Source organism: Streptomyces iranensis, assembly GCF_017874715.1.
GTDB lineage: Bacteria > Actinomycetota > Actinomycetes > Streptomycetales > Streptomycetaceae > Streptomyces > Streptomyces iranensis.
In genome coordinates this window covers 115,343-230,685 of record NZ_JAGGLR010000010.1, presented here as the reverse complement: position 1 = coordinate 230,685, position 115,343 = coordinate 115,343, and the positions used below count along the sequence as shown (strand labels likewise).

The 115,343-nt window shown below is 71.8% G+C and carries 97 protein-coding genes and 1 pseudogene (2 of these 98 running past the window's edge); 41 read left to right on the top strand and 57 right to left on the bottom strand.

Features of this window, described 5'->3' with window-relative positions:
* From J2Z30_RS20100 to J2Z30_RS20085, 4 genes are all read left to right on the top strand, one after another.
* Positions 1-1,117: the 3' portion of a 4-hydroxybenzoate 3-monooxygenase gene (locus tag J2Z30_RS20100; RefSeq protein ID WP_044569217.1), read on the top strand. The gene continues 65 nt to the left of window position 1, outside the view; the window shows 1,117 of its 1,182 coding nt (coding positions 66-1,182); its start codon lies beyond the left edge, outside the window; it ends in the stop codon at positions 1,115-1,117.
* On the top strand, positions 1,114-1,953 hold the full coding sequence (locus J2Z30_RS20095; RefSeq protein WP_245388205.1) for an IclR family transcriptional regulator: 840 nt from the start codon (positions 1,114-1,116) through the stop codon (positions 1,951-1,953). The genes J2Z30_RS20100 and J2Z30_RS20095 overlap by 4 nt, the downstream gene beginning before the upstream one ends.
* A gap of 107 nt (positions 1,954-2,060) precedes the next feature.
* Positions 2,061-3,512, top strand: a complete 1,452-nt coding sequence (locus J2Z30_RS20090) for an MFS transporter (RefSeq protein ID WP_044569218.1) — start codon at positions 2,061-2,063, stop codon at positions 3,510-3,512.
* A 43-nt stretch (positions 3,513-3,555) separates the two neighbouring features.
* Entirely contained in the window at positions 3,556-4,947 is a 1,392-nt protein-coding gene (locus J2Z30_RS20085; protein WP_044569219.1) for an FAD-dependent oxidoreductase, read from the top strand.
* Between the two features lie 598 nt (positions 4,948-5,545).
* Here the strand turns inward: J2Z30_RS20085 and J2Z30_RS20080 are convergent.
* Both J2Z30_RS20080 and hemE read right to left on the bottom strand, forming a co-directional pair.
* Positions 5,546-7,081 (bottom strand): hypothetical protein, encoded by a 1,536-nt coding sequence (locus J2Z30_RS20080; RefSeq protein ID WP_245388204.1) that lies wholly within the window; start codon positions 7,079-7,081, stop codon positions 5,546-5,548.
* A 43-nt stretch (positions 7,082-7,124) separates the two neighbouring features.
* Complete coding sequence (gene hemE / locus J2Z30_RS20075) at positions 7,125-8,231, bottom strand: uroporphyrinogen decarboxylase (RefSeq protein ID WP_044569220.1); 1,107 nt, start codon at positions 8,229-8,231, stop codon at positions 7,125-7,127.
* Positions 8,232-8,322: 91 nt separating this feature from the next.
* Here hemE and J2Z30_RS20070 point away from each other — a divergent pair, with 91 nt between their 5' ends.
* From J2Z30_RS20070 to J2Z30_RS20050, 5 genes are all read left to right on the top strand, one after another.
* Entirely contained in the window at positions 8,323-9,054 is a 732-nt protein-coding gene (locus tag J2Z30_RS20070; RefSeq protein WP_044569221.1) for a DUF3000 domain-containing protein, read from the top strand.
* A 193-nt stretch (positions 9,055-9,247) separates the two neighbouring features.
* Complete coding sequence (locus tag J2Z30_RS20065; RefSeq protein ID WP_014175686.1) at positions 9,248-9,907, top strand: response regulator transcription factor; 660 nt, start codon at positions 9,248-9,250, stop codon at positions 9,905-9,907.
* 114 nt (positions 9,908-10,021) lie between these two features.
* Complete coding sequence (locus tag J2Z30_RS20060) at positions 10,022-11,299, top strand: ribonuclease D (RefSeq protein WP_044569223.1); 1,278 nt, start codon at positions 10,022-10,024, stop codon at positions 11,297-11,299.
* A gap of 168 nt (positions 11,300-11,467) precedes the next feature.
* Positions 11,468-12,685 carry a thiolase family protein gene (locus tag J2Z30_RS20055; RefSeq protein WP_044569224.1) on the top strand — a complete coding sequence of 406 codons (1,218 nt, stop codon included), beginning with the start codon at positions 11,468-11,470 and terminating at the stop codon, positions 12,683-12,685.
* The gene (locus tag J2Z30_RS20050; protein ID WP_044569225.1) at positions 12,682-14,811 is read left to right on the top strand and encodes a 3-hydroxyacyl-CoA dehydrogenase NAD-binding domain-containing protein; all 2,130 of its coding nucleotides are present in this window, start codon (positions 12,682-12,684) and stop codon (positions 14,809-14,811) included. The genes J2Z30_RS20055 and J2Z30_RS20050 overlap by 4 nt, the downstream gene beginning before the upstream one ends.
* Before the next feature lie 309 nt (positions 14,812-15,120).
* Here J2Z30_RS20050 and J2Z30_RS20045 read toward each other — a convergent pair whose 3' ends face one another.
* A complete protein-coding gene (locus J2Z30_RS20045) occupies positions 15,121-16,176 on the bottom strand; it encodes a PLL family lectin (RefSeq protein WP_052701321.1) in 1,056 nt (351 codons plus the stop codon).
* A gap of 70 nt (positions 16,177-16,246) precedes the next feature.
* Between J2Z30_RS20045 and J2Z30_RS20040 the strand changes: the two genes are divergently transcribed.
* Positions 16,247-16,657 carry a PIN domain-containing protein gene (locus J2Z30_RS20040; protein ID WP_044581284.1) on the top strand — a complete coding sequence of 137 codons (411 nt, stop codon included), beginning with the start codon at positions 16,247-16,249 and terminating at the stop codon, positions 16,655-16,657.
* Between the two features lie 798 nt (positions 16,658-17,455).
* On the opposite strand, the gene J2Z30_RS20035 is transcribed toward J2Z30_RS20040, so the two are convergent.
* The 9 genes from J2Z30_RS20035 to ngcE form a co-directional block, all read right to left on the bottom strand.
* A complete protein-coding gene (locus tag J2Z30_RS20035; protein ID WP_372453285.1) occupies positions 17,456-18,982 on the bottom strand; it encodes an amino acid permease in 1,527 nt (508 codons plus the stop codon).
* A gap of 175 nt (positions 18,983-19,157) precedes the next feature.
* Positions 19,158-21,122, bottom strand: a complete 1,965-nt coding sequence (gene dxs, locus J2Z30_RS20030) for a 1-deoxy-D-xylulose-5-phosphate synthase (protein ID WP_044569226.1) — start codon at positions 21,120-21,122, stop codon at positions 19,158-19,160.
* 180 nt (positions 21,123-21,302) lie between these two features.
* Positions 21,303-22,619: a sugar ABC transporter permease gene (locus tag J2Z30_RS20025; protein ID WP_044569227.1), complete on the bottom strand. Its 1,317-nt coding sequence runs from the start codon at positions 22,617-22,619 to the stop codon at positions 21,303-21,305.
* The gene (locus J2Z30_RS20020) at positions 22,616-23,404 is read right to left on the bottom strand and encodes an ATP-binding cassette domain-containing protein (RefSeq protein WP_044569228.1); all 789 of its coding nucleotides are present in this window, start codon (positions 23,402-23,404) and stop codon (positions 22,616-22,618) included. Before J2Z30_RS20020 ends, J2Z30_RS20025 begins: the two co-directional genes overlap by 4 nt.
* Before the next feature lie 161 nt (positions 23,405-23,565).
* On the bottom strand, positions 23,566-24,666 hold the full coding sequence (locus J2Z30_RS20015) for a substrate-binding domain-containing protein (protein WP_078956586.1): 1,101 nt from the start codon (positions 24,664-24,666) through the stop codon (positions 23,566-23,568).
* A gap of 219 nt (positions 24,667-24,885) precedes the next feature.
* Positions 24,886-26,085 (bottom strand): ROK family transcriptional regulator, encoded by a 1,200-nt coding sequence (locus J2Z30_RS20010; protein ID WP_037959071.1) that lies wholly within the window; start codon positions 26,083-26,085, stop codon positions 24,886-24,888.
* A gap of 243 nt (positions 26,086-26,328) precedes the next feature.
* Positions 26,329-27,276, bottom strand: a complete 948-nt coding sequence (locus J2Z30_RS20005; RefSeq protein ID WP_044569229.1) for a carbohydrate ABC transporter permease — start codon at positions 27,274-27,276, stop codon at positions 26,329-26,331.
* Between the two features lie 61 nt (positions 27,277-27,337).
* The gene (locus tag J2Z30_RS20000) at positions 27,338-28,255 is read right to left on the bottom strand and encodes a carbohydrate ABC transporter permease (protein WP_044569230.1); all 918 of its coding nucleotides are present in this window, start codon (positions 28,253-28,255) and stop codon (positions 27,338-27,340) included.
* Positions 28,256-28,313: 58 nt separating this feature from the next.
* On the bottom strand, positions 28,314-29,750 hold the full coding sequence (ngcE, locus tag J2Z30_RS19995) for an N-acetylglucosamine/diacetylchitobiose ABC transporter substrate-binding protein (protein ID WP_044569231.1): 1,437 nt from the start codon (positions 29,748-29,750) through the stop codon (positions 28,314-28,316).
* 341 nt (positions 29,751-30,091) lie between these two features.
* Here ngcE and J2Z30_RS19990 point away from each other — a divergent pair, with 341 nt between their 5' ends.
* Complete coding sequence (locus tag J2Z30_RS19990) at positions 30,092-30,625, top strand: PT domain-containing protein (RefSeq protein WP_044569232.1); 534 nt, start codon at positions 30,092-30,094, stop codon at positions 30,623-30,625.
* Positions 30,626-30,838: 213 nt separating this feature from the next.
* Positions 30,839-34,696 carry a GH92 family glycosyl hydrolase gene (locus J2Z30_RS19985; RefSeq protein WP_044569233.1) on the top strand — a complete coding sequence of 1,286 codons (3,858 nt, stop codon included), beginning with the start codon at positions 30,839-30,841 and terminating at the stop codon, positions 34,694-34,696.
* Between the two features lie 63 nt (positions 34,697-34,759).
* On the opposite strand, the gene J2Z30_RS19980 is transcribed toward J2Z30_RS19985, so the two are convergent.
* The gene (locus tag J2Z30_RS19980; protein WP_044581287.1) at positions 34,760-35,755 is read right to left on the bottom strand and encodes an NAD-dependent epimerase/dehydratase family protein; all 996 of its coding nucleotides are present in this window, start codon (positions 35,753-35,755) and stop codon (positions 34,760-34,762) included.
* Positions 35,756-35,816: 61 nt separating this feature from the next.
* The gene (locus J2Z30_RS19975; protein ID WP_044569234.1) at positions 35,817-39,098 is read right to left on the bottom strand and encodes a GH92 family glycosyl hydrolase; all 3,282 of its coding nucleotides are present in this window, start codon (positions 39,096-39,098) and stop codon (positions 35,817-35,819) included.
* A 231-nt stretch (positions 39,099-39,329) separates the two neighbouring features.
* On the opposite strand from J2Z30_RS19975, the gene J2Z30_RS19970 reads away from it, so the two are divergent.
* Positions 39,330-40,211, top strand: a complete 882-nt coding sequence (locus J2Z30_RS19970; RefSeq protein WP_044569235.1) for a GNAT family N-acetyltransferase — start codon at positions 39,330-39,332, stop codon at positions 40,209-40,211.
* A 79-nt stretch (positions 40,212-40,290) separates the two neighbouring features.
* Here the strand turns inward: J2Z30_RS19970 and acnA are convergent, their stop codons facing one another.
* On the bottom strand, positions 40,291-43,008 hold the full coding sequence (gene acnA / locus J2Z30_RS19965) for an aconitate hydratase AcnA (protein ID WP_044581288.1): 2,718 nt from the start codon (positions 43,006-43,008) through the stop codon (positions 40,291-40,293).
* Between the two features lie 443 nt (positions 43,009-43,451).
* Here acnA and J2Z30_RS19960 point away from each other — a divergent pair, with 443 nt between their 5' ends.
* Together J2Z30_RS19960 and J2Z30_RS19955 are read left to right on the top strand one after the other, a co-directional pair.
* Positions 43,452-44,351, top strand: coding sequence for a LysR family transcriptional regulator (locus tag J2Z30_RS19960; protein ID WP_044569236.1), 900 nt, complete (start codon positions 43,452-43,454; stop codon positions 44,349-44,351).
* Positions 44,352-44,426: 75 nt separating this feature from the next.
* Positions 44,427-44,984, top strand: a complete 558-nt coding sequence (locus tag J2Z30_RS19955; protein WP_044569237.1) for a Uma2 family endonuclease — start codon at positions 44,427-44,429, stop codon at positions 44,982-44,984.
* Positions 44,985-44,997: 13 nt separating this feature from the next.
* Here J2Z30_RS19955 and J2Z30_RS19950 read toward each other — a convergent pair whose 3' ends face one another.
* Together J2Z30_RS19950 and J2Z30_RS19945 are read right to left on the bottom strand one after the other, a co-directional pair.
* Positions 44,998-45,357: a GntR family transcriptional regulator gene (locus J2Z30_RS19950; RefSeq protein ID WP_044569238.1), complete on the bottom strand. Its 360-nt coding sequence runs from the start codon at positions 45,355-45,357 to the stop codon at positions 44,998-45,000.
* Between the two features lies 1 nt (position 45,358).
* Positions 45,359-45,868, bottom strand: coding sequence for a DUF1648 domain-containing protein (locus J2Z30_RS19945; RefSeq protein WP_052701322.1), 510 nt, complete (start codon positions 45,866-45,868; stop codon positions 45,359-45,361).
* 134 nt (positions 45,869-46,002) lie between these two features.
* On the opposite strand from J2Z30_RS19945, the gene J2Z30_RS19940 reads away from it, so the two are divergent.
* Positions 46,003-47,532, top strand: a complete 1,530-nt coding sequence (locus J2Z30_RS19940; protein ID WP_044569239.1) for a helix-turn-helix domain-containing protein — start codon at positions 46,003-46,005, stop codon at positions 47,530-47,532.
* Positions 47,533-47,751: 219 nt separating this feature from the next.
* On the opposite strand, the gene J2Z30_RS19935 is transcribed toward J2Z30_RS19940, so the two are convergent.
* The 6 genes from J2Z30_RS19935 to J2Z30_RS19910 all read right to left on the bottom strand — a co-directional run bounded on the left by J2Z30_RS19935 (position 47,752) and on the right by J2Z30_RS19910 (position 52,279).
* On the bottom strand, positions 47,752-48,897 hold the full coding sequence (locus tag J2Z30_RS19935) for a methyltransferase domain-containing protein (protein ID WP_044569240.1): 1,146 nt from the start codon (positions 48,895-48,897) through the stop codon (positions 47,752-47,754).
* Positions 48,894-49,601, bottom strand: a complete 708-nt coding sequence (locus J2Z30_RS19930; RefSeq protein WP_245388203.1) for an MvdC/MvdD family ATP grasp protein — start codon at positions 49,599-49,601, stop codon at positions 48,894-48,896. The genes J2Z30_RS19935 and J2Z30_RS19930 overlap by 4 nt, the downstream gene beginning before the upstream one ends.
* A 234-nt stretch (positions 49,602-49,835) precedes the next feature.
* Positions 49,836-49,979, bottom strand: a complete 144-nt coding sequence (locus tag J2Z30_RS19925) for a hypothetical protein (protein WP_209468750.1) — start codon at positions 49,977-49,979, stop codon at positions 49,836-49,838.
* Positions 49,976-50,371, bottom strand: coding sequence for a hypothetical protein (locus J2Z30_RS19920; protein WP_063790891.1), 396 nt, complete (start codon positions 50,369-50,371; stop codon positions 49,976-49,978). Before J2Z30_RS19920 ends, J2Z30_RS19925 begins: the two co-directional genes overlap by 4 nt.
* Complete coding sequence (locus J2Z30_RS19915) at positions 50,368-50,976, bottom strand: hypothetical protein (protein ID WP_044569242.1); 609 nt, start codon at positions 50,974-50,976, stop codon at positions 50,368-50,370. Before J2Z30_RS19915 ends, J2Z30_RS19920 begins: the two co-directional genes overlap by 4 nt.
* A gap of 103 nt (positions 50,977-51,079) precedes the next feature.
* Positions 51,080-52,279 (bottom strand): helix-turn-helix domain-containing protein, encoded by a 1,200-nt coding sequence (locus tag J2Z30_RS19910; RefSeq protein WP_044569243.1) that lies wholly within the window; start codon positions 52,277-52,279, stop codon positions 51,080-51,082.
* A 31-nt stretch (positions 52,280-52,310) separates the two neighbouring features.
* Between J2Z30_RS19910 and J2Z30_RS19905 the strand changes: the two genes are divergently transcribed.
* The 15 genes from J2Z30_RS19905 (at position 52,311) to J2Z30_RS19835 (ending at position 68,094) form a co-directional block, all read left to right on the top strand.
* On the top strand, positions 52,311-53,033 hold the full coding sequence (locus tag J2Z30_RS19905; RefSeq protein WP_209468749.1) for an HAD family hydrolase: 723 nt from the start codon (positions 52,311-52,313) through the stop codon (positions 53,031-53,033).
* 49 nt (positions 53,034-53,082) lie between these two features.
* Complete coding sequence (locus tag J2Z30_RS19900) at positions 53,083-53,313, top strand: hypothetical protein (protein ID WP_044581292.1); 231 nt, start codon at positions 53,083-53,085, stop codon at positions 53,311-53,313.
* A 401-nt stretch (positions 53,314-53,714) separates the two neighbouring features.
* Positions 53,715-55,727 (top strand): DUF8189 domain-containing protein, encoded by a 2,013-nt coding sequence (locus J2Z30_RS19895; RefSeq protein WP_486389197.1) that lies wholly within the window; start codon positions 53,715-53,717, stop codon positions 55,725-55,727.
* Positions 55,728-55,844: 117 nt separating this feature from the next.
* Positions 55,845-57,137 (top strand): ABC transporter substrate-binding protein, encoded by a 1,293-nt coding sequence (locus tag J2Z30_RS19890; protein ID WP_044569245.1) that lies wholly within the window; start codon positions 55,845-55,847, stop codon positions 57,135-57,137.
* 1 nt (position 57,138) lies between these two features.
* Positions 57,139-58,074 (top strand): carbohydrate ABC transporter permease, encoded by a 936-nt coding sequence (locus J2Z30_RS19885; RefSeq protein ID WP_044569246.1) that lies wholly within the window; start codon positions 57,139-57,141, stop codon positions 58,072-58,074.
* A complete protein-coding gene (locus tag J2Z30_RS19880; protein WP_044569247.1) occupies positions 58,074-58,928 on the top strand; it encodes a carbohydrate ABC transporter permease in 855 nt (284 codons plus the stop codon). The genes J2Z30_RS19885 and J2Z30_RS19880 overlap by 1 nt, the downstream gene beginning before the upstream one ends.
* A complete protein-coding gene (locus J2Z30_RS19875) occupies positions 58,925-61,015 on the top strand; it encodes an alpha-galactosidase (RefSeq protein ID WP_044569248.1) in 2,091 nt (696 codons plus the stop codon). Before J2Z30_RS19880 ends, J2Z30_RS19875 begins: the two co-directional genes overlap by 4 nt.
* 51 nt (positions 61,016-61,066) lie before the next feature.
* The gene (locus J2Z30_RS19870) at positions 61,067-61,837 is read left to right on the top strand and encodes an SDR family NAD(P)-dependent oxidoreductase (protein ID WP_044569249.1); all 771 of its coding nucleotides are present in this window, start codon (positions 61,067-61,069) and stop codon (positions 61,835-61,837) included.
* Between the two features lie 37 nt (positions 61,838-61,874).
* Positions 61,875-62,651 (top strand): FadR/GntR family transcriptional regulator, encoded by a 777-nt coding sequence (locus J2Z30_RS19865; RefSeq protein WP_044569250.1) that lies wholly within the window; start codon positions 61,875-61,877, stop codon positions 62,649-62,651.
* The gene (gene dgoD, locus J2Z30_RS19860; RefSeq protein WP_044569251.1) at positions 62,648-63,793 is read left to right on the top strand and encodes a galactonate dehydratase; all 1,146 of its coding nucleotides are present in this window, start codon (positions 62,648-62,650) and stop codon (positions 63,791-63,793) included. The genes J2Z30_RS19865 and dgoD overlap by 4 nt, the downstream gene beginning before the upstream one ends.
* 4 nt (positions 63,794-63,797) lie before the next feature.
* On the top strand, positions 63,798-64,610 hold the full coding sequence (locus J2Z30_RS19855; protein ID WP_044569252.1) for a hypothetical protein: 813 nt from the start codon (positions 63,798-63,800) through the stop codon (positions 64,608-64,610).
* Positions 64,611-64,640: 30 nt separating this feature from the next.
* Positions 64,641-65,276: a bifunctional 4-hydroxy-2-oxoglutarate aldolase/2-dehydro-3-deoxy-phosphogluconate aldolase gene (locus J2Z30_RS19850; RefSeq protein WP_044569253.1), complete on the top strand. Its 636-nt coding sequence runs from the start codon at positions 64,641-64,643 to the stop codon at positions 65,274-65,276.
* Complete coding sequence (locus tag J2Z30_RS19845; RefSeq protein WP_308279975.1) at positions 65,273-66,217, top strand: SMP-30/gluconolactonase/LRE family protein; 945 nt, start codon at positions 65,273-65,275, stop codon at positions 66,215-66,217. Before J2Z30_RS19850 ends, J2Z30_RS19845 begins: the two co-directional genes overlap by 4 nt.
* Positions 66,218-66,537: 320 nt before the next feature.
* The gene (locus J2Z30_RS19840; protein ID WP_308279987.1) at positions 66,538-67,482 is read left to right on the top strand and encodes a sugar kinase; all 945 of its coding nucleotides are present in this window, start codon (positions 66,538-66,540) and stop codon (positions 67,480-67,482) included.
* Positions 67,483-67,659: 177 nt separating this feature from the next.
* Positions 67,660-68,094, top strand: a complete 435-nt coding sequence (locus J2Z30_RS19835; protein ID WP_044569254.1) for an ATP-binding protein — start codon at positions 67,660-67,662, stop codon at positions 68,092-68,094.
* A 60-nt stretch (positions 68,095-68,154) separates the two neighbouring features.
* Here J2Z30_RS19835 and argF read toward each other — a convergent pair whose 3' ends face one another.
* From argF to J2Z30_RS19805, 6 genes are all read right to left on the bottom strand, one after another.
* The gene (gene argF, locus J2Z30_RS19830) at positions 68,155-69,159 is read right to left on the bottom strand and encodes an ornithine carbamoyltransferase (protein WP_044569255.1); all 1,005 of its coding nucleotides are present in this window, start codon (positions 69,157-69,159) and stop codon (positions 68,155-68,157) included.
* 186 nt (positions 69,160-69,345) lie between these two features.
* Positions 69,346-70,575, bottom strand: coding sequence for an arginine deiminase (locus J2Z30_RS19825; protein ID WP_044569256.1), 1,230 nt, complete (start codon positions 70,573-70,575; stop codon positions 69,346-69,348).
* Positions 70,576-71,222: 647 nt separating this feature from the next.
* The gene (locus J2Z30_RS19820) at positions 71,223-72,029 is read right to left on the bottom strand and encodes a hypothetical protein (RefSeq protein ID WP_044569257.1); all 807 of its coding nucleotides are present in this window, start codon (positions 72,027-72,029) and stop codon (positions 71,223-71,225) included.
* Between the two features lie 11 nt (positions 72,030-72,040).
* Positions 72,041-74,113 (bottom strand): hypothetical protein, encoded by a 2,073-nt coding sequence (locus J2Z30_RS19815; RefSeq protein ID WP_245388202.1) that lies wholly within the window; start codon positions 74,111-74,113, stop codon positions 72,041-72,043.
* A gap of 423 nt (positions 74,114-74,536) precedes the next feature.
* Complete coding sequence (locus J2Z30_RS19810) at positions 74,537-75,256, bottom strand: Crp/Fnr family transcriptional regulator (protein WP_044569258.1); 720 nt, start codon at positions 75,254-75,256, stop codon at positions 74,537-74,539.
* Between the two features lie 86 nt (positions 75,257-75,342).
* Positions 75,343-76,113 carry an MFS transporter gene (locus tag J2Z30_RS19805; RefSeq protein ID WP_063790893.1) on the bottom strand — a complete coding sequence of 257 codons (771 nt, stop codon included), beginning with the start codon at positions 76,111-76,113 and terminating at the stop codon, positions 75,343-75,345.
* On the opposite strand from J2Z30_RS19805, the pseudogene J2Z30_RS19800 reads away from it, so the two are divergent.
* Positions 76,034-76,219 (top strand): annotated as a pseudogene (locus J2Z30_RS19800) (helix-turn-helix domain-containing protein); the annotation flags it as partial. The gene J2Z30_RS19805 and the pseudogene J2Z30_RS19800 sit on opposite strands and share 80 nt — an antisense overlap.
* A gap of 181 nt (positions 76,220-76,400) precedes the next feature.
* Here the strand turns inward: J2Z30_RS19800 and J2Z30_RS19795 are convergent.
* The 7 genes from J2Z30_RS19795 to J2Z30_RS19765 all read right to left on the bottom strand — a co-directional run bounded on the left by J2Z30_RS19795 (position 76,401) and on the right by J2Z30_RS19765 (position 84,922).
* Positions 76,401-79,019, bottom strand: a complete 2,619-nt coding sequence (locus J2Z30_RS19795; protein WP_044569259.1) for a polynucleotide kinase-phosphatase — start codon at positions 79,017-79,019, stop codon at positions 76,401-76,403.
* Positions 79,016-80,611: a 3' terminal RNA ribose 2'-O-methyltransferase Hen1 gene (locus tag J2Z30_RS19790; RefSeq protein ID WP_044581297.1), complete on the bottom strand. Its 1,596-nt coding sequence runs from the start codon at positions 80,609-80,611 to the stop codon at positions 79,016-79,018. Before J2Z30_RS19790 ends, J2Z30_RS19795 begins: the two co-directional genes overlap by 4 nt.
* Before the next feature lie 33 nt (positions 80,612-80,644).
* Positions 80,645-81,586 carry a homocysteine S-methyltransferase gene (mmuM, locus tag J2Z30_RS19785; RefSeq protein ID WP_044569260.1) on the bottom strand — a complete coding sequence of 314 codons (942 nt, stop codon included), beginning with the start codon at positions 81,584-81,586 and terminating at the stop codon, positions 80,645-80,647.
* A 23-nt stretch (positions 81,587-81,609) separates the two neighbouring features.
* Positions 81,610-82,533 carry an LLM class F420-dependent oxidoreductase gene (locus J2Z30_RS19780; protein ID WP_044569262.1) on the bottom strand — a complete coding sequence of 308 codons (924 nt, stop codon included), beginning with the start codon at positions 82,531-82,533 and terminating at the stop codon, positions 81,610-81,612.
* Between the two features lie 18 nt (positions 82,534-82,551).
* On the bottom strand, positions 82,552-83,037 hold the full coding sequence (locus J2Z30_RS19775; protein ID WP_044569264.1) for a DUF6099 family protein: 486 nt from the start codon (positions 83,035-83,037) through the stop codon (positions 82,552-82,554).
* A gap of 381 nt (positions 83,038-83,418) precedes the next feature.
* Entirely contained in the window at positions 83,419-83,781 is a 363-nt protein-coding gene (locus tag J2Z30_RS19770) for a nucleotide pyrophosphohydrolase (protein WP_044569266.1), read from the bottom strand.
* Positions 83,765-84,922 (bottom strand): AAA family ATPase, encoded by a 1,158-nt coding sequence (locus tag J2Z30_RS19765; protein WP_044581298.1) that lies wholly within the window; start codon positions 84,920-84,922, stop codon positions 83,765-83,767. Before J2Z30_RS19765 ends, J2Z30_RS19770 begins: the two co-directional genes overlap by 17 nt.
* 146 nt (positions 84,923-85,068) lie before the next feature.
* On the opposite strand from J2Z30_RS19765, the gene J2Z30_RS19760 reads away from it, so the two are divergent.
* The 3 genes from J2Z30_RS19760 to J2Z30_RS19750 all read left to right on the top strand — a co-directional run bounded on the left by J2Z30_RS19760 (position 85,069) and on the right by J2Z30_RS19750 (position 89,241).
* On the top strand, positions 85,069-85,593 hold the full coding sequence (locus J2Z30_RS19760) for a hypothetical protein (protein WP_044569269.1): 525 nt from the start codon (positions 85,069-85,071) through the stop codon (positions 85,591-85,593).
* Positions 85,594-85,987: 394 nt separating this feature from the next.
* The gene (locus tag J2Z30_RS19755) at positions 85,988-88,153 is read left to right on the top strand and encodes an MMPL family transporter (RefSeq protein ID WP_044569271.1); all 2,166 of its coding nucleotides are present in this window, start codon (positions 85,988-85,990) and stop codon (positions 88,151-88,153) included.
* 140 nt (positions 88,154-88,293) lie between these two features.
* Entirely contained in the window at positions 88,294-89,241 is a 948-nt protein-coding gene (locus J2Z30_RS19750; RefSeq protein ID WP_044569273.1) for a hypothetical protein, read from the top strand.
* Between the two features lie 58 nt (positions 89,242-89,299).
* Here J2Z30_RS19750 and J2Z30_RS19745 read toward each other — a convergent pair whose 3' ends face one another.
* From J2Z30_RS19745 to J2Z30_RS19720, 6 genes are all read right to left on the bottom strand, one after another.
* Positions 89,300-90,643 carry a class I SAM-dependent RNA methyltransferase gene (locus J2Z30_RS19745; RefSeq protein ID WP_044569275.1) on the bottom strand — a complete coding sequence of 448 codons (1,344 nt, stop codon included), beginning with the start codon at positions 90,641-90,643 and terminating at the stop codon, positions 89,300-89,302.
* A gap of 111 nt (positions 90,644-90,754) precedes the next feature.
* Positions 90,755-92,851 carry an APC family permease gene (locus J2Z30_RS19740; RefSeq protein WP_044569277.1) on the bottom strand — a complete coding sequence of 699 codons (2,097 nt, stop codon included), beginning with the start codon at positions 92,849-92,851 and terminating at the stop codon, positions 90,755-90,757.
* On the bottom strand, positions 92,839-93,507 hold the full coding sequence (locus tag J2Z30_RS19735; protein ID WP_245388201.1) for a GTP-binding protein: 669 nt from the start codon (positions 93,505-93,507) through the stop codon (positions 92,839-92,841). Before J2Z30_RS19735 ends, J2Z30_RS19740 begins: the two co-directional genes overlap by 13 nt.
* On the bottom strand, positions 93,485-93,835 hold the full coding sequence (locus J2Z30_RS19730) for a DUF742 domain-containing protein (protein ID WP_044569279.1): 351 nt from the start codon (positions 93,833-93,835) through the stop codon (positions 93,485-93,487). Before J2Z30_RS19730 ends, J2Z30_RS19735 begins: the two co-directional genes overlap by 23 nt.
* Positions 93,832-94,260 (bottom strand): roadblock/LC7 domain-containing protein, encoded by a 429-nt coding sequence (locus tag J2Z30_RS19725; protein WP_044569281.1) that lies wholly within the window; start codon positions 94,258-94,260, stop codon positions 93,832-93,834. Before J2Z30_RS19725 ends, J2Z30_RS19730 begins: the two co-directional genes overlap by 4 nt.
* The gene (locus J2Z30_RS19720) at positions 94,257-95,807 is read right to left on the bottom strand and encodes an ATP-binding protein (protein WP_044569282.1); all 1,551 of its coding nucleotides are present in this window, start codon (positions 95,805-95,807) and stop codon (positions 94,257-94,259) included. The genes J2Z30_RS19725 and J2Z30_RS19720 overlap by 4 nt, the downstream gene beginning before the upstream one ends.
* A gap of 612 nt (positions 95,808-96,419) precedes the next feature.
* Between J2Z30_RS19720 and J2Z30_RS19715 the strand changes: the two genes are divergently transcribed.
* Positions 96,420-97,088, top strand: a complete 669-nt coding sequence (locus J2Z30_RS19715; protein WP_044569283.1) for a potassium channel family protein — start codon at positions 96,420-96,422, stop codon at positions 97,086-97,088.
* A complete protein-coding gene (locus J2Z30_RS19710; protein WP_044569284.1) occupies positions 97,085-97,762 on the top strand; it encodes a potassium channel family protein in 678 nt (225 codons plus the stop codon). Before J2Z30_RS19715 ends, J2Z30_RS19710 begins: the two co-directional genes overlap by 4 nt.
* Before the next feature lie 52 nt (positions 97,763-97,814).
* Here the strand turns inward: J2Z30_RS19710 and J2Z30_RS19705 are convergent, their stop codons facing one another.
* From J2Z30_RS19705 to J2Z30_RS19670, 8 genes are all read right to left on the bottom strand, one after another.
* Positions 97,815-98,636: a DUF3159 domain-containing protein gene (locus J2Z30_RS19705; RefSeq protein ID WP_044569285.1), complete on the bottom strand. Its 822-nt coding sequence runs from the start codon at positions 98,634-98,636 to the stop codon at positions 97,815-97,817.
* Positions 98,637-98,639: 3 nt separating this feature from the next.
* The gene (locus J2Z30_RS19700) at positions 98,640-98,990 is read right to left on the bottom strand and encodes an OB-fold nucleic acid binding domain-containing protein (protein ID WP_037962343.1); all 351 of its coding nucleotides are present in this window, start codon (positions 98,988-98,990) and stop codon (positions 98,640-98,642) included.
* A gap of 124 nt (positions 98,991-99,114) precedes the next feature.
* Positions 99,115-99,798: a response regulator gene (locus J2Z30_RS19695; protein WP_044569286.1), complete on the bottom strand. Its 684-nt coding sequence runs from the start codon at positions 99,796-99,798 to the stop codon at positions 99,115-99,117.
* Positions 99,795-102,407, bottom strand: a complete 2,613-nt coding sequence (locus J2Z30_RS19690; RefSeq protein ID WP_044569287.1) for a DUF4118 domain-containing protein — start codon at positions 102,405-102,407, stop codon at positions 99,795-99,797. The genes J2Z30_RS19695 and J2Z30_RS19690 overlap by 4 nt, the downstream gene beginning before the upstream one ends.
* Positions 102,408-102,695: 288 nt before the next feature.
* The gene (locus tag J2Z30_RS19685) at positions 102,696-103,556 is read right to left on the bottom strand and encodes a hypothetical protein (RefSeq protein WP_209468748.1); all 861 of its coding nucleotides are present in this window, start codon (positions 103,554-103,556) and stop codon (positions 102,696-102,698) included.
* 269 nt (positions 103,557-103,825) lie between these two features.
* On the bottom strand, positions 103,826-104,611 hold the full coding sequence (locus J2Z30_RS19680; RefSeq protein ID WP_020867944.1) for a DUF3710 domain-containing protein: 786 nt from the start codon (positions 104,609-104,611) through the stop codon (positions 103,826-103,828).
* Position 104,612: 1 nt separating this feature from the next.
* Complete coding sequence (dut, locus tag J2Z30_RS19675; protein ID WP_044569289.1) at positions 104,613-105,128, bottom strand: dUTP diphosphatase; 516 nt, start codon at positions 105,126-105,128, stop codon at positions 104,613-104,615.
* Complete coding sequence (locus J2Z30_RS19670) at positions 105,125-105,706, bottom strand: PaaI family thioesterase (RefSeq protein ID WP_044569290.1); 582 nt, start codon at positions 105,704-105,706, stop codon at positions 105,125-105,127. Before J2Z30_RS19670 ends, dut begins: the two co-directional genes overlap by 4 nt.
* Positions 105,707-105,765: 59 nt before the next feature.
* Here J2Z30_RS19670 and J2Z30_RS19665 point away from each other — a divergent pair, with 59 nt between their 5' ends.
* Positions 105,766-106,212, top strand: coding sequence for a DUF3093 domain-containing protein (locus tag J2Z30_RS19665; protein ID WP_044569291.1), 447 nt, complete (start codon positions 105,766-105,768; stop codon positions 106,210-106,212).
* Between the two features lie 18 nt (positions 106,213-106,230).
* Here the strand turns inward: J2Z30_RS19665 and J2Z30_RS19660 are convergent, their stop codons facing one another.
* From J2Z30_RS19660 to J2Z30_RS19645, 4 genes are all read right to left on the bottom strand, one after another.
* A complete protein-coding gene (locus J2Z30_RS19660) occupies positions 106,231-106,911 on the bottom strand; it encodes a hypothetical protein (RefSeq protein ID WP_044581301.1) in 681 nt (226 codons plus the stop codon).
* 38 nt (positions 106,912-106,949) lie between these two features.
* Positions 106,950-107,252, bottom strand: a complete 303-nt coding sequence (locus J2Z30_RS19655) for a DUF4193 domain-containing protein (protein ID WP_009714537.1) — start codon at positions 107,250-107,252, stop codon at positions 106,950-106,952.
* A gap of 406 nt (positions 107,253-107,658) precedes the next feature.
* Positions 107,659-108,906 (bottom strand): sensor histidine kinase, encoded by a 1,248-nt coding sequence (locus J2Z30_RS19650; protein WP_044569292.1) that lies wholly within the window; start codon positions 108,904-108,906, stop codon positions 107,659-107,661.
* A gap of 6 nt (positions 108,907-108,912) precedes the next feature.
* The gene (locus J2Z30_RS19645) at positions 108,913-109,566 is read right to left on the bottom strand and encodes a response regulator transcription factor (protein ID WP_044569293.1); all 654 of its coding nucleotides are present in this window, start codon (positions 109,564-109,566) and stop codon (positions 108,913-108,915) included.
* Between the two features lie 361 nt (positions 109,567-109,927).
* Here J2Z30_RS19645 and J2Z30_RS19640 point away from each other — a divergent pair, with 361 nt between their 5' ends.
* Positions 109,928-110,101: a hypothetical protein gene (locus tag J2Z30_RS19640; RefSeq protein ID WP_020867951.1), complete on the top strand. Its 174-nt coding sequence runs from the start codon at positions 109,928-109,930 to the stop codon at positions 110,099-110,101.
* Between the two features lie 173 nt (positions 110,102-110,274).
* On the opposite strand, the gene J2Z30_RS19635 is transcribed toward J2Z30_RS19640, so the two are convergent.
* Both J2Z30_RS19635 and J2Z30_RS19630 read right to left on the bottom strand, forming a co-directional pair.
* The gene (locus J2Z30_RS19635; RefSeq protein WP_044569294.1) at positions 110,275-111,075 is read right to left on the bottom strand and encodes an inositol monophosphatase family protein; all 801 of its coding nucleotides are present in this window, start codon (positions 111,073-111,075) and stop codon (positions 110,275-110,277) included.
* 98 nt (positions 111,076-111,173) lie between these two features.
* Complete coding sequence (locus tag J2Z30_RS19630) at positions 111,174-112,325, bottom strand: ferrochelatase (protein WP_044569295.1); 1,152 nt, start codon at positions 112,323-112,325, stop codon at positions 111,174-111,176.
* Between the two features lie 119 nt (positions 112,326-112,444).
* Between J2Z30_RS19630 and J2Z30_RS19625 the strand changes: the two genes are divergently transcribed.
* Entirely contained in the window at positions 112,445-113,701 is a 1,257-nt protein-coding gene (locus J2Z30_RS19625) for an MFS transporter (protein WP_044581302.1), read from the top strand.
* Complete coding sequence (locus J2Z30_RS19620) at positions 113,655-114,980, top strand: D-arabinono-1,4-lactone oxidase (RefSeq protein WP_044569296.1); 1,326 nt, start codon at positions 113,655-113,657, stop codon at positions 114,978-114,980. Before J2Z30_RS19625 ends, J2Z30_RS19620 begins: the two co-directional genes overlap by 47 nt.
* Positions 114,981-115,036: 56 nt before the next feature.
* On the opposite strand, the gene J2Z30_RS19615 is transcribed toward J2Z30_RS19620, so the two are convergent.
* On the bottom strand, positions 115,037-115,343 hold the 3' portion of the coding sequence (locus J2Z30_RS19615) for a hypothetical protein (protein ID WP_044569297.1). Its footprint extends 554 nt past the window's final position; 307 of the gene's 861 nt are visible here — the last part of the coding sequence; the start codon falls outside the window, past its right edge — the gene reads right to left on this strand; it ends in the stop codon at positions 115,037-115,039.

Sequence of the window (115,343 nt, the reverse complement as noted above, 5' to 3'; positions counted from 1 at the left end):
CCGCGCCGGGATCGGCTGCGTGGTGCTGGAGAGCCGGGACCGGGCGTACGTCGAGCGGCGCCAGCGGGCCGGGATCCTGGAGCAGGGCACCGTGGACGTGCTGCGGGAGTGCGGCGCCGGCGGGCGGCTGGACCGCGAGGGGCTGCCGCACCAGGGCATCGAGCTGCGCTTCGAGGGCCGCGGCCACCGCGTGGACTTCCCCTCCGCCACCGGCGGCAAGTCGGTGATGGTCTACGCCCAGACCGAGATCGTCAAGGATCTGATCGCACTCCAGCTGGAGGAGCCGGGCGGCCCCCCGCTGCTGTTCGAGGCCGAGGCGCTGGCCATCGAGAAGCCGGACTCCGCCGCGCCCGTCATCCGCTTCCGCCACGAGGGCCGCGAACAGACCCTGAGCTGCGACTACGTGGCGGGCTGCGACGGCTTCCACGGCATCGCCCGGCGCGCGATCCCCGCCGACCGGGTGCGCACCTTCGAGCACGCCTACCCCTACTCCTGGCTCGGTGTGCTGGCCGATGTGGCGCCGTCCTGCGAGGAGCTGATCTACGCCCGCCATCGGCGCGGCTTCGCCCTGCACAGCATGCGCTCCCCCCATGTCTCCCGGCTCTACCTCCAGGTGCCGGGCGGCACCGACCCCGACGACTGGTCCCATGAGCGGATCTGGGACGAGCTGTCGACCCGCTTCGCGCTCGACGGGGACTGGACGCTGGAGCGCGGCCCGATCACCGCCACCTCGGTCACTCCGATGCGCAGTTTCGTCCAGGAGCCGATGCGCCACGGCCGGCTCTTCCTGGCGGGCGACGCGGCGCACATCGTGCCGCCCACCGGCGCCAAGGGGCTCAATCTGGCCGTCACCGATGTGATCACGATGGCCCGCGCGCTGATCCACCACCAGGAGACCGGCTCGTCCGAGCTGCTGGACGGCTACTCGCGGACCTGTCTGCGCCGGGTGTGGCAGGCCGAGCGGTTCTCGTACTTCATGACGGACACGCTCCACCGCCGCCCGGACGAGACCCCGTTCGAGGACCGGGAGCGGATCGCGCGGCTGGAGCGGATCGCCTCCTCCCCCACCGCCTCCGCCGAGCTCGCCGAGAACTACGTCGGCCTCCCGCTGTCATGACCGCCTCCGGCCCCCTCACCCCCATCAGCCCACCGGGCACCCGCGCCACCGACGGCCGGGACGGCGGCCGCTCGGTCGCGGGCCGGATGCTGGCGGTCCTCGACGCGTTCGACGCCTCGCACCGCTCACTGTCCCTCACCGCCCTCGCCCGGCGCGCCGGGCTGCCGCTGGCCACCGCGCACCGGCTGGTCGCCTCGCTCACCCGCTGGGGCGCCCTGGAGCGCGACGCCACCGGGGCGTACCACATCGGGCTGCGGCTGTGGGAGGTGGCCACGCTCTCCCCGCGCGGGGTCGGGGTGCGCGAGGCGGCCCTGCCGTTCATGGAGGACCTGTACGAGGCCACCCACGAGAACGTCCAGCTCGCCGTGCGGGACGGTCTTGAGGTGGTCTATGTCGAGCTGATCTCGGGTCACTCGGCGGTCCAGGTGCGCACCCGGGTCGGCAGCCGCTGGCCGCTGCACGCCACCGGCGTCGGTCTTGTGCTGCTCGCTTACGGGCCGCCACGGCTGTACGAGCGGGTGTGCGCCCGCCCGCTGCGCCGCTACACCGAGATGACGATCCAGGACCCGCACCGGCTGCGGGCCGCCCTGGCCGAGGTGCGGCGCACCGGGATCGCGGTCAGCGACCGGCAGATCACCATGGACGGGCTGTCCATCGCCGCCCCGGTGCGCGGACCGGGCGGGGAGGTGGTGGCCTCGCTGTCGGTGGTGGTACCGGCCGCGGAGGGGCGGGCCCCGGGGCTGATCCCGGCCGTACGGGTCGCCGCGCACGGCATCTCCCGTACCCTCGCCGCCGCCCTGGGGCAAGACCCCGTCGCGGAGGCTTCCGGTCGGTGAAAGACCCGCGAACGCGCCTTGCCGCGCCCGATGTCCGGCCACATTCTGTGTGGCACCAGCCGAGCCGCCGAGCCGACACGCCCAGGCCCGAGAGGGGACATGGAGACATGCCCGAAGTGACCGCAGAGCCCACCGCGCAGGGCCGGGAGGCGCCCCGCGGCGGCTGGCAGCCGTATCACACCCTGTGGGCCATGCTGCTGGGCGGCTGGCTCTTCTCGTACGCCGACCGCACCATCACCGGCCCCGTCGTCACCTGGCTGATCGAACACGACCACGGCATGCTGGGCTCCGCCAGCCATCCGCACGCGCTCGGCGGTCTGATCGGCAGCCTCTTCTTCGCGGGCTACATGCTCACCCAGTTCCCCGGCGGCTATCTCGGCGACCGCTTCGGGCACCGCACCATGCTCGCGGTCTCGCTGCTGTGGGCGGGGGTCGCGACGCTGGCCAGCGGCATGATGAGCGGGCTGATCGCCTTCGTGGTGCTGCGGGTGCTGACCGGGCTCGGCGAGGGCGTCTTCTACTCCAACGACCGCTCGCTGATCGCCCAGCGCACCCCGCCCGCGAAGGCCGGTCTCGGCATGGGCGTCGCCATCACCGGACTGGCCATCGGGCTGACGGTCGCGACCATCAGCGCGCCGTACCTGATCGACTGGGGCGGGGAGGTGCTCGGCGAGGAGGACGCCTGGCGGATGCCGTTCCTGGTGCTGGGTGCCGCGACGCTCGCGTTCGGCGGGGCCACGGCGGTCTATATGCGCCGCATCGGCGGCCCGCTCAAGGCCACCGGCTCCACGCTGCGGCTGCTGGGGATCTCGGCGGTGCTGTGCGCCGCGGTCATGACGGTCTATCTGATCGCCGACGGGGCGGGGATGCCGAGCTGGGGCGTGGCCATCCTCGAATGCGTGCTGGCGTTCGTGCTCATCGGGGCGATCTTCGCCCGGCGCAGCGGCCGGCTGGGCGCGGTCTCGCGGAACCGCAGTGTGCTGCTGCTCAGCTTCGCCTTCATCGCGGTCATGTGGAACCTGTGGTTCTTCAGCTTCTGGTCGGTGTCGATCGTCGCGGACGCCGCCCACAGCTCGTTCCAGAACGCCGCGCTGGTGGCCACCTTCAACGCGGGCGCGGGCATCCTCGGCTTCCCGGCCGGGGGTCTGCTCTCGGACCGGGCGAAGGCCCGGGGGTGGGGGCGGCGGCCGCTGCTGATCGCGTTCACCGTGGTCCAGGGCGTGCTGGTGCTGGTGTTCGCCGCGTATCTGCAGACCCATGAGAAGCCCTCCCTCTGGGTGATGTCCGTCCTGCTCTTCGTCTCCAGCCTGTTCTTCAACGCGCTCCAGCCGATGGCACACGCGCTGCTGAACGACGTGGTGGACGCGGCCGAACGCGGCGCGGCCTTCGGGCTGTTCAACCTGGTCGGGGAGATCGGCGCGGTGGTCAGCCCGGCGCTCAGCGGCACCCTCTTCGACCACTACGGCAGCTGGACGAACGCGGTCTACATCGACGGCGCGCTGATGCTCGTCAGCGCCGTGCTCTACACGCTGATCCGGGAGCAGACCTCGCGCGCTTAACTTGGTGCCCTATAGCCGGACATCCAGTGGCGGAGGGGCATTCATGACGGCGGCACGACGCATGGTGGTCATCGGAGGCGACGCGGCGGGCATGTCCGCCGCGTCGCGGGCGCGCAGACTCAAGAGCCGGGGCGAGCTGGAGATCCTCGCCTTCGAGCGCGGTCAGTTCACCTCGTACTCGGCCTGCGGCATCCCGTACTGGGTCGGCGGGCTGGTGAACGGCCCCGACGAGCTGGTCGCCCGGACGCCCGAGACCCACCGGGGCCGCGGGATCGACGTACGGACCCACACCGAGGTCGTCGAGATCGACCTCGCCGGGCAGCGGGTCCTGGCGCGGGACCTCGATCCGCACGGCGAGGGCGAGCAGTGGTACGGCTTCGACGACCTGGTCGTCGCGACCGGCGCCCGGCCGCGCCGCCCCGGGATGCCCGGGATCGACGCCCCCGGCGTCCACGGGGTGCAGACCCTGGACGACGGGCGGGCGCTGCTGGAGTCCCTGGAGGCCACCCCGGTCGAGCGGGCGGTGGTGATCGGCGCCGGGTACATCGGGGTGGAGATGGCCGAGGCGCTCATGCAGCGCGGCTCCCGGGTGACCGTCCTGGAACGCGGTGAGCAGCCGATGTCCACGCTCGACCCCGACATGGGGCGGCTGGTGCGCGACGCGATGTCGGGACTCGGCATCGACACCGTGACCGGCGCCGAGGTCGCCGAGGTGGTCACGGGTGAGGACGGCCGGGTGCGGGCGGTGGCCACCAAGATGAGCGAATACCCCGCCGATCTGGTGGTCCTGGGCCTGGGCGTGGCCCCGGAGACGGGGCTCGCCCAGGAGGCGGGGCTTCCGGTGGGCGAGTACGGCGGGCTGCTGACCGATCAGGCCATGCGGGTGCGCGGTTACGACAACATCTGGGCGGGCGGCGACTGTGTCGAGGTCCTCGACCTGGTCTCCGGCCGCACCCGGCACATTCCGCTGGGCACCCACGCCAACAAGCACGGGCAGGTCATCGGCTCCAATGTGGGCGGCGACTACGCGACCTTCCCCGGTGTCGTCGGCACGGCGGTCAGCAAGGTCTGCGATCTGGAGATCGCCCGCACCGGGCTGCTGGAGGCCGAAGCCGCCGCCGTGGGGCTCCAGTTCGAGACGGTCACGATCGAGGCGACCAGCCGCGCCGGGTACTACCCGGAGACCCGGCCGATGACGGTGAAGATGCTCGCCGAGCGGCGCACGGGACGGCTGCTCGGCACGCAGATCGTCGGCCGCGAGGGCGCGGGCAAGCGGGTGGACGTCGTGGCGGTGGCGCTGACCGCCGGGATGACGGTGGAGCAGATGACGGCGCTGGACCTGGGCTACGCCCCGCCGTTCTCGCCGGTGTGGGACCCGGTACTGGTGGCGGCGCGCAAGGCGGCTGCGGCCGTAAGGGGGGCGGAGCACCGCTGAGGGGGCCGTGCGCTGTTCCGGGGCGTCCGGCGGGCCATGCGGTGGAGCCGCATATCGTTGCTTACCCCGCCCCGGGGTGTCCGACGGTACGCGTACGCCTGCGGCGGGCTGTTCCCCTACCCGCCCCTCCCCACAACCGGGGCTCCGCCCCGGACCCCGCTCCTCAAACGCCGGAGGGGCTGATTTCAGCGCCCCGCCCCTTCCCGCGGAACCGATACGCGGCTCCACCGCGTAGCAGGGGCTCCGCCCCTGGCCCCCGGGATCTGGGGCGAAGCCCCGGGCGGGGGCCGGGGGGGGCGGAGCCCCGGTGGAGGGCCGGTGGGCGGAGCCCCGGGCGGGGACCGGGAGGCGAAGCCCCGGTGGGGGCCGGGAGGCGAAGCCCCGGGCGGGAGCCGGGAAGCGAAGCCCCGCGCGGGAACCGGGAGGCGAAGCCCCGGTGGGGGGCCGGGGGGCGAAGCCCCAGTGGGGGGCCGGGGGGCGGAGCCCCGGTGGGGTCTGGGGCGGAGCCCCGGTGGGGTCTGGGGCGGAGCCCCAGTTGTGGGGAGGGGCGGGGAGGGGAACAGCCCGCCGCAGGCGGTAAGCCCCCCCACGCCACCGATCAGCTCGCGCCGTCGATGATCCGCAGCGCCTGCCGGACCCGCTCGGCCACATGGCGGGGGCAGCCCCACGCCTCGGGGTCGAAGGACGGCTCGGGCGTATCGTGCTCCCCCGGCGCGTACAGATGGTTGAGATGGGCACCGTAAGGGTCCTCGTGGAAGCCGAAGTGACGGCGGCCCGCCAGCTCGGCCAGCACCTCCCAGGGGTGCGCATCCCCGTGCGGGCAGGACCCGGCCACCGGGTCGGTCCGCACCGCGCCGAGGATCGCCCGCAGATCCCGGTGGACGGCCTCGGGCGGGGCCTCCTCGCCCGAGGTCACCGACCAGCAGGCCACCAGCAGCAGCACCAGCCGCTCACGCGGATCGGCCGGGCCCGCCGCGAACCGCCGCGCGGCCCACAGCCCGGCGTCCTCCGCGGCCTGCCCGTCCCGGCAGCGGAAGCGCACGGCGTGGGTGAGCCGTTCGATGTCGATCCGTCCGTCAGGGCGCGGCAACACCTCGTCCAGGTGGGCGGTGTCCCGGAGGCCGAAGAGCCGCTCACGGCCGGTGCGCAGATGGTCCAGCGCCTCGCGGGCGATCCCGGCGAGGAAGGCCGGGCACAGCCATGCCTCCAGCGGCGCCGTCTCCAGCTCCTCGCGGTGCCAGTGGCGGTAGACGCCCCGGCCGCCGGGGCTGAGCAGATGGATGCCCACGGTGGCCTGCTCCGCGGTGTCCCGGCCGACCTCGGGGTGTTCGCCCTCGCCGTGCGCGCAGGAGGCCCCGCCGAGGCCGGGCAGCACCGCCTCCAGGGCGTCGACCATGGTGTCCAGGACCCGCCGGTCGCGGATCCGGCCGCTGGCCGCGTACCAGCAGGCGGCGTGCAGGACGACCACGAGCCCCGCGCGGTGGTAGCCCAGGGGGCTGGCGACCAGGTTCCTGGCGTAGGCGGACAGCTCCTGGGCGGGGTCCACGGCCGCGCTCGGGTAGTCCCAGACGATCGAGCGCAGATCCTCGGCCCGGCGCGCGTCGCGGACCGGGAGCCGGGGCGGGATGCCGCCCACGCTGCCGGGGGCGATGATGTCGACGGCGACCCGCGCGTACCCGGCGATGTCGCGCGGGCACAGCCACTGCTCCTTGGTGGCGTCGTCCTCCCAGTCGGGGTCCTGGTCCTCGGCCAACCCGTTGGTGAGCAGCGGCAGATCGTCCACGAAGTGGTCGATCCGGTCGTCCAGATCGCTCTCGTACGGATGCGTCCGGTGGGCGCAGGGGGCCTCGCGCAGCCGCCGGTCCGTGGTGTGGAGCGCCTCCAGGGCCGCCGCCGCGACGTCCTCACGGGAGAAGCGGCCGATGTGCGCGGCCATCATGACCAGCCCGAGCGTCCAGGCGTACGCCCCCTCGCCCGCGGGATCGGCCACCAGCCGCCTGGCACAGTCCAGGACGACCCGGTCCGAGTCGCCGCCATAGGTCTCGTGGAGGATGCCGTGCCAGTCGTCGACGAAGTGGACACACTCCGGCGACTCCTGCGGGGCTGACAGCGCGGTGGCGGGCATGTCGGTCATGCCCCTCACGACGCCACGGGAGGCACGCGGGTTCCCGCTTGGTTCAGACCTTCACAGAAGGTGCGCGCGATGCGCTCTGGGTGTGCACATACTCGACGAGTCGGGTGAGCGCGTCCGGATCGGTGCTGGGCAGCACGCCGTGGCCGAGGTTGAAGATATGCCCCTCCACCCCCCGGGCCGCCTCCAGCACCTCGTCCGCCTTGGCCTCGACGGCCGTACGCGGGGCGAAGAGCACCGCGGGGTCGAGATTGCCCTGGAGCGCCTTGCCGGGGCCGACTCGCCGGGCGGCCTCGTCCAGCGGCACCCGCCAGTCGACGCCGACGACGTCCGCGCCCGCCTCGCCGAGCAGCCCGAGCAACTCACCCGTGCCCACGCCGTAGTGGATGCGCGGCACACCGTACCCGGCGACGGCGGCGAAGACCTTCGAGGACGCGGGCAGCACGCTGCGGCGGTAGTCGGCGGGGGCCAGGGCGCCCGCCCAGGAGTCGAAGAGCTGGACGGCCGACGCGCCCGCCTCGATCTGGACCTTGAGGAAGGCGGTGGTGATGTCGGCGAGCCGCTCCAGCAGCGCGGCCCAGAACGCCGGGTCGCCGTACATGAGCGCCTTGGTGTGCTCGTGGTTGCGCGAGGGGCCGCCCTCGATCAGATAGCTGGCGAGCGTGAAGGGGGCGCCCGCGAAGCCGATGAGCGGGGTCGCGCCGAGCTCGCCGACGAGCGTCCCGATGGCCTCGGTGACGTACTTCACATCGTCCGGATCGAGCGGACGCAGCCGCTCCAGATCGGCGCGGGTGCGGATCGGCCGCTCGACGACCGGCCCGACACCGGGCTTGATGTCGAGGTCGATGCCGATGGCCTTGAGCGGTACGACGATGTCGCTGAAGTAGACGGCCGCGTCCACCCGGTGGCGGCGCACCGGCTGCAGCGTGATCTCAGTGGCTAGGTCGGGCCGCATGCAGGAGTCGAGCATCGCGATGCCCTCGCGCAGCTTGCGGTACTCCGGGAGCGAGCGCCCCGCCTGCCGCATGAACCACACAGGTGTATGGGGCACCGGCTCCCGGCGGCAGGCCCGCAGAAAGGCCGAATCGGCTGTGGCACTGGCCGCGGCACGGCCGGTCTGATGCTGGCCCGAGGGCCGCTCGTTGGCGCTCATGCCCCAGATTTTCGCACGGGCCGAACGAGTGACCCGCCAACCCGGGTGTTCCTCCCCGGTTAGGGCCCTCAGTGCGCCTAGTCTTCCGGGCATGGCAGCGGTTCAAGGACACCTCGCGAACGGTGCTGACGGCCCTGACGGCACGGACGCGGGCGGTGAGGACACCCCTCCCGCCTTCCGGCATGCCGTCACCGCGCTGCGCGGTGTGCGGGTGCGGCCCGAGGTGGAGCTCGATCCGACCCCACCCCCGCGTCGGCTCGCACCCTACTCGTACGCGCTGGAGGCGGTGGTCACCGGCGCGGCGGGCGATGACGAGGAGCTGGCCGAGGGGCGGCTGATCCTGTTGCACGACCCGGCCGGGCACGACGCCTGGCGCGGCACCTTCCGCCTGGTCACGCTGGTCCACGCGGACCTGGAGCCGGAGATCGCGGCGGATCCGCTGCTGCCCGAGGTGTGCTGGTCCTGGCTCACCGGCGCGCTGGAGGCACGCGGCCTGCCCTACGGGGAGCCCAGCGGCACGGTCACCCGGGCGAGCTCGCACTACTTCGGCGCGATGGGCGAGCGGGAGCCGTCCACCCGGATCGAGATCCGCGCCTCCTGGACCCCGTCCGACCACCCATCCCCCGAACCGGCCCACCCCGGCCCACGCCGCCCGGAGCCGACGGGAGAGGGCGCCACCGAACGGCTGGGCGTGCCGGACACCGCGGGACACCTGGCCGCGTGGTGCGACCTCCTGTGCCAGATCGCGGGCCTGCCACCGGCGGGGGCCACGGAGGCGGGGGTCGTCTCGCTGCCGCAGCGGAGGGGCCCTCAGGCGCGCTGAGTTTCGGGATGTCCGGGATGCCTTGAAAAAGATGTCGAGCTTCCGGATGTCCTGAAAAAGATCAGGCACGATCGATCAGTCGTCCTAATTGCCCGAATTGTTACTCACCAAATCGTGATCATTCTCTAAAGCCCGGCCGTATCGGTGCCGAAGGACGTGGTGACCCGTCCCACCACTTCCCCAGGAGGACCTGGTGTCTGTTCTCCTCGAGCAACCGTCCAGCCTGGTCGCCTATCGCCCGAACAAGCCGACGGCCATGGTGGTCGTTGCCGACCCCCGCGTTCGTTCCACCGTCACCCGCCACCTCTGGGCCCTCGGGGTGCGCGACGTCATCGAGGCGTCGTCCATCGCCGAGGCCCGTCCCCGCATCGGGAATCCACGCGACATCTGCGTGGCCGATGTCCACCTCCCCGACGGCTCCGGCCTCACGCTGCTGTCCGAGACCCGCGCCGCGGGCTGGCCCAACGGGCTGGCCCTGTCCGCCGCCGACGACATCGGCGCCGTACGGAACGCACTGGCCGGCGGCGTCAAGGGCTACGTCGTCACCGGCACCCGCACCAACCTCGGCATCCCGGGCCGCCCCGGCGCCGCCCCGCTCGGCGCCGCCGCCCGGATGCACCGCCGCCCGCCGGGCGCCCCCGGCCACCCGGGCGGCTACCGGGAGCTGTCGGGCCGCGAGGTCGAGGTGCTGAGGCTGGTTGCGGAGGGCCAGTCCAACAAGGCCATCGGCGTCTCGATGGGCCTGTCCGCGCTCACCGTCAAGAGTCACCTCGCCCGGATCGCCCGCAAGCTGGGCACCGGGGACCGGGCGGGAATGGTCGCGGTCGCGCTGCGGACCGGAATCATCCACTGAGCCGTACCGCCCGCCCGGCCGCCACACCGCCGCCCACCACCACCCGCGCCCGCCGACGGAACGTTCCGTCGGCGGGCGCCCTGCGTACTCGCCGCACACAGCTACCCTTGACAGGTGACCGACGCCCAAGAGACCGCAGCAGAGACGACACTGCGAACCACCGGGGGCGCTCCTCCGGACGACCTCCCCCCGGCGCCGGTCCCCTTGCTGGAGCCGCGCGAGGGCATCCCGCCCGTCACCGCCGACGTGGACACGCTGGCCGAGGTCATCGCGACCTTCGCCGCGGGCCACGGCCCGGTGGCCGTCGACGCCGAGCGCGCCTCCGGCTACCGCTACGGACAGCGGGCCTATCTGGTCCAGCTGCGCCGGGCCGGAGCGGGGACCGCACTGATCGACCCCGTCGGCTGCCCCGACCTCTCGGGTCTGGGCGCCGCGATCGCCGACGCCGAATGGGTCCTGCACGCCGCGACCCAGGATCTGCCCTGCCTGCGGGACATAGGCATGGTCCCGGCCCGGATCTTCGACACCGAACTCGCGGGCCGGCTGGCCGGGTTCGCCCGGGTGGGGCTCGGCGCCATGGTCGAGAACATCCTCGGATACGCCCTGGAGAAGGGCCACTCCGCCGTGGACTGGTCCACCCGCCCGCTGCCCGAGCCCTGGCTGCACTACGCCGCGCTCGACGTCGAGCTGCTGGTGGACCTGCGCGACGCGCTGGAGGACGAGCTGGGGCGGCAGGAGAAGCTGGAGTGGGCGCACCAGGAGTTCGCGGCCATCGCCGCGGCCCCGCCCGCCCCGCCGCGCAAGGACCCCTGGCGGCGTACGTCGGGGATGCACAAGGTCCGGCGGCGCCGGCAGATGGCCGTGGTGCGCGAGCTGTGGACGGCCCGGGACCGGATCGCCCAGCGCCGCGATGTCTCGCCGGGCAAGGTGCTCGGCGACGCGGCCATCGTCGAGGCCGCGCTGGCCCTGCCGGGAGACGTCCGGGCACTGACCGCCCTGAACGGTTTCGGCCACCGGATGAACCGGCGCCAGCTGGAGCAGTGGCAGGCCGCGGTGGACCGGGCGCGGGCGCTGCCGGAGGCCGACCTCCCCCAGCCGGGCCAGCCGGTGGCCGGTCCGCCCCCGCCGCGGGCGTGGGCCGACAAGGACCCGGCCGCCGCCGCGCGGCTCTCCGCGGCGCGTGCGGCCGTCACCCAGCTGGCCGAACAGCTGAATCTTCCGCAGGAGAACCTGATCGCCCCGGACACCGTCCGACGGCTGTGCTGGGAGCCGCCAGCCGAGCCGACGACGGATGCGATCGCGTCCGTTCTCGCAGGTCATGGCGCCCGTCCCTGGCAGATCGACCAGGTGACCCCGGTGCTGACGGCCGCCTTGCTGACGCCCCCGGCGTGATGTGACGCGCGTGGACCGGCGGCCCCGCCGCCGGTCCACGGCTGTGACCTTCAACCCTCCGGCGGTGGGGACTGGGCAGCTTGGTTACTCATAAGTAGCATGAGGGTGTGACGGCGCGCCCCCGGCGTGCCCGCAGCAGTGCCATCCCGCACCTGGAGGAGAGCCAACGTGCCTCGTACCGCTAGGGACGTCGTCTTCGTCGACGGCGTCCGGACCCCATTCGGCAAGGCGGGCCCGAAGGGCATCTACCACGAGACCCGCGCCGACGACCTGGTCGTCAAGTGCATCCGGGAGCTGCTGCGCCGCAACCCGGATCTGCCGCCGGAGCGCATCGACGAGGTGGCCATCGCCGCGACGACGCAGATCGGCGACCAGGGCCTGACCATCGGCCGCACCGCGGGCATCCTGGCCGGGCTGCCCCAGTCCGTCCCCGGCTACTCGATCGACCGGATGTGCGCCGGTGCGATGACCGCCGTCACCACGACCGCGGGCTCCATCGCCTTCGGCGCGTACGACGCCGTCGTCGCGGGCGGCGTGGAGCACATGGGCCGCCACCCGATGGGCGAGGGCGTCGACCCCAACCCGCGCTTCGTCTCGGAGAAACTGGTCGACGAGTCGGCCCTGTTCATGGGCATGACGGCGGAGAACCTCCACGACCGGCTGCCGCACATCTCCAAGCGGCGCGCCGACGAGTTCGCGGTGCGCAGCCAGGAGAAGGCCGCCAAGGCGTACGCCAACGGCAAGATCCAGCAGGACCTGGTGCCGATCTCGGTGCGCCGCACCTCCCCCGAGGGCGGGGAGACCGGCTGGGGCCTGGCCACCGCCGACGAGCCGATGCGTCCGGGCACCACGCTGGAGAACCTGGCCACGCTGAAGACCCCGTTCCGCCCGCACGGCCGGGTCACGGCCGGTAACTCCGCGGGGCTCAACGACGGCGCCACCGCCTCGCTGATCGCCTCCGAGGACTTCGCCCGGGAGCTGGGCCTGCCGGTCAGGATGCGCCTGGTCTCGTTCGCCTTCGCGGGCGTCGAGCCCGAGGTGATGGGCTACGGCCCGGTCCCGGCCACCAAGAAGGCCCTGGCGAAGGCCGGTCTGTCCATCGAGGACATCGGCCTGTTCGAGATCAACGAGGCGTTCGCCGTCCAGGTCCTGTCGTTCCTGGACCACTACGGCATCGCGGACGACGACGAGCGCGTCAACCAGTACGGCGGCGCGATCGCCTACGGCCATCCGCTGGCCTCCTCAGGTGTCCGCCTGATGACGCAGCTGGCACGGCAGTTCGAGGAGCGCCCCGAGGTCCGCTACGGCATCACGACGATGTGCATCGGCTTCGGCATGGGTGGCACCGTGATCTGGGAGAACCCGCACTTCGAGGGGAACAAGTGACCAACACCGCAGAGCTTCTCAAGGGAGCGGCAGAGCTCTTCCCGGGAGAGGTCGTGACACAGGCGCACGTCCGCCACCTCGACCTCCCCCAGAACGCGGGCCGCTTCGCGCTCATCACACTGGACAACGGCCTGGACCACACCAAGCCCACCACCTTCGGCCCGGCCTCGCTCGCCAACCTCAACACGGCGATCGACCAGGTCGAGAAGGAGGCCGCGGACGGCGAGATCACCGGTGTCGGCATCACCGGCAAGCCGTTCATCTTCGCCGTCGGCGCCGACCTCAAGGGCGTGGAGCTGCTGAAGCGCCACGAGGACGCGCTGGCCATCGGCAAGGGCGGCCATGACGTCTTCAAGCGGCTGTCCACGCTCGCCGTGCCCACCTTCGCGTACTACAACGGCGCGGCGATGGGCGGCGGGGTCGAGGTCGGACTGCACTGCGCCTACCGCACCGTCTCCGCGGCGCTGCCCGCCTTCTCGCTGCCCGAGGTGTTCCTCGGCCTGGTGCCCGGCTGGGGCGGCTGCACCCTGCTGCCGAACCTGATCGGCGCCGACCGCGCGGTCTCGGTCATCATCGAGAACTCGCTCAACCAGAACAAGCAGCTCAAGGGCGAGCAGGTCTACGAGCTCGGGATCGCCGACGCGATCTTCGAGGGCGCGGACTTCCTCGAGCAGTCGCTGATCTGGACCGCCGCCGTCCTCAAGGGCGAGATCGAGGTCGTACGGCCCGAGATCGACCGCGGCGACGCCTGGCACGAGGCCGTGGTGCGCGGCCGTGCCATCGCCGACGGCAAGGTGCACGGGGCGGCCCCGGCCGCCTACCGCGCGCTGGAGATCATCGACGCCGCGCGCAACGGCGACCTCGCCCTGGGCTACGAGGCCGAGGAGAAGGCGCTCGCCGACCTCATCATGGGCAGCGAGCTGCGCAGCGGCATCTACGCCTTCAACCTGGTGCAGAAGCGCGGCAAGCGCCCGGCCGGCGCCCCGGACAAGTCGCTGGCGCGCCCGGTCTCCAAGGTGGGCGTCGTGGGCGCGGGGCTGATGGCCTCGCAGCTGGCGCTGCTGTTCGCGCGGCGTCTCGAGGTGCCGGTCGTACTGACCGACATCGACCAGGCGCGGATCGACAAGGGCGTGGAGTACGTCCACGGCGAGATCGACAAGCTGCTGCTCAAGGGCCGGATCAACCAGGACAAGGCCAACCGCCTCAAGGCCGCGGTGACCGGTTCGCTGGACAAGGCCGCCGCCTTCTCCGACGCCGACTTCGTCATCGAGGCCGTCTTCGAGGAGATGGGCGTCAAGCAGCAGGTGTTCGCCGAGGTCGAGGCGGTCGTGCCGGAGCACGCCATCCTCGCCACCAACACCTCCTCGCTGTCGGTCTCCGAGATGGCCTCCCAGCTCAAGCACCCCGAGCGGGTCGTGGGCTTCCACTTCTTCAACCCGGTCGCGATCCTGCCGCTGCTGGAGATCGTCCGCGGTGCGAAGACCGATGACGCGTCGCTGGCCACGGCGTTCGGCGTGGCCAAGAAGCTGAAGAAGACCGCCGTCCTGGTCAAGGACGCCCCGGCGTTCGTGGTCAACCGGATCCTGACCCGCTTCATGGGCGAGATCCAGAACGTCATCGACGAGGGCACCCCGGTGGACGTCGCCGAGCGCGCCATCGAGCCGCTGGGCCTGCCGATGTCCCCGCTGGTGCTGCTGGAGCTGGTCGGCCCGGCGATCGGTCTGCATGTCTCCGAGACCCTGCACGGCGCGTTCCCGGACCGCTTCACGGTCTCGGAGAACCTCAAGCGCGTGGTCGAGGCGGGCAAGCGCGGCTTCTACGTCCACGACTCAGGGGAGCCGAAGCTGGACCCGGAGGTCGCCGCGCTGCTCCAGCAGGGCGACACCGTCCTCACCGAGGAGCAGGTGCGCGCCCGGGTGCTGGACGCGGTCGCGCAGGAGATCGGGCTGATGCTCGAGGAGGGCGTCGTCGCCGAGGCGCAGGACATCGACCTGTGCCTGATCACCGGCGCGGGCTGGCCCTTCCACCTGGGCGGCATCACGCCGTACCTGGACCGCGAGGGCGTCTCGGAGCGGGTGAACGGAAAGACGTTCCTGGCGCAGGGCGTGGCGAGCGTTCCCGCGTAGCTTCGGCGGCGCATGGCGTACCCGGGTGCCGGGCGGGCGAAGGCCCGTCCGGCACTTGGGCGTTCCGTGGCCCGCCCCACCGGCGGCACCGCCCCCGCGCCCCGGCGGAGGGCGCCCCGCCCGCGCCACCCGCCGCGGCCGGACCACCGCCCGGCGGCGAACACCCGCCACGCGTATCCGGGGCGGATCACGCCCGGTCGGGTCATGCCAGGGGCGGGTCACGCCCGGGGCGGGAAACCGACCGGCGGCACCTACTCCGGGCGCCGGGCCGCCGCGCCGAACGGGCTCTCAGCGGGGCTGTGGCGCCGCTCAGCCGCTTCCCACGCGGGTCCAGGCCCGGAGCGCCAGCCCGCGCTCGTCGGTCTTCTGACGGGCCACCAGGAGCTTTCCGTCCAGCGCCAGCGCGGCCAGCACCACCCGGCCCTGGTCGTCCAGCGCCAGCGCCGGGGTGTGGGCGCCCTGCTCGCCCGAGGGCGTCCACCACACCCCCGCCGCCTCGTCCTCGCAGGGGTGGGCGGCGACGGCCAGCCCGCCGGCCGCGGTGTCCTGGTGGGCCAGGACGGTGCAGTCGTGACCGTCCACCATGGCGCGCACCGCGGCGACCGGGCCGGTGCCCGTGGCCCCGCCCAGCGGGGCGGGGGCCGGGGCGTCCGGCCGCCAGGCCATGACCTCACCGCTGCGGGCGTCACGCCAGTAGTGGGTGAGGGTGCCGGGGCTGCTCTCCACCATGGACGCCGAATCCGGCCGGGCGTCGGCGGGGACGTCCTCGCCCCGCTTGGGGGCGGCGCCGGGCTCGGGCTGGTACCAGCGCAGCGCGGCGCCCTTCCCGGCCGGTGCGAGCAGTTCGAGACGGCCGTCGGCGGTCGCGGCCGCCGACATGCCGCCCAGTACGTGCGTGCCCTTCCAGTCGGTCCAGCGCTCCCACGTGCCCTTGGGGTCCTGCCGCCGCGCGCTCACCCCGCCCCCGGCGTTGCGCACGAAGACGCGGAGGGCACCGGAGGAGTCCACCGCCGCGGCCGGCGGACCGGTCCGCTCGGCCTTGCGGGCGTCCTTCGGATGCGGGGTGCCCAGCGAGTACCACGCCGTCAGCGGGCGACCGGACTGGAACTGGGTGGCATGGACGATGTCCACGCGCGCCGGTTCCCCGGCGCCGCCCGGCCGGTGCCTGAGCCCCACCAGATGGGCATAGCCCTCGGGGCTCTGAATGATGGTCAGCCCGGCCAGGCGGCCGGACACCTCGATCAACCACGGCCCCGACCACCTCGCCCCTCCGGGGCGGTCCTCGGTCCAGCGGGCGACACCGCCCGCCACCGGTGCGTAGGCCGTGAGCCTGCCGTCCTTGCCGCGGAGCAACCGCAACGCCATGGCCCGCTGCCAACCCTTCCCCGAGCCCTTCCACCTGATCGAACGATGTACATAGTAATTTGCCTGGACTATGGATGGGGTTGTGGTCGTGGACGCCGCCAATGTGGTCGGCTCGGTTCCGGATGGCTGGTGGCGTGACCGGCGCGGCGCCGCCGAGCGGCTCCGCGACCGGCTGGCAGTCCTCGCCGGGGCCGGGCTCCCCGGCCGCCCGGGTGTGCCCGGCTGGGCCACCGACCCTCCGGTGGACATCGTGATGGTGGTCGAGGGCGCGGCGCGGGGCGTCGAGCCGGTGGCGGGCGTACGGGTGGAGAGCGCGCCGGGCAGCGGCGACGACCACATCGTGGCCGTGGTGGCGGCCCGTGAGGAGGGCCATCCCTGCCTGGTGGTGACGGCGGACCAGGGGCTGCGGGCGCGGGTCACGGCGCTGGGCGCGGAGACGACGGGCCCCCGGTCGGTCCGCCCGAACGGCCCGGCGTCCTAGGCCCGTCAGGGCCCAGGAGATGTCCGATGGATCGCGCCGCGGGCCGTTCCCCTCCCCGCCCCTTCCCTTAACTGGGGCTCCGCCCCAGACCCCGGCCACGTCGCAGGTGACCCGGTCGGCCCCCGGCCGGTGAACTCACCGCGGCGAAGGTCCGCCCCTGGCCCCCGGGGCAAAGCGAAACGGGCCCTCCGCCCCAGACCCCCGACCGGACGGCCCGAATGTACGCGGTCATCCGCCGGTCATCCGCCGCGCCTGTGTGCGGACCGCGACCAGCCCGCCGGCGAAGGCGTTCACGCAAGCGACGGTCGGCTCGTCAACGCCCGGGGCCCAGAAGGCGAAGCGAAGCCGGGGCTCCACCCCGGACCCTGCCGGATGACCCGGATGTGCGCGGGCGTCCGCCCGGTCGTCCGCCGCGCCAACCTGCCGACCGCGGCCAGCCCACGGGTGGAGGTGCTCACGCCCTCACCGCCACCGCGAACAGCGCACGCCCTGGCCCCGGAACACTGACAGCCTGCGCGGTCGGGATGCCGACCCGGCAGGAGCCCGCTCCTTGCCCCCAAGATCCAGGGGCGCAGCCCCTGGCAGCGGAAAGGGGCAGGGAGGGAAAAAGTCCGCAGACCCCTCCACGCCCTGACCCCGCCACACTGGCCGACCACTCGACCACGGCCTCACAAACCGCGCGGACGGGATGCCGACCCGGCGGGGCCCGCTCCCTGCCCCCAGGGCCCAGGGCGCAGCCCCTGGTAACGGGGAGGGGAAAGCGTCGATATGCGGCTCCGCCGCGTGGTCCGCAGGCCCCTACCCCGTACGCGTTCCCGCCTCGCTCACCCGGCTGTGGCGGCGCCCGTAGAGGAAGTAGACGAGGAGGCCGATGACCATCCACACCCCGAACCGCACCCAGGTCTCGGCGGGCAGATTGAGCATCAGCCACAGCGACGCGGCCACCGAGAGGATCGGCAGCACCGGGACCCAGGGCGTGCGGAAGGCGCGGGGCAGATCGGGGCGGGTGCGGCGGAGGATGATGACGCCCAGCGCGACCACGACGAAGGCGAAGAGCGTGCCGATGTTGACCAGGGCCGCCAGCTCGGAGATGGAGGTGAACCCGGCGACCACGGCGATGACCACGCCCAGCACGATCGTCGAGCGGTACGGGGTGCCGAAGCGCGGATGCACCCGGGAGAAGACCCTGGGCAGCAGCCCGTCGCGGCTCATCGCGAAGAACACCCGGCTCTGGCCGAGCAGCAGGATCATGGACACGGTGGTGAGTCCGACGGCGGCGCCGAAGCTGATGAGGCCCGCGTAGAACGGATGGCCGGTCGACTTGAAGGCGTCGGCGAGCGGCGCGTCCACCGACAGCTTGGTGTACTTCTGCATGCCGGTGACCACGATGGACACCGCGACGTACAGCACCGTGCAGATGAGCAGCGAGCCCAGGATGCCGCGGGGCATGTCCCGCTGCGGATTCCGGGTCTCCTCCGCCGCGGTCGCCACGATGTCGAAGCCGATGAAGGCGAAGAAGACCACGGCGGCGCCGGTGAAGATGCCCTGGACGCCGAAGGTCGTCGGTTCGTAACCGAACATCAGCTGGATCAGCGGCGCCTTCAGCCCCGAGCCGGAGACCGAGCCCTGGGCCTCGGGGACGAACGGGTGGTAGTTCTCCGGGTGGATGAAGAAGGCGCCCGCGATGATGACGAGCAGCACCACGACCACCTTGATCGCGACCACCGCGGAGGTGACCCGCGCGGACAGCTTCATGCCGAAGACGAGGATCGCGGTGATCGCCAGGACGAGCAGGAAGGCCAGCAGGTCGAAGGAGAAGCCGTGTGCGGCCTCGGGCCCGGACAGGGCGTCGGGCAGATGCCATCCGGCGTTGTCCAGCAGCGAGCGGATGTACCCCGACCAGCCCACCGAGACCACGGCGCAGGCCAGCGCGAACTCCAGCACCAGGTCCCAGCCGATGATCCAGGCGGGCAGTTCGCCGAGCGAGGCGTACGAGAAGGTGTACGCGGATCCCGCGACCGGAACCGTCGAGGCGAACTCGGCGTAGCACAGCGCGGCCAGGGCGCAGGCGATACCGGCGGCCACGAAGGACAGCGCGGTGGCGGGCCCCGCCTGCTCCTTGGCGACCGAGCCGGTGAGCACGAAGATGCCGGTGCCGATGATGACGCCGACGCCGAAGACCGTGAGGTCCAGGACGGACAGGGACCGGGTGAGGGCGTGGTCGGGCTCCTCGGTGTCCTGGATGGACTGCTCGATGCTCTTCGTCCGCAGGTAGCGCGGCCGGACTCTGCCTCCGGTGCCTCCGCCTGGTTCCGATACGTTCACCGGTGCCACCTCCACGCCTGCCGTGCGGTTCATGCTTCTGGTTACCGATCGGCGGCGAGGTATGCACGCTCGGGGCCGTCCCCGATTCACCCGATGGGGGCGGGCGGTGCGACACACGCTGGGCCGGTCGGAGCAGGAAGCGCTCCGGCCGGCCCAGGCGGAAAGGGGCGGTGGCTCAGTCGCGCACCGGCTCGGCCGTCGTCGGCCGGGTCACATCGGCGCCCTGGGAGCCCGCGTCCGCGGACTCGTCCCCGTAGCGGCCGCCGATCCTGGAGACCAGCCCGGTGACCTGCCGGGCGATGTCCGGTGCGGTCAGCCCGATCTCCGCCATGATCTCCTTACGGGAGGCATGGTCGAGGAAGCGCGGCGGGATGCCGAAGTTGCGCACCGGCATGTCGAAGCCGCCGTCGCGCAGCGCCTGGGCGACGGCCGCGCCGACACCGCCGACCCGGCTGTTGTCCTCGACGACGACCACGACGCGGTGGAGGTCGGCGAGGACGGGCAGCTCCTCGTCCACCGGCTTGACCCAGCGGGGGTCGACCACGGTGGTCGAAATGCCCTGCTTGTCCAGGAGGTCGGCGATCTCCAGGCACATCGGGGCGAGCGCGCCGACCGAGACCAGCAGTACGTCGGGGGCGTCCCCCGCGGACTCGGCGGGCTCCCGCAGTACGTCCATGCCGCCGATCCGGCCGACGGCCGCGACCGCCGGGCCCACCGCGCCCTTGGAGTAGCGCACCACGGTCGGCGCGTCCTCCACCGCCACGGCCTCGCGCAGCTGGGCGCGGACCTGGTCGGCGTCGCGCGGGGCGGCGATCCGCAGACCGGGGACCATCTGGAGGAGCGACATGTCCCACATGCCGTTGTGCGAGGCCCCGTCGGTGCCGGTGATACCGGCGCGATCCAGGACGAAGGTGACCCCGCACTTGTGCAGCGCCACATCCATCAGGACCTGGTCGAAGGCGCGGTTGAGGAAGGTGGCGTAGACCGCGAAGACCGGGTGGACGCCGCCGGTGGCCAGGCCCGCCGCCGAGACGGCCGCGTGCTGCTCGGCGATGCCCACGTCGTAGACCCGGTCCGGGAAGCGCTTGGCGAACTCGGTGAGCCCCACCGGGTGCAGCATGGCCGCGGTGATCGCGACGATGTCCTCGCGCTCCTCGCCGAGCTTGACCATCTCCTCGCCGAAGACCGAGGTCCAGTCGGCGCCGGAGGCCGAGATCGGCAGCCCGGTGTCCGGGTGGATCTTGCCGACGGCGTGGAAGCGGTCCGCCTCGTCCTGGAGGGCGGGCTGGTAGCCGCGGCCCTTCTCGGTGAGGCAGTGCACGATGACCGGGCCGCCGAAACGCTTCGCCCGCTGCAGCGCCGACTCCAGCGCCTCGATGTCATGGCCGTCGATCGGGCCGACGTACTTCAGCCCCAGATCCTCGAACATGCCCTGCGGGGTGATGAAGTCCTTCAGCCCCTTCTTGGCCCCGTGCAGCGTCTCGTACAGCGGCCTGCCGACGACCGGAGTGCGCTCCAGCAGATCCTTGCCGCGGGCCAGGAAGCGCTCATAGCCGTCGGTGGTGCGCAGGGTGGCGAGGTGGTTGGCCAGGCCGCCGATGGTCGGGCCGTAGGAGCGCTCGTTGTCGTTGACGACGATGACCAGCGGGCGGTCCTTGGCGGCGGCGATGTTGTTGAGCGCCTCCCAGGCCATACCGCCGGTCAGCGCCCCGTCGCCGATCACGGCGACCACATGGTCCTGCTTGCCCAGCAGCTCATTGGCCTTGGCGAGACCCTCGGCCCAGCCGAGGACGGTCGAGGCGTGGCTGTTCTCGATGACGTCGTGCTCGGACTCGGCGCGCGAGGGATAACCGGACAAACCGCCCTTGCTCTTGAGCTTGGAGAAGTCCTGGCGGCCGGTGAGCAGCTTGTGCACGTAGGACTGGTGGCCGGTGTCCAGCAGCACCTTGTCCCGGGGCGAGTCGAAGACCCGGTGCAGGGCGATGGTCAGCTCCACCACGCCGAGATTGGGGCCGAGATGGCCACCGGTCTTGGAGACGGCGTCGACGAGGAAGGAGCGGATCTCCGCGGCCAGCTGGTCCAGCTCCTCCGGAGTGAGCCGGTCCAGATCGCGCGGTCCCGTGATGCGGGTCAGCAGCACCCGTGCCTCCTTGCTTCGAGCGTCTCCATGGAGCTTGCCGTCCGCCCGAGTCTAATGTTCCGCCCTCCGGCGCCGACCTCCCCCCATGCGACCTCCGTCACGCGCGTTCCCTTCGGACGGCTGCCCGGTGCCTTCCGTGAAGGCACCGGGCAGCCGGGTGAGCGGATGAGGCGTCCGGGGTCAGCCGCGACCCGCGGACCGCTGTGTCCTGCGCGACACCGAGTCGATGACGACGGCGGCCAGCAGCACCCCACCGGTGATCATGTACTGGACGGAGTTCGCGACGCCCAGCAGGTTCATCCCGGACGAGATCGAGCCGATGACCAGCATGCCGAGCAGCGCCGACCAGACCGAGCCCCGGCCGCCGAAGAGGCTGGTGCCACCGATGACGGCGGCCGCGATGGCCTCCATCAGCAGGTTGCCGGTACCGGCCTGCTGGCTGGCGGAGCCGATCCGGGAGGCGATCATGATGCCGCCGCACGCGGCCATCAGCCCGGCCAGCGAGTAGACCGAGATCCGGATGGCGACGACGTTGATGCCCGCGCGGCGGGCGGCCTCGACGCTGCCGCCCAGGGCGATCACCTTGCGCCCGTAGGAGGTGCGGCGCACCACGAAGTCCAGGATCACCAGGACCGCCACGAAGATCACCAGGGCGAGGGGCAGACCCTTGTACTGGTTGAGCCGCCAGGCCGCGGCGAAGACGATCACCGCGAGCACGCCCGTACGGACCAGGATCTCGCTCAGCGGCCGCGAGGGTACGCCGACCGCCTTACGGCGCCTGCTGTCCAGGAACTGGGCGAGGAAGAAGCCCGCCGTCGCCACCGTGGCCGCCCCGTACGCGGCGATCAGCTGGCTGAAGTAGTGCGCGGTGAGATCGCGCACGAAGCTGTCGTCCGCGATGCTGATGGTGCCGGTGGTGCCGAGCACCTGGAGCATCAGACCGTTCCAGGCCAGCAGACCGGCCAGGGTCACCACGAAGGCCGGTACGCCGATCTTGGCGAAGAAGAAGCCGTGCACCGCGCCGAGGAGCGCGCCGCTGGCGAGTGCCGCGATCACCGCGATCCCCTCGGGCACCCCGTGGTTGACGTTGAGCACCGCCAGGGTCGCCGCGGCCAGACCGCTGACCGAGCCGACGGACAGGTCGATCTCACCGAGCAGCAGCACGAAGACGATCCCGACCGAGATCATGCCGGTGCCGCCGAGCAGGATCGAGAGGTCGGAGAGGTTCTTGGGCGAGAGGAACGCACCGTCCTTCGCCTGGAAGACCGCCCAGATGATGGCGATACCGACGATGACCGGGACCACACCCAGATCACCGCTGCGCATCTTGCGGCCGAACTCCGTCAGATAGCCCTTGAAGCCCTCCTGACGGACCAGCAGCCGGGGGTCGACGACGGTGACCGCGTCCTTGGCGACGGGGTTGGCGTCGGCCGGGCCGCTCGCCTTGTTGGCGCCGTTCGACGGGCCGCCGTTGGTCTTGTCGACGTTCGTGGTCACTTCGCGACCTCCCCGCTACGCGCCTTGCGGCGGGTCACGGCGTTGTCCGTGGCGCCGGTGATGGCGGAAATGATCTCTTCCTGAGAGGTGGTCTTCACATCGAAGATGCCGTTGTTGCGGCCCAGTCGCAGCACCGCGACCCGGTCCGCGACGGCCTTCACGTCGGCCATGTTGTGGCTGATGAGGATGACGGCGAGGCCGCGGTCGCGCAGCCGCTCGACCAGGTCCAGGACCTGCGCGGTCTGCTCGACGCCGAGGGCGGCGGTCGGCTCGTCCAGGATCACCAGCTTGGGCTCGCCGAGCATCGAACGGGCGATGGCGACGGTCTGCCGCTGGCCGCCCGAGAGCGAGGCGATCGGGATCCGCACACTGGGGATGCGGATCGACAGGGTCTGGAGCAACTCACGGGAGCGCCGCTCCATTTCGACCTCGTCGAGCACCCCGGCGCGCAGGATCTCGCGGCCGAGGAAGAGATTGCCGACGACGTCGATGTTGTCGCAGAGGGCGAGGTCCTGGTAGACGGTCGCGATGCCCAGCTCCTGGGCGTCGTGCGGCCGGCTGACCTGGACGGGCTTGCCCTGCCACTCGACGACGCCTTCGTCGGCGGGGCCGACTCCGGCAATGCTCTTGACGAGGGTCGACTTGCCGGCGCCGTTGTCGCCCACCAGGGCGACGACTTCACCGGCGTGGACCTCCAGATGGATGTCGGTGAGCGCCTGGACGGCGCCGAACCGCTTGGAGATCCCGCGCAACGCCAACACGGGTCCGTTCGGCACGATGGCCATCTCCGTTCCGGGCAGGGCGGTCCCTGCTGTGTGACGGAGGGGAGAGCGCGCTCTCCCCTCGGATGGGGGGTGAGTCAGGGAGGCGGGCCGTCCGCGGTTACGGACGGCCCTGCTCCGTCAGGTGCCGGAGACCGGCCGCTATGTGCCGGAGATCCGGCGCGTTACTTCAGACCGGCCTCTGCGCACGCCGCCTTGAACTTGGCGGTGCAGATCTGGGCGACCGTGTAGTTCCCGTCCTTGACGACGGTGTCCTTGATGTTCTTCTTGGTCAGCGAGATCGGGGTGATCAGGGTCGCCGGGATGTCCTTGGTGGTCGGGCTGTCGACCGTGTTGGACTCGTTGACCTTCTCGCCGCGGCCGAGCGCGATGGCCATCTCCGCGGCGGCCGCGGCCTCGTCCAGGTAGGACTTGTAGACGCTCATGTACTGCTCGCCGGTCACGACCCGGCGCACACCCTCGAGTTCGGCGTCCTGGCCGGTGACCGGGGGCAGCGGGTTGAAGCCGCCGCTCTTGAGCGCGGTGATCGCGCCGCCGGCCATGCTGTCGTTGGCCGAGTAGACGCCGACGATGTTCTTCTTGCCGAGCGAGGAGATGGCGCCCGTCATGGCCTCGTTGGCCTTGTCCGCGAGCCAGCGGTCGATGTCGTACGACTTGCCGACGTCCACCTTGCCCTTGAGGACGGACATCGCGCCCTTCTTGAACATGGCGGCGTTGGGGTCGGCCTCCCAGCCGTTGAGCATGACGATCTTGCCGCTCTTGGCCTTGTCGCCCAGCGCCTCGAGCAGCGCCTTGCCCTGGACCTTGCCGACCGTCTCGTTGTCGAACGAGGTGTACGCGGAGACCGGGCCCTCGGCCAGCCGGTCGTAGGCGACGACCGGGATACCGTCCTCGTCGGCCTTCTTGACCGAGCTGGCGATGGACTTGGAGTCCACCGAGTCGAGGATGATCGCGTCGACCTTCTTGGTGATCATCGAGTCGACCTGCTGCTGCTGAACCGAGGGGTCGGACTTGGCGTTGACGTACAGGATGTTGCAGTCCGCACAGAGCGCCTTGAGCTTCTTGGTGATGTATGGCCGGTCGAAGTTCTCGTATCTGGCCGTCTGGTCCTCGGGCAGCAGCAGCCCGATCGTGAGCGGACCGGTCTTCTTCTTCTCGTCCTTCTTGTCGTTGTCGGCTTCCTTCGCCGAGCCACAGGCGGCGAGGGCTACCGTCATCGACATGACAGAAGCGGCAAGAGCGACGCGACGCATCGTTGCGTTCATTTAGGGCTGACCTCCCTGACGAGGCCGCGTCATTGCGGCCGAGGTGGCTGGAAGTCAACTCGGCTGCCCGCATGGCGTCAAGAAGTAAATCCTTAACGAGATGGCAACGGTGCCATTCGTTATCTGAGTGAACGCAGCCGGACAGGCGGGATAGACGGAGCGTGACCGGACAAAGCCTCTCAAGGCTTGCCCACGGCTCCAACAGCCCCCGACCGGCGGTCAGGTGAGGGCCGGAGCCCCCGCCGAGAGCGCGCCGTCCAGCAGCGTCGAATCGCCCATCTCGCTGAGCACCAGCGCGAGCGCGCCCAGCACCTCGGCCCGGCCGCCCAGCGCCCCCGGCATCACCGACAGCTGATGGGCCGCGCTCGGGATCGCGTACCGCGCGACCGACTCCCGGATCGGGCCCAGCACCAGCTCCCCCGCCTCGGCGAGCTGGCCGCCCAGCACCATCCGGCTCGGGTTGATCAGATTGCAGAGGTTGGCCACCCCGCTGCCGATGTGCCGGCCGACGTCCCCGATCACCCGCCGGCAGCCCGGATCGCCCTCGCGGGCGAGCTGCACCATGCGCTCCACGGTGAGGTCCGCCCCATGACTGGAATGCAGCAGCGGCAGCACATAGCGGGCAGCGGTGAAGGTCTCCAGACAGCCGCGATTGCCGCAGCGGCACACCGGGCCCGACTCGTCCAGGGTGATGTGGCCGATCTCGCCCGCCGTACCGCCGGGGCCGCGGTAGATCTTCCCGCTGATCACCAGCCCCGCGCCGACACCGTCGGCCACCTTGATGTACGCGAGGTCGCCGACCCCGCGGCCGGAGCCCCAGACCAGCTCGCCGAGCGCGCCCAGGTTGGCGTCGTTGTCCACGTGCACCGGCACCCCGAGCCGCTGGGCCAGGTCGTCGCGCGGGTTGGTGCCCGCCCAGCCCGGCAGGATCGCGGTCGAGCCCAGCGTGCCGGTCTCCACGTCGATCGGCGCGGGCACGCCGAGCCCGACGCCGACCACCTTGTCCTGGCTCAGCCCGCTGGCCGTGATCAGCCTGCTGACCAGCTGCTCGGCCCGGTCCAGGCCCTGCGAGGAGGAGGCGTCCACATCCAGCGGCTCGGCCTCCTCGGCCAGCACCTGATGGGCGAGGTTGCCGATGGCGACGCGCAGATGCGTATGGCCGAAATCCACCCCCACGACGATGCCCGCGTCACCGCTGAGCGAGACGCTGCGCGCCCGGCGGCCGCCTGCCGAGGTGGGCGTGACCTCGACCGTCCCGCCGTCCTTGAGCTCGCGCACGATGTTGGAGACGGTGGCGGCGGACAGCCCGGTGGACCGGGCGATCTCCGCCTGGGTCAGCGAGCCCGCCATCCGCACCGCACGGACCACCCGCTCGAGGTTGGCCCGGTGCAGCGACGACTGCGATCCCGGAGTCTCCACGCCCATCCACTCCCGCCTTCGCGGGCGGCACGACGGCCGCTCCGCCGACCGGACCGCAGCAGTGAGGCCCGGCTGTGTCTCCAACATGTGAACTCTAAGCTGAGCCGCCACGGTTGTCCCACGTCAAGCCCCCGGCCGCCGTGGGACCGCTCGCGGTACCCTCCGCCACCCACAGCGGCACGGCCCCGTCCTTTCCGCGGAACGGAAAGGACGGGGCCGTGAAAAGCCCTCTGTGATGTGCTCCTATTTGAGCGCGCCCGCGGTCAGACCCGCCTGGACCTGCCGCTGGAAGAGGATATAGACGGCGAGTACGGGAAGCATCGCCAGCACCAGACCGGCGAAAAGCGCTGACCAGTCGCCCTTGTACTGCTGACTGGCCGCGAGCTGCACCAGCCCCTGGGTGAGCACCCGCTTGTCCTCATCGGTGTTGAGCACCGTGGGCAGCATGTACTGATTCCACTGACCGAGGAAGTTGAAGATCCCGACGCTGATCAGTCCGGGCTTCGCCATCGGCAGCATGACCTGGAAGAACGTCCTGGTATGGGACGCCCCGTCGATCAGGGCCGCCTCCGCGATCGAGGAGGGCAGCGTCTTGAAGAACGAGGTGAGGAAGAAGACCGTGAACGGCAGCGAATAGGCGATATAGACCAGAATGAGCCCATGAAAGGTGTTGAGCAGGCTCATGTTCTTCATCACGAAGAACAGCGGCACCAGCGCCAGGATGATCGGAAAACTCATCCCGCCGACGAACATGAAATAGATGAACCGCTTTCCCGGGAATTCGAAGCGGGCCAGGATGTACGCCGCCATCGAGCCCAGCAGCATCGTCCCGATCAGGGAGCAGCCCACCACCAGGATCGTATTGAGGAAGAAGTCGCCGATGTTCGACTTGCTCCAGGCCCTGGTCCAGTTGTCGAAGTGCAGGGCCGAGGGCAGCCCCCAGGGCGAGGTGAAGATCTGCTTGTCGGTCTTGAGGGAGCTCATCACCGCCCACAGCAGCGGCAGCGTGACCAGGAGTCCCCAGACCACGAGGATGCCGTGCGAGAAGACGTTGAGGATCTTGCCCTCGCTGCCGATCCGGCCCTTGGGGGTGAAGCCCGGCGGCGGCTGCTTGCGGACGGGCCCGCCGGCCGGTGCCTCGTCCTCCTTGGTGACGCCCGGGAGCTCCGAGGGCGCTGCGTGCGAGGTCACTGTGGTACCCCCAGATCGGCGGTCGGGCGGCGGTGGCCGGGTGCGGTCGGTGTGATCGGCATCAGTACTCCAGCCGTTCGCGCCGGCCGAGCCTGGTCACGATGACCGCGAAGATCAGGGTGACGATGAGCATCGCGACGCCGATCGTGGTGGCCCGTCCGGCCTGCCCGTCGTGGAAGGTCTTGGTGTAGACGTAGTAGCCCATGACCTGGGTGGAGTCGGCGGGGCCGCCCGGCCCCACGGTCATGATCTGCACCACGGCGAACGCGTCGAGCGCGATGATGCCCATATAGATCCAGCCGGTCTGGACCGTGTCCCACAGCAGCGGCAGGGTGATCTTGAAGAAGGTCTTGACCCGGTTGGCCCCGTCGAGCAGCGCCGCCTCGTAGAAGTCCCTCGGGATGGAGCTCATCCCGGCGGAGAAGAGGACGACGTAGAAGCCGACGTTGCTCCAGACCATCACCGCCATCAGGCACCACAGCGCCAGCTTCGGATCGGCCAGCCACTGCTGCTGGAGCGAGTCCAGGCCGACTCCGTCGAGGAAGGAGTTGATCGCGCCGTTGCGCGGGTTGTAGGTGAACTGGAACAGCAGGGCGACGATCGCGATCGACAGCACCTGCGGGAAGAAATAGATCACCTTGTACAGGCTCGACCCGCGCACCCCGGAGACCGCCGCGTTCTTACGGCCCCGGCCGCCCACATTGAGCATGAAGGCGAAGAAGAGCCCGAGGCCGAGCGTCACCAGCGGCACCACCAGCAGCAGCAGGACATTGTGCCCGACCGCTTTCCAGAAGATGTCGTCATGCAGCAGCCAGTCATAGTTCTTGAACCCGACCATCTTGAAGTCGGAGCTCAGGCCCGTCCAGTCCGTGAAGGAGTAGTAGATGGCCTGGACGAACGGCGAGATCACGAAGACCGCGTAAAGGATCACCGGCAGGGCCAGGAACCCCGCGATGAACCGGTACTTCCCATGCTGCATTTCTACCGACCTCGGTCTTCCCCTACGGATAATGCCGTCGGCGACGCGTGGACCCGCATCAGACGTGCTTGTACTTCTTGACGGCGTCGTCCTTGGCCGTGTCATCGGCGAACTGCTGGCACTTCTTGATCGCCTCGGCGGGGGTCATCCGGCCCGCCATCATCTCGCCGAGCGCGCCGACGCCGATCTTCTGCTTCTGCAGCGTCCCGTACCAGTCCTGCATCCGCGGGTTGACCACGTTCTTGCCCGCCTTGGTCAGCGCCTCCTGCGCGGACTCCAGGCCAGACGGCAGGCTGAGGCCGTCGGTGCCGCCGTTGAGGGAGGAGAGCGAGGACACCTGCTTGATGAAGTTCTTGGTGGACTTCTCACCGAGCATGATCCGCAGCAGCTCCATGCCGCCCTCGGGGTTCTTGGCCGTTTTCGGCACGATGAACGGCTCACCGCCGGAGGCCCAGATGGTGCCGAACGGCATCTTGTCGCTCTTGTCCAGGCTGGACGGCGCGCCCACCGCCATCTGGAAGTCCTTCGGCGTGGTCTTCTGCGACTCGTTCTCCACCCAGGACCCGTTGGGGATGAACAGCGCCTTGCCCTCGTTCCAGGCCGTCTGCGACTCGATGTGGGTGAGGCCGGGGGTGCCCTTGAGGATGTAGCCCTTCTTGTAGAGCTCGTAGTACGCCTCGAAGGCGGCCTTGACGGCCGGGTGCTTCCAGGCGTTCGCCTCCAGATTGTCGATCGAGTCCAGGACGTCCCGGCCACCGATCTTGGCGATGAAGGGGTAGAGGCTGAACGGCAGGTAGTAGGGGTACTTGCCGGGGTAGGTCCAGCCCGCGACGCCCTTCTTCTTCGCCTTCTCGCAGACCTTGAGCATGTCGTCCCAGGTCTCGGGGTACTCCACGTCGAGCTTGGCGAGGTTGCTCTTGGAGTGCCAGACACCGTAGACGGTGTAGGCGTAATAGAGGACCCACACCTGCTTGCCGTCGAACTGGCCCATCTCCGCGACACCGGGGCGCAGGGTCTCCCGCACCGTCTTGTTCGGGTCGTCCACGGAGGGCGCGTCGAGCAGCGGGGTGAGGTCGGTCAGCTGGTTCTTGCCGACCAGGGTGCCCATATCCATCTGCTCGGCACCGTTGTTGTCCACGAGGTCCGGCGGGGTGCCGCCGTTGAAGCGCGGCTGGAGCACGGTCTGGATCTTCTGGGTCGCCGAGTGCTTGACCTTGCCCTTGGTCTTGGGGAAGGCCTTGGCGAACTCCGCCTCGGCGTCCTTGGCGTACTGCTGGCCGAAGCCGCCGTCGAAGATGACGACATCGAGCGCGGCGCTCTCATTGACCGCGAGCGGGTTCTTGGCGCTCTTCTTGCCCTTGTCGACCTTCTTGGAGTCGTCGTCACCGCCACTGGCACAGGCGGACAGCGCGCTCATCGCCGGCACGGTGATCAATCCGAGCGCCGCCGAGCGCTTGATCAGATCGCGACGGCCGACATCTGAGGTGGATCCCATGCTCAAGTCCTCGCCTTCGTCAGGACTCAGGCGGTGTAACGGTCTCCCGTACATACTCGCCTCCGGCGAGGGGCCCGACACCGCGGGTCAGTTGAAGCGTCAAGCGGAGTATTGCTGGGTGTACGCCGGGGAGAGCGGATGACCCGCCGAGGCCCTCCGATATAGGCCGTGGTGCGGCCTTCCCCCTGGGGCGACAGGTATAGTCCACTGGGCCTCATATGGGCAAGATCGAGAGGTCATCGGGTACCAGTCTTTCCCGAGTTGAGACCTGCCCGACATACCGTAAGGGGAGACCAGCCGCGCGGCACGCCGCCGTGCGGGCTCCCCGAAAGGCGGTTCCCGTGTCCCGGAAGCAGCTCACCCTCGCCACCAGCATTGTCGTGACCGCGACACTCGCGGCCACCGCGGGGTGTGGCTCCGGCAGAGGGGGCTCGTCCGCCGGGGACAGCAAGGGCGGCGCGGCGATCGGCAAGGGCATGGCCCAGCTGCCGGTGGAGCCCACCCAGGCGCCGACCGAGGAGCCCACCGACGACCCCACCGACGACCCGTATGACGAGCCGTCGGACTCCCCCACCGGCGGCTCCGGCCTGGTCACCCCGGACGCCAAGATGGGCACCTGCGGATGGGGTTCGAACGGCAAGCCCTACGCCAATGTGAAGATCAGCAACTCCGGTTCCGGTACGGCCTACTACTCGCTGCTGGTCGGCTTCGTGGACAGCTCCGAGAAGGTCGTGACCACCGGGGTGGAGTCCGACGCGCCCGTGGCGGGCGGCTCCGAGAAGACCATCAAGGTCAGCGGGCTCAAGGCGGACAGCTCCCACACCGCGAAGAAGTGCCGGCTGTCGCTGGCCACCAAGTCCGACGACGCGGACTGACGACACGCCAGGAACAACCCCGAGGGGCACCCGGAACCGCCCCCATGGACGCGGGCCGTACCACCGACAGGGGTACGGCCCGCGGCGTACCACCCGCCGCACGGGCGCCCATTGAGCGCTGTCCGCAACCTTGACACCACCCTCCCCCTGCCTCCCTACTTATCTCTGCCCGACCCAGTGGACAACGTTGTCAGACTCGTTGAGAGGCTGAGTATGCGACAGAGACGACCCCAGAGACGATGGCGTGGGATCGGACGGTCGGCCGCCCTGGTGGCGGCCGTCCTGCTGGCGGTGACGGCCCAGGGCGGTGCGGTCGCCGCCCCCGCCGGCCCGGACTCCGCGCACCACGCCGACCGCACCTTCGCCTCGTCCTTCGAGTCGGGCGATCCCCAGCCCGACTGGCGGAACACGGTCGAGACCGGCCCCGACGGCAAGAAGAAGGCGTCCGGAGTCGACGGAGGCTACTCCTCCGGGATCCCCGGCAATGTCACCGACAAGGTCACCGAGGTCCGCGCGAGCGACGAGAACACCGACGGCGGGGAGATCAAGGAGAACCTCGTCGACGGCGAGGTCACCAGCAAGTGGCTGGCCTTCGACACCACCGCCTGGCTCGAGTTCGACCTGAGCGAGCCGGTGGAGGCCGTCCGCTACGCCCTCACCTCCGCCAACGACGCCCCCGGCCGGGACCCGAAGGACTGGACCCTCAAGGGCTCGGCCAACGGCTCCGACTGGACGACGCTCGACACCAGTAAGGACGAGACGTTCTCCTCGCGCCAGCAGACGCGGGAGTTCTCCTTCTCCAGTTCCACGGCCTATCAGCACTTCCGGCTGGAGATCACCCGCAACGCCGGGGACGACATCGTCCAGCTCGCGGAGGTGCAGTTGGCCAACGGCGACACCACTCCGCCCGCCGCCTCCGACATGCAGACCCAGGTCGACCGCGGCCCGACCGGCTCCCCCACCGCCAAGGCCAACGCGGGCTTCACCGGCACCCGTGCCCTGCGCTACGCGGGCACCCACAAGCCGGACGGCCGGGCGTACTCGTACAACAAGGTCTTCGACGTCGACACGGCCGTCACCCGGGACACCCAGCTGTCCTACCGGATCTTCCCGTCGATGACCGAGACGGACCTCGACTACCCGGCCACCCATGTCTCCGTCGACCTCGCCTTCACCGACGGCAGCTACCTCAGCGAGCTGCCCGGCGCGGTCGACCAGCACGGCGCCCGGCTGAGCCCACAGGGCCAGGCCGCCTCCAAGACGCTCTACGTCAACCAGTGGAACCACAAGGAGTCGCGGATCGGCGCGGTCGCCGCGGGCAAGACGGTCGACCGGATCCTCGTGGCCTACGACTCCCCCAAGGGCCCCGCGCAGTTCCGCGGCTGGGTGGACGACATCGCGATCGCCCCCAAGGCGCCCGAGAAGCCGCTGGCGCACCTGTCGGACTACGCGCTGACCACCCGCGGCACCAACTCCAGCGGCAGCTTCTCGCGCGGCAACAACTTCCCGGCGACCGCGGTCCCCAATGGCTTCAACTTCTGGACGCCGGTGACCAACGCGGGCTCCACCGACTGGCTCTACCAGTACGCCCGCGCCAACAACGCCGACAACCTCCCCACCATCCAGTCGTTCAGCGCCAGCCATGAGCCCAGCCCCTGGATGGGCGACCGGCAGACCTTCCAGGTGATGCCGTCCGGGGCGAGCGGCACCCCCGACGCCGGGCGCACCGCCCGCGCGCTCCCCTTCCGCCATGAGAAGGAGACCGCCCGTCCGTACTACTACGGGGTGACCTTCGAGAACGGCCTCACCGCCGAGATGGCGCCCACCGACCACGCCGCGGCCATGCGCTTCACCTATCCGGGCGAGGACGCCAGCGTCATCTTCGACAACGTCAACAACAACGGCGGGCTGACCCTCGACGCCGAGCACGGCGTCGTCACCGGCTACTCCGACGTCAAGAGCGGACTGTCCACCGGTGCCAGCCGGCTGTTCGTCTACGGCGTCTTCGACACCCCGGTGAGCGCGAGCGGCAAGCTGGAAGGAGGCGGCGGCAAGGACGTCACCGGCTACTTCCGCTTCAAGCCGGGGAAGGACCGCACGGTCACCCTCCGGCTCGCCACCTCGCTGATCGGCGTCGACCAGGCGAAGGCCAACCTCGATCGGGAGCTGCCCGCGTCACGGTCGTTCGGGCAGGTCAAGCGGGCCGCCCAGGCGGAGTGGGACAACATCCTGGGCCGGGTCGAGGTCGAGGGCGCGGACCGCGGCCAGCTCACCTCGCTCTACTCCAGCCTCTATCGGCTGTACCTCTATCCCAATTCCGCTTTCGAGAACACCGGCACGGCGGCAAAGCCCCGCCACCAGTACGCGAGCGCCTTCTCGCCGGCCACCGGGGAGAACACCCCGACCCACACCGGCGCGAAGATCGTCGACGGCAAGGTGTACGTCAACAACGGCTTCTGGGACACCTACCGCACCACCTGGCCCGCCTACTCCCTGCTCACTCCGAAGCGGGCGGGCACGATGGTCGACGGCTTCGTGCAGCAGTACAAGGACGGCGGCTGGATATCCCGCTGGTCCTCACCGGGCTACGCCGATCTGATGACCGGCACCAGCTCGGACGTGGCCTTCGCCGACGCGTATCTGAAGGGTGTGCGGTTCGACGCCGAGGCCGCGTACGAGGCGGCGCTGAAGAACGCCACCGCGGTGCCGCCCTCGTCGGGCGTCGGCCGGAAGGGCATGGCCTCCTCGCCCTTCCTGGGCTACACCAGCACCGAGACCCATGAGGGGCTGTCCTGGGCGCTGGAGGGCTATCTCAACGACTTCGGCCTCGCCAACATGGGCAAGGCGCTCTACGCGAAGACCAAGAAGGCCCGCTACAAGGAGGAGTCCGAGTACTTCCTGCACCGGGCGCAGGGCTATGTCTCGCTCTTCGACGACAAGGCGGGCTTCTTCCAGGGCAAGGACGCCAATGGAAAGTGGCGCGTGCCCTCCGACAAGTACGACCCCCGGATCTGGGGCTACGACTACACCGAGACCAACGGCTGGGGCTACGCCTTCACCGCCGCCCAGGACAGCCGGGGCCTGGCCAACCTCTACGGCGGCCGGGCGGGTCTGGCGAAGAAGCTGGACACCTACTTCTCCACCCCGGAGACCGCCTCGCCGGAGTTCGCCGGTTCCTACAACGGCGTCATCCACGAGATGACCGAGGCGCGGGACGTCCGCATGGGCATGTACGGCCACAGCAACCAGGTCGCCCACCATGTGACGTACATGTACGACGCGGCGGGGCAGCCGTGGAAGACCCAGGAGAAGGTGCGCGAGGTGCTCTCCCGCCTCTACACCGGCAGCGAGATCGGCCAGGGCTACCACGGCGACGAGGACAACGGCGAGCAGTCCGCCTGGTACCTCTTCAGCTCGCTGGGCTTCTATCCGCTGGTGATGGGCGGCTCGGAGTACGCGATCGGATCGCCGCAGTTCACCAAGGTCACGGTGCATCTGGAGAACGGCCGCGACCTCGTCGTCAAGGCCCCGCGCAACAGCGCGCGGAACGTGTACGTCCAGGGTCTGAAGGTCAACGGCAAGGCGTGGAACTCCACCGCGCTGCCGCACTCGCTGATCGCCAAGGGCGGCACTCTGGAGTTCGCGATGGGCCCCAAGCCGTCGGCCTGGGGCACGGGGAAGAACGCCGCGCCGTCCTCCATCACCAAGGACGACAAGGTGCCCACCCCGCGCCACGACCTGACGGTGCCGAGCGGCGGTACGGCGCTGCTGGACAACACCTCGGGCACCGAGGCGACCTTCGAGTCGGTGAACCTGCCGGTCACGGAGCCGGGCCGCGCGGTGCAGTACACCCTGACCTCGTCGGACCGCGGCAAGGCCCCGACGGGATGGGTGCTCCAGGGCTCTCCGGACGGCGAGAAGTGGCGGGACCTGGACCGCAGGTCGGGCGAGTCCTTCAACTGGGACAAGCAGACCCGCGTCTTCTCGGTCAAGAACCCCGGCGTCTATGAGCACTACCGCCTGGTGCCGGACGGCAAGGCGACCCTGGCGGAGGTGGAACTGCTGAGCTGAGCGCTGCCGGAGACCGGCGGAGGTGGAACTGCTGAGCTCACCCCCGCCGGTCTTCGAGTTGACTCAGTCAGCCAGTCCCCTCAACACCTCTGCCTCCCGCTCCGGGGCCAGCCCGACAGGACGGCGGTCGGGGCGTTGCGGGGCATTGCCGCCAAGGGTGCGGAGCCAGCGCCATGTGGTGGACACCGTGTCGGCGACGGGGCGGCAGTGGAGGCCCGTCGCGATCGCCTTCGATACGTCCGCGGTGTGCAGGGCGTCGTACAGCTCGCCCGGGGGCAGCCAGATCGGGAGGTCGCTCCAGGGCTCGATGCCCGCGGCGAGGATCCGGTCCGGAGGGGTCCAGCGGAGTGCCGCGTCCGAGCCGGTGATCCGTACGCAGGTCTCCAGGAGCTCGCCCATCGTGGTGTGGCCCGGCGGGCTGACGAGGTTGTACGGGCCGCTGAGGCCGCGTTCGGCCGCGTCCAGCGTCCATGCGGCCAGATCACGGACATCGATGTACTGGAGGGGCAGTTCGCGCGGGCCGGGGGCGAGGACCGGGCCGCCACGGGCGATGCGCGTCAGCCACCAGGGGAGACGGCCGATGTTCTCGTACGGGCCCAGGATCAGGCCCGCTCGGGCCAGCAGCGCGCGGTCGGCGAAGGCCGACAGCGCGGCGAGTTCGCCGCCGCGCTTGGCCTGGGCGTAGTCGGCCTGCACGGCGTCAGGGGACGCCTCCTCCACCAGTGGGCCGTCCTCGTCCAGCCCGGCCGACGCCGGGTAGGCGTAGACCGAGCGGCTGGAGATGTAGACGTATGTACCGGCACGGTCGGCCAGGAGGCGGGCGGTGTCGCGTACGGCCGAGGGCGCGCCGGACCACGTGTCGACCACGGCGTCCCACTCGCCGCGCTCCAGGGCCGCGAGCCCGTCCGGCGCGGTGCGGTCGCCGTGCAGGGCGGTGGCCCCCGGCGGCGGGGTGTGGTGCCCGCGGTGGAACACCGTCACCCGCCGGCCGCGGGCCACCGCCTCCTCGGCGATCGCGCGCCCCACGAACTCCGTTCCGCCCAGCATCAGAAGTCTCATGTCGGGAACTGTGCCCGCCATACCCGCGGATGCTGGGTGGATTAGCGGTGAGCAGATCCGGTCAGCCGCGGGCGACCGCGAAGACGTGGAGATCCGCGTTGTCGGGCAGGGTGACGCTCTTGATCGTCTTGCCTTCGGGTGCGTGGAACGCCTTCGTGGCGAAGATGTAGGCGTCCACCACGTCCTTGTCGCCGCCGCTGATGTTGCGGTACGGGGTCTTGGCGAGGGTTACGTTCCCGTACTGGACCGTTCCCGCGCCGCCTCCCACCGTCCAGTCGGTGAAGGACAGGTCCGCCTCGTCGGAGCTGCCGTCCGTGTAGGTGACCTTGGCGGTGGCCTTCTGGTTGCCGTTGACGGCGCTGCCGATGAAGGAGAGCGCGGTGGATTCGGGCAGGGTGAGGGTCTGGCCGGTGGTGGAGGCGTTGTCGGGGCGGCCGGACGGGGAGGCGGGCCAGGCGTAGTCCAGGCCCTGGGTGGTCCCCTTGGCGCCCGGCTCGAGACCGGCGGCGGCGAGGGCCTGGCGGGAGTAGCTCCAGCCACCGCCGTCGTAGTCCCCCTCGTCGTGCTCGCCGGCGTCCTCGGTCGCGCCGACGTTGTTGTACGCCGCGAGCAGCGAACCGGGGGCGGCCACGGTCAGGGTGATCGGCTGGACGACCTCGGTGCCCTCGCTGGTCACCGTCACCTTCGCGTCGTAGAAGCCCTCGGCCGTGTCCTTCCCCGCGCGCAGCGAGATCTCCGCCGTGCCGTCCGCGCCCACCGTCCCGGAGGCGGGTGAGGCGGTGATCCCGTCGGGGGCGTCGGTGGTGAAGCGCACCTCGGGGCGGTCGCCCTCGCTGACCGGGACGGCGGCCACCTTCACGGTCAGGCTGTCGCCCGGGGCGAGCGTGCCCGTGGTGGGCCCGACCCCGATCTGGTACGGCTGCTCGCCCTCGCGGAAGGAGGGCGGGGCGTCGGACGGGGCCGAGCCCCAGGCGCGGTCGGGGGCGTCGGACAGGGTGTAGTCCAGCGTTCCGCCGTGCCGTACGAAGGACTCCGGCAGCCAGGGGCGGTCGCTCGCCCGCCCGTTCACCTTCAGCGCCTGGACGTACGGCGCGCCGGGCGCGGCCTGCGGGGCGCGGATGGAGATGTCCCGGCCGCCGCGGCCGATCTCGATCCGCGGGAAGAGGGGCGAGGCCAGGACCAGTTCGGCGCGGGAGGGCACCTGCGGATACATGCCGAGGGCCGAGAAGACGTACCACGACGACATCTCGCCGAGGTCGTCGTTGCCGGGGATGCCGTCGGACTTGGTGGTCCACAGCCGGCGCATCGCGGCGCGCACGGTCTCCTGTGTCTTGTACGGCTGTCCGGCGTAGGCGTACAGATAGGGGACGTTGATCGACGGCTCGTTGTCCAGCTCGGACTTCTCGCCGCCCGCCCCCGTGAGCGCCCAGCCCCCGTCGGCGTCGTGGAAGAAGGAGTCCAGACGCTTCACCGCGGCGTCCTTACCGCCCATGGCGGCGAAGAGACCGGCGGGGTTGTGCGGCACCATCCAGGTGTACTGGGCGCTGGTGCCCTCGACGAAACCGTTGCCGGTGGCCGGGGTGAAGCCGGTGACCCAGCTGCCGTCGGCCTTGCGGTTGGCGGCATAGCCGCCGGTCTCCGGGTCGGCGGCGGCGTTGAAATTGTTCTGCCACCACTGGGCGCGGCGTGCGAAGGTCTCGGCGGTGTCCTTACGGCCCGCGGCCCGCGCCAGCTGGGAGAGGGCGAAGTCCGCGCCGGACATCTCGAGGGTCTCGGCCGCGCCGCCCCAGGCGTTGGAGACGGACGGCATGTAGTGCAGCTTCAGGTACTTGTCGAGGGAGGGCCGCTGGCCGACCGACATGATGGGCTTGCCCGCCGGGCTGCGGTCCTTCTCGGTCGGCTCGGTGGCCGCCTTGACGAGCGAGTCGAGGGCGGCGTCGAGGTCGTAGTCGTCGCCGCCGAAGGCCCGGATCCCGGCGAGGGCGGCGGCCGACGGGTCGCCGTTCATCACATGCGTCCCCGAGGCGCCCTGGAGCCAGCGGTCCCAGACGCCGCCGTTCTGCTGGGCGAGGTTCAGCAGGGACTGGGCGATGTCGGAGCCCTTGTCCGGCTCCAGCAGGGTGAGCAGCTGGAGCTGGGAGCGGTAGACGTCCCAGCCGGAGAAGGTGCCGTACTGGGCCCGGTGGCCCCGGCTCACCCGGTGCACCTCACCGTCGCTGCCCCGGTAGCGGCCGTCGGTGTCGCTGATGACGTTGGGGTGCAGCAGCGAGTGGTAGAGCGCGGTGTAGAAGGTGGTGCGGTCCGCGTCCGCGCCGCCGCCGACCCGGATGGCCGACAACTGCCGCCGCCAGGCGTCGTACGCGGCGCTCCGCACCTGGTCGAAGCCGCGCCGCGGCGGGTTCTCGGCGGCGAGGTTGGCCCGTGCGCCCTGGTCGCTGACGTAGCTGATGCCGACCTTGACGCCCACCCGGCGGGTGCCCGGGGCGAATTGGAGATAGCCGCCGGAGCCCTTCCCGGCCACCGGGCGGCCGTCGCCGCCATAGCCGCCGGAGCCGCCCTCGGCGCTGGTGGTGCCGGGCCGCAGAGTGCCGTCCCGCCAGGTGCCCTGGGCGGTGAACGGGGTGTCGAACGTGGCGGTGAAGTGCAGCGTGTAGTAGCTGCGGCGCCCCTCGGGGTCGAGATAGCCGCAGAAGTTGCCGCTGGTGACCGAGCCGGAGACGGTGCGGTGCGCCGGGTCGATGGTGAGGTCGGCGTCCGAGCTGCCGACCTCGGAGGAGGAGGTGCGGATCAGCAGGGAGGCGGTCTTGTCCGCGGGGTAGGTGAAGCGGGCCGAGCCGGTGCGGGCGGTGGCGGTCAGCTCCGCACCGGCGCCGGAGGCGAGGGAGACCTTGTAGCGGCCGGGTTCGGCGGTCTCGCCGGAGTGGCTGAAGTCGGAGGCGTAGACCTGGTCCTTGGTGTCGGCGGCGGGTGAGGAGGTGACCTCGCCGACGTGGGGGAAGAAGGGGATGTCGCCCGCCCCGCCCGCACAGCCGGTGCCTGACATATGGGTGAGGCTGAAGCCGCGGACGCGGGTGGCGTCGTAGTGGTAGCCGCCGGGCGCGGCGGTGCGCGTGGCGTCGCCGCGGGTGTTCTCCGGGCTCCACGACAGCATGCCGAAGGGCGCGACGGCTCCGGGGAAGGTGTTGCCGCCGGCCGAGCTGCCGATGAGCGGATCGACGTACGCCGCCGGGTCCTTGACCAGCGTCGGCGGCGGGGCGGCCGACGCGGGCGCGGTGGCCGCGGTGGCGAGGAGCCCCGCGGTCAGGGCCGCGGCCGCCAGGGCGGCCAGGGGTCTTGAGGGCATTGCGGTCCCACCTTGTTCGGAAGGGCCGTGATCGCCGGGTCGAGCAAGCCGTGGGGACCGTACCGCACGGGGGCCGTCGGCCGTAAGGGGGCGGTGACGGTCTTGACAGGGACACCTGGTTGGCGGCGTACTGATCGTTACAGTCAGCCTGACAACGTTGTCGCGTTCGCCGGTCGAGCAAGCCGCTTCCGCGTACCGGCAATCGCTCATCGGACGCGCCATCATGGGCGCATGATCCTCCGCCAGCTACGTGACACCGACGAGGACGCCGAGGCGGCATGGGAGGTGGTGGCCGCCGCCTTCGGGGACTCCGCCGCCCTCGCGGGCGAGGACGGATGGCCGCCGGGGCACATGGCCGAGGCCCATCAGCGGAACCGGCATCTCGCCCGCACCGACCCGGGCGGCTGCTGGCTCGCCCTGGACGAGGCCGGGATGCCGCTCGGCGTGACGCTGTCGGCCCGGCGCGAGGGCACCTGGGGACTGTCGATGTTCGCGGTGCTGCCACGGGCCCGACGGCAGGGTGTGGGCCGGGAGTTGCTGGCCGCGGCGCTGATGTACGGACGGGGGTGTCTGCGCGGCATCATCTGCGGATCGGAGGATTCGCGCGCGGCCGGCACCTACCGGCGCGCCGGGTTCGCGCTGCATCCGGCGATGCGGCTGCGCGGCACGGTCGGACCGGAGACCAAGGAGCGGCTGTCCCCGCCGGACGGCGCGGTGCACGAGGGCGTGGCCCGCCACCGGGACCTGCTGGACTCGGTGGACCGCCGCACCCGGGGCGGCGCGCACGGCGCCGACCACGAACTGCTGCTCACCCAGCGGCGGTTGCTGGTGGTGGACGACCTCGCGGGCAGCGGCTACTGCTACGTCGGCGAGGACGGCGAGGTCGAGATGCTGGCCGCGACCTCGCGGCGGCTGGCGAAGCGGCTGCTGACCGCCGCGCTGCTGTGCCTTCCGGAGGGCTCCGACGCGCGGGTCGCGGGGCTGACGGCCGAACAGCAGTGGGCGGTGGACGTGGGGATCGAGGCCGGGCTCGAGCTGTCCACCGGCGGCTATGTGTGTCTGCGGGGGATGCCGCCGCCGATGCCGTACATCCCGTCCGGAACGTTTCTCTGACCGTGGCTCCGACTGGGTACGCGGACGGGCCGCACCCCTGCCCGGGGGTGCGGCCCGTCGCCGCTGCCGTGAGCCGCGCCTACTTGCGGATCAGCGAGCGCAGCACGTACTGCATGATGCCGCCGTTGCGGTAGTAGTCGGCCTCACCGGGGGTGTCGATGCGCACCTTGGCGTCGAACTCCAGCTCACCGGCCTTGACCTTGACGGTGTCCGGGATGCCGCCCTCGTTGAGCGCGGTGACGCCGGTGATGTCGAAGGTCTCCTCGCCGGTCAGGCCCAGCGACTGCGCCGAGGCGCCCTCGGGGAACTGGAGCGGGAGGACGCCCATGCCGATCAGGTTCGAGCGGTGGATGCGCTCGTACGACTCGGCGACGACGGCCTTGACGCCGAGCAGCGCGGTGCCCTTGGCGGCCCAGTCGCGGGACGAGCCGGAGCCGTACTCCTTGCCCGCCAGGATGACCAGCGGGACGCCGGCCGCCTGGTAGTTCTGCGAGGCGTCGTAGATGAAGGAGACCGGAGCCCCGTCCTGCGTGAAGTCGCGGGTGAAGCCGCCCTCGGTGCCGGGCGCGATCTGGTTGCGCAGCCGGATGTTGGCGAAGGTGCCGCGGATCATGACCTCGTGGTTGCCCCGGCGGGAGCCGTAGGAGTTGAAGTCGCGACGCTCGACACCGTGCTCGGTGAGGTACTTGCCGGCCGGGGTGTCGGCCTTGATCGCACCGGCCGGGGAGATGTGGTCGGTGGTGACCGAGTCGCCCAGCTTGGCCAGCACACGGGCGCCGGCGATGTCCTCGACCGGGCTCGTCTCCATGGTCATGCCCTCGAAGTACGGGGGCTTGCGCACGTAGGTGGACTCGGCGTCCCACTCGAAGGTGTTGCCGGTCGGGATCGGCAGCGCCTGCCACTGGGCGTCACCGGCGAAGACGTCCTGATAGGACTTGTTGAACATGTCCTCGCCGATGGCGTTGGCCACGACGTCGTTGACCTCGGCCTCGGTCGGCCAGATGTCTTCGAGGAAGACCGGCTTGCCCTCCTGGTCGGTGCCCAGCGCGTCCGTGGTGATGTTCACCTTCATCGAACCGGCGATGGCGTACGCGACGACCAGCGGCGGGGACGCCAGGTAGTTCATCTTGACGTCCGGGTTGATCCGGCCCTCGAAGTTCCGGTTGCCGGAGAGCACCGAGGTGACGGCGAGGTCGGCCTCGTTGACGGCCTTGGAGACCTCGTCCGGCAGCGGGCCGGAGTTGCCGATGCAGGTGGTGCAGCCGTAGCCGACCAGGTTGAAGCCGACCTTGTCGAGGTAGGGGGTCAGGCCCGCCTTGTCGAAGTAGTCGGTGACGACCTTCGAGCCCGGGGCCAGAGTGGTCTTGACCCACGGCTTGCGGGTCAGGCCCTTCTCCACCGCCTTCTTGGCCACCAGCGCGGCGGCGACCATGACGTACGGGTTGGAGGTGTTGGTGCACGAGGTGATCGCGGCGACGGTGACGGCGCCGTGGTCGATCTCGTACGTGGACCCGTCGGGGGCGGTCACCAGGGTCGGCTTGGTGGGCACGCCGTTGGAGACGGCCGGGGCGTCGGAGGCCGGGAAGGACTCCTTGCCCGCCTCGTCCTCCTCGGCGTCGGGCACGTAGTTACGGACGTCCTGGGCGAACTGCTGCGCCGCCTCGGCGAGCACGATGCGGTCCTGCGGGCGCTTCGGGCCGGCGATGGACGGGACGACCGTCGCCAGGTCGAGCTCCAGCTTCTCGGAGAAGTCGGGCTCGGCGGCCGGGTCGAGCCAGAGACCCTGCTCCTTGGCGTACGCCTCGACGAGCGCGACCTGCTGCTCGGAGCGGCCGGTGAGCTTCAGGTAGTTGATGGTCTCGTCGTCGATCGGGAAGATCGCGGCGGTGGAGCCGAACTCCGGCGACATATTGCCGATGGTGGCGCGGTTGGCGAGGCTCGTGGCCGCCACACCCTCGCCGTAGAACTCGACGAACTTGCCGACGACACCGTGCTTGCGCAGCATCTCGGTGATGGTCAGCACGAGGTCGGTGGCAGTGGTACCGGGCTTCAGCTCACCCGTCAGCTTGAAGCCGACCACGCGCGGGATGAGCATCGAGACCGGCTGGCCCAGCATCGCGGCCTCGGCCTCGATGCCGCCGACGCCCCAGCCGAGCACACCGAGGCCGTTGACCATGGTGGTGTGGGAGTCGGTGCCGACCAGGGTGTCCGGGTACGCCTGGCCGCCCCGGACCATGACGGTGCGGGCCAGGTGCTCGATGTTGACCTGGTGGACGATACCGGTGCCGGGCGGGACGACCTTGAACTCGTCGAAGGCGGTCTGGCCCCAGCGCAGGAACTGGTAGCGCTCCTTGTTGCGGCCGTACTCCAGCTCCACGTTCTGGGTGAAGGCGTCCGGGGTGCCGAACCGGTCGGCGATCACGGAGTGGTCGATGACCAGCTCGGCCGGGGCCAGCGGGTTGATCTTCGCCGGGTCGCCGCCGAGCTCCTTGACGGCCTCACGCATGGTGGCGAGGTCGACGACGCAGGGCACACCCGTGAAGTCCTGCATGATCACGCGGGCCGGCGTGAACTGGATCTCCTGGCTGGGCTGGGCCTGCGAGTCCCAGCCGCCCAGCGCGCGGATGTGGTCGGCGGTGATGTTCGCGCCGTCCTCGGTGCGGAGCAGGTTCTCCAGCAGCACCTTGAGGCTGTAAGGGAGCCGGGCCGACCCCTCGACCTTGTCCAGCCTGAAGATCTCGTACGATTCGTCGCCCACCTGCAGGGTGCTGCGGGCGTCGAAGCTGTTCGCCGACACGACAGTCTCCTTCATGCATGATTTCGCGCGTACCACCGCAATGCTGCCGTCACATGCCCGCGCCGATCCGCTAAGGTAGGGCTAAGTTAGGTAAGCCTTACCGGCGCGGGGCGACTATGCGCCTTCCAGCAGATATCTCGATGTCGAGATAACTCTAGTACATCGCCCCCGCGCGGTCATGCCCTGCCCGGGTGCGAGCGCGGTCCGGGTGCCGCCGCGCGCGGTCTCCGGGGGCGGCGGAGCACGGTCTACGGGGGCGGCCGAACACGGTCTACGGATGTCGCCGCGCGCGGTCCGGGTCGGTGCACCGGCGTTCACCCGTGCTCACTCATGTGCACCGGTGTCCCCCCGTTGTGCTCACCCGTGTGCACCCGTGTTCCCCCGTCTTCACCGGTAAGGGTGATCGCCGACTGAGCCACCCCCGCCACCGCGATACTGCTGCCATGGACCCGCATCTGCTCCGCACGTTCATCTCCGTGGCCCGCTGCGGATCCTTCTCCGACGCCGCCCATGAGCTGGGCTTCACCCCGGCGGCGGTCTCCGAGCACATCGCGTCCCTGGAAGCGGATCTGCGGACGTCACTGCTGACCCGGCGGCCGGTCATGCTCACCAGCGCGGGCGCCCGGCTGCTGGAACACGCCGGTCCGCTGCTGCTCCGTCTGGACGCGGCGCGGGCCGACGTCGAGCGGCTGTCGGGCTCCGGCGCCGCCCGGCTGGTCGTGGGGGCCTCGCCACTGGCGATGACCCCGAGAATCGCCACGGCCCTGGACCGGGTGCGCCAGGCGCATCCGGCCGCCAAAGCCTCCCTGCGGATCCTCGGCCGCCGGGAGATCCCGGCCGCGGTGGCGTCCGGGACCCTGGACCTGGGACTGGTCGACGGCCCGGCCACCCCCGCCGACGCCCTGCCGCTGCCCGAGGTGGGCCCGCTCACCGCGGTCACGGTCGCGGAGGCCCCGCTGGTGGTGGCCCTGCCCACCGGCCACCCGCTGGCCCGCCGCCTCGGCCTGCGGCTGGCCGACCTCGCCGACGCCAACTGGCTGGACGCCCCGGATGCCGCCATGCCGCTGGAGCAGCTGCGCGCGGTCAGCCGGACCGACGGCTTCCGCGCCTCGCTGACGTACGAGGGCACCGATGTCCGCGGCCTCCTCGCCCTCACCGCCGCCGGCCACGGCCTCGCCCTCCTCCCCCACCCCGCCACCAAGGGCACCCCCGGCATCGTCACGTCCCCCCTGATCGCCCCCCGCCTCCTCCACCGCACCGAACTCCTCCACGGCCCCGCGGTCGACGGCCCGGCGCGGACGCTGGCGGCGGTGGTGACGAGGGATCGTCACCGGTACGGGTGATCCCCGGGGCCGGATCCGCGCACGCCGCGTATCCGCCGCGATAGACCTCGCGTTCCGACACCCCGTGGAGGACCGATGAGCACACGACCACCCGCGTACCTGGCCGACGATCCCGAAACCGCCCTCAAGTACGCAGTCCAGCGCATCCGGGGCTTCGACCGCGTACAGGTCATCGAGGGGTTCATCGAACCGCTGTCGCCTGCTTGGGACCACGAGAGCACGATCGCGAAGGTCCGGGAGCGCCTCGCGCCCAAGGTGAACGCCCTGGGCTGCATGGCGGGATCAGGCGACCTGGACCTCCCCGGCACCCCCAACTGGTTTGTGCCGGACCTCGCCATCGTCCCCCGGGAGCTCGCCAAGGACGCCGGGGCCCTGCTCCCCGACCAGACCCTCCTGATCGTCGAGGTGACCTCAGACTCGAACGGAGACACCGACCGGGTCGTCAAGCCGCGCCGCTACGCCGAGTACGGCGCCCCGCTGTATCTGCTGGTCGACCGGCAGCAGCGCGCCTGCACGCTCTACTCCGCGCCTGGCAACCTCGGCTACACCAAGGCGGACGGCCCCCACCCCTTCGGCACTCCGCTCTCGCTCCCCGAGCCGTTCGACCTGGAGCTGGACACCTCCGAATTCTGAATTCTGATGGGCCTCAGCCGCCCCCGAGGCGGGTTCTGACCAGGGTCAGGACCTCCTCGTCGGAGAGGCCCAGGGCGCGGGCCTGGTCCACCAGGCCCTGGACGCCCTCCAGGAGCCGGGCGCGGGCCGTGGGCCGGTCGCCGGTGACGACCGCGCCGCGGCCTCGGCGCAATTCGATCAGGCCCTCCTCGCGGAGCCGTTGGTAGCCGCGCAGGACCGTGTGGACGTTGACGCCGAGGGATTCGCCGAGCGCGCGGGCGGCGGGGAGGCGTTCGCCGGGGCGTACGGTGCCGTCGGCGATCGCGCCGCGTACGGAGGCGGCGATCTGGTCGGCCAGCGGGACCGCGGAGCCGGGGTCGACGCGGAAGAGCATCTCAGCCGCGCTCCCCCGCCGCCGGGCGGTCGCGCTCCATCAGGGTGTTGGGCACAGACGCCGCGTCCCGGCTCGCGAGCAGCCAGCCCAGCGCGCCCATCACGGCCGCGACCGCGAGGGCGATGCCCAGTTGCCACAGGGGCTGGGAGACCCGGGAGGCGCGGGTGGCGTCGGCGTTGGCGTTGGCGACGAGCAGGGACGCGAAGGCGTGGCCCAGCAGGCCGGACATGCCGTAGCCGAGGGTGACCGCGAACCGCTGGGCGCGGAGGCCCTTGGTCAGACGAGTGGTGGACACGAGGGTGAGGAGGCCGGAGCCGAGGAGGACGGCGGTGACCACCGAGAGGAACGCACCCGTACCGGTGAATCCGTCGGCCTTCCCGTCCGCGCCGAAATGCGTGGCGAGCGGGTCCGGCAGCCGGTCGCGCAGTCCGGCGAAGGTCGCCACGACCACGGCCCACGCCAGCACAAAGGGCAGTGCGACGACCAGCGCGCGCCGTCGGACAGGACGCATGTCGACCCCCTCGCTTCACCGCACATTTCCTCACTTGTTTGCATACTAATAGAACAATGCCCGAGTGGAGAGCCGTCACTCCTTCCGCCTCCCACGTCGCGTGCGCATCTCATATGTGAGATAGCCTCTTCTCCATGACTGACGACTACCTCTCACGTATCGGCAAGCTCATCCGTGACGCCCGTCAACACCGGGGCTGGACCCAGTCCCAGCTCGCGGAGGCCCTCGGCACAAGCCAGAGTGCGGTCAACCGCATTGAGCGGGGAAACCAGAACATCAGTCTTGAGATGATCGCCAGGATCGGTGAGGCCCTGGACAGCGAGATCGTCTCCCTCGGCTACGCGGGCCCGATGCACCTCCGGGTGGTCGGCGGCCGCCGGCTGTCCGGGGCCATCGACGTCAAGACGAGCAAGAACGCGTGTGTGGCGCTGCTGTGCGCCACGCTCCTCAACGCGGGCCGTACGACACTGCGGAGGGTCGCCAGGATCGAGGAGGTCTACCGCATCCTCGAGGTTCTGGGCAGCATCGGCGTCCGCACCCGCTGGATCAACGACGGCGCCGATCTGGAGATCGTGCCGCCCGCCGAGCTGGACCTCGAGGCCATGGACACCGAGGCCGCCCGCCGGACGCGCAGCGTCATCATGTTCCTCGGCCCGCTGCTGCACCGGATGGACCGCTTCCGGATTCCCTACGCGGGCGGTTGCGACCTCGGCACCCGCACCGTGCAGCCGCATATGACCGCCCTGCGCCACTTCGGCCTCGAAGTGACCGCCACCGACGGGATGTACCACTCCCACGTCGACCGCTCGGTCGCCCCCACCCGCGCCATCGTGCTGACCGAACGCGGCGACACCGTCACCGAGAACGCGCTGCTGGCGGCCGCCCGGCACGACGGCGTCACGGTGATCCGCAACGCCTCGTCCAACTACATGGTCCAGGATCTCTGCTTCTTCCTGGAGGAGTTGGGCGTCAAGGTCGAGGGCGTGGGCACCACGACGCTGACCGTCCACGGCGTGGCCCACATCGACCGCGATGTCGACTACTCCCCCTCCGAGGACCCGGTCGAGGCGATGAGTCTGCTGGCCGCCGCCGTCATCACCGAGTCGGAGCTGACGATCCGCCGGGTACCGGTGGAGTTCCTGGAGATCGAGCTGGCCGTCCTGGAGGAGATGGGGCTGGACCACGAGCGCGGCGGGGAGTACGCGGCGGACAACGGCCGTACCCGGCTGGTCGATCTGACCGTGCGCCCGTCCAAGCTGCAGGCCCCCATCGACAAGATCCACCCGATGCCGTTCCCCGGCGTCAACATCGACAACGTGCCCTTCTTCGCGGCGATCGCGGCCGTCGCCCAGGGCTCGACGCTGATCCACGACTGGGTCTACGACAACCGCGCGATCTACCTCACCGAGCTCAACCGGCTCGGCGCCCACGTCAAACTCCTCGACCCGCACCGCGTCCTGGTCGAGGGCCCCACCCGCTGGCGCTCGGCCGAGATGATGTGCCCGCCCGCCCTGCGCCCCGCCGTGGTCGTCCTACTGGCGATGATGGCCGCGCCGGGCACCTCCGTACTGCGCAACGTGTACGTCATCAACCGCGGCTACGAGGACCTCGCGGAGCGGCTGAACTCGATCGGCGCCCAGATCGAGACCTTCCGCGACATTTGATGACCGAATGCCGCCGCGCCCTCTCTGACCTGCGGTGCAACGGGTCAGGAAGGGCTGCGGCGGCACCTCTGGGATCGGCCAACTGCTCGGCACCGGTCTCGGCGGCGCTTCCCGCAAGGCCCCGTAGCTCGGAGTCGAGGCTGGCGTCCTTGCTCGCGTTGATAGCTGCGCCGAGGTCGCCGACCAGGCCCAAGTCGTCATCGTCGTCTTCCGGAGTTCTCACGCCGACTGGCCCGGCAGACGCCAGGCCACGCCATCCGGCTCGTCCAACCACAGCGTATGAACACCTTCCGGGTCCACCGTCAGGCCGTAGCGCTCATGCCCCGGCCGCCCGGCATCCCGCCACTGGGTGAGCAGCGGCTCCCGCTCGGCCCACAGATCACGCGGCCCACCGTGGTCGAGCCAGGCGGTCATGACCCCGGCCTCGGTCATGGTGATCCGTGCCCATGACGAGCTCTCCGGGTCGAAGAGGCATCGCGTCTGCCGACCGTCCTCGGCCACCAGAGCGAAGTCGTTGACCTCCGGCTGCAGCAGCGCGGAGAGGAACTGCGGCCCGGGGGCGTCCAGGACTGCGGGGAGGGTGATCTCCCGGGTCTGGCCGGACCACGTCAGCAGCGGCTGCACGAGCCGCCCTGTGGTGGTTCCCACCGTGTCGGGGGTCGGCCGGGCATTCATGAAGGTGGCCAGGCCGGAGAGGAACGTGCCGCCGGCGGAGTGGTCGTTCCGGACCACCAGGCGCACGATGCCGCAGCCGATGTTCGCCACGATCACCCCACCCGGGCGCAGTTGGTCCCGCCAGGGCGTCGGGATCCGGCCCACCCCGCACGTCGCCAGCAGCCGATCGTACGGTGCACGCTCCGGGTACCCGGCCGTCCCATCCCCCGCGACGAGGGTGGGTTCGTACCCGGCTGAGCGAAGGCGGGTCTTCGCCGAGGCCACCAGCTCGGGGTCGACGTCGACCGTCACGACATGGTCGGGCCCGAGGCGGTGGGAGAGCAGCGCGGCGTTGTAGCCGGTGCCCGCGCCGATCTCCAGCACGGTGTCCCCGTCCCGCACATCGAGGGCCTCGAGCATCTCGGCCATGAGGGAAGGCTGCGTGGAGGAGCTGGTGGCGGTGCCATCCTGGTCGAACTGGGTCAGCAGGGAAACGTCCTGGTAGGCCGCGGCCAGCCAGGCGGGGTCGCCCTGGCTGTACCGGTGCAGGCTGCCCTGCGCCCGGACGGTGAAGTCGGAGACGAACTCGTGGCGGGGAACGCCGAGGAAGGCGGCGCGCCAGGGCTTGGACCGGATACAGCCGGTCCTCGCCAGGTGGTCGGCCATGTGCTGGCGCAGTTCGTCAGCGGACGGCGTGTTGGTGATGCTCACGGGTGGGCCCTCTCGAGTAGGTCAGCGAGTGCTCGGGTGATGGGCGCTCTCAGGTCGGGGACGAATCCCCACTGCCCGTTCGGATTTACCTCGATCAGGTGCCAGCGCCCCTGTGGGTTAACGAGGAAGTCCAGGGCGGCGTATCGCAGGCCGAACGTGAACATGAGCATGTGGACGCCCCGAGCGATGTGCTTGGGCAGCTCGCACGGCTTGTATGTCAGGCTGTCGTAGTCCGCCCGGAAGTCGAGGCGGGAGGCTGCTGACCCGGCGTGGATCTCGGCGGCGAACAGCTGACACCCAACGGCGGTGAGCCGCACCTCGTATGCCTTGTCCACCCACTCCTGGAACTGGTGGGCGGTGCGCCCGACGGACTCGTCGATCTCGCCGGGCCGGACCTGTGTGGTCCACAGGGCCTGTGGGCGGTCGTCGTGGTCGCTGGGGTGGGTGGTGCCGAGTGCCTTGTACGCGGCGACTTCGCCGGGCAGCGCGGCGACGAACTCACGGGCCTCGGCCAGGTCGTTGGTGATCAGCGTCCGGGGTACGGACAGTCCGCTGCGGGCCGCCGCGGCCAGGGCGACGGGCGGGAACGCAGCCAGGGCGTTTCGGTTCGGGTGGTTCACCCACAGGGCGGGCAGCGTGTACAGCAGCCCATTGAACCCGGCATGCGCCTCTGCCTGGGCCCATCGCGCGTCCTGCTCGGACATGTCCGGATGGAGCCGGTGGGCGCCGGGGCGCCGGTAGTACACCGACCGGACCTCGGTGAGAGAGACGTCCCGGTGCTGACCACGTAACGCGCCCTCCCACGACGTATGGTCGGGGCCGGGTCCCTGCCCTGCGACCGGTGACTGTCCCGGCTGCACCTGCCGCAGGGGGTAGGAGGGTGGGCCGCTGACGCCGTCGTCCGGTACGGGGCCCGGAACACCAGCGACCCACCCGGCTTATGGGGCCGGGTTGCTCGCGAAGCAGAGCCAGACTGCGGGGACCGGCAGCGCGGTGAGCGCGACGAGCAGCAGGCCCATCCGGGCAGCGCGGAAGACGAGCAGCCCGGCCCGCACTGCGGGGGTCTGTCGGTGGGGCCTCATCGGGGGTCTCCCGGGCTCTTCCGGCGGGGTGGGGGTGGCTGCGCCCCTTCGGGGAGGTTGGCCCGTACCTCGCGGTACAGGGCGCCCCCGGCGGCACACCGCTCGCCGGTCCGGCAGCCGGGGCAGTCCACGGCGTGGCCAAGCCAGCGGCTCCAGGCCGTCGGCTCGGGCTCCGGCGGCGCGGGCTCCGCGCCGCAGGTGGGGGCGCAGGCCCACACCTCGTAGACCATGTGGGCAGAGCCGCGTTTGACCGTTACGGTGCCCAGCGGCCGACTGGGCGCGTCGGTCAGGCGTAGGCCGCAGAGCACGCAGTCCCAGCCGCTGGTCTGGGCGTGGGTGAGCGTGTCGGGGTCCACCAGGGCCGAGACCGTCGCCTGCTCGGGGGCCGTCATCGGGTCCTGCCCCGGTCGAGCGCGCGGCGCATGGCGGCGGCCTGGGCGACGGAATCGCGCGGGTAGTCCCGGGCGTGGGTCGGGCAGGCGTAGACGGCCGCGCTGGCGACACTGCCGCTGTGCTCTATGGACACTGGGACCGGTTCGTCGGTGGGGAGTTGGCAGCGGTAGCAGAGCTGTCGGCCGTCCGGTTCCGGGCCGAGGACGGCATCCAGGGCCTGGCGCAGGGCGGGCACCAGGTGATGGGTGTCGGTCAGGTACTGTCCGGGGCCGAGCGGGATCCGCCAGTAGGTTCGGTGTTCAGGCCCCCAGGACGCGGGCGGTACGCCGAGGAGGGTGCCCTCGTCGGCGAGCTCGGTGAGGACGCGGACCTGGCGCATCCGCCACCCGCGGGGGGTGTCCGTGCCGATCGCGATGAGCCAGTACGTCTTGCCGTAGGTGTCGTCCTGGATGACCGCTCCGGACTGGTCACCGAGCAGTTCCAGGGCGCGGTCCGCGACGCTGGTGGGCGCGGACACGGCGTCCCACCATGTGCCGACCGGTAACGCCTCGACGTCTTCGGTGTTCGGCGGTGTCCACGGCAGGACTTGGGGATTCGTCGGCACAGTAGCCCCCGGACATCATCGGTGATCGGGTGATGACTGACCGTAAAGACGTCTGGGGCTGTTCACCCGAGCTGTCAGTTCGGGTGAACCACAAGCTCGCCGGTCAGAAGACTCCGACCCGCTCTGCCAACTTCTCCGCCTGGCGGGCGTGCATGGCCCGGCCGCGTCGGATCACCGTGAGCATCAGCTCTCGCGCCAAGGGAGTACGCGCCAGATCCTCCGGCGCCAAGTCCTCCAGCTCCAGCAGACTCAAGAGCACCGCGGCGTCCTCGCGGCGCAGGTTGTGGCAGCGGGCTACCTCGAGATTGAAGGTGAACGACCGCTCCATTGACGGGAGGCCGCTGGTGTCCACCTCGTCCGCGACATGCAGCGCCTCGCTCGCCTCGCCTGCTTCCATTTCGATACTGACTTCGTGCAGGTCCACGTTGGTGGGACCGAACACGGTCCACATGATGTTTCCCTCTCCGACCTTCCTAGCCGCTGGGCGGGCCTGGGTGCGCAGGCGTTCCCGCGCCGCCGACCAGTTGCGGTGCCTGGCTTCGGCGACGACCGCCACCAGCTGGAGCGCACCCGACATCGCGACCCGATCCGAGGCGGACATGGGCACCTGGCGTAGTTCCTCGACAGCGCGTAGCGCGACCTGCTCGGCGCCATCTGGTTCCTGCGCTGCCAGGAGAACGTGTCCCAGGTTCCACTGAGCAGCCGCTATCCGCAGCGGATCGTCTGCCTCCTCGGCTGCCCTTACCGCCCGATCGGCAGCCATCATCGACAGATCCACACGCCCAGTGCGTCGCAGGTACGACCGCAGCAGGAAGTAGAGGTCAGCCGTCACGCGCATGACGTCCCGGCGTCGGCCGGTGTCCTCGGCTGACCGGTGGGCCCGCGCAGCGTGCTCGGCATCAGCGATCAGGCTGGGCAAGACACCAGCCATGTCGGTGAACCGTGACTGGCTGCTTTGCCAGGCTCGCCAGGCGCTCTCCACACGCTCGCGTAGCGCTGTCGGCGCGGCAGCGGGGGCGCTGCGAGGTGGCCCGTAGCCCATGAGCGCCTGCACGATCGCGGGCTCGGTGGTGTCCGGGGGCACGCGGCTGGGCGTGGGCGTGTCAGCGAGCAGTGCGGCGGTGGGCACTCCGAGCTCCTGGGCGATGGCGTGCAGGATCGGCAGGGACGGGATCTTGAGCCCCCGTTCGATCTGGGACAGGTAGTCGGGAGAGATACCGGCGAGCCCGGCCACAACGTCCTGTCGCCGTTCGCCGCGATAGTGCCTGATCCTGTCGCCGACTGGCAGATCGGATGCGACCATGCCTACCTCCGTACGTATCCCCACTCAGCGCATGGTGCGCGTCACCAACGGGGCCGGTATCCAACGATCGGAAGGCGAGGCAGTGTCGCTGCTCGTGTTGTGGGACATCGACCACACACTCGTAGATACCCGAGGGGTCGGCCGTGAACTCTGGGCTGAAGCCTTCGAGGAGGTTACCGGTCAACCCATGCGGGAGCAGGCGAAGATCGACGGGTCGACCGAGCCGGTCATCCTCCGGGAGACGCTGGAACTGCACGGTCTGCCGGACAACCGGGCACTCTTCGAGGAGTTCGCCCAAGCACTCGGTGCCGCGCACGTCCGGCGGGCGGCCGAGCTACGCGAGCGCGGGCACGCCCTCCCTGGGGCGCCGTTGCTACTGGCGGCCCTCGCAGCGCATCGCGAGGTCACGCAGACCGTAATGACCGGCAACGTCCGGGCAGCTGCAGAGGTGAAGCTGATGGCCTTCGGGCTCGACCAGCACATCGACCTGACGATCGGTGCCTTCGGCGAGGATGCAGACGAGCGTCCGCAGCTGGTACGCACTGCCCTGCAGCGTGCTCAGGTGCCATCAGAAGACGCCGTCCTTGTTGGAGACACTCCATACGACGTCGCGGGTGGGTTGAGCTGTGGCGTCCGGGTGATCGGGGTGGCTACCGGGCGTACCAGTGCGAGCGATCTACGGGCTGCCGGTGCTACGGAAGTCGTCGAAGATCTTACGGATACGGGGAGGATGCTGAAGCTCCTGATGAGGTAAGGGAGGCACCCGCGCGGGTATCGGGTGTGTCGGATTTATGATCCATCGCGTGGATATTCTCGGCAGACTCATCGAACTCCAGACAGCAGCTGACGCCGAGCACGCCAAGCTCACCAGCCTCGACGGGCCCGAGCACGCCGCCCAGCGGCAGAGCTGGTTCACGGCCGCCGCGACGATCCAGGCCGCCATTACCGAGCACGCCCAGGAGAACGGGCTCAACCGCTTCGACCTGGAAGCCGCGGTCAAGAAGGCCGCACGGCACCCCTCGGACGACGGCTGAGCACGACGCCCCCTCCGGGGCCCGCGTGTACGCGGGTTCGGTGGGGTGTGGCATGGGGCCGTCTCGATCCTCGGTGGGGCAGGGGGCTGTTTAAATAAATTAGGAATAATTCTTGACAGGGTTTCGGCCACGGGCCACAGTCCTTGCCGTGACGCCGCCGACGCCGTCGGAGGGCGCGGCCGCGTCACGTCTCCTTCCTGCTTCCCAACCATCGGGAGAGGCACGTGACGTCACCCCAGCCCGCACGGAGACCCCGTCACCGCACCCTCGTCCGCGGCGCCGTCGCGACCGCGATCGCCGTGGTCCTGGCCGCGACCGCGGTGCCGACGGCCGCGGCCGATCCGGCCGTGGACCAAGGCGCGCCCGACTACTACGACAGCGGGCTCGCCCCAACGCCCTACATGGGCTGGAACACGTACTACGGACTGGGCGCGCCCACCGAGAAGGAGGTGCGCGCGGTCGCGGACCGGCTCGTCAGCAGCGGGTTGCGCGACAGCGGTTACGACATCGTGTGGCTGGACGGCGGCTGGCAGGCCGACACCCCGCGTGACGGGCGGGGGCGGCTGGCGGCTCACCCGGACCGCTTCCCCTCCGGTATCCCGGCCCTCGTCTCCTATCTGCACCAGCGCGGTCTGCGGGCCGGTATCTACACCGACGCCGGCACCTACGACGGCGGCAAGAGCTGCGGCCTCGGCAGCCGTGGCCACTACACCGAGGACGCCCGGCAGTTCGCGGACTGGAAGATTGACGCGATCAAGGTCGACTTCCTGTGCGGCATCGGCGAGAAGCTCGATCCGGGTCCGGCCTTCAAGGAGTTCGGCGACGCGGTCGCGAAGTCCGGACGCCGGATGCTGCTGAACCTGTGCAATCCGCTCACCGACGACTGGGGCCTGCCGCACACCCCCGAGCAGGACGCGCACAACGCCTACGCCTACGCCCCGACGATCGCGGACTCCTGGCGCACCGGCACCGATATCGCCTGGGGCACCCCGAGCCCCGGTCAGTGGCCCAATGTGCTGCGCAACATGGACGCCAACGCCTGGCACCCCGAGGCGCAGGGACCCGGTCACTACAACGACCCCGACTACCTCATCCCCATGCGCCGCATGGTCGACGGCTCACTGGAGCTGACGGAGGAGGAGTCCACCACGCAGTTGGTGATGTGGGCCGAGATGGGCTCCCCGCTGGTCATCGGCTCCGACCCCCGCTCCCTGTCCGATTCGATGCTCCGCACGCTGCGCAACCCGGAGATCATCGCCGTCGACCAGGACCCGCTGGCCGTCCAGGGCGTGCGGGTGGCCACCGACTCCGTCGGCGACGTCTACAGCAAGGCCCTCTCGGGTCACGGTCGGCGCGCCGTCGTCCTGCTCAACCGCTCGGACCGGCCCGCCGAGCGCACGGTGACCTTCTCCGACGTGGCGCTGGGCGGCCCGGTCGCGGTCCGCGACCTGCGTGCACGTGCCGGCCGCGGGACGCACACCGGGTCGTACACGGTCGAGGTGCCGGCGCACGGCACCGCGTTCCTCACGCTCACCGGCGAGGACGCCCTCCCCGGCGCGGACCTGGGCCGGAAGACCTCGGCGAGCCCGGCCGTCGTACGCGAAGGCGACACGCTGACCACCTTCTTCCGCGGACCGGGCGGCACCCTCGTCCAGCACACGGACGACGGCGGCGACGGCAGGCCGCGGACGAAGGATCTCGGCGGCCCGGCGCACGGGAGGATCCTCGGCCAGCCCGCCGCCCACGCCTCGGCGGGCGGGCGGATCGACGTCTTCGTGCGGGGCGCCGACTCCCGGGCGTACCGGCGGGTCTTCGCGCACGGGCGCTGGGGCGGCTGGCAGGCCCTCGGCGGGAAGCTGACCGACGCGCCCTCGGTGGCGTTCACCGACGGGACGCACTGGACGCTGACCGCGCGCGGCGCGGACGGGCGGATCAGCCAGCGGGGGCCGTCGTCCGGCTGGTCGTCGCTGGGCGCGCCGGGCGACCGGCCGACGTACGGCAGGCCCTCGGCCGTCGTGGACGCACGGGGCCGGATCCATGTGGCCGTCCGGACCTCGGCGGACGAGGTGTGGACGCGGTCGCGCGACGCCTCCGGGCAGTGGTCGGAGTGGAGTTCGCTCGGCGGGACGGTGAGCGGCAGCCCGACGCTGGTCGCCGTGGGCGACGCGGTGGTGCTGTACGCGCGGGGCGCCGACTACACGCTCTGGCAGCGGCGGTACGGACACGGCGACTGGGAGGGGTGGAGCAAGCGGCCGGAGTTCCCCAGCGGCGCGTTCGACGGTGCGCTCGGGGCGGTCGCGGGCCCGGACGGGGCGGTCGCGGGCCCGGACGGCGCGGTCGCGGGCCCGGACGGGGCGGTCGACGCCGTGTACCGCGGGGTCGACGGCTCCGTACACCGAACCCAGTTCAAATAAATTAGGAATTAATATTGACGTGGTGCGAGCGCCACGCGAACCTGGATCCGCCGCGAGCGCGCCCCGGCCCCGTCAGCGGGGCCGGGCCCCGTCGAGTGGATCCACAAGGAGCACTTCATGCGATACGCACACCCCAGCCGACGGCTGTTCCTCGCCGGCCTCGGCGCCGCCGGGACCACGGCGCTGCTCAGCGGCTGTGTCACCGCCGGCTCCTCCGGCAAGAGCTCCTCCGGGGGCGGAGCGGTGACCTTCCAGTCCAACCTGTCCGCGCCGCAGGCGAAGGCGGCGATGGAGGACCTCGTCGCCGCCTACGCCAAGGAGGGCTCCGGGCGCGCCACCCTCAACACCGTCGCCGCCGAGACCTTCCGCACCCAGCTCCCCACCTATCTGACCTCCGCCAACCCGCCCGATGTGTACACCTGGTACCCGGGCTCGGTGGCGGACGCGTACGCGCGCAAGAACCTGCTGCTCGACCTCGGCGAGGTGTGGTCCGGCTCGCCCGACCTCAAGCGCTACTCCAAGGCGCTGACCACCCAGTGCACCTCGACCGCCGGTAAGAAGGTCTTCGTGCCCAGCACCTACTACTGGTGGGGCATGTTCTACCGGAAGTCCAACTTCGCCAAATGGGGCGTCAAGGAGCCCAAGAGCTGGGACGACTTCCTCGACCTGTGCGACAAGCTGAAGGCCAAGGGCGTGACGCCGATCGGCCTCGGCGCGGGCAGCAACACCCCCTGGGTGGCCTCCGCCTGGTTCGACTACCTCAACATCCGCATCAACGGCGCCGACTACCACCGCCGCCTCCTCGCCGGGAAGCAGCGCTTCGACGACCCCGAGGTGCGCAAGGTCTTCGACCGCTGGCAGGAGGCGCTCCCCTACTTCGACCCCGACGGCACCGCCCTCGCCTTCCAGGACGCCACGACCGCCCTGCTCGCCGGCCGGACCGGCATGATGCTCATCGGCACCTTCTTCGCCGACGCCGCGCCCAAGGGCGCCCTCGACGACATCGACTTCTTCCGCTTCCCGGTCATCGACCCCAAGGTCCCGCTCGCCGAGGAGGCGCCCACGGACGGCTACTTCGCCAGCGCCCGCACCGGACGCCGCGACGGGGTCTTCGAGCTGCTGCGCTACCTCGCCACCGCGGAGGCACAGGAGATCTACATCAAGGGCTCGTCGGGCACCGTCCTGCCCTGCCACCCCGACGCCAAGGACGCCGGGACCGCACTGGTGAGGAAGGGCCGCGAGCACGTCCAGGAGGCCGCCGAGATAACCCAGTTCTTCAACCGTGACTCGAGCGACGCGCTCCAGCCCACCGCGGACACCGCGCTGACCAAGTTCCTCGCCAAGCCGAAGAGCATCGGTTCGATCCTCACCGACTGGCAGCGCGACGCCGAGAAGATCTGGAAGGCGTGACGTGGCCGTCCTCACCGCGCCCGAGCGCACGCCCCCGGCCCCGCCCCCGGCCCGCGGCAGGTGGGCCCGGGGGCCCCGGCGCACGCCCCCGCTGGTCCTCGCCTTCCTTCTCGTCCCGCTGCTCGCCGAGTCGCTGTGGGTGTTCTGGCCCGCGCTCCAGGGCTTCTATCTCTCCCTGAACAAGTGGGACGGGGTGTCGGCGCCCGAGTTCGTCGGCCTGGGCAACTTCGCCGAGATGGCCCACGACGAGGTCTTCCGCACCGCGGCCGTCGACACCGTGCTGTGGCTGGTGCTGTTCGGCGGCCTGTCCGCGCTGCTCGGCCTCGGCGCCGCGCTGCTCCTCCAGCAGGAGCGCCGGGGCGTGGGCTTCTACCGCGCCGCCCTCTTTCTGCCCGTCGTGTTCTCCCTGGTGGCCACCGCCCTCGTCTGGCAGGCCATCTATCAGCCCGACGGCGTCCTCAACCGGATCCTGGAGTCGGTCGGCCTGGACAGCCTGCGCCACGCCTGGCTCGCCGACCAGGACACCGCCCTCTACGCGGTCATCGTGCCCGCGCTGTGGCGCCAGGTCGGCTATGTGATGGTGCTGTACCTGGCCGGGCTCAAGGGCATCGACCCGGTCCTGTACGAGGCGGCGAAGGTGGACGGCGCCGGGCGGTGGCAGCGGTTCCGGCATGTGACGCTGCCCCAGCTGCGCAGCGTCAACGCCGTGGTCCTTTCGGTGATCATCATCGACTCGCTGCGCTCCTTCGACGTCGTATGGTCCCTGACCCGGGGCGGCCCCTACCACTCGTCCGAACTGCTGAGCACCTATATGTACTCCACCGCCTTCCAGTCCCTGCGCCTGGGCTATGGCTCCGCCCTGGCCGTCGTGATCTTCGTGCTGGCCTTCGGCGTCATCGCCTCCTACCTCGTCCGCGCCTTCCGGGAGGCCGACTGATGACGGCACTTCGCAGCTCCGCGGCCCTGCGCCGGCGCCGCGCGGCCACCGCCGGCTTCCACCTCGGGGCCGGGGCGCTCGCCGCTCTGTGGCTGCTGCCCATCGCCCTGGTCGTGGTGACGAGCCTGCGCTCCTTCGACGACATCTCCGCCCACGGCCTGGGCAGCTGGCCCCGCTCCTTCACCCTCGGCAACTTCCAGCAGGCGTGGAGCGACGGCGGCCAGCAGCGCGCCCTGATCAACAGCCTGATCGTGACCATCCCCTGCGTACTGGTGACCCTGGCCCTGGCCGCCATGGCCGCGTTCGCCCTCAGCCGCTACGAGGTGCCCTTCCGCCGCTCCCTGCTGCTGCTGATGCTCGGCGGCAACCTGCTTCCACCGCAGATCCTGCTCATCCCGGTGTCCAAGCTGAGCGAGCTGATGGGCGTCTACGACACCCTGCCCGCCCTCATCGGCGTGCAGATCGGCTTCGGCGTCGGCTTCTACGTCTTCGTCCTGTACGGCTTCATGCGATCCATCCCGGTCGAGATCCAGCAGGCCGCCGTCGTCGACGGCGCCGGTCCCTGGCAGATCTTCTGGCGGATCATCCTGCCGCTCAGCCGCCCGGCGCTCGCCGCGCTCAGCGCCCTGTCCTTCACCTGGATCTTCAACGATCTGCTGTGGGCCATCACCGTGCTGCGCAGCGACACCAAGATGCCCATCACCGCCGCCCTCATCGGGCTGCAGGGCCAGTTCGTGTCGATGTGGAACGTGATCGCCGCCGGGTCCGTCATCGCCGCGGCCCCCACCGTGGCCGTCTTCCTCCGGTTCCAGCGCCACTTCGTGGCCGGTCTCAACCTCGGAGCGGTGAAGTGACGCCGAACCAGCGCTGGACGCTGCGCACCGACCACACCGGCTACACGGTGCGGCTGTCCCCGGACGGCCCCTGGGCCGAGCTCGACGCCTGGGGCCCGCTCGGCGTCGAGACCGGCCCGTCCGCGCTGGACTGGTCGCACCGCACCCACTTCATCACCCCCGCCGACGCGGCGCCCGCCGAGTACCTGCCGTCCGGACTGCGGCCGTTCACCGGCGCCGACCTGGTGGCCGCACGACCGGGCACGGACCGCGGCGTGTGGTGGGCCTTCGAGGGGGCCACGGAGGAGGCGGGGAGCCTGCGGCTCACCTTCACCGACGATGTGCTCGGCCTGCGTACGGTCCTGTGCTACGCCACGGTGCCGGGCACCGATGTCATCCACCGCTGGACCGAGCTCAGCTGCACGGGCGACGAGGAGCTGTGGCTGGAGCGTTTCGACTCGGCCGCCGTGAACGTCCCCGTCACCGCCGGGGCCCGGCTGACGTATCTGGCGGGCCAGTGGTCGCAGGAGTTCCAGCGCACCCAACTCACGCTGTCCAGAGGCACGTTCACCATGGGCAGCCGCCAGGGCGTGCCCGGACACGCCTACGCGCCCTGGCTCGCCGTCCAGGACGCCGCGGACCCGGGCGACGGTCCCGCCTATGGCCTGGCCCTGGAGTGGCCCGGCAACTGGCACCTCACCGCGGAGGCCGAACCCGGCGGCGCGGTGCGGATCCGCGCGGGCCGCGTACCGCACGAGGGCCGGGTGCGCCTGGCGCCCGGCGACACCCTCACCACACCACGGCTCGCCTGCGCCTTCAGCGCCGAGGGACTTGACGGGCTGTCCCGCGTCTGGCACCGCTACGAACGCCGGCTGACCGGCGAGCGGCTGCACCGCCCCCGCAAGGTCCTCTACAACTCCTGGGAGGCCACCGCCTTCGACGTCGACGCGGCGGGGCAGCTGGAGCTGGCGAAGGCGGCGGCGGACATCGGGGCCGAGCTGTTCGTCGTCGACGACGGATGGTTCACCGGCCGCGCCGACGACACCGGCGGGCTGGGCGACTGGTACCCCGACCCGGTGGCGTTCCCGGACGGCTTCGGCCGGTTCGTGGCGGACATCCGTGCCCTGGGCCTGGACTTCGGCCTGTGGATCGAGCCGGAGGCCGTCAGCCCCGGCAGCGCGCTGTACGCCGAGCACCCGGACTGGGTGTACCGGATCGACGGCCGTCCGGCCCGGCTGGTGCGCCACCAGCTCCTGCTCGACCTGGGCCGGACCGATGTCCAGGACTTCGTCATCGCCACCCTGGACCGGCTGCTGACCGGCCATGACATCAGCTACCTCAAGTGGGACATGAACCGGCCGCCGACCGAGCGCGGCCGCCCCGGCGCCGGTCCGGCCGACCACCTCGACCTGGACGCCCAGCACGTCGCGGGCTATCTGCGCGTCCTGGACCGGCTGCGCGCCGCCCACCCCCGGGTCACCGTCGAGGGATGCGCGGGCGGCGGCGCACGCGTCGACCACGCGACGATCGCCTGCACCGACGTCGTCTGGCCCAGCGACAACACCGCGCCGCTTGACCGGCTGGCCGTCCAGTACGGCTTCCTGCACGCCCATGCCCCGCATGTGATGAGCTCCTGGGTCACCGACGCCCCCGGCGTCTTCGACCCCCGTCCGCGCAGCCTCGCCTTCCGCTTCGTCACCGCCATGTGCGGAGTCCTCGGCATCGGCGCCGACCTGCGCCACTGGGACGCCGGGCGGCGCGCCGAGGCCGCCCGCTGGATCGCCCGCTACAAGGAGGTGCGCGATGTCATCCACCTCGGCGAGGCCCGGCTCCTGGGCAGCCCGCTGGACGCCACCTGCGGGGTGCAGTACGACGGCCCCGACGGACGCACCGTCGTCGCCGCGCTCGGCACCGGCCGCCTGGACGGGGCCCCGCTCGTCCCGGGGCGTCCGGCCCGGCTCCGGCTGCGCGGCCTCGACCCGGCCGCCCGCTACCGGGACGACGCGTCGGCGACCACCTACAGCGGCGCCCATCTGCTGCACTACGGGCTGCCGTTCGCCTGGAGCGCCGACCACGATGCCGAACTGGTGGTGCTGATGCGGCAGTAGAGACTTCCGACGGCACACCCCCCGACGTACAGCGAAGGAGCCCGACCCACGATGGAACCGCCCCGCCGCCGCGGTGACCGCTTCACCGACCGCACGGCCGTGGTCACCGGAGCCGCCTCCGGCATCGGCGCCGCCACCGCCGAACGCCTCGCCCAGGAGGGCGCCGCCGTCGTGCTCGCCGACATCGCCGAGGAGCGCGGCACGGCGGTCGCCGAGCGGATCGGGGAGGACGGCGGCCGCGCCCGCTTCGTGACCGCCGACGTCTCCACGGAGGAGGGCTGGCGGCGGATCGCGGCCGCCGCCCGCGACTTCGGCCCGGTCGACGTGCTCGTCAGCAATGCCTACACCGTCGACGTCGCCCCCGCCCACGAAACGTCCCTGGATTCCTGGCAGCGGCAGCTCGCCGTCAACCTCACCGGCGCCTTCCTCGGCTTCCGGGCCGTCCTGGACGATCTGCGCGCCCGCCGCGGAGCCGTCGTCCTGACCTCGTCCGTCCACGCCCACAAGGGCATCCCCGGCCACCCCGCCTACGCGGCCTCCAAGGGGGCGCTGCTGTCCCTGTGCGGTCAGCTCGCCGTCGAGTACGGGCCCGAGGTGCGGGTCAACGCGGTGCTGCCCGGCCCGATCCTGACGGCGGCCTGGGACCGGGTCTCCCCCGAGGACCGCGCGCGCAGCGTCGCCGAGACCGCGGCCGGGCGGTTCGGCACCCCCGAGGAGGTGGCCGCGGCCATCGCCTTCCTCGGCTCCCACGAGTCCTCGTACATCACGGGTGCGAGTCTTCTCGTGGACGGCGGCTGGAGCGTCGTCAAGTCCTCCGCATGACCACCGCGATCAGCTCGCACCAGAAAGGCAGTACGACATGACGCCCTACGCCCGCCGCGGCGTGCACGGCCAGACCGTGGAGGCCCTCGCCCGCCGCGTCCTGAGCGGCGACCTCCCCGAGGGGTCCACCCTGGACCTGGTCGCCCTGCAGAGCGAACTGGATGTCAGCCTCACCGCCCTGCGCGAGTCGCTGAAGGTCCTGGCCGCCAAGGGGATGGTCGACGCCCGTCAGAAGCGCGGCACCTTCGTGCGGAGCCGCTCGGACTGGAACCTGCTCGACGCCGACGTCCTGCGCTGGCAGTTCGAGAGCGACCGCACCACCGACGCCGACAGCGCGCTGCTGCACAACCTCGCCGAGGTGCGCGGCATCATCGAGCCGGCGGCCGTACGGCTGGCCGCCGAGCGGCGCACCGACGCCGACCTCGCCGCCCTGGACGCCGCCGTGGACGCGATGGGGCAGGGCGGCTCCGACGCCGCCCACGCGGTGGAGGCCGACCTCGCCTTCCACCGCGCGCTGCTCGCGGCCACCCACAACGAACTGCTCGAACGCATGGAGATGGTGATCGAGTCGGGCCTCGCCTACCGCGATCGCATCGTGCACAGCTCCCCGCACAGCGAGGATCCGGTCCCCGCCCACCGCGCGGTCCTGGACGCCGTACGCGCCCGGGACCCGCGGGCCGCCGAGGCCGCCATGCGGGCCCTGCTCGACCAGGCCGGTCGCGACCTGGACCGGATCGGCGGCTCCCACGACATCGCCGGCTCCCCCGACATCGGCGGCTCCCCCGACGACACGGAAAGGCCCACCCGCCAGTGAAGATCACCCGTATCGAGACCTTCCTCGTGCCACCGCGCTGGCTGTTCTGCCGCGTCGAGACCGACGACGGCGTGGTCGGCTGGGGCGAGCCCGTCGTCGAGGGGCGCGCCGAGGTGGTCCGCGCGGCCGTCGACGTCCTCGCCGGCTATCTGATCGGCCAGGATCCGCTGCGCATCCAGGACCACTGGCAGGTGCTCACCAAGGGCGGCTTCTACCGCGGCGGACCCGTCCTGTCCAGCGCCGTCGCCGGTCTCGACCAGGCCCTGTGGGACATCGCGGGCAAGACCTACGGCGCCCCCGTGCACGCCCTGCTGGGCGGCCCCGTACGCGACCGCGTCCGGGTGTACGCCTGGGTCGGCGGCGACGAGCCCGCCGAGCTGTCCGAGCAGATAGCCGCGCAGGTCGAGGCGGGCTTCACGGCGGTGAAGATGAACGGCGCCGGGGCGACCTCCCCGATGCCCACCCCGGCCGAGACCGCCGCGGTCGTGGACCGTGTGGCCGCCGCCCGGGAGGCGCTCGGCCCGGACCGCGACGTGGCCGTCGACTTCCACGGCCGCTTCACCGCCGCCGGGGCCCGCCGCGTCCTGCCCGAACTGGCCGCCCTCCACCCGCTGTTCGTGGAGGAGCCCGTCGTCCCCGAGCACGGCCATCTGCTCCCCGGCCTGGTCGCCGCGAGCCCGGTGCCCCTCGCCACCGGTGAACGGCTGTACGGGCGTGCGGAGTTCCTGCCGGTCCTCGCCGCCGGCATCGCCGTCGCGCAGCCCGACCTGTCCCACGCGGGCGGCATCTCCGAGGTCCACCGCATCGCCTCGCTCGCCGAGACCTACGGCGCCCAGCTCGCCCCGCACTGCCCGCTCGGCCCCATCGCGCTGGCCGCCAGCCTCCAGGTGGCGTTCGCGACGCCGAACTTCCTGATCCAGGAGCAGAGCCGCGGCATCCATTACAACAAGGACGCCGATCTGCTGTCCTACCTCGTCGACCCCGAGCCGTTCCGCTTCGTCGCCGGCCATGCGCCGCGCGGCGACGCCCCCGGCCTCGGCATCACCATCGACGAGGCGGCCGTACGCGCGGCCGACCGCACCGGCCACGCCTGGCGCAACCCGGTCTGGCGGCACCCCGACGGCTCCTTCGCGGAGTGGTGACGGCGTGCTGGAGATCGTCACCGACTCCGCGCACGGCGGCCGCTGGACCTCGCTCCGCGCGGACGGACACGAATGGCTCTGGCACCGCCCGGCGCCGGAGCGGGAGCGGGCGTCGCCCGGGGACGCCTTCGTGGACGCGGGCGGCCTGGAGGAGTGCGTCCCCACCGTCCGCGGCACCCCCGACCACGGTGACGCCTGGTCGCGCCCGTGGCGGCGCGAGGGGGACGCGGACACCGTGCGCTGCGACCGGTTCGCGCTGACGCGCACGATCCGCGCTACGCCCGACGGCGCCGAGGCCGGCTACGTCCTCCGCGCCGATCCGGGCTTCCGCTTCATCTGGGCCGCCCACGCCCTGCTCGACCTGACCCCGCGCGCGACCCTGCGGCTGCGCGAGGGGGCGCGCACCCGGCTCTTCCCGGAGGCCGCGCCACTGCTGGACCGGCCCTGGCCGGCCGGGGCGCCGTGGGTCGAGGGCGACTGGCCCGCACCCCTGGGCCCGGCCCTCGACCGGTTCGGGCCGGACGACGGCACCGCGGTCGGCGCGGTCGTGGACACCCCGCGCGCATGTGTCCACGACGGCACGCGATGCCTGGCCCTCGCGCTCGAGGCCGACGACGGGCAGCCGCTGTCCGTCGCCGTGTGGCGCAACCTCGGCGGATTCCCCGCCGAGAGCCCGTACCGCAGCACAGGGGTCGAGCCGATGCTCGGCCGCGCCTTCGACCTCGCCGACGCGGGTCCCGGCGACGCCGCGCTGGTCCCCGCCTCGGGCGAGGTCCGCTGGCGGCTCACGCTGACCGCGACCTGCCACTGCCCCTGAACCCGCCCCACCCTACGAGGAGTTCCGCCCGTGGACCTGCGAGCCGCCCTGGCCGCCCATCGGCTGGTCGCCATCGTGCGCGGCAGCGACCCCGAGGCCGCGCTGCGCACCGTACTGACCCTGGCCGACGAGGGCATCGAACTGATCGAGGTGTCGCTGACCGGCGAGGACGCCCTGACCGTCATCGAGCGGGCCCGCGAGGCCCTCGGCCCCGGCCGCCCCCTCGGCGCGGGCACCGTGCTCACCGCCGACGACGCCCGCGCCGCCCACCGGGCGGGCGCCGACTTCGCCGTCACCCCCGGCCTGGGCGAGGGGATGTCCACCGCGCGCGAACTGGGCCTCCCGGTGCTGGCCGGTGTCATGACCCCGACCGAGGTCATCGGCGCACGCGCGCTCGGCGCCGAGGCGTTGAAGATCTTCCCGGCCGCCCAGGCGGGCGGGCCCGGCTATCTCGAGGCGCTGCGGGGACCGTTCCCGTACGAGGTGTTCGTACCGGTCGGCGGCGTCGACGAGGCCGCGGCCCGCGCCTACCTCGCCGCCGGGGCGACCGCCGTCGGCGTCGGCTCGCCCCTCGTCGGCGACGCCGCCGACGGCGGCGGCGGCGCGGACGCCCTGCGCGCCCGCGCCCGCGCCTTCCGCACCGCGGTCCAGGAGGCCACCCGGTGATCGAGGACCCGCGCCCCATCCGCCCCATCCGCCCCACCCGCCCCGACCGGCTCGGCCTGGGCGAGGGCATCCGCTGGACCGGCAAAGCCCTCGTGCTCGTCGACATCCTCGAGGGCCATCTGCTGACGGCCCCCGAAGACCCCACCGCGCCCCTGGAGACGCTGGCCGAGCTGCCCGTCCCGCTGGGCGCGGTGGCGCCCGTCGCGGGCCGGCCCGGCACCTGGATCGCCGCCGCGGGCACCGGGATCTGTCTGCTCGGCCCCGACGCCGCCGCCACCTGGCTGGCGCGGCCCGAGGCGGATGCCCGCCCCGCCCGGCGCATGAACGACGGCACCGCCGACCCGTCCGGCAGGTTCTGGGCGGGCAGCATGGCCTACGACGCCGACGAGGACGCGGGCTCCCTCTACCGGGTGGACCACGACGGCACGGTGGTGCGGGTGCTGGCGGACATCACCATTCCGAACGGGCCCGCGTTCACCGCCGACGGACGCACCATGTACCTGGCCGACAGCGCCCGCGGTGTCGTCCGCCGTTACCCGGTCGACCCGGCGACGGGCACGCTCGGCTCGCCGACGACGTATCTCACGGTCGACGACGGCAGCCCGGACGGGATGGCCGTCGACGACGAGGGCGCGGTGTGGATGGCGGTCTGGGGGACAGGGACGGTACGCCGTCACCTGCCGGACGGCACGCTGGAACGCACCGTGCGGCTGCCCGCGAGCCAGCCCGCCGGGGTGTGTCTCCAGGGGGACGTCCTGCACATCACGACGGCCACAGTGGGCCTCGCGGCACCGGGCCCGTACGACGGCGCCCTGTTCTCGGTCCGGGTGGAAGTGCCGGGACCACCAGCGGCGGAGTACCGCCCGGCGGCCGGGCCGATCGGGGGCCGGGCCGATCGGGGCCGGGCCGATCGGGGCCGGGCCGATCGGGGCCGGTGGTGAGCGGGTCGCGTGCCGTGGGCACTGAGCGGTTCGGGCGAAGTCCGCTACGGTTCGGCAGCGCCCCGCAGGGGCGCGGGGCCGTATCGACATGCGGCTCCGCCGCGGGGCGCGACCAGCCACGACGGCGCCGCGGACGGCCGACGACGCATCGCGGCACTTCCAGCGGAGCGCTTAGCCGAGCGCGCCCACCCGCGCCGAGCGTGGTGGCCGGTGACGATGGGGCGGCACCGGCGGCCGCGTCACGGCCAACCGGGGGGCGGCCGGTCGCTGGTGGCGCGGAATCGCGGACCGCCGCGTCCTGGCCTCCCGCCGACGGCAGCGTGGTCTGCGTCGGCGAGACGATGGCCGCCCTCGCCCCGGAACCGCCCGCGTCGCTGGACACCGGCGAGAGCCTGCGGCTCTCCGTGGCGGGCGCGGAGTCCAACGTGGCGATGTACCTCGCGGACCTGGGCGTTTCCGCCGTATGGCTCTCGGCCCTCGGCGACGACCCGTTCGGCCGGCGGGTGCGTACCGCCGTCGCCGCGGCGAACGTCGACGTCTCGGGCGTACGCTCCGACCCGCACCGGCCGACGGGCCTGCTGGTGAAGGACCCCGGCCCCACGGGCACCCGCGTCCACTACTACCGGCGCGGTTCGGCGGCCTCGGCGCTGGGACCCGAGCTCCTGGACGATCCGCGGCTCGGGTCGGCGGCCCTCGTGCACCTCACGGGCGTGACGCCCGCGCTCTCCGCGTCCTGCCGCGCCCTGGTGGAACGGGCGCTCGCGACCCCTCGGGCCGACCGCGCCCACGCCATCAGCTTCGACGTCAACCACCGCCCCGCGCTGTGGCCGGACGGCACGGCCGCCACGGTCCTGCGCGACCTGGCCGACCGCGCCGACATCGTCTTCGTCGGCCTCGACGAGGCGCAGCACCTGTGGGGCGCGGACCTCGACGCGGGCGGCGTACGCGAGCTGCTGCCGCGTCCGCGGCTGCTCGTCGTCAAGGACGGCGGGCGGGAGGCGACCGCCTTCGGCGACGGGCCGGAGGTCACGGTGCCCGCCCCGCACACGGAGGTGGTGGAGCCGGTCGGCGCGGGGGACGCCTTCGCCGCCGGTTTCCTGGCGGGGCTGCTGCGCGGCGGGGCCCTGACCTCGGCGCTGCGACTCGGCCACATCACGGCCGGGTCCGCGCTCAGGGTGACCGGGGATCACGGCCCGCTGCCGGACGCCGCCACGGTCGAGCGGCTGCTCGGACTCACCGAAGGGGCATGGGCGGCGCGCGCCTGAAGCCCTCACTGGAGTCGTCGGAACCGATCCGCCTATTTGCCTCGTATAGCGTGAATGCGCCTTTCGGTCCCTAGGTCCCGTCAAGAGTGGCCCACAGCCCCTTCCGGAACTATCGTCCGCTTCATACCGTCAAGGGCTGCGGTACTCCGCTTCACGCCGACCGACTGGACGCCTTCCGTGCCCGATCCCTCCCACGCCGCCACCTGGCGCTTCGCCCTGCCGCACACGACGGCCGCCGTACCGCTGGCGCGTGCGCTGATCCGGAACACCCTGGCCGACATCGGGGCGCCCGTGGACGGCGACACGGCGGAGCTGCTGACGGCCGAGCTGGTGGCCAACGCGGTGCGGCACACGACCGGTGACGAGCCGATAGAGCTGGTGGTGGAGCTGGTGCCGACCGGGGACTGGCAGGTCGAGGTGCACGACCAGGACCCGAATCCGCCCGGCGGGCTGGACTCGCTGGGGCGCCCCGAGGGGCCCAAGAGACCCGACGGCCTCGCCGAGGGCGGACGCGGTCTGCTGCTGATCCGGACCCTCAGCGCCGACGCGGGCTACCGGCCGACCCCCTACGGCAAGGCCGTCTGGTTCGTCCTCCCGCCCACGGAGGACTGAGGGCCGCCCGTAGGACGGCCGAGGACCGCCCACCGACGGCGGAGGACCGCCCGCCGAGCGCTACCGGGCGCCGAGCGTCGCGACCAGCACCGCCTTGATCGTGTGCATCCGGTTCTCCGCCTCGTCGAAGACGACGGAGTGCTCGGACTCGAAGACCTCGTCCGTGACCTCGAGCTCGGTCAGCCCGTGCCGCTCGTGGATCTCCCGGCCGACATCGGTGCCCAGGTCGTGGAAGGCCGGCAGGCAGTGCAGGAACTTCACCGCGTCGTTGCCCGTGGCGCGCAGCACATCCATCGTCACCGCGTACGGCCCGAGCAGCGCTATCCGCTCGTCCCAGACCTCCTTGGGCTCGCCCATGGACACCCACACATCGGTGGCGACGAAGTCCGCGCCGCGCACGCCCTCCTCGACGTTCTCGGTGAGCGAGATCCGGGCGCCGGAGGCGGTGGCGAGCTGTCGCGCCAGCTCCACGATGGTGTTGTCGGGCCACAACAGGCTGGGCGCCACGATGCGGACGTCCATGCCCAGCAGGGCGCCGGTGACGAGGTAGGAGTTGCCCATGTTGTACCGGGCGTCGCCGAGGTAGGCGTAGGCGACCCGATCCAGTGGCTTGTCGCTGTGCTCGTTCATGGTCAGCACATCGGCGAGCATCTGGGTGGGGTGCCACTCGTCGGTGAGGCCGTTGTAGACGGGCACCCCGGCGTGGGCGGCGAGCTCCTCGACGACGCCCTGGCCATGGCCCCGGTACTCGATCGCGTCGTACATCCGGCCGAGCACCCGCGCGGTGTCCCGCACCGACTCCTTGTGACCGATCTGGGAGCCGACCGGATCGAGATAGGTCGTCGAGGCGCCCTGGTCGGCGGCCGCGACCTCGAAGGCACAGCGGGTACGGGTGGAGGTCTTCTCGAAGATCAGGGCGATGTTCCTGCCGCGCAGCCGTCGCTCCTCGGTCCCCGCGCGCTTGGCCGCCTTCAGCTCGGCGGCCAGGTCGATCAGGCGGCGGAACTCGTCGGCGGTGAAGTCCAGCTCCTTGAGGAAGTGGCGGCCGGTGAGGTCAATCGCCATAAGGGTGGCTCCTAGGTCACGGCGAACACGTGGCGGATCAGCGGCTACGGCGGGGTGCCGCGGCCCGGAACCATGGAAGCATATACGACGCTCTGCATATATGCGGAGACGGGTAGGTGAATCCTGGCCTTACGGCTCGAAGGAGAATCCTGGCCCTACGGCTGGCTCGAAGGCGAAACTTCGACCCTACGGCTCCACCGGGTCCCGCTCGACCGGACAGCTCATGCACCGCGGCCCGCCCCGGCCCCGGCCCAGCTCGCTGCCCGGGATGTCGATGACCTCGATCCCGCACTTGCGCAGGTAGGTGTTGGTCGTCGCGTTCCGCTCGTAGGCGACCACCACGCCCGGCTCGACCGCGAGCACATTGCAGCCGTCGTCCCACTGCTCGCGCTCGGCCGCGTGGACGTCCTGGGTCGCGGTGAGCACTCGGATGGAGTCCAGGCCGAGGGCCGCGGCTATCGCGCGGTGCATATGCTCCGGCGGATGGTCGGTGACCTTGAGTTCCTGGCTGCCCGCGCCCGGCTCGATGGTGTACGAGCGGAGCATCCCCAGCCCCGCGTACTGGGTGAAGGTGTCCCCGTCCACCATGGTCATCACGGTGTCCAGGTGCATGAAGGCCCGCCCCTTGGGCATGTCGAGCGCCACGATCGTCCGGGCCGAACCGGCCTCGAAGAGCCGGTGGGCGATCATCTCCACCGCCTGCGGGGTGGTCCGCTCGCTCATCCCGATCAGCACCGCGCCCTTGCCGAGCACCAGCACATCGCCGCCCTCGATGGTGGAGGGGTACGCGGCCTGGCCCTCCGACCAGACGTGGAAGTCCTCCTTCGCGAAGAGCGGGTGATGGCGGTAGACCGCCTCGTAGTGCACCGTCTCGTGCCAGCGGGCGGGCCAGCGCATCGCGTTGATCGACACCCCGTCGTACACCCACGCCGAGGCGTCCCGGGTGAAGAGGTGGTTCGGCAGCGGGTTGACCAGGAAGTCATCGGGTTCCATGGCGTGGAAGCGGACGGAGATCGGCTCCGGGTACCGCTCCAGGTACTCCCGCTTGGTCATGCCGCCGATCAGCGCCTCGGCCAGCTCCGGAGCGGTCAGCTCGTCGAAGGCGACGCGCAGATGGTCGGTGGCCAGCGGCCCGTACTCCTTCTCGTCGAAGACCCGGTCCAGCACCAGCGCCCGCGCGTCCGGCAGGGTCAGGCTCTCGGTGAGCAGGTCCCCGAAGAGATGCACCTCGACCCCGCGGTCCCGCAGCACATCGGCGAAGCCGTCGTGCTCCTGGCGGGCACGGCGCACCCACAGGACGTCGTCGAAGAGCAGGGCGTCCTTGTTGGTGGGTGTGAGCCGCTTGAGCTCCAGGTCGGGGCGGTGCAGTATGACGCGGCGCAGCCGCCCGGCCTCGGAGTCGACATGGAATCCCATGACCCCATCTTCGCCGCTCGCGGCCCATTGTGAACGCTCCGCGCCACGGAACTGTCGATCTCTCGCGCGGACCGCCTTCGGCGGAGCGGCGGGGGAAACGCGCGCGCCGCGTGGAAGGCGCCACGCGGGCCGCCGGGGGCGGTGAGCGGGCGGCGGGCGGTCCCCGTTGGTCCCGCCGCGGCGGGAGAGCCGCCACGCCGCGGGGCGGAAGCCCCGCCAGGGTCCGGTGCGCCGGGCGGCGGGAATACGCGCCACGCGGCAAGCACCATCGCGGCCCACCACAGGCAGGGAGCAAGCATCCGGTCGACCACCACGATTCCGCCACGAGAACGGAAGACCGCCAGCAGCCCGGTGCGCCGGAAGGCGGGAATACGCGCCGCGCGGGAAGCACCATCGCGGCCCACCACAGGCAGGGAGCAAGCATCCGGTCGACCACCACGATTCCGCCACGAGAACGGAAGACCGCCAGCAGCCCGGTGCGCCGGAAGGCGGGAATACGCGCCGCGCGGGAAGCACCATCGCGGCCCACCGGCAGGTCCCGGCGGGGGCGGGACCTGTGTCGGCCCCGGCGGGGGCGGGGTCCGTGTCGACCCCGGCGGGGTCCGGGTCCGCGTCGGCGGGGGCGGGGTGCGGTCCGCGTCGGGCGCTCAGCGGGCCGCGATCACCACGATCAGCACCAGCGCCACCGCGATGAACCCCAGCAGGGCCGAGACCCACAGCTGGCCGGGCTTCAGATCGATACGGCTGCCGTCGTCGGCGCTCCCGCGCCGCCATCGCCGCCGTGCCGCGCGCCGGGCGGCGCGGGCCGCCGCCTCCCGGTGCTCCCGGGACTCCTCGGCCACGCCGCCGAACAGCGCCTTCCAGCCCTTCTCGCCGAACCCCGTGCTCTGCCGGGTGCCGACGATCCGGCGTACCACCTCGCGGCCCGCGCCGTCCCCTGCCGTCCACAGGCCGGGCAGGACGCAGGCCATCAGCTCCGGCACCGCGCCGCGCCGCGCGTACGGGCGGACCAGCCCCTCGTACAGCATCAGCGCGTTGCGCACCCGCAGCCTGCGGTCGGGGTCCGGGGCCGGTCCGCCCGCGCCGCCCGGGGCGCGGTGCGGCGGGTCGAGATAGAGCTGGGCGAGCAGCACCTTCTCGCAGACCGCGTCCGCCAGCTCCGGTCCGCGCTCGGGTGCGCGGCGCACCAGCTCGACCACGACGCGGGTGGCCCGCTCGGCGGGCAGCCCCTCGTCGAGCGCGCTCAGCAACAGGCCGTCGTCGGCCTCCCGCACCGCCGCGGACAGGGCGTCCCCGCCGTGGCGCAACGCCTCGCGCAGCATCCGCGCCCCGGTGACCGAGATCCGGCGCGCCCCCGCGCTCGCCGGCCTCTCGTGGGCGTGGTCGTGGGCGTGGTCGTGGGTGGTCTCGTGGGTGGTCTCGGTACCTGTCGGGTCCTCTGTCTCTTTCACCATCGACGTTCTCCTCACAGTGCCTCCAGCACCTCCCGTATCCGCGTGGCCGCCCCGGCGTCGAGCGGCTCGTCGCCGTCCTGCGCCAGCCGGGGAAGGAAGTCGCACAACACGGCCAGCTGCCGCTCGTCCCCCGCCGCCCGCCGGATCCAGCCGACCAGCGCGTCCTCGGCCGCACCGGCGGATCTGGCCCAGGTCAGCGCGGCCCGCAGCAGCTCGGCCAGCCGTGGCCCGCACTCCGGGTGAGCCGCGAGCAGCGCCGTGGCCAGCGGCCAGGCGGCGTACGGCTCCAGCTCCGGCACCTCGCCAAGACCCCACAGATGCGAGGTGCGGGCGGTGACCGCGCGCAGCGTCGCGAGCAGCGCCAGGTCCCGGCGGGCCCGCCGGGTGTCGCGCAGCCAGTGGGTGAGCGCGGCCAGTACGGTCTCCGGCTCGGCCCCGGCCAGCAGCCGCACCACGCTGTAGGAGGTGGTACGGCCGTCGTCGGCGCGGGCGAGCCGGCCGAGTTCCTCCAGGGACGCCGCGACCGAGCCCGCCGCCAGGCCGTAGCCGTGGGCGAGCGCGGCGGTCTCGCGCTCCCGCTCGTCGTCGCCGCGCGCCCATGCGTGCAGCAGCCCGTTCACGGCGGGGCGCACCTCCGGGGCGCGGGACGCCTCGGCGAGCGCGGTGGCCGCGGCCATCCGCTGCACCGGGCTGTCGGTGCGGGCCAGCGGCAGCGCCAGTTCGACCAGGCCGTAGAGATAGTCGCGGGCGCACAGCACGCCCGCGGCGACCGCCGCGCGCACCCACACCTGGGGGCGCGGGTCGTCGCACAGCGCGCGCAGCCAACGGGCCATCGGGCCGCGCAGGTTGTGGTGGGCGTCCCAGGACTCGTGGAGCACGGCGGGCGCCAGCCGCCGCCCCTCGAACCACACCGCGCGCACGGGCAACGAAGCGTCCCCGAGGTCCTCCACCCCCTCGCCGTGGACCGCGCGCGCCGTGGCGAGGCAGGCCGCGGGGCGGGCGGAGAACAGCGGGCGGCCGGGTGCGTACTGCGGATCGAGTGTGACGGCCAGTTCCCAGGCCAGCAGCTCGGCGGCCTCCGCCATGACGCTGTGCGCCGAGCCGTCGAAGACGGCGAGCGCGATCCGCAGCGCGGCGGCGCGCAGCGCGGGCAGCGCGGCGGGCAGCGCGCCGGGGGCCCCGGCCTCCAGGAACCACTCCCGGGCCTGGTGCGGGGCGAACGACCGGCAGTGCTCCAGCAGCCGCTCGTCGGACGCCCTGCCCTCGGCGTGCGCGGCCAGATGCCCGGCCAGCCGGGCGGCCTCGCCGGGCCGTGGCTCGTCCAGGCCGAGCGCCTCGGCCAGCTCGGGGCGGCGGGCGGTGGCGCGGGCCGTCTCCAGCAGTCCGGCGGGGCGGTCGGCGAGGAGCTCGGTGAGGTGGCGGTCGAGGACGTCGGCGGCGGCCGGGGGCCGGTAGGCCACGGCGTGGCGGCGGCCGCGCAGCAGCCGGTCGGCTGCCGGGCCGCCCGCCACCAGCACCACGCAGAACGCCTCGTGCTCGGCGAAGTGGCCGCGCAGCCGGTCCAGCAGGGGCTCGGCCGTGGATTCGGCCTGGTCGGCGGGGAGTTCGAGGAGATAGCCATGGCCGCGCTCGGTCTTCTCCACTCCGGACGCCCCGTCCGGGCCGACGTATCCGAGCCGGGAGACCCCGCCGCCGGTCAGCTCGGCCAGCTCGACGAGGAGGGCGAGCCCGGTCCAGGCGCGGCCGGTGCCGGGTTCGCCGCACAGCGCCACCAGGTGGGTGCGGCGCAGATGGTCGCGCATCGCGGCATGTCCGGGGACGGCCCGGTGGAGCCGGCGCAGCCGGGCCAGCTCCTCGCGCGGCACCGGGCCTTCGGGCAGGGGATGCGGCGCCGGATCGGCGCACAGCCGGGCGGGGCCGTAGGCGATGTGCAGATGGGCGCGGGCCTCGCGCGCCGTACGGGCACCGCCCGGCTGGCCCGCCCCGTCCAGCGGGCCGCCCTGGGGGATGTCCAGCCGTCGTCCCCGTGACTGTGCCGGGGCGCTCACCTCTTCCGGTGCGCTCACGTCTTCCGGTGCGCTCATCGCCCGCCGTCCTTCATGCCGTGGCCCCCGTCTCGCGATGTGGTGGTGTCGGGGTGCCGGTGAATGCCGGAAGCGGGCGGCGGGGCTCGTCCCCCTGCCCACCCCGCCGCCCTTCTCCGGTGCGGGGCGCTCAGGCCTCGTCCGGCAGACCGTCACCGGACAGCGGCCGGGCCGTGCGCACCCCCGTCGCCCACGGTCCCGCGCCCTGTGCCGACTCCAGGGTCGCCGGGGAACGGCGGGACGGCTGTAGCCGTTTACACAGTCGCGTCAAAACGCGGGGGAGTGCGCGCCCGCGCCCAGAGCCTGTGTCATATCCCCGGCCAGGCGTGCGACGCCTGGCACGCTCCCCCAGCTACCGCTGGGAGGTGCCCCCTCTCGCCGCGTTGCCGCACGCTGATCCGACCGGGGATACGACACAGACTCTCAGTCGCGGGGGCGCGCCGGGATCTGCTCCCCCGTCGCGCGGCCCTCGGCCAGCAGCCGCAGCAGTCCGATGTCCATCACCTCGAAACGGCGCGCGGCGGTCCGGACCACGCCCTGGCCACGCAGCAGCCGCAGCGCCTTGGCGACCGCCTCCCGGGTCGAGCCCACGGCGGCCGCGATGTCGTGCTGGGGCATCTGGAGATCGATGGTGATGGTGCCGTCGGCACCGGAGTGGCCGGTGCGCTCGGCGAGTTCGACGAGCCGGGCCGCCAGCCGCTGCAGCACCTTCTCGGAGGCGAGTGAGCGCCGCTCGCCGTCGGAGCTGCGCAGCCGGGAGCTGAACTGACGCATGATCAGTACGGTCGCGACGGGACGCGCGGCCAGATACGCCCGGAACCGGTCGCCGGAGACCACCACCGCCTCCATCCGGCCGAGCGCGGTGACGGTGGCGCTGCGCGAGCCGTGGTCCACCGCGGCCTGGTCGCCCACGACCTCGCCCGCCCCGCGCAGCGCCAGGATCAGCCGCACCCCGCGCTCGGTCTCCACCGAGACGGTGGCCCAGCCCAAGGTGATCGCCACGACGAAGGTCGTACGGTCGTGCTCGCGCAGCACGACCTCGCCGGGGGCGTAGGCGCGGGAGGTGCCGAGGGCGAGCAGCGCGCGGCGGTCCTCCGCGGGGAGCGCGTGCAGGAAGGGCCGTCCGTCCTCGAAGAGGCTCATCCGCCCTCCCCGCTCAGCTCGTCGTCGTCATTGCCTGCGGAGAATCCAGGGACCGCTCAGCACGCTAGGCAGGTGGCACGGGCACGTCAATGGTGCCGTATCGGGTCCGTGCCGGATTCACGGCTCTCGCCGGGGGCGGTACGCGTCTCCCCGTCGCCGGTACGAACGCGTGTGCACAAGGCCGCGCCCGCGACGGCCGCGAATGCGGCGGTCACGGCCGGGAAGACCCACCCGGCGCGCAGCGCGTCAAGACCCGGCCGTGCGGCCCCGCCGGTGATCACGACCAGCGCCGCCACGCCCAGGGCCGAGCCGCCCTGCCGGGACATCATCAGCACCCCCGAGCCGAGGGAGAGCTGACGGGCCGGAAGCAGTCCGGCGGCCGCGAACATCACCGGCTGGTAGAGCCCCGCCCCGACCCCGGCGAGCACCAGGCCGGGCATGAACTCCACGGCGTAGTGCGCACTGTCGCCGCCCGCGAGGAGCAGCCACCACATCGGGCCCGCGGCGAAGCACAGCCCGCCGGTGATCGCCGTGGTCCGCTCCCCCAGCGCCCGTACGATCCGCCCCGACACCATCGACACCACCAGGAGGCTGAGCGGCCAGGGCGCGACGGCGGTGAAGGCACGGGTCCGGAACAGCGCGGGGTCCACCACCGGATCCGGATGGCGGCGTACGTGCGCCACGGCCAGCGCGCCCAGCACCAGGCCCGCGACGAGGAAGCCGAGGGTGGCCGGGGCGCCGTAGCCCCAGTCGGCGGTCTCGACGCAGGCGGTGGTGAGGGACCCGCGCGCCCGGGAGCTGCTGGAGGGCGGTGATCTGCCGGTGGACCGGATCGCGGAGCTGTGCGGACTGGGCACGGCGGCCAACCTCCGCCGCCACTTCACCCGAGCGGTCGGGGTGCCCCCACACGACTACCGCCGCGCCTTTCGCGCCCGGGAAGCGCGGACGCCCTCGGCCGTCTGAGCCCGGTGGCCTGGCGGCCGGGGCCTCGGCCGCCAGGCCCTACGGGATGTCCGGCGGACCGCGCGGCGCTTCGCCCCTGGCCCCCGGGTCTGAGGCGAAGCCCCAGTTGTGGGAAGGGGCGGGGAGGGGAGCAGCCCGCCGCAGGCGTCAAGATCCGCCGGACATCCCTGGAGCGTCGCCACTACAACCGTGGGTCCACCGGCTCCGACTCCAGCGCGAGCACCGCGAAGACCGCCTCGTGGACGCGCCACAGGGGCTCACCCTCCGCCAGCCGGTCGAGCGCCTCCAGGCCGAGCGCGTACTCGCGCAGGGCGAGTGAGCGCTTGTGGCCCAGGTGGCGCTCCCGCAGCCGGGCCAGGTTCTCCGGGCGGGTGTACTCCGGGCCGTAGATGATGCGCAGATACTCGCGGCCCCGGCACTTCACGCCCGGCTGGACCAGCCGGCCGTCGCCCTTGCGGACGAAGCCCTGGAGCGGCTTGACCACCATGCCCTCGCCGCCCGCGGCCGTCAGGTCCAGCCACCACCGGACCCCCTCGGCGACCGACGCCTCGTCCTCGGTGTCGACGATCAGCCGGCGGGTGGAGGCCAGCAGCCGGGCGCCGTCGGCGGCCGGCTTCTCCGCCTCGATCATCCGGTCGATCAGGGCGAGCTGCTGATCGTGCGGAAGCGCGGTGGCGAGGTTGCGGCCCTGGACGGCCAGGATCTGGAACGGCGCCATCCGGATGCCGTCCAGCCCGTCGACCGGCCAGCAGTAGCGCCGGTAGGCATCGGTGAACGCGGCCGCATCCGACGCCCGGTCGCGCTGCTTGACGAGCAGCGCGGACACCTCGACACCGCGCGCCTCCGCGCCCTCCAGCGCCGCGAGGACGCCGGGGAAGACGGCGCGCGAGGCGGCGCCCACCGCCGCGTACTGCCGGCGCAGCAGCCCCTCGGCCTTGAGCGACCACGGCATCAACTCGGCGTCCAGCAGCAGCCAGTCGGTGTCCAGCTCCTGCCACAGCCCGGCGCGGTCGAGGCAGTTGCTCAGCCCGCGCAGCACGGTCTCCGTGAGCTCGGCGTCGTCGAAGAACGGCCGTCCGGTACGGGTGTGGATCGCACCGGAGACGCCGTCCGGCGTGCCGAAGCGCTCCCGCGCGATGTCCGCGTCCCGGCACACCAGCGCCACCGCACGCGAGCCCATGTGCTTCTCCTCGCAGATCACCTGGCGCACCCCGTCCGCGCGGTAGGCGGCGAACGCCTCCACCGGGTGTTCGAGGAAGCCGCCGTCGGCGGCTCCCCCGCCGGTCCCCTCCTTGGAGGTGGCGGTCGGCGCCATGGTGGGCGGAAGGTAGCCGAGCAGCCGGGGGTCGACCGCGAAACGGCTCATGACCTCCAGCGCCGCCGCCGCGTTCTCCTCCTTGACCGCGATCCGGCCCATGTGGCGGGTCTCGACGATCCGGCGGCCCCGCACATCGCCCAGGTCGAGCGGACGCCCGTCGGCGCCTCCGGGGGTCTCGGTGGTCAGCGGCTTGACCGGTTCGTACCAGACCCGCTCGGCCGGAACGTCCATCAGCTCGCGCTCCGGCCAGCGCAGCGCGGTCATCCGGCCGCCGAAGACACAGCCGGTGTCCAGGCAGATGGTGTTGTTGAGCCAGGAGGCGCGGGGGGTGGGGGTGTGGCCGTAGACGACGGCGGCGCGGCCGCGGTAGTCCTCGGCCCACGGATAGCGCACGGGCAGGCCGAACTCATCGGTCTCCCCGGTCGTCTCCCCGTACAGCGCGTGCGAGCGGACCCGGCCGGAGGTGCGGCCGTGGTACTTCTCGGGCAGCCCGGCGTGACACACCACCAGCGCCCCGCCGTCCAGTACGTAGTGGCTGACCAGCGACTCGATGAAGTCCCGCACCCGGTCGACGAAGGCCGGGTCCGCACGGTGCTCCCGGTCCAGCTGCTCCACGGTCTCGGCGAGGCCATGGGTGACCCGGACCTTGCGGCCCTTGAGATAGCGGCCGAGCTTGTTCTCGTGGTTGCCGGGCACGCACAGGGCCGCGCCGGAGGCGACCATGCCCATCACCAGGCGCAGCACCCCGGGGCTGTCCGGGCCGCGGTCGACGAGGTCGCCGACGAAGACCGCCGTACGGCCCTCGGGGTGGGCGGCGTCGACCGGGCGGCCGAGGTCGTCGCGGCGCAGGGCGTAGCCCAGCTTGCCCAGCAGGGTCTCCAGCTCGGAGCGGCAGCCGTGGATGTCGCCGATGATGTCGAACGGGCCGGTGAGATGGCGCAGATCGTTGTAGCGGCGCTCGGTGGCGACCTCCGCGGCCTCGACCTCCTCGACGCCGCGCAGGACATGCACCTTGCGGAACCCCTCGCGCTCCAGGGACTTCAGCGAGCGGCGCAGCTCACGGCGCTGGCGGGGGATGACATGGTCGGGCATTCCGGCGCGGTCGGGGCGCCCGGCGTTGCGCCGGGCGCACTCGCCCTCGGGCACGTCGAGGACGATGGCCACGGGCAGGACGTCGTGCTCACGCGCGAGATTGATCAGGCTGCGGCGGGACTCGCTGCGGACGTTGGTGGCGTCGACGACGGTCAGCCGTCCGGCGGCCAGCCGCTTGCCCGCGATGTAGTGGAGCACGTCGAAGGCGTCGGGGGTGGCGCTCTGGTCGTTCTCGTCGTCGGCGACCAGCCCGCGGCAGACGTCGGAGGAGACGATCTGGGTGGGCGGGAAGTGGCGCCGGGCGAAGGTGGACTTGCCGGAGCCGGTGGTGCCGACGAGCACCACGAGGGACAGGTCGGGCACGCCGATGGTGCGCTTCTCCTCGGTCATGCTGCCGCCTCCTTCGTGGTGGTCGCGGTGGTCGTGGTGGTCGTGGTGGTCGCGGTGGTCGCGGTGGTCGTATCGGTCCCGGCGGTCGTGTGGTCGCCGCCGATACGGAAGAGCGCGAGCTGGGTGGGCGGGCCGACCTCGGGGTCCTCGGGGCCGACGGGGCGGAACTCCACCGCGTAGCCATGCCGTTCGGCCACCTCCCCCGCCCAGGCCCGGAACTCCTCGCGTGTCCACTCGAAGCGGTGGTCGCCGTGGCGCATCCGCCCGGCGGGCAGCGTCTCCCAGCGCACGTTGTACTCCACGTTGGGTGTGGTCACCACGACGGCCTTGGGCCGTGCGGCGCCGAACACCACCTGTTCCAGGGCGGGCAGCCGGGGCGGATCCACATGCTCGATCACCTCGCTGAGCACCGCCGCGTCATATCCGGCGAGCCTGGAGTCGGTGTAGGTGAGCGCGCCCTGGGTCAGCTTCAGCCGAGCCGACTGCCGCTCGGCCGCGGCCATGTCGAAGCCGGGGCGGTCCAGCCGCAGCCTCCGCGCCGCCTCGTTGAGCGCGCGCATCGACACATCGACGCCCACGATCTCGGTGAACCGCGCCTCCTTCAGCAGCGCGCCCAGCAACTGCCCCTGGCCACAGCCCAGATCGAGCACCCGGGCCGCCCCGACCCCGCGCAGGGCGTCGAGTATCGCCTCCCGCCGCCGGACCGCCAGCGGCACCGGCCGCTCCTCGGCACCCTCCTCGCTCCCGTTCTCCTCCAGCTCCATCAGCTCGGCCGCCGCCGGTTCGCCGACGGCGTTGTCGATCTCCTCCGCCGCGGTGTCGTCGGCCTCGGCGAGCCGCGCCAGCTCCAGCCGCTCCAGCGCGCTGCGCGTCAGCGACCAGCGCCGGGCCAGATAGCGGTTGGTGATCAGCCGCTGCTCGGGGTGGCCCTCCAGCCAGCCCTCACCGGAGCGCAGCAGCTTGTCGACCTCGTCCGGGGCGACCCAGTAGTGCTTGGCGTCGTCGAGCACGGGCAGCAGCACATACAGCTGGCGCAGGGCGTCGGCCAGCCGCGGCTCGCCCTCCAGCACCAGCCGTACATACCGCGAGTCGCCCCATGCCGGAAACTCCTCGTCCAGCGCCACCGGCTCGGCCGTCACCGCCCAGCCCAGCGGCGCGAAGAGCCGCTCGACCAGGGAGGCACCGCCGCGCGCGGGCAGCGCGGGCACCTCGATCCGCAGCGGCAGCGCCCGCTCCGGCAGCTCGGGCCGGGCCTTGCACTGGCCCCGCAGAGCGCTGGAGAAGACCGCGCTCAGCGCGACCGCCAGCAGGGAGGAGGCGGCGTACGGGCGGTCGTTGACGTACTGCGCGAGCGCGGAGTCGGGGGCGCCGCCCCGGCCCTTGCCGCGGCCCCGCCGCACCAGCGCAACGGGGTCCACTTCCAACAGCAGCGCCGCGGTGCAGCGTTCGGCGGTCGCCTCGGGGTAGAGGACATGGGCGGTGCCGTAGGAGGTCGAGAACCGCTGCGCCTTGTCGGGATGCTTGTGCAGCAGAAACCCGAGGTCGGTCGCGGGGCGGTCGGCGGTGCCGGTGGTGGTTATCGTCAAGAACACCCGTCCGAGTATCGCCCGGCGGTCCTCCCTCACCTAATGGTTTCTCATCAGGGCCGCCAGCTCCGCGATCCGCTCCGGGCCCACCCGGCAGCAGCCGCCGATGAGCCGTGCTCCCGCGTCCCGCCATGCCTTCACCCGCCCCGGGTCGAAGGTCGCCCGGCCGCGCCAGCTCCGTGCCGTGGCATCCCACTCCTCTCCGCTGTTCGGATACACCACCACCGGCTTGCCGGTGGTGTCGGCCGCGATCTCCACGGCCCGGTCCGCGTCGCCCGGTGCACAGCAGTTGACGCCGACCGCGATCACCTGGTCGACCCCCGCGGCCAGGGCGAACGCGTCCCTCAGCGGCTGCCCGGCCCGGGTGGTCTCCCCCGCGATGCTGTAGGAGAGCCATACGGGCACCCCGCATCCCTCGACGGCGCTCAGCATCGCCGCGGCCTCATCCGCGTCCGGCACCGTCTCCAGCGCCAGCGCGTCGGGACCGGCCGCGGCCAGCGCCTCGATCCTCGGCCGGTGGAACCGCGCCAGCTCGGCCACGCTCAGCCCGTACCGCCCGCGGTACTCGCTGCCGTCGGCCAGCATCGCCCCGTACGGGCCGACGGAGGCGGCGACCCACACCGGCTCCGCGTCCCGCTCGCCCGCGGCCGCCCGTTCGGCGGCCGCCCGCTCGGCCCCCGTGCGCGCCAGCTCGACACCGCGCCGCAGCAACGCCGTGGCCTCCTCGCAGCCCACGCCCCGGTGGGCGAAGCCCTCGTAAGTCGCCTGATAGCTGCCCGTGATGAGCACCCGTGCGCCCGCCCGTGCGTAGGCGGTGTGGGCCGCCTCGAGCTGCCCCGGGTCGTCGGCCAGCAGCCGGGCCGACCACAGCTCGTCGGAGAGATCGCAGCCCTGTGCCTCCAGCTGGTTGGAAAGACCACCGTCGAGGACGAGTGGTCCGCGCTCCAGCGCGGCGGCCAGGGAGGTGGGGGCTACGGACATCTCGGGTGCTCCTGGTGGTGCGCTCAGCCCAGCTGGGCCTGGACCTGCGAGGAAATCAGCTCCAGGTGGTCGAGGTCGTTCAGGTCCAGCATCTGGAGGTAGAGCCGGGAGGCGCCCGCCTCCGCATAGCGGCCGATCTTCTCGACGACCTCGGCCGGGGAGCCCGCCAGGCCGTTCTCCTTCAGATCCTCGACCTTCCGGCCGATCGCCGCGGCCCGCCGGGCGACCTCGGCATCGTCCTTGCCCACGCACACCACGAGCGCGTTGGAGTACACCAGGTCGTCGCCCTTGCGGCCGGCGGCCTCGGCCGCCTCCCGCACCCGGCCGAACTGGTGCTCACTGTCCTCGGGCGAGGCGAACGGCATATTGAACTCGTCCGCGTACCGCGCGGCCAGCCGCGGGGTGCGGGTGGCCCCCTGACCGCCGATCAGCACCGGCACCTTGCTCTGTGCGGGCTTGGGCAGCCCCGGGGAGTCCACCAGCTGGTAGTGGGCACCGTCATGGCCGAAGGTCTCGCCGACCGGGGTCTGCCACAGCCCGGTGACGATGGCCAGCTGCTCCTCCAGCCTGGCGAACTTCTCCTTGGGGAAGGGGATCCCATAGGCCCGGTGCTCCTCCTCGAACCAGCCCGCGCCCAGGCCCAGCTCGACTCGTCCACCCGACATCTGGTCGACCTGCGCGACCTGGATCGCCAGCACACCGGGCAGCCGGAAGGTGGCGGCGGTCATCAGGGTGCCCAGCCGGATCCGCCGGGTCTCGCGGGCCAGCCCGGCCAGGGTGATCCAGGCGTCGGTGGGGCCAGGGAGGCCGTCCACGTCTCCCATGTGGAGGTAGTGGTCGGACCGGAAGAAGGCGTCGAACCCGAGGTCCTCGGTGGCCTTGGCGGCGGTGAGCAGCGTGTCGTAGGTCGCCCCCTGCTGGGGCTCGGTGAAGATGCGAAGATCCATGGCACCCATCCTGCCTCGTCACGCGGCACCACCCCACTCCCCACCCCACTCGCGGAAGGTGAGGTGCCTGAGCATGCCGTGCACCCGGTCCCGGGCCTCGTCCGCCGCGTCGATCGCCTCCACGCACTGCCAGTACAGCGCCTCCTCCTCGGTATTGGAGGCGACCCCGACCAGCGCGAAGCCCGCCTCCGCGAGCAGTTCCCCCAGCGCCGGCAGCACCTCCCTCGGATCGCGCACCTCCGAGAGCTGGGCGGCCCGTAAACCGCCGCCGCGCAATGTGGGGTGGTGCAGCGCCGGGTGGAACAGGGCGCCGCGCGCCCGCCCACCCGCCTCGCACAGACCGCGCGCCTCCGCTCGCGCGGCCGCCGGGCCGCTCACCACGAAATATCCGCCGACCGCTTCGGCCAGCGCTTGAACCTGCCAGGCTTCGGCCACGATGTCGTGCACGCTCCCGGCCTTCGCCAGGGCGTGCCGGGTGACACCGATCAGCCGCATCGCGTCCATTCCCCGCACCCCTCTCAACGGACTTCCGAGCCCGTCACTCCTCCACTACCCAGAGTGATGACTAACAGGCCGAAAAGCTAGGGGAATTCAGGAATCTGTTGACAACAGTTGCGATGTGGATAACTTCTTCACCACGGAGAGTGACGGATCAAGGGGTCGGAGCCTCGCGAGTCACCGGAGATCACGGTTCACCGTCACAGCCCCCGTTCACCGTCATAGCCCCCCGTTCACCGCGAGATCACCCATTCACCGCCAAAGCCCCCGTTCACGGCCAGCCCCCGTTCACGGTCACCCCCCGTCGGCGCCGCGCTCGGCCCCCGTTCGCGGTCCACCCCGAAGCACCGCGGCCCCCACCCGACCGCGCTCGGCCCCCGTACGCCCTCAGCGCGCCCCGTTCACCGGAAACCGCATCTCGTTCCGGTCGATCTTCGCCGAGAGCGCCGCGAGCGCGTCGATCCCCAGCACCTCACAGAACTGGAGCAGATACGCCAGCACATCCGCGACCTCGTCCTCGACCCGGCCCGCTCTCCCCTCCTCCTCCATCACCCGTGCCGACTGCTCGGGCGTCAGCCACTGGAAGATCTCCACCAGCTCCGACGCCTCGACGCTCAGCGCCGCCGCGAGGTTCTTGGGCGTGTGGTACTGCTGCCAGTCGCGCGCCGCCGCGAAGGCGGCCAGCCTGCGCTGCAGCGCCGCCACATCCAGGCCGTCGGTTCGTCGCTCGCTCTCATAGGACTCGCTCACGCCCCAGGTTTACCACCGTGACGGGGGCGTCCCCGACCGCCCCCGTCACGTCCCCCACCGTCCCCACGAGCCGGATGTGCCCCCGTGCGCACATCCGGGCCGCCACCCCCAGGAGCTCCCGCGCCTGCCGCCGGTCCAGACACCGGTCGAAACCGTCGGCCAGCACGGTCAGCACCTGCCGCGCGGGGAGCACATCGGCCGCCGGGTCCACGGCCAGCACACCGGGCCCGGTCAGCAGCACCAGCGCGAGCGCGAGATACCGCAGCTCGCCGTCGCCGAGGCGCTCCACGGGCATCGCGCCGAGCTCCCCCTGCTCGACCAGGGCCCGCACCACCCCGTCCGCGCGCCCCTCCGTGACCAGCCCCTCGACCGGCCCGGCGCACCCCGCCCGGACCGCCGCGACCAGCGCCGCGTGCCGCGTACCGCACTCCCGGCTGGTCCGCCGCAGCACCGCCGCCAGGTTCTCGCAGCCGCCGCGCAACCGACCGTCCCTCGGCGGCGCCGGCGTCCGCATCCGGTCCGGCCGCGGGTCGCAGGGGAAGACCGAGCGCAGCGCGATGACCACCTGCTCGGCGGCGGCCAGCGCGAGCCGCTGCCCCTCCGTCGTGCCCGCGACCCGCAGCGGCAGCAGCGAGGTCGCCAGCCGGTCGTCGGGCAGCGGGGCGCGGGTCACCGCGACCGCGCCCGCCGTGTGCCAGGCGGCCTGGACACAGCGCCGCCCCGGGTCGCGCAGCGCCGTCTCCAGCAGGGTCTCCCCCGCCCCCGTCATCCGCTCGCCCACGATGCGCAGTTCGGGCTCGGCCTGTACGGCGACATCGACCCGTACGGGCCCGACCGGGCCGTCCACGGTGCAGCCGATCCGGAAGCCGCGCCGCCCCTGCCGGTCCGGCCGCGCCCGGCGCGGGATGTACGCGGCCGGATCGCGGAACACCTCCGCGAGCCGGGCGCCGCCCGCGAGCCGGGCGAGCGCCGCGTACGCCTCCAGCACCCCGGACTTGCCGCTGCCGCTCGGACCGGAGATCAAGGTCAGCGGCCCCAGCCGAAACGCGGCACGGCGGTGGCTCTTGAAGGCCGACAGCCTCAACTCGGAGACGATGGGCCGCAGTTCGGTCCTTGCGGGCAGCAGCCCGGATGCGCTCATGCTCCGGAACATATCTGTGGCACATACCGCCGAACCGTTACTCCTTCCGTATCTTCCTACCATCGGGGGATAGCCGCCGTGGCCGATGATGACCAAGGGACAGCGGATGTTCGGCGCTCGAGGAATTGAGGACGGTACGGGGGCCCATGGCTGACAGCACGTTCTGGATCGCGGCCCTCACCGGCGGCACCGCCGTCCTGGCCAGCTGGGTCACCAGCCGCGGCAACACCCGGGCCGCCCGGATCCAGGCGGACACCGCGGCACTCGCCCAGCGCGCGGAACGGCTGCGCGACAGCAGGCGCACCGCGTATCTCGATCTGATCGAACAGACCCACAGCATCGGCGAGTTGTACTGGGAGATCGCCGCCGCCGAGCGCACCGGCACGGCGGAACGCCGCCCCGCCCTCCTGGACGAGCTGGCCGAGCGGGAGCGCGACGAGTACGGCAAGATGCGCCGCTGTGTGCGCGTGGTCGAGCTGGAGGGCCCGGCCGCCGCGGCCACCGCCGCGAACGTGCTGCAGAAGGCCACCGGCCCGTTCCACCGCGCCCTGGGCGCGATGCGCTCCGGGGAGCCGGAGGCGGGGCAGCGCTTTCACGCCGCGTTCCGCCCGTTCTGGCAGGCCCTCACGGAGTTCGTGGACGCGGCGAAGACGGCCCTCCAGGAGGTCTAGCGGGGAGTCCCGACGAGACGTGGCGGAGCGCCCTGACGAGGCACGACGGAAGGTTCCGGCGAGGCGTACGAGGTGCGTTGTCAGGAACGGGACGGGCCGGTCGGGAACGCGCCCGCGAGAAGCCACCGGACGCGCGATTTTTGTCAACTACATGTCAGTCCGGGCCACTTCACGGCCCGTCCGCACCGCGGCCCCCGAAACTCGGACGGTGGCCGTCGGCCCGGGGTTCGGGGGGCGCTATCAGCACGGATGCTGAGACGCGGACCGCTTCCCTAAACCCTTTGGCGGAGCCGCCCTCACCCCCCAGGCCGATTTCCACGAGGACACGTGGTGCCGCCCGAACGGCTGTCCTAGCGTGCCCTCTTACTGGAACCTTAAATCCCTAAGGAGCGTCATGTTCGGGCGAATAGGACGGTTCTCCGTCAACCGTCCATGGCTGATCGTCGCGATGTGGATCATCGCGGCGATCGGCCTGGCCATCCTTGCCCCACCGCTGAAGTCCAGCACCGACCAAGCCGACTTCCTGCCCTCGCACTACGAATCGGTGCGGGTGACCAAGCTCCAGGAGCACGCCTTCCCGCAGCAGGAGAGCGCGGCCGCCATCCTGGTCTACCAGCGGCCGGACGGCGGAAAGCTCTCCGAGGCCGACAAGGCCGCCGTCATCAAGGCGACCAAGGGGTTCCAGGACAAGAAGTACAAGACCTTCAAGTCCGTGGTGACCACGCCCCAGGCCGTCTCCAAGGACGGCAAGATGGCGCTGGGCAACATCTACTCGACCAAGAAGAACGTCTACGACGAGGACACCCAGCAGTCGATCAAGGACCTGCGCGCGGACCGCGACAAGCTGCTGAAGGGCACCTCGCTGAAGGTCGATGTGGCTGGTCCGGCGGCCTCGGCGCTCGACTCCACCGAGTCCTCGGGTGACACCGACGCCATGATCATGATGGCCACCCTGGTCCTGATCATCGTGCTGCTCGGCGCCATCTTCCGCAGTCCGCTCATCGCGCTGATGCCCGTGCTGATGATCCTGGTGATGTTCATCATGGCCCAGGGTCTGATCGGCACCGCCAGCGACTGGTTCGGGCTCGAGGCCGACAGCAGCGTCTCCGCGATCCTGATCGTGGTGCTGTTCGGCGTCGGCACGGACTACATGCTGTTCCTGCTGTTCCGCTACCGCGAAAACCTCCGCAAGGGCGAGGAGCCCAAGGAGGCCTTGATCCAGGCGGTCACCCGGGTCGGCGAGACCATCGCGTCGGCGGCCGGCGCGGTCATCGTGGCGTTCCTCGCCCTGACGCTGTCGACGATGGGCAGCATGCGCGCCATGGGCCCCTCGCTGGCGATCTCCGTCGCAGTGACCCTGGTGGCAGCCCTCACCCTGGTGCCCGCGGTGTTCTCGCTGCTGGGAACGAAGGCGTTCTGGCCGTCCAAGGCGTGGAAGCAGGCGCCCCGCAACCGGCTCGCCAACGGCACCGGCTCCCTGGTCTCGCGCCGTCCCGGGCTGATCGCCGCGGTGTCCGCCGGTGTGCTGGCGGCCCTCGCGGTGGGCGCGTTCGGCTTCAAGGCCGAGTTCGACACCGAGAGCTCGCTGCCGAAGGACCTGGAGTCCGTCCAGGCCATGGCGGAGCTCCAGAAGAGCTTCTCGGCCGGTGAGTCCGACCCGAGCCTGGTGTACGTCCAGTCCAAGGGCGGCGCCAAGCTGGACGCCGCGGCGCTGGCCGGGTTCCGCAAGAAGCTGGAGGGGGTCGAGGGCGTCGGCGAGGTCTCCCCCGCCGTGCCCAACCCCAAGGGTGACGTGGCCCAGTTCAACGTCGTGCTGAAGTACCGGCCGGCCTCCGAGAAGGCCATCGAGCTGGTGGCCGGGGACCTGCGGGACACCGCGCACACCTCCGCGCCCCAGGGCAGCGAGGCCCTGGTGGGCGGGACGACAGCGGTGCTGAGCGACATCGAGGATGCGGTCAACCACGACTACCGGCTGGTGTTCCCGGTCGCGGGCGTGGCCATCATGCTGATCCTCGGCCTGCTGCTGCGCAGCGTGGTGGCGCCGCTGTACCTGATGCTCGCCGTGGGCCTCGGCTTCGCCGCGACCCTGGGCTCGACGGTCTGGCTGTTCCAGGACATCAAGGGCGAGAACGGCCTGCTCTTCATGCTGCCGATCGTGGTCTATCTGTTCGTGGTGGCGATCGGCACGGACTACAACATCCTGATGGTGGCCCGATTGCGGGAGGAGGTCGGGAAGGGCAAGTCCCCGGCCGAGGCGGCCCGGCTCGCGGTGGCCCAGTCGGCGCCGACGATCGGTTCGGCCGCCATCATCCTGGCGGGCACCTTCGGTGTGCTGATGCTGGCCAGCAACTCCATGCTCCAGCAGATGGGCTTCGCCGTCGCCTTCGGCATCCTGCTCACCGCGTTCATCATGGCGCTGCTGCTGGTGCCGACGGTGACCGCGATGCTCGGCTCCAAGGCGTGGTGGCCCAACCACCGCTTCGACTCCCCCCACACTGCCGGTACTTCCGGCCCGGGGCGGGCCGAGGAGCCCGACGCCGCGGAGACCGTACGGGTGTGATCTGCGGCTTACCCGGCCGCCGAACCACCGCGGTGGCCCTTCGCGACATCGTCGCGGAGGGCCACCGGTGTCGGGTCCCGCCGGGCCGCCGCCGGTGGACCGCGTCGAGCTCCCGTCGCAACGCACAGAAGGAGAGCGCGATGGACCGGTGGGACCGGATGGGGCGGCTGGCCGCGTACGGGAGCGCCGCCGCCATGGCCCCCTATGCCGTGATCAAAGTGTCGTGGGTGGTCGGCTCACTGCTCGGACTGGCGCCCGTCGGGGCCGGGTTCGGGCTCGCCGAATGGGTGGTGCTCAACACCGTCACGGTCGGCATGGCGGTCATCGGGATCACTCTCGTACTGGCGCTGGCCAGGCCGTGGGGGATGCGGCTGCCCGGGGTGCCGCTGGTCTTCTGCGCCTGGGTCGGCGCGGGGTTCCTGGTGTCGATGCTGCCGTACGCGGTGGCCGACTCGCTGCTGTCGGAGCCGGACACCTCCGGGTCCGGGAGCGACAGCGACCCGCAGATGCCGGGCTGGGAGGCCGCCCTGATCCAGTTCGGCTTCATCGGCATGGGCCTGGGCCTCACCCTCGCGCTCCCCGCCTATCTGCGCAGACGCTGGCCGGAAGCGTTCACCGGCCGGACCGGCGGTCCCTCACCGCTCGGCCGGGCGGCCGTGGCGCTCGGCGCCGCCGTCGGCCTGATGTGGCTGTACTGGGCGGCGGGCGGCACCGCGGGCCTCGCCCACCCCGACGAGGGCCGCACCACCTGGCGCCTGCTGTGCGGGATCTGCGGCACCTGGGCGCTGGTCGCCGCGTTCGCCGTGGCCCGCCCGAGCCGCGGGGGCCCCGGCCGGCTCCCCCGCTGGCTGCCGCCGGTCCTCGGCTGGCTCGGCTCGGGCTCGCTCTTCGCGTGGAGCGGCTGGAAGCTGCCCTTCACCCTGTACGTCGCGCTCGCCTCGCCCCCCGACGTCGTCCTCCCGGAGCGGCTGGGCCTCGCGATCGCCCTCCACCTGTGCGCCGTTGTGACCGGCGGCGCCATGATGTGGACCCTCACCCGCTCCCCGGGCCGCACCGGCTCGGGCGTGGCCACGGCCCGGCCCGCCTGACGCCGCCCGACGCGGGCGGCCGCGCGGGGCCGGACGCTTCCGCCTCGGCCCTTCCTTCTCAGCGCTCCTCGCGCACGGGCTCCAGCACCGCCACGCACTCCACATGATGCGTGACCGGGAAGAGGTCGAAGGCGCGGGTGCGGCGGGGGGCGTAGCCCGCCTCGCGGAAGTACTTGAGGTCGCGGGCGAGGGCCGCCGGGTCGCAGGCGACGTAGGCGATGCGGCGGGCGCCCAGGGCCGCGACGCGGGTGACCGTCTCCTTGCCCGCGCCCGCGCGGGGCGGGTCCAGGACGATCAGGTCGGCCTCGGTGATCCCGGTGCGGGGCAGCACCTGCTCGACCTTGCCGTGCTCGATACGGACGCGCTCCAGGTCCTGGAGGTTGTGCCGGGCGTCCTCGACCGCGCGCTTGCTCGACTCGATGCCCAGCACCGCGCCGCGCTCCCCCACCCGCTCGGCGATCGCGCCCGCGAAGAGGCCGACACCGCAGTACAGATCGAGGGCCATCTCGCCCCTACGGGGCATCAGGCCCTGCATCACGGCCTCGACGAGGACGTCCGCCGCCTTGGAGTGGACCTGCCAGAAGCCGCCCTCGCCGACCCGCCAGGTGCGGCCGGCCGCGCGCTCCCGGACGAAGGGGCGGCCATGGACGCGGTGCACCAGACGGGTCCGCTCCCGGCCGCGCGACTCACTGACCCGCAGCACCGAGACCGGCCGGTCCAGCTCCACGATCGGCAGCCGGCCGCCGGGGCGCGGGGTGAGGACCACCTGCCGGTCGGAGGAGCCGGTGGCGGCGATGGCCTCCACGGTGGCGATCTGGGGCCATTCACGCTTCTCGACGCCGAGTTCGCTGACGCCGGGGGCGGCGATCAGACAGTGGTCGATCGGCTCGACCTCGTGCGAGCGGTGGCGGCGCAGCCCGGGACGGCCCTGCTCGTCCACCGCGAACTGCACCCGGGTGCGCCAGGCCGGGACCTCGCCGCGGGCCACCTTGTCGCCGGGCGCGGGCTCGACCGTGCCGTCCCAGCCCGCCTCTTCGGGGGTGAGCCCGGCCAGCCGGGCCAGCTGCTCGGTGATCACGTCGGCCTTGAGCCTGCGCTGGGCTCCGGGGGCGGCGTGCTGCCAGTCGCAGCCGCCGCACTTGCCGGGGCCCGCGAACGGGCAGGGCGCCTCGACCCGGTCCTTGGAGGCGTCCAGCACCCGCACCGCGTCGGCGCGCAGGAAGCGCGCGCCCTCCTCGCCCTCGGTCACCCGGGCGACGACCCGCTCGCCGGGCAGCGCGTGCCGGACGAACAGCACCTGGCCCTCGGCGGTCCGGGCGATGCAGTGGCCGCCGTGCGCCACCGGGCCGACCTCGACCTCGTACTCCTCGCCGACCAGCGATGCCTTGGGTTCACTTTGCATGGCGGGCTCAGGGCTCCAGAAGGGGTGAGGGGGCGCAGTGGGACAACAGCCCACGAGTCTACGTCGCGCCGGACCGCACCCCGTCACCCCCGGATCCCCAAGCCCCTGGGCCTAGCCCCCCGGCACCTGCGTGGTGACGCCGGGCTTCTCGCCCTTCGCCCCCTTCTCGCCCTTCTCCCCCCTGGGCGGGATCACCGGGCCGCGCCGCACCGCACCCGGCGCGCTCCACTCGGCCCGCTTGCGGGCCCGCTTCCGGGCCAGCTCGGAGGAGTCCAGCTGCCACGGCACGGAGGTCACCATGACGCCCGGGGTGAACAGCAGCCGCCCCTTGAGCCGCAGCGCGCTCTGGTTGTGCAGCAGATGCTCGTACCAGTGGCCGACCACGTACTCGGGGATGAAGACGGAGACCACATCGCGCGGGCTCTCCCGGCGCAGGCTCTTGACGTAGTCGATGACCGGCCGGGTGATCTCGCGGTAGGGCGAGTCGAGGATCTTGAGCGGCACGTCTATGCCGCGCTCGTGCCACACCTCCTGCAGCGCCTTGGTCTCGGCGGGATCCACATTGATGCTCAGCGCCTCCAGCCGGTGGGAGCGCATCAGCTTGGCGTAGGCCAGGGCGCGCAGCGTCGGCTTGTGGACCTTGGAGACCAGGACCAGGGAGTGCACCCGGGAGGGGCGCACCTCCTCCTCGTCGAGCTGTTCGGTGGCCGCCGCCAGCTCCTCGGAGACGCCGTCGTAGTGGCGCCTGATGGCCGTCATCGTGACGTAGAAGATGACCATGCCGAGCAGGGCGACCCAGGCGCCGTGGGTGAACTTCGTCAGCAGCACCACGACCAGCACCAGACCGGTGAAGAAGGCCCCGAAGGTGTTGATCGCGCGGGCGCGGATCATGCGGCGGCGGGTGTTGGGGTTCCGCTCGGTGGCCAGATGGCGGTTCCAGTGCCGCACCATGCCGGTCTGGCTGAGGGTGAACGAGACGAAGACACCGACGATGTAGAGCTGGATCAGCCGGGTGGAGTCGGCCCCGTAGAGGTAGACCAGGACCGCGGCGGCCGAGGCCAGCAGCACGATGCCGTTGGAGAAGGCCAGCCGGTCGCCGCGGGTGTGCAGCTGGCGGGGCAGATAGCGGTCCTGGGCCAGGATCGAGCCGAGCAGCGGGAAGCCGTTGTACGCGGTGTTGGCGGCCAGGAACAGCACCAGCGCGGTGGCCCCGGCCAGCACCACGAAGAAGAACGAGCCGTCGCCGAAGACCGCGGCCGCCACCTGCGAGATCACCGGGTTCTGGGTGTAGTCGGCGCCGAGCGGGGTGCCGTTCTTCAGCAGGTCGTGCGCGGGGTTCTCGGCCATCTTGACGTTGGTGGCCAGGGCGAGGGTGATGATGCCGACGAACATGGCCACGGCGAGGCCGCCCATCAGCGCCAGGGTCGTGGCCGCGTTACGGCTCTTGGGCTTGCGGAAGGCGGGCACGCCGTTGCTGATCGCCTCGACGCCGGTCAGGGCGGCGCAGCCGTCGGAGAACGCGCGCAGCAGCAGGAAGATCAGCGCGAAGCCGGCCAGCCCGGTCTGCTCGGCGTGCACCTCGAAGCCCGCGGTGGGGGCCTTCATGTCGTCGCCCAGGACCAGCCCGCGGTAGGCGCCCCAGAGGATCATCGCGAAGACGCCGCCGACGAAGACATAGGTGGGGATCGCGAAGAGCTTGCCCGACTCCCGAACGCCCCGCAGGTTCATGAGTGTCAGCAGCAGGATGATGCCGACCGCGCAGAGCGTCTTGTTCTCGACGAAGAAGGGGACGGCGGAGCCGAGGTTCTCCACACCTGAGGAGATCGACACCGCCACCGTGAGGACGTAGTCGACCAGCAGGGCGCTGGCGACGGTCAGTCCCGCCTTGGGGCCGAGATTGGTGGTGGCGACCTCGTAGTCACCGCCTCCGCTGGGGTATGCGTGCACGTTCTGGCGGTACGAGGCGACCACCGTGAACATCAGCACGACGATGGCGATCGTGATCCACGGGCTGTAGTGGTAGGCCGACGCACCCGCCACGGACAGAACGATCATCACCTGCCCCGGCGCGTACGCGACGGAGGACAGGGGGTCGGAGGCGAAGACGGGGAGCGCGATGCGCTTCGGGAGGAGGGTCTCCCCCAGCTTGTCGCTGCGCAGCGCCCGCCCGATCAGGATCCGTTTCGGGAGGTCGGTCAGTTTGGACACGCAGAGGATCGTAAGGGGTAGCCCAGGCCCCCGCCCACCCGCCCACCCCCGGGAAAAGGGGCGGGCGGGGTCTGGCGGGCCTGTAGGTACTGGACGAGGGCGATCAGCGCGTGGGTGGAGGAGATCCGGTCCCGGGCGTCGCAGGTCACCAGGGGCGTCTCCGGAAGCAGATCCAGGGCCTCCCGGACCTCCGGCTCGGCGAAGCGGGGGGCGCCCTCGAAGTGGTTGACGGCGACGGCGTACGGCAGTCCGTGCTCCTCCAGGACGGCCATCACCGGGAAGGACTGCTCAAGCCGCCGGGTGTCGGCCAGGACCAGCGCGCCCAGCGCCCCGACCGTCATGTCACGCCACAGCCGGGTGAAGCGCTGCTGCCCCGGCGTGCCGAACAGATAGAGCACCAGGGACTCGCTGAGGGTGAGCCGGCCGAAGTCCATGGCGACGGTGGTGGTCGTCTTGTCCTCGGTGCCCCGCAGATCGTCGGTGAGCGCACCGGCCTCGGTCATCGTCTCCTCGGTGCGCAGCGGCCGGATCTCCGACAGCGAGCTCACGTAGGTCGTCTTGCCGACGGCGAAGTGCCCGACGACGAGGATCTTCGCCGTCACCCGCACCGTGGCCGGGAGATAGGCCGCCTGGTCAGAGACGAGCGCGGAGTCCATCGAGCACCTCCTGGAGCAGCTGGACCTCGGGGAGTTCGGCCGGTGGGATGGGGGCCCGCGCGCTGATGTGGCCGCTGTCCACGAGGTCGCTGAGCAGGACCTTGGTGACGCTGACGGGCAGCTCCAGATACCCGGCGACCTCGGCCACCGAGAGCGCCCCGCCCAGACACAGCTCCATGACCCGCCGCTTCTCCGGGCTGAGCCCGGTGAGCGGCCGGTCGGGGTGGGCCATGACCAGGGTCACCAGGTCGAAGGTGTTACGAGTCGGGTAGGCACGGCCGTCGGTCACGACATACGGCCGTACCAATCCTCGCCTCCCAGGGCTCATGCGTGACTGCCGATCCCCTGCCGCGGGAGGCCCTGCCTCGGCGGGCTGGTGAGCTCCTTGCCGAGCCGGTCGACGAGTTTCTGCATCCGGTAGCTGACCGCCTCCATGTCCACGGCCTCGGTGGCCGAGACCGCCAGATACGCACCGGGCCCGGCGGCGATCAGGAAGACGTACCCGCCGACGAACTCGACGAGCGTCTGCTGCCAGGGCGTCTCGTGCGGATCACAGAACTCGGAGGTGGAGCGGCTGATCGACTGCAACCCGGAGAGTGCGGCGGCCTGGCGCTCGGCCTCGTCGCGCGCGATGCCCTTGGAGTGTGCCCGGAGCATCCCGTCCGCGGAGAGCAGGATCGCGTGCCGCGCCTCCGGCATCTTGACGACCTCGTCGAGCATCCAGCCGAGCTCGTTGTTGAGATGGTCGTTCATGCCTGGCGATTCCCTTCGTCATGGTGAGGGGCGGAGTCCTGGGTGGCGGAACGGCCGGAGCGGGTGCCGCGGGCGAAAGCGCCCATCCGCGAAGCGGTTTCCTTCGCCGACCGCGCGCGGAACGCGCCCGTGTCGGAGTCGGCGGCGCCGGTCTGCCCGGCGCCCGTGGTCCAGTCGCCGGGCGGCGGGGTGGCGCCGGCCTCCCGGCGGCGGCGCTTGGGCAGACCACCCGCCGTGGTGCCGTACACGCGGGTGCCCTCGCTGTCGGGGGACAGCTGGGGCGCCGGGGCGGGTGCCGGTTCCGGGGCGGGGGCCGCCGGGGCCGGTGCCGGAGGCTGGGCCTGGTGCGGGATCGGCGCCTGGTGCGGGGCCGGAGCCTGGTGCGGAGCCGGAGCCTGGTGCGGGATCGGGGACGGCTCCTGCGCCTGGGCCGGGACGGTCGGCGCGTGCGGCGCTCTCCTGACGGGACGGGTCCGGCGGGAGGGGATGGTGTGCAGCGGCTCGGCGCCCCCGGGGTCCTGCCCGGCGGCGCCCGGCCGCCCGTCGGGGTCGTTATGGGTGAGCAGCTCGGTCGGCAGGAACAGCACGGCACGCACACCGCCGTACGGGGACCGGGTGTCCACCGAGACGCTGAAGCCGTACCGCCCGGCCAGCAGGCCCACCACGGCGAAGCCGAACTGCGGCGGGTCGCCCAGCCGGGAGACGTCCACGGCGCGCTGGCCGGAGAGCAGGTTGGCGGCCCGCTGGACCTCCTGGCCGTCCATGCCCACACCGGCGTCGTCGATCACGATGCAGGCCCCGTTGTGCACCGGCTGGAGGCTGACCTCCACCGAGGTGTTGGGCTGCGAGTGGCGGGCGGCGTTGTCCAGCAGTTCGGCGACCGCGAGCACGGCGGGCTCCACGGCCCGGCTCACCACGGCGACGTCGATCAGGGCATGCACCTGAACCCGCTGGTAGTCGCGGATGCGCGACTTGGCACCGCGGACCACATCGGTCAGCGAGGAGGCCATCCGCTGGCGGCCGGGCCAGGAGCCGCAGAGCACCGCGATGGCCTGGGCGCGCCGGCCGAACTGGGCGTTGGCGTGGTCGATCTCCATCAGGTCCCGCAGCACATCGGGGTTGTCGTGCCGCTCCTGCATCTCGGAGATGGAGACCTGCTGTTCGTTGGCGAGTCCCTGGACGGCTCGCATGGACGCCTTGAGCGCCGCCTTGGCGGAGGCGTCGGCGCGCGTCTGCGCCTTGTCCACCGCCCGGATGAACTGCTCCATGACGGAGTGCAGGCTCTGCGCGAAGGCCGTCCCGGCCAGCTTCTCGTCGCGCAGGCCCGGCAGCGGGCCGGACTGGCTCAGCGCGTCGGCGATCGAGGGGAGGCGTACATCGACGAGGTGGCGCGCCTCCTCGTCACGGGCGCGCAGGCTGTCCTCGAGCGTGGCATTGCGCCTGCGGACTCCGGCGGTGATCTGCCGCTGGCGGATCAGAAGCACCAGGACGACGAGAAGCGCGGCGGCCAGACACCAGCTCACCGCCTCCGATATGTGATCAGTCATCAGGAACCTCGTGCAGGGGAAGCGCGGGCGCGGAAGGAACGTTCAGAGCCCTGATGTCCCGTCCGGAAACGGAATACGACGATCATCTTAGCCATGTCGTGACCTAGCGTCCGACACCCGTGACAAAGTTCGAACCAGCGGGGACCACTGGGCATTTGTCATGTGGTATCGGTGAAGATCCGGGATTTCAGACGAAGATGAAGGGTCGCGACCACCCGAGGAGCGCCGTAACCCGGGCCCACCGTAGTGGTCACAGCTGATCACCAACAGCCTTTTCACCCTCCATCCGCAACCGGAAATGATCGTTACCTCTTTACTCCCGGCGTGTCCGCGATCACCTCCTGCCACCTCCCCTCATCACCGATCACCGCGGGAACTTTCGCGCTATGTCGTACGTCACCACCTTCGTTTCCGGACCGTCGCGCGCGGACGGGGGAGCAAGCCGCCGGTACGGATACGGTGGGGACAGGTGCCGCGGCGGCCGACTCCCGTCGCCCCCGGGCACCGGCATCGGGGTCTCGCCCCGCTGTCGCCCCGTAAGTCCTGGAAGGAAGATGTGAGCAGGGTGTTTGCGCAGGTCGGCACGGTCATCAGGAGTGCGGGGTAGGACGCATGCATATCGTGATCATGGGCTGTGGCCGGGTGGGCGCGGCCCTCGCCCAGACCCTGGAGCAACAGGGGCACACGGTCGCGGTCGTCGACCAGGACCCCACCGCCTTCCGCCGCCTCGGCGCGGGCTTCGGCGGGCGCCGGGTGACCGGCGTCGGCTTCGACCAGGACACCCTGCGCGAGGCGGGCATCGAGGAGGCCGGGGCCTTCGCCGCGGTCAGCAGCGGTGACAACTCCAACATCATCGCGGCCCGGGTGGCCCGCGAGATGTTCGGCGTGGAGAACGTGGCGGCCCGGATCTACGACCCCCGCCGCGCCGAGGTCTACCAGCGCCTCGGCATCCCGACCGTGGCCACGGTGCGCTGGACCGCCGACCAGATGCTGCGGCGGCTGCTGCCGTCCGGCGCGGAGCCGCTGTGGCGGGACCCCAGTGGCGGGGTCCAGCTGGCCGAGGTGCACATCTCCCCCTCGTGGGTGGGCCACAAGGTCAGCACGCTCCAGGAGGAGACCGGGGTGCGGGTCGCGTTCCTCACCCGGCTCGGCGAGGCGATGCTGCCGAGCTCCGGGACGGTGCTCCAGGAGGGCGACCTGGTGCATGTGATGATGCGCACCGACGAGATCGAGAAGGTCGAGGCGGCGTTCGAAAAGGGCCCCGAGGAGGCAGGCCGATGAGGGTTGCCATTGCCGGTGCGGGCGCCGTGGGGCGTTCCATCGCGAGCGAGCTGCTGGAGAACGGGCACGAGGTGCTCCTCATCGACAAGGCGCCGACCGCCATCTCGGTCGAGCGGGTGCCGCAGGCCGAGTGGCTGCTGGCCGACGCGTGCGAGATCACCTCGCTGGACGAGGCCGCGCTGCAGCGCTGCAACGTGGTCATCGCGGCCACCGGTGACGACAAGGTCAACCTCGTCGTCTCGCTGCTCGCCAAGACCGAGTACGGGGTGCCCCGGGTGGTCGCCCGGGTCAACAACCCCAAGAACGAGTGGCTGTTCAACGAGGCGTGGGGCGTCGATGTGGCCGTCTCCACCCCGCGTCTGATGTCGGCGCTGGTCGAGGAGGCGGTGAGCGTCGGCGATCTGGTGCGGCTGCTCCGCTTCAGCCACGGCGACGCCAACCTGGTGGAGCTGACGCTGCCGCCGGAGGCCGCGCTGGTGGGCACCCGGGTCGGCGATGTGGAGTGGCCTGAGGACACCACGCTGGTCACCATCATCCGCGGCACCCGCGTGCTGACCCCGAACAAGGACGATGTGCTGGAGGCCGGGGACGAGCTGCTGTTCGTCGCGGCGCAGGCGCGCGAGGAGCAGCTCGAGGAGCTGCTCTCCGTCCAGCGCCAGGACGCCGCTGGTTAGGCCGTGAACTCCCGCCCTGGGCTCCCGGCTCGGGAGCCCAGGGCGGCGGGCCTCAGTGCCGGGGCGGCTGCCGGTCGGCGGATTCGGTACGGGCCTCGGACACGATCTGGCCGGTCCACTCCGAGAGCAGCGGATCGGTGATCTTGTCCGCCTCGGCCTTCGCCCGCTCCCGGTCCCGCTCGGCCTTCTCCTCCGCCTCCATCTCCGCGATGACGTCGATCGGCGGCGGGGCCTTGGCCAGGAAGATCCAGGTCAGATAGACGCAGAGCAGGAACGGCGGAATGCCGAGCGCGACCTTGACCCAGCCGAGCTGAGTGGCGTCCCCCCACCAGTACAGCGGGAACAGCACGGCCGACTTGGCCAGCAGGATCAGCCCCCACGCCCAGGTGGAGCGGGTGTAGGCGCGGAACCGGCCGGGGTTGCGGGTGCGCCAGGAGAGGTTCTCCTTCAGCATCGGCCCCAGCAGCACCCCGATCAGCGGGAAGCGGAAGATCGCCGAGAGGATGTAGGCGATCGCCAGGCCCAGGGTGTACAGCATGCCCGGCAGATAGAAGTTCTTCGCATCGCCGGACATCATCGCGAAGATCGCGCCGAAAGCGACCCCGAAGATCCCGCTGAAGGCGTGCTTCAGCGTCTCCTTACGCACCAGCCGGGCGAGCCCGAGCAGCACGGTGAGGCCGAGCGCGGCGATCGCGGCGAGGTGGATGTCCCGCTTGATCGTGTACATCAGGACGAAGACCAGACCGGGGACGGTGGTGTCCACCATGCCCCGCACCCCGCCGAACGCCTCCAGGAGCGCGGTGTCCGCCGCCGCCCTGCTGTCGGCGGCGGTACGTCGGTGCCCGGTCGGGGGCGTCTTGTCGTCTGGCGTCACCGGCTACTCCTGTCCGAGCGGTCGGAGTTCGTACTTCGGATTGAACAGCACCCGGCGCCCATGGCTCATGGAGATCCGGCCCGAGGCGATCAGCTTGCGCCCCGGTTCTATCCCGATGATGGAGCGACGGCCCAGCCACACCACGTCCAGCGCGGCGGTGCCGTCGAAGAGCTCCGCCTCCAGCGCGGGAACTCCGGCCCGCGGTCTGAGGGTCACCGTACGCAGCGTGCCCGTCACCTTGACGATCTGACGGTCACCGCAGTCGCCGATCTTGGTACAGCCCGCGGCCTCCGCGTCCTGCTGCAACTCGGCGGAGTGCAGTTCCTCCTGGGAGCTCGACAGCCGGTCCAGCATCCGCCGGAACCGGCCGGCCGGTTTGTCGGACCTGTCTCCCCTGTCGGCCCCGTCGGAGGGGTGGCGTACGGAACTCATACGGCCAGCGTACCGGTGAGCCATCGCCGAAACGCCGTCCCCGCGCTCATCGCTCGAACCGGTAGCCCATGCCCGGCTCGGTGACGAAGTGGCGCGGATGCGAGGGGTCGGCCTCCAGCTTGCGGCGCAGTTGCGCCATGTACACCCGCAGGTAGTTGCTCTCGGTGCCGTACGAGGGGCCCCAGACCTCCTGGAGCAGCTGCTTCTGGCTGACCAGGCGGCCGGCGTTGCGCACCAGAACCTCCAGCAGATGCCATTCGGTGGGGGTCAGCCGCACATCGCGGCCGTCGCGATGGGCCTTCTTGGCCGCCAGGTCGACGGTGAACACGTCGGTCTCCACCACCACCGAGTCCTCCGGCCGCCCGACGGGCTCGGCGCGGCGGACGGCCGCGCGCAGCCGGGCGAGCAGCTCGTCCATGCCGAACGGCTTGGTGACGTAGTCGTCCGCCCCGGCGTCGAGCGCCTCGACCTTCTCGTCCGAGGTCTGACGGGCGGAGAGCACCAGGATCGGCACCCGGGTCCAGCCCCGGAGCCCCCTGATCACCTCAACCCCATCCATATCGGGCAGGCCGAGGTCGAGCACGATCACATCGGGATGGCGGGCGGCGGCGAGCCGGAGTGCGGTGGCGCCGTCCGAGGCCGCGTCCACCTCGTACTTGCGGGCCTTCAGGTTGATCACGAGGGCGCGCACGATCTGCGGCTCGTCGTCCACCACGAGCACCCGGTTCATCTGGCGGGCCTGCCTTTCCGTGTCGTTGTGCCTGACGTGGAGCCGGCCTGGACCGGGAGGCCGGGGCCGGCCGGCGGGCGGTCGCGGGCGACACCCAGCGTGAGCACCATGGTCATCCCGCCGCCGGGGGTGTCCTCGGCGGTCAGCCGCCCGCCCATGGCCTCGGCGAAGCCACGGGCCACGGCGAGCCCGAGGCCGACCCCGGCGCCGCGCGGGGCGTCCCCGTACCGCTGGAAGGGCTCGAAGATACGGTCCTTCTCGCTGTCCGGCACGCCCGGCCCACCGTCGGCCACGCGCAGCTCCACCCGGTCGCCGAGGGCGCTCGCGGAGACCAGTACGGGGCGGTCCGACGGGCTGTACTTCACCGCGTTCTCCACGATGTTGGCGACGGCGCGCTCCAGCAGCCCGGGGTCGACCGCGACCATCGGCAGCTCCTCGGGGATGTCGAGGGCGACGTCGGCCTCGGGGACGCCGACGAGCGCCATCGGCACCACCTCGTCCAGGTCGATCTCCCGGATGAGCGGGGTGACGGTGCCGGTCTGCAGCCGGGACATGTCCAGGAGGTTGCCCACCAGGTGGTCCAGCCGGTCGGCGCCGCTCTCGATGCCCTCCAGCAGCTCGGCCTCGTCCTCAGCCGACCAGGCCACGTCATCGGAGCGCAGGGAGCTCACGGCCGCCTTGATGGCCGCGAGCGGGGTGCGCAGATCGTGGCTGACGGCGGCGAGCAGCGCGGTGCGGATGCGGTTCCCCTCGGCCAGCTCACGGGCCTGCCCGGCCTCCTGGGCCAGCCGCTGCCGGTCGAGGACGACGGCGGCCTGGGCGGCGAAGGCGGCCAGCACCCGGCGGTCCTCTGCGGGCAGGACCCGGCCGGAGAGCGCGAGCGCCATATGGTCGCCGACCGGCATGTCCACCTCCGCGTCCTCGGGCCGCTCGGGCGGCGGGCTGCCGCCGTGGCCGCCGACGCTGCCCGCACAGGTCCAGGGGGCGACGTCGCTCTCCCGCTCCAGCAGCGCGACGGAGTCCATGGCGAACGTCTCGCGGACGCGCTCCAGCAGCGCCTCCAGGCTGGTCTCGCCGCGCAGCACGCTGCCCGCGAGGAAGGACAGTATCTCGGACTCGGCGCGCAGCCGGGCGGCCTGATGGGTGCGGCGGGCGGCGAGATCCACCACGGAGGCCACACAGACCGCCACCGCCACGAAGATCGCTATGGCGACGATGTTCTCGGGGTCGGCGATGGTCAGGGTGTGGGTGGGCGGGGTGAAGTAGTAGTTGAGCAGCAGCGATCCGACGGCCGCCGAGGCGAGGGCGGGCACCATGCCGCCCAGCAGGGCGGCCAGCACATTGAGGAACAGGAAGAGCAGCACCTCGTTGGCGAAACCGGGCCCGGCCTCCGAGGCGAGGGTCGCGCCGGTGGCGGTGAGCAGCAGCGTGAGCATGGCCGGTCCGGCCACCCCGACCACCCAGCCCGCGATCAGCCGGGAGCGGCCGAGCCGGGCGCCGCGCGCGACCGGCAGCCCGCGGCCCTTGGCGACCTCGTCATGGGTGACGATATGGACGTCCAGGTCGGGCCCGGACTCGCGGGCGACGGTGGCGCCCACTCCGGGTCCGAAGATGTACTGCCAGGTCTTGCGGCGGCTGGAGCCGAGCACGATCTGGGTCGCGTTGACCCCGCGGGCGAACTCCAGCAGCGCCCGGGGGATGTCCTCCCCTATGACGTGGTGGAAGGTGCCCCCGAGGTCTTCGACGAGGGTGCGCTGGACCGCCAGCTCCTTGGGGGATGCCGAGGTCAGACCGTCGCTGCGGGCGATGTAGACGGCGAGGATCTCGCTGCCGGAGCCCTTGGCCGCCATCCGGGCCGCCCGGCGGATCAGCGTCCGCCCCTCCGGGCCGCCGGTCAGCCCGACGACGATGCGCTCACGCGCCTGCCAGGTGGAGCGGATGGAGTGCTCGTCACGGTACTGCTGGAGGTATTCGTCCACCCGGTCGGCGGTCCACAGCAGGGCCAGCTCGCGCAGCGCGGTCAGGTTCCCGGGTCGGAAGTAGTTCGAGAGCGCGGCGTCGACCTTGTCGGGCGCGTAGACGTTGCCGTGCGCCATGCGGCGGCGCAGCGCCTGGGGCGACATGTCGACCAGCTCGATCTGGTCGGCCCGGCGCACCACCTCGTCCGGGACGGTCTCCCGCTGGCGCACCCCCGTGATCGACTCCACCACGTCCCCCAGCGACTCCAAGTGCTGGATGTTGACGGTGGAGACGACGTCGACGCCCGCCCGCAGCAGTTCCTCGACGTCCTGCCAGCGCTTCTCGTTCCGGCAGCCGGGGACGTTGGTGTGGGCGAGCTCGTCGACCAGCGCGACGGCGGGGCGGCGCGCCAGCACCGCGTCCACGTCCATCTCGCTGAAGGTGGACCCCCGGTACTCCACCTCCCGGCGGGGCACCTCCTCGAGCCCGTGCATCATCACCTGGGTGCGCCGGCGGCCGTGGTGCTCCACGAAGCCGACCACGAGGTCCGTGCCCCGCTCGACCCGGCGGTGCCCCTCGGAGAGCATCGCGTAGGTCTTGCCGACGCCCGGTGCCGCACCGAGGTAGATCCGCAACTTTCCGCGTCCCATGCCCCTATTTTCCCTGTTGGACGGCGCCTGAGCGCTCGGCGAGCTTCCGGCGGGCTACCCGTCGAGCAAACCTCGCCACCGGCCCGGACCGGCCGTCCCTTGACGCCTCCCTTACGGCCATCGGCGCCCTCTTGACGCGTCTCTGACGTGCGGCGCCCCGAACAGCTCGGGACAGAGACCGAACACCTCGGGGCAAACCCCAGGAAAAATCCGGTGGGCCGTACTCCGCAGAGAAGAGTACGGCCCACCGGTAGACGCTCACATCGGGCCGGGCCTTACGCCGTCGGCTCAGCCGGACGCGAGCGAGCAGCCCGCCAAGGCGTCAAGACCGGAGGGGGCGGTCGAGCCCTGACGGGAGATCGAGAGTTCGATGCGGTCGATCGTCGAGGCACGCTTGTCCTTCAGCGGGCCGAGGATCGCGTTCTGCACGAAGTTGGGGCCGCCCTCGCCCTGGCTGGTGCTCAGCCGCTTGTTGGCCTCCGCCAGCTGGGTGTCCAGCAGCGCGAGGTTGCGGTCCACCTCGGCCTGGGCGGCGGCCGGTACATCGCCGATCTCGGAGGCGACATCGGGGCAGTTGATCGTCTGGCCGGAGTCCTCGCCGGCCCCGCTGCCCTGGTCGGCTCCTCCGCCCTGCTCGTCCGTGGGCTGGGACGCGGCGGCGGTCGGGCTCGCGGCGCCGCCCGCCTCGCTATCGGAGCCCGCCCCCGCCCCGCCGTCCGACAGCGTGCACTCGGCGAGCGCGTCCAGCCCCGCCGGCTTCTCGGCGCGCCGTCCTATGGAGATCGCGATGCGGTCCAAAGTGGACTTCCGCTTGTCCGCCAGCGGCCCGAGGATGGCGTTCTGTACGAAGTTGGGGCCGCCCTCGCCCTGGCTGGTGCTCAGCCGCTTGTTGGCCTCCGCCAGCTGGGTGTCCAGCAGCGCGAGGTTGCGGTCCACCTCGGCCTGGGCCTCCGCCGGGATCTCCGGGAGGGAACCGGCGACGGCGGGGCAGCTGATGGCCGGGGCCGCCTTGGTCGACGCACTGGCGTCGCCGCTGCCGTCCTGACCGGCCATGGCGGCTCCCACCGCGACGGCCGCACAGGTGATACCGCCGATCGCCCCGGAGAGGAGGATTCTCCGGCGGTGGAGTAACGGAAGGCCACGCGACATCTGATCACTCACCTCGTTGAGGTCGGACAGGGGTGTCTCTCGCGACGCGCCTTCTCCCCCTCGGAGCGTCACAAGGTCTCGCGCCCATGAGTACGGCCGGTGTGCCGGGTGTGTTCAACGGGTTCCGGGAAAACCCGGAAAACCCGAAGGGAAGGCTCCGGAACATGCCGAAGGGGCCCGGGGGCCCTGCCCCGGGCCCCTTCCGGGCCTTGGTGCTCTGCCGTACGAGAGTTGCCGTACGCCAGCTCTCGTACGTACGCGAGGGCGGCTCAGCGCACCTCGGAGATCTCCGGGCCGCGCTGGAGCCGGTCGGCGCCGCCCGCGAACCGCGAGCCCTGCGCCTCGTCCTGCTGCACCCCGTCGGGCACCATCTGCGCGTCGTCCGGCAGCTTGAGGACGATCGGATCGCGCGGGGCCATCGGGCCCTCGCCGCGCACCACGACCGTGTCCCGGAAGATCGCTTCCAGGAGGCTGCCGGTCTCGGGCTGCACCGCGCCCTGCCCGGAGATCACACCGCGCAGGAACCAGCGGGGCCCGTCCACGCCGACGAAGCGGACCACCTGCACACCGTTCTTGCCGTCCGGGAGCTGCACCGGCACCTGGGCGCGCAGCTCCCAGCCGAGCGGGCCCTCGACCTCGTCCACGATCCCGCCCTGCTGGGTGATGCCGGTGGCGATCTCGTCGCGCACCTCGCCCCAGATGCCCTCCTTCTTGGGCGCGGCGAACCCCTGGAGCTGCACGGCGCTGTCCCGCAGCACCACGGTCGCGGCGACGATCGCGTCCCCCGCGACCTCCACCCGCAGCTCCATGCCCTCCACGCCGGGCACGAACAGACCACCGAGGTCCACCCGGCCCTCGCCGGGCTCGCGCACCTCGGACACGTCCCAGGGGCCCTCGGGGCGCGGGGCCGGCGGCAGGCTCACCCGCCCGCCCTCCACGGGTGCGGCGGTGTCCTCAGCGCCGTCCGCGTCCTCCGCGTCCTCGGCCAACTCGTCGGAGGTCACGTCGAGCGACTCGACGTCCTCCTTGCTGCGCTTGCGGCGACGTCCGAACACGTCATCGTCCTTCCCGGTCGGAACCGACCGAAGCGAATCCATTCCCACCCGTTGTGCCGTCCACGGCGGCATGACCGCCGGTGGACCCGAAGCCCCCTTCGGCCCGCGCCGACCCGGGAAGCTCCGCCACCTCCTGGAAGCGCACCTTCTCGACCTGCTGGACGACCAATTGGGCGATCCGGTCGAAGCGCTCGAACCGCACGCTCTCGCGCGGGTCCAGATTGACCACGATCACCTTGATCTCTCCACGGTACCCGGCATCGATGGTCCCCGGGGCATTCACCATGGCGACGCCGCAGCGCGCGGCGAGTCCGGACCGTGGATGCACGAAGGCGGCATACCCCTCCGGGAGCGCGATAGACACTCCGGTGGGCAGAACCGCGCGCTCCCCGGGGGCCAGCTCGGCGGGCTCGGTGGTGACCAGGTCGGCCCCGGCGTCGCCGGGGTGGGCGTAGCCGGGGACCGGCACCTCGGGGTCCACCCTGCGGATCAGCACGTCGACGGGGTGCGGGCTCATGGGTTCACCTCGAAAGCGCGCGCGACCTTCACCTGATCCGGATCGGCGAGCGCCGCGTCGATCTCCTCCGTCCGGCCGTTCTCGATGAAGTGGTCGACCCGCACCTCTATGAAGAGGGCCTGCGCCCGCACCGCGACGGGGCCGTCGGGGGCGTCGATCCGGCCCGTGGCCGAGCAGTAGATCTTGCGTCCGTGCACGGCGGCCACCCGTGCCTCCAGGTGGAGCTCGGCGCCGACCGGCACGGGCCGTACGAAGTCCGTCTCCAGCCGCCCGGTCACCGCGATCACCCGCTGTAGCCAGTTGAGCGACCCGAGCGTCTCGTCCAGCGCCGCGGCCAGCACCCCGCCGTGGGCCAGGCCCGGCGCGCCCTGATGGCCGCTGCGCACGGTGAACTCGGCGGTGACGCTCACGCCCTCGCCCGCCCGTGTGGTCAGCCCCAGGCCCCGCGCCTGGTCGCCGCAGCCGAAGCACTGGTCGTAGTGCGCGCCGAGGGCCTCCCCGGGCGCGGGCGCGTCGGGGTGGCGCACGGGGGCCTTGGAGTCCTCCGGCGGCGTCAGCCCTGTCGTTCGTCCACTCACAACGGCTGACCTTACCCGCGAGAACAGTCCGGGTCGGCGGCCATGCCAAGCTGATACGCATGCAGCCTTACGACGAACGCCTCAGCGCGCCCCGTTCCTGGTGGTTCATCGCGGTTCTGATGGGGGTCTCAGTGGGGTTGATCATGCTGCCGTTCGGCACCCTGCCGATGCTCGGCGGGCTGATCGGCGGGGCGGCACTGGCCTGTGTGGCGGTGAGTTCGTACGGCTCGGCGCGGGTGCGCGTGGTGGCGGACTCGCTGGTGGCCGGCGAGGCGAAGATCCCGGTGTCGGCACTGGGCACCCCGCAGGTGCTGGACGCCGCCGAGGCGGCCGCCTGGCGGACCTACAAGGCCGATCCGCGGGCGTTCATGCTGCTGCGCAGCTACATCCCGACCGCGCTGCGGGTGGAGGTCACCGATCCGGAGGACCCGACACCGTATGTGTATGTGTCCACGCGGAATCCGGAGGCGCTCGCCGCCGCGCTCACTGCCGTTCACTCGGCGTGACAGGGGCGCGCGAGGAGCTCATTTCTCCAGGGCTATGGGGAGGTCCCAGGGGATCTGCTTGCCCCGCAGATCCTTGCGGACCTTGCGCGCGAGCTTCTTGGTGTCGCGCCGGTTCATCGCGGCTCCCACGGCCGCGCCGACCATGAAGGGCGCCAGGGACGGCATGTTCCGGAAGCCGCGTCTGAGGACCTGCTGCCGCAGCTCGCGCTTCATCTGGACACCGAGAGCCGCGTTGACGGTCGCCGGCTGGGCGACGTCGATACCGCGCTCCTCGGCCCAGGCGCCGAGGTAGGCGACGGCGCGCTGACGCGTGGAGCCGGGCGCGCGCACCCCGTAGACCTCGTGCAGCTCGGCGATCAGCTTGAACTCTATGGAGGCCACGCCGACGATCTCGGCGGCCAGCTCGGTGGGCATGGCGGGCGGGGCCGGCAGCATCGCCGCGGCACCGACGCCCGCGCCCACTGTGGCCGTGCCGCCCGCGGCACCGGCCACCAGCTTGTCCGCGAGCTCTTCGGGGCCCAGCCCCGGGAACTGCCTGCGCAGCGTCGCGAGATCGCGGACAGCGATACGTGGGGCGTTCGCGATGATCCGGTCGGTGACCGCGTGGACCCCCGATCTCGCGCGCTCACCGCCTCGTCGCACCCCACGCCCGACAGCGGTCGCGAGCGAGGCCATCCGGCCTCGCCCGGTCTCGTTCATGTCGTCGTGTTCCACCTCCACCACGCCGACCCCGCGGCTCAGGCCGCGCAGTCGCGGCAGATCGGCTGGCCGTTCTTGGTCTCGGCGGCCAGCTGGCTGCGGTGGTGCACAAGGAAGCAGCTCATGCAGGTGAACTCGTCGGCCTGGCGGGGCAGGACCCGGACGGACAACTCCTCGTTGGAGAGGTCCGCACCAGGCAGCTCCAGTCCCTCGGCCTGCTCGAACTCATCCACGTCGACGGTGGACGCGGACTTGTCGTTCCGCCGGGCCTTCAGTTCCTCGATGCTGTCCTCGTTGACGTCATCGTCGGTCTTGCGTGGGGTGTCGTAATCCGTTGCCATGTCTGTCTCCCCCTCTGGGTGTCTGTGGTGTCTCCAGCGCACGTAACGCGTGAGAGGCCGGACTTGTGCCCGACCCGAGGCGGAGATTTTGCCTCACATCAAGGTCTGTTACTCAATCGACACCCAACCGCACCCCTGAAGAGGTGATCGGGTTGGATGGCCATCGGGACCGTACACGGTCCGAATGTCGCACTCACATGCGCCATGACGTGTACTTCCCGTGATCACGGCCCCTGAAAACCCGGATTTTCCCGGCTTTCCGTCAACCGTGACGATCACACAGAGTATGTGGCCGGAAAATCGCCCATGTGATCGATCACACACCCTACATCGGGTGGGCGGATCACGAAAATTCCGCCCAAAGCGAACACATCCCGGTGGGTGCCCGGCCGCGCGCTCTCCGGCATCACACCGGCAGCACCACCCGCATCACCAGGCCGCCTCCCTCGCGCGGCTCCGCCGCGATGCGGCCGCCGTGGGCGCGCGCCACCGAGCGCGCGATCGACAGTCCGAGGCCGACGCCCTTGTCGCTGCCGGTGCGCTCCGTACGGAGCCTGCGGAAGGGCTCGAAGATGTTGTCCATCTCGTAGGCGGGGACCACCGGGCCGGTGTTCGCGACCACCAGCACGGCCTGGCCCTGCCGGCTCTCGGTGGTGACCTCCACCCAGCCGTCCTGTGCCACGTTGTACCGCACCGCGTTCTGGACCAGGTTCAGGGCGATCCGCTCCAGCAGCACCCCGTTGCCCTGGACCACCGCGGGGGCGCGCTGCCCGCGCAGCTCCACGCCCTTGTCCTCCGCCTCCGCCCGTACCTGCTCCAGCGCCTGGGAGGCCACCTCGGCGAGGTCCACCGGCTTGCGGTCGACGATCTCGTTGTCGCTGCGGGCCAGCAGCAGCAGGCCCTCCACCAGCTGCTCGCTGCGCTCGTTGGTGGCCAGCAGGGTCTTGCCCAGCTGGGTCAGCTCCGGAGACGCCTGCGGGTCCGAGAGCTGCACCTCCAGCAGGGTGCGGTTGATCGCCAGCGGCGTGCGCAGCTCGTGCGAGGCGTTGGCGACGAACCGCTGCTGGGCGGTGAACGCCCGGTCCAGGCGCTCCAGCATCTCGTCGAAGGTGTCGGCGAGCTCCTTGAGCTCGTCGTCCGGGCCGTCCAGCTCGATCCGGCGGGACAGGTCCGAGCCCGCCACCTGGCGCGCGGTCCGGGTGATCCGGCCGAGCGGCGAGAGCACCCGCCCGGCCATCGCGTAGCCGAAGGCGAAGGCGATCACGGACAGGCCCAGGAGGGCTATCAGGGAGCGGCGCAGCAGCCCGTCGAGGGCCAGCTGGCGCTGCTCCTTCATGCAGGTGTTCAGGACCGCGTTGAACTGGTCGGGGCTGCTCTGGCCGATGATCTCGGGGCAGGTGTTGTTGGTCGGCTGGACACTGCCGCCGACCAGCTTGAACGGCAGCTCGTTGCCGACGTGCAGGGCCTGGGCGGCCAGCAGGTAGATGATCGTCAGCAGCACCACCCCGGCGATCAGGAACATCCCGCCGTACAGCAGGGTGAGCCGTATCCGGATCGTGGGGCGCAGCCAGGGGTTGGGGCGCGAGCCGGCCTGCGGGTCCCAGCTGGGCTTGGGCGGCGCCGTCGGCGGCAGCGGGGTCGGAGTCGTCGCCATGCCCGATCAGATCCGGTAACCCGAGCCGGGGACGGTGACGATCACCGCGGGCTCGCCCAGCTTGCGGCGCAGGGTCATCACGGTCACCCGCACCACGTTGGTGAACGGATCGGTGTTCTCGTCCCAGGCCTTCTCCAGCAGCTGCTCCGCGGAGACCACGGCGCCCTCACTGCGCATGAGCACCTCCAGCACCGCGAACTCCTTCGGCGCCAGCTGGATCTCCTTGCCGTCCCGGAACACCTCGCGGCGGTTGGGGTCCAGCTTGATCCCGGAGCGCTCCAGGACGGGCGGCAGGGCCACCGTCGTCCGGCGGCCGAGCGCCCGGACGCGCGCGATCAGTTCGCTGAAGGCGAAGGGCTTGGGCAGATAGTCGTCCGCGCCGATCTCCAGGCCCTCCACCCGGTCGCTGACGTCGCCGGAGGCGGTGAGCATCAGTACACGGGTGGGGATGCCGAGTTCGACGATCTTGCGGCAGACGTCGTCGCCGTGCACGAGGGGCAGGTCCCGGTCGAGGACGACGACGTCATAGTCGTTGACGGCGATCCGCTCCAGGGCGGCGGCTCCGTCATACACGACGTCGACGGCCATGGCCTCCCGGCGCAGTCCGGTGGCCACCGCATCGGCGAGCAGCTGCTCGTCCTCGACGACGAGTACGCGCACGTCGTTGGTCCTTCCTCGATTGCCGCAGTGGGCGGGGTGATCTCGCCGAACTCGATGAGTGTTCGGCGCCTCCATCCTGCCTCGAAGTCTCATAAACCGGCGGTAAGAGGGTGGCCGTGGGACCCCGAGTGCGGATCATGGCCACGGCGGAGGGGTTCGCGGCGGCCGGACCGCCGAATTCAGATTCTTTCGGGCCCGGAGGTTTCCCCCGAAGACGGGGTGGGGAGGACGACTGCACACCCGCGATCACGCCCTGTCCCCGGCATATCTGGCCGGCATTGCCGTCGGCAGGGGCCACTCACGTGATCAACCCGCCGTCGGCACACCCCCGTGCCACCGACCCACGACGAGGGGGCGCAACATGGACGCGTTCACCGCAGGCATTCTGCAGCGCATAGAGAACACCAAGTCCGATCTCATTCGCGCCCGTGAGACGGGCGACGACTTTCTTGTGGACGTGGAGCAGTCGGAGCTGGAAGACCTCCGTCGCCTCGCCGCCGAGCACGGCGTCGAAGTAAGCGCCTCGTTTGCTTGATCCCTTGTGGATTCCGGACCCGATCCAGATCCGGATTCCATGTGACCGTGTGACCGATTCCCATTCACCGCCGGATGGTGATCCAGAAAACATCCGGTAACCACGCTGAAGCGCCCCGGTGTCCTCGTGACTCCGGGGCGCTTCCGGTGTGGGACGGCGCCTGGGGCGGGATTTCAGTCGTGCCAGGCACCCTGGTCGTCCAGAAGCCCCCGCAGCGGCTCGAAAAGGCCGGGCGCGGCGGCGATGGTCAGCTCGGTGGAGGCCGGGACGCCCGGCCGCCCCCCGGTGAGCGCGCCCGCCTCGCGCGCTATGAGCGCACCGGCCGCGAAGTCCCAGGGGTTGAGCCCGCGCTCGTAGTAGCCGTTGAGCCGACCGCAGGCCACATCGCACAGATCGATGGCGGCCGATCCGCCGCGCCGGATGTCCCGCACCCGCGGCAGCACCCCGCCCAGCACCCTGGCCTGCCCGATGCGGCGCTCGCGCACATACCCGAAGCCGGTGCCGATCAGCGACTCCTCGAGCGGGGCCGCGGGGCGGCAGTGCACCCGCTCCCCGTTCCGCCACGCGCCCTGGCCCAGGACCGCGTGGAAGGTCTCACCGCGCACCGGGGCGATCACCACCCCGGCGACCGTCTCGCCGTCCTTCTCGGCGGCGATGCTGACCGCCCACGACGGCAAGCCGTAGAGGTAGTTCACGGTGCCGTCGAGCGGGTCGATCACCCAGCGCACCCCGCTGCTGCCCTCGCTGCTGGAGCCCTCCTCCCCCAGCACTCCGTCCCGCGGGCGGCGGCGCGCGAGGAGGTCGGTGATCAGCTTCTCGGCGGCGATGTCCATCTCGGTGACGACGTCGATCGGGCTGGTCTTGGTGGCCGCCACCCCGAGGTCGGCCGGGCGGCCGTCGCGCAGCAGGTCCCCCGCGCCGCGGGCGGCCTCGAGCGCCGTCTCGAGGAGTTCGGTCATGAGCGGGTCGGTCATCGTGCTCCTTAGCGGGTTGCCCGGAGGGGCGGGCTGCGGTGGCGGGCCGGGACGGCGGACGCGGTCGGTCGGAGCCCGGAGCGGGAGGGCGGGCGCGGTCAGTCGGCGCCCGCGGCGGCGGGGCGCGGCGACCGGGCCGGGCAGCAGCCCACCGGGCACACGTCATGGCTCGGGCCGAGGGCACCCAGGGCGCAGCGCTCCGGGGCGGCCGCCGCCCGGCCCTCGGCGCAGCGCTCGGTGGCCGCGCGCTCCAGCACCAGATCGCGCACGCACGCGGCGAACCGCGGATCGGCGCCGACGGTCGAGGCGCGGGAGACCGGCAGCCCGAGTTCGGCGGCCTTGGCCGTGGCCTCGGTGTCGAGGTCGTACTTGACCTCCATATGGTCCGAGACGAAGCCGATCGGGACCATGACGACGGCGGGCGCGCCCTCGCCGTGCAGCTCCTCGAGGTGATCGCAGATGTCCGGCTCCAGCCAGGGGATGTGCGGGGCGCCGCTGCGCGACTGGTAGACCAGCCGCCAGGGGCGCTCGACGCCGGTCTCCTCGCGCACCGCGTCCACGACCAGCCGGGCGACATCGAGGTGCTGGGCGACGTACGCACCGCCCTCCCCGTCCTCGGTGTGTGCCTCGACCGGGCCCGAGGTGTCGGCGGCGGCGGTCGGGATGGAGTGGGTGGTGAAGGCGAGATGGGCCCCGGCCCGCCGGTCCTCGGGCAGCTCCGCGAGGGCGGCCAGGGTGGTGTCCACCATGGGCCGCACGAAGCCGGGGTGGTTGAAGTAGTGCCGCAGCTTGTCCACGCGCGGCAGCGGCAGGCCCTCGCCCTCCAGGGCGGCCAGGGCGTCCGCCAGGTTCTCGCGGTACTGCCGGCAGCCCGAGTACGAGGCGTAGGCGCTGGTGGCCAGCACCAGGATCCGGCGGTGGCCGTCGGCGGCCATCTCGCGCAGGGTGTCGGTCAGATACGGCGCCCAGTTGCGATTGCCCCAGTAGACCGGCAGGTCCAGGCCGTGCTCGGCGAAGTCCTTGCGCAGCGCGTGCAGCAGCTCGCGGTTCTGCGCGTTGATCGGGCTGACCCCGCCGAAGAGGAAGTAGTGCCGGCCGACCTCCTTCAGCCGCTCGCGGGGGATGCCCCGCCCGCGCGTGACGTTCTCCAGGAACGGCACGACGTCATCGGGGCCCTCAGGACCGCCGAAGGAGAGCAACAGCAGTGCGTCATACGGGTCGGGGGCAGGCTGTACTGACTGATCCGCCATGCTCCCGATCCTGCCACCCGCCGCTGACAGGCGGGAAACGGCCCTGCGCGAACCGGGGACGGGCCCGTAATCTGTATCAGCGCTCGACGATCCTTACCCTGCTCACGGCGGAGACTGCCTTGCCCAGTGCCAGCCCCTACCGCGCGATCTTCGCCGCCCCCGGCGCCAAGGAGTTCTCCGCGGCCGGCTTTCTCGGGCGGATGCCGCTGTCCATGGCGGGCATCGGCGTGGTCACCATGGTCTCCGAACTCACCGGCCGGTACGGGCTCGCGGGCGCCCTGTCGGCCACGCTGGCGCTCTCCGCCGCCGTCATCGGCCCGCAGATCTCCCGGCTGGTCGACCGGCACGGCCAGCGCCGGGTGCTGCGCCCGGCGACCCTCATGGCACTCGCCGCCATCTGCGGGCTGCTGCTGAGCGCGCACCGGGGCTGGCCGGACTGGACGCTGTTCGTCTTCGCCGCCGCGTCCGGCTGCGTGCCCAGTGTGGGCTCCATGGTGCGGGCCCGCTGGGCGGCGGTCTACGAGGACTCCCCGCGCCAGTTGCACGCCGCGTACGCGTGGGAGTCCATCGTCGACGAGATCTGCTTCATCGTCGGGCCGGTCATCTCGATCGGGCTGTCCACCTCCTGGTTCCCGGAGGCGGGCCCGCTGCTGGCCGCCTGCTTCCTGGCGGCCGGGGTCTTCTCGCTGACCGCGCAGCGGGCCACCGAGCCCGTACCGCATCCGCGCGGGCACCACACCGGCGGTTCGGCGCTGCGCTCGCGCGGGCTCCAGGTGCTGGTGGTCACCTTCATGGCGACCGGCGCGATCTTCGGGGCGATCGACGTGGTGACGGTTGCCTTCGCCGAGGACGAGGGCCACAAGGGCGCGGCCAGTCTGGTCCTGGCGGTGTACGCGGCGGGCTCCTGCCTCGCGGGCGCGGTCTTCGGGGTGCTGCGGCTGAGCGGTCCGGTGTCCCGTCGTTGGTTGTGGGGTATTTGTGCGATCGCCGTGAGTATGATCCCGCTCCAACTGGTCGGGAACCTGCCGTTCCTGGCCGTGGCGCTCTTCGTCGCGGGCCTGGCCATCGCACCCACGATGGTCACCACCATGGCCCTTGTCGAACGGCACGTACCACGCGCGCATCTGACCGAGGGGATGACCTGGGTGAGCACCGGGCTCGCGGTCGGGGTGGCGCTCGGCTCGTCGGCCGCCGGATGGGTGGTGGACGCGGCCGGCGCACGGGCGGGGTACGCGGTGCCGGCCGTGGCCGGGGCGCTCGCGGCCGCGGTGGCGTTCCTCGGGTACCGCCGGCTCCGGCCGGCGCCACAGCGGGAGGGGTCGGGTGCGGATGGCCGTCAGGACCGTGAGGACCGTACGGAGCAGCGTGTGGCGTAACTGGGCGGGGAACGTGATGGCCCGCCCGGCGCGGATCGTCGCCCCGTCGTCCACGCAGGAGCTGGCCGAGGTGGTGCGCCGGGCGACGGCGGAGGGGCTGAAGGTGAAGGCGGTGGGCACCGGACACTCCTTCACCACCGCGGCCGCCACCGACGGGCTGCTGATACGCCCCCACCGGATGGCGGGGGTGCGCGGTCTTGACCGCGAGGCGGGGACCGTGACCGTCGCGGCCGGCACCTCGCTCAGACAGCTCAACGAGACGCTGTCGGCCCATGGTCTTTCGCTGGCCAATATGGGCGACATCATGGAGCAGACGGTGGCCGGGGCGACCTCCACGGGCACCCACGGCACCGGCCGGGACAGCGCCTCGATCGCCGCCCAGATCAAGGGTCTGGAGCTGGTGACGGCGGACGGTTCGGTGCTGCGCTGCTCGGCGGAGGAGAACCCGGAGATCTTCGCGGCGGCCCGGATCGGGCTCGGCGCGCTCGGCGTGGTCAGCGAGATCACCTTCGGGGTGGAACCGGAGTTCCTGCTCTCGGCGCGCGAGGAACCCATGCCCTTCGACCGCGTGATGGCCGATTTCGAAGAGCTCGTGGCCGAGAACGAGCACTTCGAGTTCTACTGGTTCCCGCACACCGGCAACTGCAACACCAAGCGCAACAACCGCAGCACCGGCCCCGCCGCCCCGGTGGGCCGGGTCAGCGGCTGGGTGGACGACGAGCTGCTGTCCAACGGCATCTTCCAGGTGGCCTGTTCGGTGGGCCGGGCGGTCCCCGCCACCATCCCCGGAATCGCCAAAATCTCCAGCCGCGCCCTGTCCGCCCGGACCTACACGGACATCCCTTACAAAGTCTTCACCTCTCCGCGCCGAGTGCGGTTCCTGGAGATGGAGTACGCCGTGCCGCGCGAGGCCGCGGTCACGGTGCTGCGCGAGCTCAAGGCGACCGTCGAGCGGTCCGGACTGCGGGTCAGCTTCCCGGTGGAGGTGCGCACCGCGCCCGCCGACGACATCCCGCTGTCCACCGCCTCCGGGCGCGAGACCGCGTACATCGCCGTCCATCTGTACCGGGGCACCCCGCACCGGGCGTACTTCACGGCGGCCGAGCAGATCATGATCGCGCACGGCGGCCGTCCGCACTGGGGCAAGCTGCACAGTCGCGACGCCGCCTATCTGGCCGGGGTCTATCCCCGGTTCGGGGAGTTCGCGGCGGTGCGCGACCGGCTGGATCCGGACCGGCTGTTCACCAACGACTATCTGCGGCGGGTGCTCGGCGACTGACGCCTCGGGGCGCGTCGGGCGACTGACGCGTCACGCCCCGTCGGACGACTGACGCGTCACGGCGCACCGGTGGCGCCGGGTGTGGGCGCGGTCTCGTCGGAACCGTCCGCTCCGCTCTCCGTGGCACCGCCGGACGGGGTCCGGGAGGGGCCCGGGGTGGCGGGCGCGGAGGTGCCGGGCTCGGTGGTGCCGCCGGCGCCGCCGTCCTGGCCGGAGCCGTCGCCGGAACCCGTGCCGGAGCCGGACGAACCGGACGCGTCGGGCGTCGGCGCGGTCGAGGCGTCGGCCGCGCCGCCCCCGCGGGAGGTGCCCGGGGACGGCGCCTCGTCGGCGCCCCGGGAGGAGCCGGGGCCGTGCGACGGG

What these genes read in the sequence shown, in the direction of transcription:
- J2Z30_RS19910 (WP_044569243.1), bottom strand. Translation starts at nt 52,279, where the DNA reads ATGGTCGCATCCGATCTGCCAGTCGGCGACAGGATCAGGCACTATCGC.
- J2Z30_RS19810 (WP_044569258.1), bottom strand. Translation starts at nt 75,256, where the DNA reads ATGAGCCTCTTCGAGGACGGACGGCCCTTCCTGCACGCGCTCCCCGCG.
- J2Z30_RS19980 (WP_044581287.1), bottom strand. Translation starts at nt 35,755, where the DNA reads ATGAGACTTCTGATGCTGGGCGGAACGGAGTTCGTGGGGCGCGCGATC.
- J2Z30_RS19920 (WP_063790891.1), bottom strand. Translation starts at nt 50,371, where the DNA reads ATGACGGCCCCCGAGCAGGCGACGGTCTCGGCCCTGGTGGACCCCGAC.
- J2Z30_RS19620 (WP_044569296.1), top strand. Translation starts at nt 113,655, where the DNA reads ATGGCCGTCAGGACCGTGAGGACCGTACGGAGCAGCGTGTGGCGTAAC.
- J2Z30_RS19925 (WP_209468750.1), bottom strand. Translation starts at nt 49,979, where the DNA reads ATGAGGCCCCACCGACAGACCCCCGCAGTGCGGGCCGGGCTGCTCGTC.
- J2Z30_RS19970 (WP_044569235.1), top strand. Translation starts at nt 39,330, where the DNA reads ATGATCCTCCGCCAGCTACGTGACACCGACGAGGACGCCGAGGCGGCA.
- J2Z30_RS20090 (WP_044569218.1), top strand. Translation starts at nt 2,061, where the DNA reads ATGCCCGAAGTGACCGCAGAGCCCACCGCGCAGGGCCGGGAGGCGCCC.
- J2Z30_RS19780 (WP_044569262.1), bottom strand. Translation starts at nt 82,533, where the DNA reads ATGGATCTTCGCATCTTCACCGAGCCCCAGCAGGGGGCGACCTACGAC.
- J2Z30_RS19635 (WP_044569294.1), bottom strand. Translation starts at nt 111,075, where the DNA reads ATGACCGACCCGCTCATGACCGAACTCCTCGAGACGGCGCTCGAGGCC.
- ngcE (WP_044569231.1), bottom strand. Translation starts at nt 29,750, where the DNA reads ATGGGATCCACCTCAGATGTCGGCCGTCGCGATCTGATCAAGCGCTCG.
- J2Z30_RS19640 (WP_020867951.1), top strand. Translation starts at nt 109,928, where the DNA reads ATGGACGCGTTCACCGCAGGCATTCTGCAGCGCATAGAGAACACCAAG.
- J2Z30_RS20015 (WP_078956586.1), bottom strand. Translation starts at nt 24,666, where the DNA reads ATGAACGCAACGATGCGTCGCGTCGCTCTTGCCGCTTCTGTCATGTCG.
- J2Z30_RS19890 (WP_044569245.1), top strand. Translation starts at nt 55,845, where the DNA reads ATGCGATACGCACACCCCAGCCGACGGCTGTTCCTCGCCGGCCTCGGC.
- J2Z30_RS19650 (WP_044569292.1), bottom strand. Translation starts at nt 108,906, where the DNA reads ATGGCGACGACTCCGACCCCGCTGCCGCCGACGGCGCCGCCCAAGCCC.
- J2Z30_RS19690 (WP_044569287.1), bottom strand. Translation starts at nt 102,407, where the DNA reads ATGGGACGCGGAAAGTTGCGGATCTACCTCGGTGCGGCACCGGGCGTC.
- J2Z30_RS20040 (WP_044581284.1), top strand. Translation starts at nt 16,247, where the DNA reads ATGGATGGGGTTGTGGTCGTGGACGCCGCCAATGTGGTCGGCTCGGTT.
- J2Z30_RS19745 (WP_044569275.1), bottom strand. Translation starts at nt 90,643, where the DNA reads ATGCAAAGTGAACCCAAGGCATCGCTGGTCGGCGAGGAGTACGAGGTC.
- J2Z30_RS19725 (WP_044569281.1), bottom strand. Translation starts at nt 94,260, where the DNA reads ATGAACGACCATCTCAACAACGAGCTCGGCTGGATGCTCGACGAGGTC.
- J2Z30_RS19950 (WP_044569238.1), bottom strand. Translation starts at nt 45,357, where the DNA reads ATGCTCTTCCGCGTCGACCCCGGCTCCGCGGTCCCGCTGGCCGACCAG.
- J2Z30_RS20020 (WP_044569228.1), bottom strand. Translation starts at nt 23,404, where the DNA reads ATGGCCATCGTGCCGAACGGACCCGTGTTGGCGTTGCGCGGGATCTCC.
- J2Z30_RS19960 (WP_044569236.1), top strand. Translation starts at nt 43,452, where the DNA reads ATGGACCCGCATCTGCTCCGCACGTTCATCTCCGTGGCCCGCTGCGGA.
- J2Z30_RS19720 (WP_044569282.1), bottom strand. Translation starts at nt 95,807, where the DNA reads ATGACTGATCACATATCGGAGGCGGTGAGCTGGTGTCTGGCCGCCGCG.
- J2Z30_RS19710 (WP_044569284.1), top strand. Translation starts at nt 97,085, where the DNA reads ATGAGGGTTGCCATTGCCGGTGCGGGCGCCGTGGGGCGTTCCATCGCG.
- J2Z30_RS19685 (WP_209468748.1), bottom strand. Translation starts at nt 103,556, where the DNA reads ATGTCGCGTGGCCTTCCGTTACTCCACCGCCGGAGAATCCTCCTCTCC.
- J2Z30_RS19870 (WP_044569249.1), top strand. Translation starts at nt 61,067, where the DNA reads ATGGAACCGCCCCGCCGCCGCGGTGACCGCTTCACCGACCGCACGGCC.
- J2Z30_RS19715 (WP_044569283.1), top strand. Translation starts at nt 96,420, where the DNA reads ATGCATATCGTGATCATGGGCTGTGGCCGGGTGGGCGCGGCCCTCGCC.
- J2Z30_RS19665 (WP_044569291.1), top strand. Translation starts at nt 105,766, where the DNA reads ATGCAGCCTTACGACGAACGCCTCAGCGCGCCCCGTTCCTGGTGGTTC.
- J2Z30_RS19930 (WP_245388203.1), bottom strand. Translation starts at nt 49,601, where the DNA reads ATGTCCGAGCAGGACGCGCGATGGGCCCAGGCAGAGGCGCATGCCGGG.
- J2Z30_RS20080 (WP_245388204.1), bottom strand. Translation starts at nt 7,081, where the DNA reads ATGACCGACATGCCCGCCACCGCGCTGTCAGCCCCGCAGGAGTCGCCG.
- J2Z30_RS19760 (WP_044569269.1), top strand. Translation starts at nt 85,069, where the DNA reads ATGGCTGACAGCACGTTCTGGATCGCGGCCCTCACCGGCGGCACCGCC.
- J2Z30_RS19795 (WP_044569259.1), bottom strand. Translation starts at nt 79,019, where the DNA reads ATGACCGAGGAGAAGCGCACCATCGGCGTGCCCGACCTGTCCCTCGTG.
- J2Z30_RS19985 (WP_044569233.1), top strand. Translation starts at nt 30,839, where the DNA reads ATGCGACAGAGACGACCCCAGAGACGATGGCGTGGGATCGGACGGTCG.
- J2Z30_RS19700 (WP_037962343.1), bottom strand. Translation starts at nt 98,990, where the DNA reads ATGCTGGACCGGCTGTCGAGCTCCCAGGAGGAACTGCACTCCGCCGAG.
- J2Z30_RS19630 (WP_044569295.1), bottom strand. Translation starts at nt 112,325, where the DNA reads ATGGCGGATCAGTCAGTACAGCCTGCCCCCGACCCGTATGACGCACTG.
- hemE (WP_044569220.1), bottom strand. Translation starts at nt 8,231, where the DNA reads ATGAGCGCCAACGAGCGGCCCTCGGGCCAGCATCAGACCGGCCGTGCC.
- J2Z30_RS19905 (WP_209468749.1), top strand. Translation starts at nt 52,311, where the DNA reads ATGGTGCGCGTCACCAACGGGGCCGGTATCCAACGATCGGAAGGCGAG.
- J2Z30_RS19815 (WP_245388202.1), bottom strand. Translation starts at nt 74,113, where the DNA reads ATGAGCGCACCGGAAGACGTGAGCGCACCGGAAGAGGTGAGCGCCCCG.
- J2Z30_RS19895 (WP_486389197.1), top strand. Translation starts at nt 53,715, where the DNA reads ATGGGCTGGAACACGTACTACGGACTGGGCGCGCCCACCGAGAAGGAG.
- J2Z30_RS19865 (WP_044569250.1), top strand. Translation starts at nt 61,875, where the DNA reads ATGACGCCCTACGCCCGCCGCGGCGTGCACGGCCAGACCGTGGAGGCC.
- J2Z30_RS19660 (WP_044581301.1), bottom strand. Translation starts at nt 106,911, where the DNA reads ATGAACGAGACCGGGCGAGGCCGGATGGCCTCGCTCGCGACCGCTGTC.
- J2Z30_RS19940 (WP_044569239.1), top strand. Translation starts at nt 46,003, where the DNA reads ATGACTGACGACTACCTCTCACGTATCGGCAAGCTCATCCGTGACGCC.
- J2Z30_RS19880 (WP_044569247.1), top strand. Translation starts at nt 58,074, where the DNA reads ATGACGGCACTTCGCAGCTCCGCGGCCCTGCGCCGGCGCCGCGCGGCC.
- J2Z30_RS20000 (WP_044569230.1), bottom strand. Translation starts at nt 28,255, where the DNA reads ATGCAGCATGGGAAGTACCGGTTCATCGCGGGGTTCCTGGCCCTGCCG.
- J2Z30_RS20095 (WP_245388205.1), top strand. Translation starts at nt 1,114, where the DNA reads ATGACCGCCTCCGGCCCCCTCACCCCCATCAGCCCACCGGGCACCCGC.
- J2Z30_RS20070 (WP_044569221.1), top strand. Translation starts at nt 8,323, where the DNA reads ATGGCAGCGGTTCAAGGACACCTCGCGAACGGTGCTGACGGCCCTGAC.
- J2Z30_RS19730 (WP_044569279.1), bottom strand. Translation starts at nt 93,835, where the DNA reads ATGAGCCCTGGGAGGCGAGGATTGGTACGGCCGTATGTCGTGACCGAC.
- J2Z30_RS19820 (WP_044569257.1), bottom strand. Translation starts at nt 72,029, where the DNA reads ATGGTGAAAGAGACAGAGGACCCGACAGGTACCGAGACCACCCACGAG.
- mmuM (WP_044569260.1), bottom strand. Translation starts at nt 81,586, where the DNA reads ATGTCCGTAGCCCCCACCTCCCTGGCCGCCGCGCTGGAGCGCGGACCA.
- J2Z30_RS19695 (WP_044569286.1), bottom strand. Translation starts at nt 99,798, where the DNA reads ATGAACCGGGTGCTCGTGGTGGACGACGAGCCGCAGATCGTGCGCGCC.
- J2Z30_RS19975 (WP_044569234.1), bottom strand. Translation starts at nt 39,098, where the DNA reads ATGCCCTCAAGACCCCTGGCCGCCCTGGCGGCCGCGGCCCTGACCGCG.
- J2Z30_RS20085 (WP_044569219.1), top strand. Translation starts at nt 3,556, where the DNA reads ATGACGGCGGCACGACGCATGGTGGTCATCGGAGGCGACGCGGCGGGC.
- J2Z30_RS19765 (WP_044581298.1), bottom strand. Translation starts at nt 84,922, where the DNA reads ATGAGCGCATCCGGGCTGCTGCCCGCAAGGACCGAACTGCGGCCCATC.
- J2Z30_RS19775 (WP_044569264.1), bottom strand. Translation starts at nt 83,037, where the DNA reads ATGGACGCGATGCGGCTGATCGGTGTCACCCGGCACGCCCTGGCGAAG.
- J2Z30_RS19945 (WP_052701322.1), bottom strand. Translation starts at nt 45,868, where the DNA reads ATGCGTCCTGTCCGACGGCGCGCGCTGGTCGTCGCACTGCCCTTTGTG.
- J2Z30_RS19825 (WP_044569256.1), bottom strand. Translation starts at nt 70,575, where the DNA reads ATGGGATTCCATGTCGACTCCGAGGCCGGGCGGCTGCGCCGCGTCATA.
- J2Z30_RS19750 (WP_044569273.1), top strand. Translation starts at nt 88,294, where the DNA reads ATGGACCGGTGGGACCGGATGGGGCGGCTGGCCGCGTACGGGAGCGCC.
- argF (WP_044569255.1), bottom strand. Translation starts at nt 69,159, where the DNA reads ATGGCGATTGACCTCACCGGCCGCCACTTCCTCAAGGAGCTGGACTTC.
- J2Z30_RS19735 (WP_245388201.1), bottom strand. Translation starts at nt 93,507, where the DNA reads ATGGACTCCGCGCTCGTCTCTGACCAGGCGGCCTATCTCCCGGCCACG.
- J2Z30_RS19755 (WP_044569271.1), top strand. Translation starts at nt 85,988, where the DNA reads ATGTTCGGGCGAATAGGACGGTTCTCCGTCAACCGTCCATGGCTGATC.
- J2Z30_RS19955 (WP_044569237.1), top strand. Translation starts at nt 44,427, where the DNA reads ATGAGCACACGACCACCCGCGTACCTGGCCGACGATCCCGAAACCGCC.
- J2Z30_RS20045 (WP_052701321.1), bottom strand. Translation starts at nt 16,176, where the DNA reads ATGGCGTTGCGGTTGCTCCGCGGCAAGGACGGCAGGCTCACGGCCTAC.
- dut (WP_044569289.1), bottom strand. Translation starts at nt 105,128, where the DNA reads ATGAGCCCGCACCCCGTCGACGTGCTGATCCGCAGGGTGGACCCCGAG.
- J2Z30_RS19655 (WP_009714537.1), bottom strand. Translation starts at nt 107,252, where the DNA reads ATGGCAACGGATTACGACACCCCACGCAAGACCGACGATGACGTCAAC.